The sequence below is a fragment of the Pseudactinotalea suaedae genome, assembly GCF_009733815.1.
GTDB classification, from domain to species: Bacteria; Actinomycetota; Actinomycetes; order Actinomycetales; family Beutenbergiaceae; genus Pseudactinotalea; species Pseudactinotalea suaedae.
On record NZ_WNXY01000004.1, the window covers coordinates 1 to 113,375 of the forward strand.

The following is a 113,375-nucleotide window of genomic DNA, read 5'->3' on the forward strand; positions in this document are numbered from 1 at the left end:
CGCGCGGCCTGGCCGCCCGACAGCTGCCGCGGCCGGCGAGCCGCGAGCGCTGCGACGCCGAGCCGCTCGAGCCACCGGTCGGCGACCGGCGCGGCGTCCCGCTCGCGCCGCGCCCGCAGCCCGAAGGCCACGTTCTCGCGCACGGTCAGGTGCGGGAACAGCAGCGGGTCCTGGGCGAGCAGACCCACGCGGCGGGACGCCGGCGGCACCAGCCGGCCGTCCGCGCTCGAGAGCGTCCTGCCGCGCCAGCGGACCTCCCCCCGCTGCGGCGGCAGCAGCCCCGCGAGCACCTCGAGCAGCGTCGACTTGCCCGAGCCGTTCGGTCCGAGGACCGCGAGCACCCCGGCCTCCGGGATCTCGAGCTGCGCCTCGAGGGTGAACGAGCCCCGCACCGCCGTGACGTCGACGACCATGCCGGGCTCCGCCGTCACCAGGCGTCCCGACGTCGCACGGCGGGCACCAGCAGCAGGATCACCAGGGCGGTCGCCACGAGCAGCACCGACAGCACGAGCGCGAGGTCACGCGTGACGCCCGCACCGTTGAAGGCCGAGTAGATCGCCATCGGGACCGTCTGCGTGACGCCGGGCCGGTTGCCGGCGACCAGTGCGGTGGCTCCGAACTCCCCCAGGGCGCGCGTGAACGCGAGCACGGTCCCGCCGACCAGGCTCGGCGCGATCAGCGGTAGCGTCACCCGCCGCAGCACGGTCCAGGGGCGGCCACCGAGGGTCGCGGCCACCGTGTCGTACCGGGTGCCCACGGTGCGCAGGCTGCCCTCGACCGTGATGACCAGGAACGGGAGCGCCACGAAGGTCTGCGCCAGCACGATCGCCCACGGCGTGAAGGCGATCGTGACGCCGAGCCGCTCGAGCCAGGGCCCCAGCACCCCGGTGCGCCCGACCACCGCCAGCAGCGCCACCCCGCCCACCAGCGGTGGCAGCACGAGCGGCAGCGTCACCAGCGCCCGTAGCACGGTCGCCACCCGCGGACGGGCACGCGAGAGCGCGAGGGCCAGCGGCACCCCCAGCAGCAGGCAGAGCACCACGGCGAGCGCCGCCGTCCGGATCGAGAGCCCGAGCGCGTCGAGCGCCGCCGGTGAGCCGAGCGTCGCCGGCAGGTCGGCCCAGTCGACGCGCGGCAGCATCGCGAGGAGCGGCACGGTGAGCAGCACCAGACCCAGGGCGGCCGGCACCAGGAGCCAGCGCGGCAGCGGCGCTGCCCGGACCACCCGCTCGTCGGCAGCCATCAGGGGCGGCCGAAGCCGTGCTCGGCGAGCACCGCCTGGCCCTCGTCCGAGATGACGAACGCCACGAACGCACCGGCAGCCTCGCCGGCGCCCACCAGCGTGGTGATCGGATAGCTGCTGACGACCTCGGCCGCGCGGCTCGGCACCACGGCCTCCAGGCTGTCGGAGCGGGAGCCGACATCGGTCGCGTAGACCACGCCGGCGTCGACCTCGCCGCGGGCGACCCGCTCGGCCACCGCGGTGACGTTCTGCTCCTGGCTCACGGCGTCGAGCGGGACGCCGTCGAGCTCGAACAAGGAGGCGGTCGCGGCGCCGCAGGGGACCTCGGGCCCGCAGACGACGTAGTCGTGCCCGACGAGATCGGACGTGTCCGCGATGCCGAGCGGGTTCCCCGGCGCGACGGCGATCACGAGCGTGTTGGTCGCGAACAGCACCGGGTCGCCGTCGGTCAGCCCGGCGGCCACGAGATCGTCCATGTCGGCCTCGGCTGCCGAGGCGAAGACATCGGCGTCAGCCCCCTCGGTCAGCTGGGTGACCAGCGTGGAGCTGCCGTCGTAGACCGGCGGCGCCACCGAGATCGCGGGGTTGAGCTGCTCGAACTCGGTGATGAGATCGGCGAACGCGGTCTCCAGCGAGGCCGCCGCGTACAGCGTCACCGTGCCGCGGACCTGGTCCTGCGGTGGCCCCGGCTCGTGAGGGACCTGCTCCTGCCCGTCGGGCCCGTCACCGGGCCCCGTACCGCCGCCGGAGCCGCACGCCCCGAGCAGAGCCAGCGTCGCCGCGGCGGCGAGCGCCACGGTGCGCGCCCTCACCGCGGCCGCTCCTTCTCCACGATCACGGTCGTGGCCTTGACGACCGCCACCGCGGTGGATCCGACCTCGAGCCCCAGGTCCCGCACCGCCTCGGCCGACATCAGCGACACCACCCGGAACGGGCCGCACTGCAGGTCGACCTGGGCCATCACGGTGTCGGCCCGGATCGCCGTGACGAGGCCGACGAACCGGTTCCGCGCGCTGGAGGCGTGCGGGTCGTCCTGGGTCGCCGAGGCCACGGCCTGCGCGAGCGCGGCGAGCTCAGTCCCCGCCACGACCGCGCGACCGGCCGCGTCCGTGCTCGTGCCGAGCTTGCCCTGCTCGATCCAGCGGCGCACGGTGTCGTCGCTCACGCCGAGCAGGCGGGCCGCCTCGCTGATCCGATACTGCGTCACAAAACGGCACTGTACCTCCGCAGATGCGGACGTCGAGGCAAACCCGCCTGCCCGGCGGCGACCCTCGCCTCAGGCGGAGGGACCGTGCGTCTCGTAACCGGCCGCGCGGGTCTGGATCGCTCGCACCCGGTCGAGGTCGAACTTGGGCCGGCGATCGAAGTCGTAGATCCCGTTCTCCTCCTGGAACGTGTCGGTCAGCTGCGTGTAGCAGTAGCCGAACATCCGCGGGTCGTCGAGGAGCGCGTCGGTCAGGCCAGCGAAGCGCGTGTACCACTCCTCGATGTCGGCGACCCGGTCGCCGTAGCCCCACGACTCGCGTCGGTCGGTGCCCGCGGCGTCGGCCTTGGCCGCGTTCCACCAGATGCCGCCGTACTCGGAGCAGAAGTAGGGCTGCCCGGCGTACGGCAGGGAGATCGCCCGGTCGTCGTGCTCGTTGACGTAGGGCGAGCCGCTCTCGAGCCCGGACATCAGCTCGGCGAAGGCGGCCGGGTCCTGCTCGTACAGGTGCGAGTCGTAGATGTCGGCCCCGGGCACGCGGTGGGAGTAGCCGGAGGCGTCCAGCACCGGGCGGGTCGGGTCGGCGAGCTTGGTCGCCAGGTACATCGCGTGCGTGACGTCGTCGAGCTGCGTGACGTGGTCGGTGATGGCCTGCCACGTCTCGTTGAGCGGGCACCAGCCCACGATCGAGGGGTGGTTGACGTCGCGCTGCAGCGCCTCGAGCCACTGCGTGACGAAGGTGGTGGTGGGCTGCTGGCGGTTCTCGACCGTGCCGTCCACCCCGGCGCCCCAGTCCCCGAACTCGCCCCACACCAGGTAGCCCAACCGGTCCGCGTGGTAGAGGTAGCGCTCCTCGAAGACCTTCTGGTGCAGCCGTGCGCCGTTGAAGCCCGCCGCGATGCCGAGCTCGATGTCGGCCTTCAGCGCCTCGTCGCTCGGAGCCGTCATGATCGTGTCCGCCCAGTAGCCCTGGTCCAGGACCAGCCGCTGGAACACCCGCTCGCCGTTGATCAGCACCTGCTGGCCGCGCACCGACACCGAGCGCAGCCCGGCGTAGGACTCGACGCTGTCGATCGCCCCGTCGGCGCCGACCAGGCTGACCGTGAGGTCGTAGAGGTGAGGGTCCGTCGTCGACCACGCGCGGCGCCGGTCCTCCGGCAGCACGAGCCGGAGCGAGGGGCTCATGTCGTCGTCCGCGCTCGCCTCGCCGGTGACGACGACGCCGTCGGCGTCGCGGATCTCGACGGCGAGGCGCAGCCCCTGGGTCTGTCGGCGCACGGTCGCCTCGACGTCGAAGGCACCATCGGTGAAGCGGGGCGTGACGCGGACCCGCTCGATGCGCTGCGCGGGCACCGCCTCCAGCCACACGGTCTGCCAGATCCCGGTCGTGCGGGTGTAGTGGCAGGTGGCGTTGGCGTACAGGACAGACTGCTTGCCGCGCGCCTGCGGGCCGGCCTTCGGGTCGCGCGCCCGCACCACGATCGTGACGTCCTCGCCGGGCGCGGCCACGCCGGCCAGGTTCGCCGTGAACGGCGTGAAGCCGCCACGGTGACGCGCGACCTCGGTGCCGTTCGCCCACACGGTGGCGTCGTGATCCACCGCGCCCAGGTGCAGCAGCACCTCGTCACCGGCCCAGTCGGCCGGGATCGTCACGGTCCGGCGGTACCAGACCGCGTGCAGGAAGTCGACGTCCTCGATGCCGGAGGCCCGCGACTCCGGTGCGAACGGCACCACGATCTCGCGCTCCAGGTCGCGCTCCAGCAACCCTCGCTCCAGACCGGAGTCGCCCCGGTCGATCTCGAACTGCCAGGTGCCGTTGAGGTTCAGCCACCGCTCGCGGACCAGCTGCGGGCGGGGGTGCTCGGGGCGCGGGATGCTCATCGTCGAAACTCCGGGGGATATCAGGGGTAGAACTAGGATTGCTACGTAGCATGTACGAGAAGGTAGGACGAGCGCAACCCTCACGGCTGTGCGGCTCGGCGGAGCGGTTCCGGAAGCGAGGAGAGTTCGTGGCGGTCACGATGCGGGACGTCGCCCAGCACGCGGGCGTCTCGCAGCGGACGGTCTCGAACGTCGTCACCGGGTCGGTGCCGGTGCGACCGGAGACCCGCGCGAAGGTCGAGGCGAGCATCCGCGCCCTCGGCTACCGCACCTTCGCACCGGCCCGGCAGCTGCGCCAGGGACGCACGTCCACGGTGGCGCTCGCCCTCCCCTCGCTGACCGAGCCGTACTTCGCGGAGCTGGCGCAGTGCGTGATCGACCGGGCCGCCGGTGACGACCTGCGCGTGCTGGTGGTGACCACCCGGTCACGTCGCGAGAACGAGCTGGCGATCCTGGGAGGCGACCAGGTGTTCGCCGACGGGGTGATCATGTCCTCGGTGGCGCTGACGCCCGAGGACTCCTCGAGCCGGCACCCGACGTTCCCGGTCGTGCTCATCGGCGACCGCGGGCTCGGCGAGAAGGTCGCGCACGTCGGGCCCGACAACCGGCTCGCGGTGCACGACGCGGTGCAGCACCTGATCGGGCTGGGGCGGCACCGGATCGCGCTGCTCGGCGCGCACAACGGACCCGCGCTCACGTGCGAGCTGCGGACAGCCGGCTACGTCGATGCCCTGGACGAGGCCGGCATCGACGTCGACCCCGCGCTGATGATCAGCTCCGGCTGGAACTTCGACGCAGGCCTGCAGGCAACCCTCGGCGCGCTCGAGCGGGTGCCGGCCGTCGACGCGATCTTCGCCATGAACGACTCCGCGGCGATCGGTGCGATGAAGGCGATCGCGCGCACCGGGCGGTCCGTGCCCGACGACGTCGCCGTGGCCGGGTTCGACAACATGAGCGAGGGTGCCCGCTCCACGCCCGGCCTGACATCGGTCGGGCCGCTTCCCGACGAGGTCGCCGCCGCCGCGCTCCGCGAGCTCAGAGCCCAGCTCGACGGCGACGCGCAGCCCGCGCGTTACCTGCTGCCCCATCGTCTGGTGGAGCGAGGCAGCACCACCGGCGAGCGATCGTGACCGAAGGAGTCCGTGTGAGGCAGAGCTATGAGGGACGCGTCGTCCTGGTGACCGGGTCCTCGCGCGGCATCGGAGCAGAGCTGGCCTCGGGCTTCGCCGCCGCCGGGGCGACCGTGGTGCTCAACGCACGCTCGCCCGAGGCGCTGGTCGAGACCGAACGCGCGTTGGCTCAGCAGATCGCCGACGCCGGCGGCAGCGGATCGGTCGGGTCGGTGGCCTTCGACGTCACCGACGAGGACGCCGTGCGCGCGGCGGTCGCCGAGATCGCCTCGACCGTCGGTGCCGTCGACGTGCTGGTCAACAACGCCGGGATCCAGCGCCGCGGCCCGCTCACGGAGATCTCGGTGGCGGACTGGCAGGCGGTGATCCAGACCAACCTCACGGGCGCCTTCCTCGTCTCCCGCCACGTCGCGCCGGCCATGATCGAGGCGGGGTCCGGCGCGATCCTCAACATCTGCTCGGTCCAGACCGCGCGGGCGCGAGCCACCACGGCCCCGTACGCCGCGTCCAAGGCCGGCCTGGCCGGTCTGACGCGCGCGATGTGCGTCGAGTGGGGGCCGCTCGGGCTGCGTGCGAACGGTTTGGCGCCCGGCTATCTCGCCACCGAGCTGAATGCGCCGCTGATGGCCGACCCGACGTTCTCCGGCTGGGTCGAGGACCGTACGCCGGCGCGGCGCTGGGGCGAGCTGGCCGAGCTCGTGGGGCCCGCGCTCTGGCTGTGCTCCGACGATGCTGCCTACGTCAACGGCCAGATCGTGTACGCCGACGGCGGCATGACCGCGGCGCTGTGACGGAGGGGAGTCGATGACCACCAGGGTGGCGCTCGTCGGCGCCGGTGCCATGGGCACGATCATGGCGCGGGACATCTACCCGCAGCTCGGCGGCGAGGTCGAGGTGGTCGCCGTCGTCGACCGCGACCCGATCCGGGCGCACAGCCTCGCCGCACCGCTGGGTGCGCGACCGTACGCCTCGCTCGCCGACGCGCTCGCGCACGAGGAGCTCGACGCCGTCGACATCCGGATCCCGCACGCCGGTCACGCCGACGCCGCGGTCGAGGCCCTCGACCAGGGTCTGCACGTGCTGGTCGAGAAGCCGCTGGCGCTCACGCTGGCCGACTGCCACCGGGTGGAGCGCGCCGCGGCCGCGGCCGGTCGGATGGCCGCCGTCGCGGAGAACTACCCGCACCTGCGGGCGGTCCGCGCCGCGCGCGCCGCGATCGAGGCCGGCACGGTCGGGGAGGTGCTGGCGTTGCGCACCACGCGGGCCTACACGCTCGACGGCGTCTGGGCCGAGTCCGCCTGGCGGCAGGGCGATCAGCCGATGGCCGGGCTGCTCTGGGACCAGGCGACCCACCACATCAGTCTGCTGCGGGCACTCGCGGGCCCGATCACCGCGGTGGCGGCCCACCGCACCACCCGGCGCACCACTCCCGGGGCGGAGGCGTACGCGCTCGACCTCACCTTCGACTCCGGGCTGGTGGCGCAGTCGCTGTACTGCTGGGGCACGCCGAGCCGCGCGGTCGAGGTCGAGGCGACGGTGCTGGGCAGCCAGGGGATGATCGACGTCGCGGTCGACTACGAGGCCCACGGCGGCGGTGCACGTCTGGTCCGGGGAGCCGACGTGACAGCGATCTCCGAGGTCGAGTGCTACTACGACAGCCACGCCCTCATCGTGCGCGACTGGGCTGCGGCGATCCGCGGCGGCGGGTCGCCCCTGGTCACGCCGACCTCGGCAACGGCCGATGTCGCGGTGGTGATCGCGGCCCAGACCTCGCTCGCCGCGGGCGGCGCGCCGGTCCAGGTCCAGACCGCGGGTGCCGCCGTCAGCCCTTGATACCGGTGAGCGTGACGCCCTCCACGAAGTAGCGCTGCAGCACGAAGAACAGCAGCACGATCGGCAGGATCACCACCAACGACGCCGCCATCAGCAGCCCCCACTGCGCGGTGTACGCGCTCTGGAAGGTCGCCAGCCCGAGCGCGAGCGTGAAGTTGTCGCTGGAGCTCAGGTACAGGAGCGGGCCGAGGAAGTCGTTCCAGACCCCGATGAACGTGAAGATCACGACGACCACGACCACCGGCTTCGACAGCGGCATCACGATGCTGATGAACACCTGCCACGGGTTCGCGCCGTCGATGTAGGCCGCTTCGTCCATCTCGTACGGGATCGTGAGGAAGAACTGCCGGAACAGGAAGATGTTGAAGACACCGCCACCGGCCCCCGCGAACCAGGCCGGCACGATCAGCGGCAGGAAGGTGTCGAGCGCACCGAGCGCCGCCCACCCCACGAACGTGGGGATCAGCGTCACCGCGTACGGCAGCATCACACCGGTGAGCAGCACCCCGAACACCACGTTCCGGCCGCGCCAGCGCAGGCGCGCGAAGCTGAAGGCGGTCAGCGCGCACGTGAGCACCGTGCCGGTGACCACGAACACCTCGATGATCATCGTGTTGAGGAAGTAGCGTGCGAACGGCTGCGCCGTCAGCGCGTCGGGGAAGTTCTCCCAGGCGACCGGGTTCGGGAGCCACTGCGGCGGGTTGATGAAGATCTGGGCGTCGGTCATGAGGGCGCTGCGGATCAACCACGCGAACGGCGCCAGCATCACCAGCGCGCCGAAGGCCAGCAGCAGGAACATCATCCCGCGCGAGATCCGGCGCCCGCCGTCCGGACGCGACCGGGTGGCGGTGCTCATCGGGTGTCCCCCGTCTCGTAGTAGACCCAGCTGCGGGCGTTGCGGAAGAGCAACGCCGTGATCACCAGCACGATGACGAAGAGCACCCAGGCGAGCGCGCTCGCATACCCCATCTCGCTGTCGGTGAAGGCCTTCGTGTACAGGTAGTAGATGTAGAAGAGGGTGGCGTTGTTCGGCCCGCCGCTCGTCATGATGTAGGCCTGGTTGAACACCTGGAACGTGCCGATCACACCGGTCACGAGGTTGTAGAAGATCACGGGCGTCATGAAGGGCAGCGTGACGTGCCGGAACTTGGACCAGGCGTTCCCGCCGTCGAGCGAGACCGCTTCGTACAGCTGTCGCGGCACGCCCTGCAGCCCGGCGAGGAAGATCACCATCGCGTTGCCGAAGCCCCAGGTGCTCATGATGATCAGCGAGGGGACGGCCGTCGACTCCGAGTAGATCCAGTTCGACGTCGGCAACCCGACGGCCCGCAGCACCGAGTTGAAGAGACCGGAGTCCGGGTTGAAGATCCAGATCCACAGCACGGCGCTGGCCACGGCAGGGACCAGCGTGGGCAGGTAGTACACCGTCCGCCACAGCGACTGCAGCCGCCAGCCGGCATTGACCAGCAGCGCGACGACGAACCCGACGAGCAGCGCCAGCGGGACGGCCGCCAAGGTGTAGTAGGTGGTGACGCCCAGGGACTTCCAGAACAGCTTGTCCTGCGTGAGCGCCACGTAGTTGTCGACGCCGATGAAGCCGGGTGTGCCGCCGACCGTCCAGTCCGTCAGGCTGAGGAAGAAGGACGCGATCATCGGCCCGATGGTGAAGATGAGGAACCCGAGGATCGCCGGCATCGCGAACAGCACGCCCCAGCGGGCCTCGGACCGACCGGTGGTGGGTCGGCGACCCCGGCGGCGAGCGCCGGTCGGGGCCGCCGCGGTGCTGACGCCGCTCACACCAACGGGTTGGGGTAGAAGCCCTGCAGCACCCCGTCGTTGAGCTCGGCGGCGATCTCGTCCATGACCGCCTGGACCTCCTCCTCACCGGTCTGCACGCGCTCCAGTGCCGGCGAGATGATCTTGTCGATCGCCTCGTAGTTCTTCATCGTCTCGGCGAAGTACCTCTTGGAGCTCGACATCGTGTAGTCCACGACGGCGGTCCGGTACTCCGGCGGGTGCACGTCGTTGTCGGTCCAGGTCGCGATCAGCTCCTCGTCCGTGTAGTACTTCTCCTCGACCGGCATCCAGAGGCCTTCACCGAACAGGCCCACGACCGTCGGGTCGGACTGGTGCACGTACAGCGCGAGCGCCTCCTCGAGGTGCTCGGTCTCCGCCGAGATCCCGATCGCGCCGCCCATCGAGGCGGTCATGGGAGTGCCGTAGCTGGGCAGCACCCCGATGCCGTAGTCGAACTCCGACTTGCTGATGTCCAGCAACGCCCACTGCCCGTCGATCGCCATCCCGAGCCGGTTCGAGGCCAGCTGCGCCGGGGTCGAGGGCGCGTTGTTGCCCAGCTGCGTGGGCGAGGGCGCGACCCTGTGCTCGTGCATGAGGTCCACGAGGTTCTGCAGCACCGCCACGGCCTCGGGGCTGTTGAGCTGGGTGGTGGTGCCCGAGGCGTCGACCACGTCGACGCCGTTGCTGAGCAGCAGGCCGTACCAGGCGGCCGACCACATGTTCGCGAGGGTGCCGAACCGCGCGACCTGGGTGGGGTCGAAGCCGTCCTCGTCGGGGCGCCGACCGCTCTGGTCGACGGTCAGCCGGTAGGCGGCGTCGACGAAGTCGTCCCAGCTCCAGGCGTCAGCCCCCGTGACCGGCGGCAGGTCGACACCCGCCTCGGCGAAGGCGGCCTTGTTGGTGAACAGGCACATGATCTCCAGAGCCGCGGGGGTCCCGAAGGTCTGCGTCTCGGACCAGTAGTTGTAGGCCTCGGGCAGCCGGCCACCGATCCCCGGGTGGTCCTCGAAGTAGGGCGCCAGGTCGAGGAGCTTGCCCTGCTCGGCGAGCCGGTAGGCCATCCCGTTGGAGATGTAGGCGACGTCCGGCATCCTGTTGCTCGCGACCAGCGCGTTGAGCTTGGTGTCGTAGTCGTCGGGCGTGTACAGCGGCTCGATCGTGAGCTCGCCGTCGAGTGTGTCCTCGAACGAGGTCAGCATGCCCTCGACGGCCTCCTGCTCCGCCGTCGAACCCCAGAACATGTACTGCAGCTGGGGTCCGGCCGAGCTGCAGGCGATCAGGGAGCCGCCGACGGCGGTCCCGAGAGCGGCGGCTCCGCCGAGGCGGAAGACGTCGCGGCGGTTGAGGATGAGCGGCTTCATTGTCGGACTCCTTGCAGTGGATGTGTGCGGCCATGGCTGGCAGCAGTCATGAGTGGGTGCAGCCGTGCGTGGGTACGGCGGATCGACGAGCCGGCAGGTGCCGGTTCGTGGGTGGTGGTGCGTGCGTGTTCTGCGCTCAGCCGTCCATCGGCAGCCAGACCTTCATCGGTCCGATGTCACGGTTGGCCCACATGAAGTACGGGATCGCGACGACCCGGCCGGCATCGCCGTCGGGAAGGTTGCGCGCGGGCGCGGTCACGACCGGGATCCCTCCGAACAGGTCGCCGCGCCACTGCTCGGTCAGCTCCGTGGAGGTCAGTGCGGCGTCGTCGACCGCGACGCCCTCCTGGTCGAGGTGCTCGATCGCGTAGACCAGCGGCCCACGCTCGATCGCGACGGCGCCGCGCACGGCGTCCACCCGGTGGTGGCCGCGCGTCAGGCGGGGGGCCATGGGGAGCACCAGCCGGACGACGTCGCCCGGGCGCCACGTGCGCGTGATCCTGGCGTACTCGCCGGCGACGACGGCGACCGGCTCGCCCTCGACGTGCAGGGTCGCCTCGCGTGCCCAGCCGGGGATGCGCAGCGCCATCTCGCGGGAGGCGTCGGGTGCGGACTCGACGACGACCTCGATCTCGCCCTGCCACGGGTACTCGGTCCTGACCCGGACCGACAGCCCGCCACCGGTCACCTGTGCCGCGCCGTACTGCTGCAGCTGCAGCCCGTGCTCCGAGCTCGTCGCGAGGTAGTGGTGCCAGGAGGCCAGCGTCCGCATGAGGTTGGTGGGGCAGCACGAGCAGCCGAACCACTCCTGCCGACCGGCGGCACCCATCCGGTCGTCGTAGGCGATCGCACCCTCGCGGACCTGGAGGGTGTTGACGTAGAAGTAGCGGTCGCCGTCGAGCGTCACACCCGAGAGCACCGCGTTGTAGAGCTGGCGCTCGATCAGGTCGGCGTACCTGGACTCGCCCGTGGCGAGCAGCAGCCGCCAGCTCCACTGGATGCTGGCGATCGCCGCGCAGGTCTCGCCGTAGCCGCGGTCGGTCGGCAGCTCGTAGGGATCGCCGAAGGCCTCACCCTCCCAGCGTGAGCCCAGGCTGCCGTTGACGTACATCTTCGCCTCGACCATGTTGTCCCACTGGCGGCGCAGGGTGTCGAAGAGCTCGGTGTCACCGGTCTCGATCGCCACGTCGGTGGCACCGGCGGCGAAGTACACCGCGCGCACCGCGTGCCCCTCGGGGTACACGGTCTCGCGCACCGGGATGCGGTCGCTGAAGTAGACCGACGTCCAGCCCTGCCAGGTGGGATCGGTGAGCGTCCCATGACCGCGCATCTCGACGAAGTAGGACGCGAGGTCCAGGTAGCGCGCCTCCCCGGTGACCCGGTACAGCTCGACGAGCGCCATCTCCACCAGCGGGTGGCCGCAGGTCTCGCGCCGCTTGTCGACGCCGAAGGTGTCGGCCAGGTGATCCGCGGCACGGCGCGCGACCGCGAGCAGGTCGGCCGATCCGGAGGTCCGGTAGCGCGCCACCGCCGCCTGGATCATCGTGGCCATGTTGAAGATCTCGTGGTCGTAGGAGATCCACTCGTAGCGACCCCGCTTGCCCGCCGCCTGGTTGAAGGTCGAGAGGTAGCCGTCCTCCGCCTGCGCCGAGGCGACCAGCTCGATCCTCGAGTCCAACCACTGCCCGAGCCGGTGGTCGTCCGACCGGCCGTGCTCCCAGGCCGTGGCCTCGAGCCACTTGAACGCCTCACCGTCCTCGAACACCGGGCCGTGATAGGGCCGGCCGACGTGGCGAGCGGCCGCGTTCTCGAAGTTCGTCCAGGCCTGCTGGCGCTCGAGGTGCTCGTGACCGCGCACGATCGAGGTGCTGGCGTTCTCCTGCTGCAGCCGGGCGAGGAAACCCCCGGTCAGGCGCACGTCGCCGAAGCCCAGCGGGCTCAGCGTCGTGGTGGCGCGCGGCTGGACCGGCCCGCCGCCGGCGGGCTGCACCCGCTCGGCGGTGCGGGTCTGGACGTGGGTGTGGTGCTCGGACACGAGGCTCCTCGGTGACGCGGATCGTGCGGCGTTGAACGTGTTGTCTCCGGGCTCAGCCGAGCGACGTCGGCCATCGTGGCACGACCACCGCACGTTGTGCAACATGTTTCCGTTGTTTCCTAGATCCGTACCCGCCTCGGTCCACCCGGCTCTGCTCGATGTCGTCTCGCAGCCGCTGTCGCCCGCTAGAGTTTCCGGAAACGAGAGGGGGCTCCGGTGAGCGACGGGCAACGGCGCACGACCATCCGCGATGTCGCCGCGCGCGCGGGGGTCTCCCCCGGCACGGTGTCGAAGGCGCTGAACGGCACGGGCCAGATCAGCGCCCAGACCCGCCAGCGGATCCTCGCTGCCGCGGCCGAGACCGGGTTCCGACCCAACGAGCTCGCACGCAGCGTGTTCGAGCGCCGCAGCTACACCGTCGGCATGATCACCACCGACAGCTTCGAGCGCTTCAGCGTGCCGGTCATGCTCGGCGCCGAGGACGCGCTCGGCGCCGGTCGGATCTCGGTGTTCCTGTGCGACAGCCGCGACGACCCGATCCGCGAGAAGCACTACATCGACGTCCTGCAGGGACGCCGCGTCGACGGCTTCATCGTCACCGGCCGCAGCTCGAACATCCGGCAGCCCCTCGCGGTGGAGCCGGGGACGCCGGTCGTCTACGCCCTCACGCCCTCCGCCAACCCCCAGGACTGCTCGATCGTGGTCGACGACGTCGCGGTGGGTCGCATCGCCGGCGAGCACTTCCTGCGGATGGGCCGCACGCGGGTCGCCCACATCACCGGGCCGGAGCGGTTCGACGCCGCGCAGCAGCGCCTCGCGGGCCTGCAGCAGGCGCTCGCCGCGGGCGGGACCGAGCTGGTCGCGCCGCCCTACTTCGGCGGCTGGGCCGAGGACTGGGGCCGGCAGGCCACACAGATGCTGCTGCGGGCGCACCCGGACGTCGACGCGATCTCCTGCGGCAGCGACCTGCTGGCGCGCGGGGTCACCGACAGCCTGCGCGAGCTGGGCAAGCACGTACCCCGCGACGTCGCCGTCATCGGCACCGACAACTGGGAGATCATCGCCACCGGGGCACGACCGCCGCTGACCACGGTGGACACCGCGCTGACCGAGGTGGGCAGGATCGCCGCCGAGCGGCTGCTCGACGCCATCGCGGGGCGGCCGCACTCGGGCATCGAGCACGTGCCCCCGCGGCTCGTGCTGCGCGCCTCGACCGACGACTCAGCGAGCTGACGCCGCGACCTCCGGGGAGCTGACCTCCGCCGGCTCAGACCCGGCGAGGGCTCTGGACCTGTCCCAGTGCCACAGCCGTCTCGCCGGAGGCGGCGGCCGCCTCCCGCAGCTGGTCGCTGCGCGAGGCGTGGCGGAACCAGCGCTCGGCACGCGGGTCGCCCTGGTCCCCGGGACCCCACGGGAGCCGCTCGGGCGCCGGAGGCAGGTCCCGGTTGAACCACAGCACCTCGGCCAGCTCGGTCCGCCCCCACGGGGCGTGCTGCAACCGCACCCGCTCGGGCGCAGGCAGGTCCTCGGCGACGTCGCGCAGCCGCGAGATCTGGCCGTGCAGCTGCCACCACTTCGCGAGGAAGTACCCGTGCTGCAGCACGGCAGAGGCATCCGCGGAGCCCACGGGGCGGACCTCGCCCGAGAGCAGCATCGCGAGGATGTCCTCGGCGCTGCGCGCCCGCCGGAGGTAGGGAAGCACGACCGACTGGCACAGCTCCCGGAGCTGCTGCGGGTTCCAGCGCCCCGGCACGGCCGCACCCTGCGGGTGCACCTGGCTGCCGACGTCGAGCCGGAACGCCACCGTGCGGCCACCATCGGGCAGCGGCAGGCTGGACTCGACCGTCAGCATGTCCGTGCGCCGTCCCCAGCGGGGGTAGGGCACGAGCGTGACGCGGTGACCGGTCTCGGGGTCGACGAAGGTATCCTCCTGGCCGCGCTGGTCGAGCCGCTGGTATCCCAGCTCCTCGACCCGTGCGCCGAGCCAGGCGCGGACCTCGCGACCGGACACGGGACCCCCTTGTTGGTGAACGTCAGAAGTTGACGCTACAGGTTCTGACCCCGGCTTAGCCACTTCCGCCCGGGAAATCCTCCGGCGTGCCGCTACCGTGCCACTCATGCGCATCACGCAGGACACCGTGGTCCTGATCACCGGTGGGGCCTCCGGGCTCGGTGCCGCGACCGCCACCAGGTTCCACGAGGACGGCGCCGCCGTGATCGTGCTCGACCTCCCGGGCGCCGCCGGCGAGACGTTCGCCGCCTCGCTCGGCGAGCGCGCCACGTTCGTCCCCGCCGACGTCCGTGACGAGGACCAGGTGCGCGCCGCCGTCGAGCGGGCCGCCGGGCTGGGCGAGCTGCGGGTCGCCGTGACGTGCGCGGGTGTGGCGACGCCGGGCCGGCTGCTGGGCCGCGCGGGGGTGCTGCCGCTGGAGGACCTGCGCCGGGTCATCGACATCAACCTCGTCGGCACCGCCAACGTACTCCGGCTGGCCGCCCAGGCGATGGCCGGTCTCGAACCGGTCGACGGCGAGCGCGGCGTCGTGGTCATGACCTCCTCGGTCGCGGCGTTCGACGGGCAGGTCGGGCAGGCCGCCTACGCGGCCTCCAAGGGAGGTGTCGCCGCGCTCACGCTGCCGGCGGCACGCGACCTCGCCCAGCATCTGATCCGGGTGGTCTCGATCGCACCCGGCACCTTCGCGACGCCGCTGCTGGCCGGGCTCCCCAGCGACGCGATGGCGGCCCTGGAGGCGCAGACACCGCACCCTGCGCGGCTCGGCAGGCCCGAGGAGTACGCCGCGCTGGCCGCGCACGTCGTCGAGAACCCGATGCTCAACGGCGAGACCATCCGCCTCGACGGGGCGCTGCGGATGCCGCCGCGCTGAGCCGCTGCCGGCTGCGTGCGCCGTCGGCGCCCGACCCGGGGCACGCGTTCGCCGTGCCGTGGCTTAGCGTGAGCGTGTGGAACCGCTCGTGCCGCCCGGACCGCCGCTGACCCCGGAGCAGACGGAGACCTATGCGCGACACCTGCTGCTCCCGGCGCTCGGCGAGGTCGCGCAGCGGCGGTTGCTGGCGGCGCGCGTGTGCGTGGTCGGCGCCGGCGGGCTGGGCTCACCCGCGCTGCTCTACCTCGCGGCCGCGGGTGTGGGCACCCTCGGCATCATCGACGACGACGTCGTCGACCGCACCAACCTGCAGCGGCAGGTGCTCCACGGGGTCGACGACGTGGGGCGCAGCAAGCTCGACAGCGCGGCCGAGCGGCTGCGCGCCATCGACCCCGACCTGGTGATCGAGCCGCACCGCGAGCGCCTGACGGCGGACAACGCGACCGCGATGCTCCGCGGGTACGACCTCGTGCTCGACGGCACCGACACCTTCGAGACCCGGTACGCCGTCTCCGACGCCTGCGCCGAGCTCGGCATCCCGCTCGTGTGGGCATCGGTCCTCGGCTTCGACGCCCAGATCTCGGTGTTCTGGGCGCGACCGGACCTCGCCGGCGGCGGCACGACCCTGCGCGACCTGTTCCCCGACCCGCCCGCGCCCGGCTCGGTCCCCTCCTGCGCCGAGGCCGGGGTGCTGGGCTCGCTCACCGGCCAGGTCGGATCGACGATGGCGACCGAGGCGATCAAGCTGATCACCGGCATCGGCGAGCCGCTGCTCGGCAGGGTGCTCGTGCTCGACGCCCTGGCCCAGCGCTGGACCGAGGTGCCGCTCCGGCCGCGCGAGCGCCGCTCGACGCCCGTCCGCTCCGCGCCGGTCGAGGCGCCGGCTCGCGCGCCCGAGCGGTCCCCTGTGGCGGACGCCGTGGACATCGACCAGCTCCGGGCGGCGGTGGCGCAGGGCGAGCCGGTGACGCTCCTCGACGTCCGCGAGACCTTTGAGGTGGCCCACGGCGCGATCCCGGGCGCCCTCCACATCCCGCTCGCGCACGTGCTCACCGAGACCGGGCGGGAGGCGATCCCGCGCGATGCCGTCGTGGTCGCGTACTGCCAGGTCGGGCCGCGGGCCGAGCGCGCCGCCACGGCGCTGCGAGCCGCGGGCATCGATGCCCGCTGGCTGGTGGGCGGCTACCCCGCGTGGGTGGCCGCCGAGCACGAGAACGTGCGCACGTCATGAACGCCCCGATCAGCGCCGACGACTACCGCGCGCGGCTGCTGGCGGACATCGCACCGGTCTCGAGGGCGCCGACTCCCCTGACCGACGCCCTCGGGCTCGTGCTCGCGACCGATCTGCTCGCCCGCGAGCAGATCCCGCCCTTCACCAACTCGGCGATGGACGGCTACGCCGTGATCGCGGCCGACGTCGCGGACGCGACGCCGGATCGTCCGCTCGTGCTCCCGGTGGCCGACGACATCCCCGCCGGCCGGACCGACCGGCTCACGCTGAGCCCGGGGACCGTGATGCGGATCATGACCGGAGCGCCGCTGCCCGACGGCGCGGACGCGATCGTCCCGGTCGAGGCGACCGACGGCGGGACCTCCTCCGTGGCGATCCGCCGGCCGGCGGCCACCGGTGCGCACGTGCGCCGCGCCGGTGACGACCTCACGGTCGGCGACCTCGTGCTGCGCGCCGGGACGCGGCTGACCGCACGGCACCTGGGTGCGGCCGCGGCGGCGGGCCACGGCATCCTCGACCTCCACGCCCGCCCGCGTGTCGCGGTGATCTCGACCGGCTCCGAGCTGGTCGAGCCTGGACGGCCGCTGGCGTTCGGGCAGATCCCGGAGTCCAACAGCCACGTGCTCGCCGCCTCGGTGGCCGAGGCGGGGTGCCTGCCGGTCCGGGTGGCTGCCGTGCCGGACGAGGAGGACGCGCTGCGCGAGACGCTCGCGAGCCTCTCCCCGCAGGTCGACGCGATCATCCTCTCCGGCGGCGTCAGCGTCGGCGCCTACGACGTGGTCAAGGCCGTGCTGGCACCGCTGCCGACGATGTGGTTCGGACCTGTCGCGATGCAGCCGGGCAAGCCGCAGGGGTCGGGACGGCTCGAGGACGGCACGCTCGTGATCACGCTGCCCGGGAACCCGGTCAGCGTCTACGTCTCGTTCGAGGTGTTCGTGCGGTCCGCGCTGCGGCGCCTCGCCGGCGAGCTCGCCGTCGAGCCCCGGTTCCTGCCCGCGCGGGCCGCCGTCGACTGGACGAGCCCCGCCGGGCGCGAGCAGTACATGCCGGTGACGATCAGCCACGAGGGCATCACGCCGCTGGTGCACCCGGCGTCCAGGCGTGGGTCCGGCAGCCACCTGGTGGGCGGCCTGGCCGGTGCCGACGGCCTCGCCCGGGTGCCCGCGGCGGTCACCGAGGTGCGCGCCGGAGACGAGATCCACGTCCTGGAGGGAGCACGATGAACCACCCACGGCGGTTCACCCACATCGACAGCACCGGCGCGGCGCGCATGGTCGACGTCACCGAGAAGCAGCCGACCGTGCGCTCCGCGACGGCGTCCGCACTGGTCGCGTGCGCGCCGCAGGTGGTGGCGGCGCTGCGGGAGGACACCGTTCCGAAGGGCGACGTGCTGGCGGTCGCCCGGATCGCCGGGATCGCGGCCGCGAAGAAGACCCCCGACCTGCTGCCGCTGGCGCACGTGATCGGGGTGCACGGGGCCGTCGTCGACGTCCAGATCACCGACGAGGGTGTCGCGATCCGCGCGACCGTGCGCACCGCCGACCGGACCGGCGTCGAGATGGAGGCGCTCACGGCCGCCTCGGTGGCGGCGCTCGCCGTCGTCGACATGGTCAAGGCGCTCGACAAGGGCACCGAGATCGCGCACGTGCGCCTGGAGGCCAAGACCGGCGGCAAGTCCGGCGACTGGACCCGCTGACCGATGTCGCGGCCCGGGGACCCGCCGTCGCTCGACGCGGTCGTGCTCGCGGGCGGCCGCAGCACCCGGCTCGAGGGGCAGGACAAGGCGACCCTGCTGCTGGAGGGGGCGCGCCTGGTCGACCGCGCGGTCGCGGCCGCCCGTGCCGCGGGTGCGCGGCGGTGCGTGGTGGTCGGTCCGGATTCGCTGGAACCGGGGGTCGCGGTGGTGCAGGAGCGGCCGCCCTTCGGCGGCCCGGTGGCCGGGCTCGGCGCCGGCCTCGCGGCCCTGGGCCCCTCCGAGCAGTGCTCGACGGCGGTGCTCGTGCTCGCCTGTGACCTCGCCGACCCGGTGGCGGCCGTGGGCGCGCTGACGGCGGTGTGGGTCGCGGGCGTGACGGAGGCCGGTGCCCATCTCGTGGACGAGACGGGGCGACCGCAGTGGCTGGCCGGGATCTACCGCCGCAGCGCGCTGGACGCCGCGCTCGCCGAGCTCGGCGACCCCGCGGGGCGGTCGGCGCGCCGGCTGCTGTCCGGGCTGGCGCTCCGGCCCGTCGAGGCGCCCGCTTCTGCGACGGCGGACATCGACACCTGGGAGGATCTGAGCATCGCCCGCCGTCGCCGAGCTCGAGGAGGCACCGATGAGTGACCTGCCCCCGATCCAGTCCTGGGTCGAGCACCTGTGCACGACCCTGGGGGTGGACAGCTCCGCCGTCGAGCTGCGCGCCCTGCTCGACATGACCCGGGACGTCGCGCACCACGTCGACCGCCCGGCCGCTCCCGTGAGCGCGTTCATCGTCGGTCTCGCCGCGGCCCGCCAGGGCGGGACGCCGGAGGCCGTGCGGGTGGCGTGCGGACGTGCCAGCGAGGCGGCGCTCGCGTGGGAGGCGTCATGACCCAGGTGCGCTACTTCGCGGCTGCCGCCGAGGCGGCCGGTACCCCGAGCGAGGCGATCCACGCGGGCACGCTCGGTGACCTGCGTGCGCGGATGATCGCGGCCCACGGGCCGGATCTCGAGCGCGTGCTCGCCCGCTGCGCGGTGCTGGTCGACGGCCGGCGGGTGGACGACCCGGAGGCACCGATCGCCGACGCCGACGTGGTCGACATCCTGCCGCCCTTCGCGGGCGGCTGATCCTCAGGAGCCGAACGCGTCCCCGAGGGCGGCCCGGACGCCGTCGGCGACCGCCGGGCTGGCGGCACCCACCAGCCACGGCCGGGGGTCGGCGGGACGGTAGCTGCTGCCGTCGGGCCGCTGGATCGTCCCGCCCACCTCGCCGATCAGGAGCTGGCCGGGCGCGTGGTCCCACGGCTTGCCGTGCGCGAACACGATGAAGTCCACGTCGCCCGCGGCGAGGTGGGAGTAGTCGACGCCGGCGCAGAACCATGTCTCGCCGACCGCCGTCAGCCCGTCGAAGTGACCGTCACGGATCTGCGTCTGGGAGCTGATGCCGCGCCAGCTGGTCGTGTCGTCCGCGACCTCGAGGGTCGGCAGCCGCTCGCCGTTGCGGTAGGCGCCGGCACCCTTCTCGGCCACGAACGCCAGCTGGTGCTCGGGCTGCCAGATCCAGCTGCGGACGACCTCGCCGGAGCGCAGCTCGGCGACCATCACCGCGTGGTCGGGCTTGCCGTGCACGAAGTTCCAGGTGCCGTCGATCGGGTCGATCGTGAAGGAGTGCTCGGCGGTGGCGAAGGCGGCCAGGAGGCTGGGGTCGGCTGCGGCAGCCTCCTCGCCCAGGATCATGGCGTCCGGGTAGGCGCGCCGGAGCGCGGCCGTGATCACCTCCTCCGACTCGCGGTCGGCGACGGTCACGAGGTCACCGGGGTGGTCCTTCTCGAACACCTCACCCTCGGCGAGCGCGCGGAAGCGCGGGGTGATCACGTCGATCGCGGTCTGGCGCAGCAGGTCCAGGACGGCTTGGGTCTCCACGTACGACCACGTTAGTCCAGCGGGGCCGTGGTGGAGCTCACCCGATTTCGGTGACCGCGCGCATGCGCCCGCGGACGAACGGCAGCACCGGTGCCCGGTACTCGATCGCCGGCGGGTGCTCGGGCTCGAGCACGAGCTCGGCCTGCCCGAAGCGCCAGAGCCGGTTGAAGAGGAACGCTCCGAACGACACGGCCTCGTCGGCCGGCACCCGCCAGGTCCCGAGCCCCCACTGGACCGGTTGCGTGCGCCCTGCGATCACGAGCGTCGGCCTGACGAACCCGTACAGCGCGAACCACGGCTTGCGCATCGTGATCTCGATCCGACGGCTCGCCCGGGGCTCCTCGATCACGAGGTGCGTGCCGGGATGTTCCACGCGCGGATCGCGGGTTCCTCGCGCTCGTACTCGAGCACGCTGAGCGACCCCGCGTCCAGGAGCAGCTTCGCGCCCATGCGCGGCTCCTGCTGCAGGAACACGGTGGCGAGCACGCGCGAGTAGTGGCCGTGACCGACCAGGGCGACATCGCCGTCGGCCATGGCCTCCAGGGCGCGCTTGACCACCCGGGAGGCGCGTCCGGCGACCTCCTCGACGGTCTCGCCGGGGGTCTCGCCCGGCACCACGCCGTCACGGAACACGCTCCAGTCGTAGCCGAGCTCCTCCCGGATCTCCGGCGTGGTGCGGCCCTCGTAGCCGCCGTAGTCCCACTCCAGGAGGTCCTCGTCGAGCTCGGGGGTCAGGCCCGCGAGCTCGGCCGTGCGGTAGGCCCGCTGCAGCGGCGAGCTGAGCGTGAGCACGAAGCTGAAGTCGGCGAGCGCCTGCGCGACCGCGCGCGCCTGGTCCTCGCCATGGGGTGTCAGGGGGATGTCCGTGCGGCCGGTGTGCTGGCCGGAGCGGGACCACTCAGTCTCGCCGTGCCGGAGGAGCACGAGGCGTCCGGACGGCGTCGTACGCATCACTGTCACGGCACCAGCATGTCAGCCGCCGATGGCGGACATCGGCCGATCGGGCTGCAGGAAGCCCGGCTCGTCGATGCCGTGGCCGGGAAGCTTGCCGACGATGCAGGTGTGCATGAGCTGCGCCAGGTCGTCGTCGGTGCCGCCGCCGCGCATGAGCCCGGCGAGGTCGGACTCGGTCCGGGCGAACAGGCAGTTGCGGAGCTGGCCGTCGGCCGTGAGCCTGACCCGGTCGCACGCGCCGCAGAACGGGCGCGTCACCGATGCGATCACGCCCACGGTGCTCGGCCCGCCGTCGACCTGGAACCGCTCCGCGGGGGCGGCGCCGCGGCCGGGCAGCTCGGTCAGCATGAACTCCTGCGCGAGCGCGTCGAGGATCTCCTCACCGGTGACCATCTCGGGTCGCGACCAGACGTGGCCGGCGTCGAGAGGCATCTGCTCGATGAAGCGCAGCTCGAGGCCCCGCTCGACGGCGTAGCGCAGCAGGTCGGTCAGCTCGCCGTCGTTGACGCCCCGCATGGCGACCGCGTTCAGCTTGATCGGCGCGAAGCCTGCGGCGATGGCGGCGTCGATGCCCTCGAGGGTGTCGTCGAGACGGTCGCGGCGGGTCAGCGAGTGGAACACCTCGCGCTGCAGCGTGTCGAGGCTGATGTTGAGGCGGGTCAGCCCGGCGTCCTTCAGCCTCCCGGCGAGCGTGGGCAGCCTGAGCGCGTTGGTGGTCATCGAGACCTCCAGCGGACCCTGCTCGCCCTCGATGGCGGCCATGCGGGCGACGACGTCGACGACGTCGGGCCGCAGCAGCGGCTCACCCCCGGTCAGCCGCACCTCGACGATCCCCAGTGCTGCAGCGATCTCGGCGGCCCGGACCAGCTCGTCGGTGGTGAGGATGTTCTCGCGCGCCAGCCACGGCACGCCCTCGGCGGGCATGCAGTAGGTGCAGCGGAGGTTGCAGACGTCGGTCAGCGAGATCCGCAGGTCGCGGTGCACGCGCCCGTGGCGGTCGACCAGCGGGCCCCGCAGGCCCTCGGAGACCTGGACGCTCATGCCGATCCCACCCAGGTGTGCGAGCCGTCGGCGAGGACCTGCTTCTTCCACACCGGCAGCTCGGCCTTGACGGCCTCGACCAGCGCGCGGCAGGCCTCGAACGCCATGTCGCGGTGCGCGTCTGCGGCAGCGACGACGATGGCGACGTCACCGACCCGCAGGGTCCCGGTGCGGTGGCTCACGGCGAGCCGCACGCCCTCGAACCGTTCGGCCACGCGGTGCGCGATCGCCGTCAGCGCCGACGTCGCGTCGGGATGCGCCGAGTACTCGAGCTCGACGACCTCGCCCGCAGCGTCGGGGCTGTGGTCGCGGACGGTGCCCACGAACGAGGCGACGGCGCCGACCGCCGAGGTGAGGACGACGTCGAGGTGAGCTCCGACGTCGAGCGCCTCGTCGCGGAGCTCGGCGAGCACGACCAGACCGGGCTCAGCCATGGTCGCCACCGTCCAGCTGTGCGAGGAGATGTTCCAGCAGCGGCACCACGACCGCCAGCGTGTCGGTGACGCCGCCGGGCGACCCCGGCGCGTTGATCACGACGGCCCCGCCCAGGGTGCCGACGAGACCACGGCTGAGCAACGCCGTCGGGACGGTGTGGGAACCGACACGGCGGATCTCCTCGGCGATGCCGGGGAGTGTGCGCTCCAGCAGGGCTGCCGTCGCCTCGGGCGTGAGGTCACGCGGCCCGACGCCGGTCCCGCCTGCCGTGACCACGACCCGGGCGCCCTCGGCGACGGCGGCCGCGAGCGCCTGCTGGACGCTCTCGACACCGTCGGGCACCACCCGGACGCCGTCGACGGCGTAGCCCGCCTCGGTGAGCAGGGTCGCGGCGTGAGGTCCGGAGCGGTCCTCGGCCGCGCTGGTCGAGCAACGGTCCGAGACCGTGATCACGACCGCGCGGGGGCTGCTCATCTCGCCAAGAGTATGCGCCTGCAGGGCGGACCCGATGTCATCTGCCCGGCGTACCATGGCACGGCCCGACAGGCGGGACGAGGGGATGAGCACACGGTGGGTAGCACCGAAGCGCCGCAGTGGCTGTTGTCAGCGTGGCGGCGCAGCGTCGAAGCGGTGGGCGCCACAGCCGACCGAGCAGCGATCGAGAGCACCGGTCAGGCGCTGATCGAGCGGTGGACCTCCGAGGAGCGTGTCCACCACAACCTCAAGCGGCTGATCGCCGTGCTGGCGCGGGTGGACGAGCTCGCCGCCGAGACGCACCAGCCCGATGTCGTGCGGCTCGCGGCGTGGTATCACGGCGCCGTCTTCACGAGCGCTGCGCCGAGCGCCTACGCGCACCGGGGCGGCGCCGATGCCGAGGCGTCGGCGGAGCTGGCCCGCAGCGAGCTGGGTGCGCTCGGCGTCCCCGAGAAGGCGATCGAGCGGATCGGCACACTGATCCAGTACCTCTCGCGGCACGTGGCGCCGGGCAACGACATCGACGCCCAGGCCCTGTGCGACGCCGATCTCGGTGGTCTGGCGGCCGAGCCGCAGCGGTATGAGGCCTACCTGCGCGAGGTGCGCGAGGAGTACAGCCACATCCCCGATCGCGACTACGTCGAGGCCAGGCTGGCGATCATCGGCCGGCTGCTGGAACGGCGGACGCTGTTCGCCAGCCCGCTCGGGCACGGCTGGGAGAACGCGGCGCGCGACAACCTGCGGGCCGAGCGGGCACGCCTGGAGATCGAGCTCACGACGCTGCCGGAACGCGGTGAGGGCGAGGAGTCGCACGTCGCCGAGATGGTCGCCGCGAAGATGGCGGTGCTCGGTGAGGGTCCCGCCGAGGCCGGCCCGGTGACCGAGCCCGCGCCGTTGACGGCTGCCGATCGTGTCGACGTCGCGCGCCGTGCCGCACGCGAGCGTGCCGGTGAGCGCCGCGCGGCGGCAGAAGCCGACCGCGAGCGGCGGCAGCGCGAGAAGGCCGAGCGCGCCGAGCGCAAGGCCCGCGAGCGCGAGGCGGCCCGCCGTGGCCGCGCCGCCGACGACGACGGCTCGTCGATGTCGAGGCCGCCCACCCGCTGAGGCGGCTGTCCACAGGTGCGCCCCGATGCACCACCGTCCACAGCACCCCCTTCCCCGACCGGCGCGTGACCGGCTCCGTCCCTAGCGTCGCTGCATCGGCGTCGAACAACGACGCCACGGCGAAGGGATGGACACATGGCACGGTTCGAGGTCGACAGCGGCGAGATCCTGCGGGCGGGCGGGAACGCACGCGCCTCGGCGGCGGCGATCCGCAGCGAGGTCAGCGCGATGATGGGGCACCTCGCGGCGCTGCAGGACTCCTGGCGCGGCAGCGCCTCGGCGGCCTTCAGCACCGTGCTCGCCGACTGGCGGGTCACGCAGCAGCAGGTGGAGAGCTCGCTGGACTCCATCGCCCTGTGCCTCGACGCCGGTTCTCGGCAGTACGAGGAGGCCGAGACCAGTGCGCTGCGGATGTTCGCGCGCTGACGGCGGTCGCAGGGGGCTGCCGCGCGGCCTAGCCTGGTCGGGTGGTGGTGCTCATCGATGCTGCGCGGTGGCCCGCGCACGGGACGGTGTTCGCCCACCTGGTCTCCGACACCTCGCTCGCAGAGCTGCACGCGTTCGCCGAGCGGGCCGGGATCGCGCCGCGGGCCTTCGACCGGGACCACTACGACGTGTCCGAGGCTCGCCGCGAGGACCTGATCGCCCTGGGGGCGGTGCCGGTGAGCGGGTCCGAGCTGATCCGGCGGCTGCGTGCCAGCGGGCTGCGGGTGACCTCGCGCGAGCGCCCCGCGCACGCGCGAGCGGTGCTGCAGCAACGATGGCCGGGCGCGCTCGCGGCGGCCGTGCCGTTGCGGGAGGAGCTGCTCGCGCGGTGGTCGGAGCCGCACCGGCACTACCACGACGTCACCCACCTCCTCGCGGTGCTCGACGCGCTCGACGCGGTGACCGACCCCGGGGAGGCGGCACCGCTCGTGGTGACGCTCGCGGCATGGTTCCACGACGCGGTCTACGACGGCGCCCCGGGCACCGACGAGGAGGCCTCGGCGCTGCTCGCGGAGACCGTGCTGGCCGGCCACCTGCCCGCGAGCGATGTCGCCGAGGTGGCCCGGCTGGTCCGGGTGACGACGGATCACCGGCCGGAGCCGGGCGATCGCCACGGAGCGCTGCTGTGCGACGCCGACCTGGCGGTGCTCGGTGCCGAGCCGGCCCGCTACGACCGGTACGTCGCTGCGGTGCGGCTGGACTACGCGCACGTGAGCGACGCCGACTGGCGCTCCGGGCGCGCCGCGGTGCTGCGGCAGCTGCTCGCGCTCGACCCGCTGTACCGGACCGAGCGCGGCCGCCACCTGTGGCAGGAGCGCGCCGGGGCGAACCTGCGCCGCGAGCTCCAGACGCTCACCGGCTGACCGGGAGGGCCAGCACAGCGATCGCCCCCTCGCGGTCGACCAGACCAGACGGGGCGGCATGACCGGGTTCGGGACTCCCGGGGCGCGAGCGTGCCCACCAACCCGTGCACCCGGTCGGTGGCGACCCGTGCGGCCAGCACGCCCGCCGGGCTCCATCGACGACCCCTGCCGCAGCACCCCACCCTGACGTACAAGGAGGCATCACCATGTCCGAACCCGTGCGAGCAGCGAGCACGCTCGAGGATCACGCCCGGTCCGAACCAGCCGGAGACCTGGCCGCGCGGCTGGCCCGGGAGACCCGGACCTTCTCCGAGGAAGCGGGGATCGACCTGCGCGACACCCCGGCACCGCTGTTCCGCCTGCTGGTGCTCGCCTCCCTGCTGGCCGCTCCGGTGCAGCACACCACCGCGATCCGGGCCTCGGCCGCGCTTCGGCCGCTGACGCGCACCGCGGCGACGCTCGCCGCAGCCGAGCCCGACGACGTGGCGCGAGCGATGACGCTCGCCGGCTACTGGCGGTTCCACCACACGAAGGCGACGCTGCTGGTGCGCGCCGGAGAGCACGTCGTCGAGCGCTGCTCGGGTGACCTACGCCGGCTCTACCGCGACGCCGACTCCCCCACCGGTCTGCACCGCGAGCTGCGGCGGATCCCCGGTGTGGGTACGCACGCAGCGCACATCGTGCTGCGCGAGGCGCAGGCGGTGTGGCCGGACGTCGCTCCCTACCTGGACGATCGCGTGCTCGACGGCGCCAAGCAGCTGGGCCTGCCCGAACAGCCCGACGAGCTCGCCGGTCTTGTCGACCCCCACGACCTGCCTCGGCTGGCGGCCGCCTGCGTCCGGACGACCCTGCGCCCAGTCGGCACGAGCAGGGCACCAGCGGGTTCCTGATCCAGCCGTTCGCTCTCAGCGAACAGGACTAGCACATCCGTTCGTTACAGGTGTAGTGTTTGTTCATGGAGGACGCGGCGCAGCTCAGCACTCTGGCGGGCCTGCTCAGGCAGGCGGACCAGGCGCTGTCGGCGGCCGCCGCACAGAAGGACTCGATGGCGTCACTGCCCGATGAGGGGTTGCTGGAGGTTGCCGAGCTGGCCGCCAGATTGCAGCGACTCACCGATGCGCTGATGGTGCAGGTGGTGCACCACGTCGAGCGGCAGTGCCTCCAGGCCGATCCGGCACGGTCGCTGGCCGCGCGCTTCGGCCTGCGGGACAGCACCATGCTCCTGATGGTGCTCACCGGAGCGGGACGCCACACGCTCGCCAAGTACCGGCGGATCGCTGCGGCGACGACAGCGCGGGATGGCGGGTCGACAGGAGCGCTGCCGCCCCTGATGCCGCAGCTGGCGAGCGCGCTCCGGGCCGGCGCGATCGGGCTCGACCAGGCACTCGTGGTCCGGGACACCCTGAACCAGGTCGGCGGCCGAGCGCACCCGGACGCGCTCGAGGCCGCCGAGGTGGCTCTCGTCGCCGCCGCGACCGGCTCCCCCGACCCGTCGCTCGAGGAGGCAGACGATCCCGACCGCGAGGAGGACCACGCGGTCTGCCGCCTGCCGTTGGCACCAGAGCTGTTGGCGGTGCAGGCCCGCGCCTGGCGGGACGCTATCGATCCCGATGGTCCCGAGCCCTCGTACGAGCAGCAGCGGGCGCGGCGTTCCTTCACGCTCGGACAACGAGCCGACGGCATGTGGGTGGGCAAGCTGCTGCTGCCGGCGGACCAGGGCGCAGCCCTGCGGCTGGCGCTCGACGCGCACAACGCGCCCCGGAGCAAGGTCCGGCACGAGACCGATCAGACCCAGCCGCCGATAGCGAGCAATGCCGGCGGGCAGATCGGCAGCAGCGACGACCGCAGCAGCGCGCAGCGGCAGGCGGACACCCTGGTAGGCCTGGTCACACGAGCGGCCGAGCTCGCCGAGGCACCGCGCATCGGCGGAGACGCACCCACCCTGGTTGTCACGATCACTGCCGACCAGCTGACGGAGCACGCCGCCACCGGCGGCGGGATCGCCCACCTGCAGCACAGCGGCGACGCCCTCCCGGCACACGTCGCCGCCCGCATCATCTGCGACGGGCTGATTCAGACATGCGTGCTGGACGAGGCAGGACTGCCGCTGAAGCTGGGACGCGCCAGACGCTCCCACACCCGACATCAGCGGCGCGCGATCCTGACCAGCTACCCCGGCGGCTGTCAGAACCCGGGCTGCGAGGCACCACCGGGATTCACCGAGATCCACCACCCGATCTGGTGGAGCGACGACGGCGCCACCGATACCGACAACGGCATCCCGCTGTGCCAGCACTGCCACGGCGAGGTCCATGCGGGCAGGCTGGTCTGCTTCCGCGAACCGAGCGGCCGCTGGGCCGTGGCGCCCCGCCTGTCGCTGCAGCCACGGGGGCGGCTGCGCCTCGCGGCCTGAGACGGTCAGCGCAGGCTCCGCACCCAGTCGACGACCGCATCGGCAGCGCCGTCCGGCGTCAGGGCGGCCGTGTCGACCACAGCATCGACGTTCTCCCGCAACCATCGGCCGAACCCGACCTGCTCCTCGATGTCGCGAGCACGCCACGCCGGCCGCGACTGGATCCGCCGCCGGCGCTCGTCGTCGGGGCAGTCCAGCACGAGCGTGTGGATCTCGCCGATCCAGGCACGCCCGGGAAGGTCGTCGAGCTGCCGCGGGAAGAACGGTCCCAGCAGCAGCGGGTCGACGCCGTTCTGGGTGACCCCGTGGGCCACATGCAGCCAGAGGTCGCGAAACGTCGCCCAGTCGACCTGGCCATCGGGTGCGGATCGTGCCAGCGGATCGATGAGCCAGTCGACGTCGAAGACCGCGCACTCGCCGACGAGCCGCTGCAGCAGCAGCGGGAGCAGCGTCGTCTTGCCGCCGCCCGAGGCACCCGTGACGAGGAACAGCGGACCCGTCCGTGAGGCGGGTGCCACCGCCGCGCACCTTGGGCACGCCGCAGCCTCGCCCCGTGGCGTCATCGAGCGTTGCTCCTCACAGGTCTGGCAGTAGTGCATGAGCGGATCCTCCTCCAGGGGTCAACGACAAAGGGACGCGTCGGCCAGACCTGAGGCGCACTCATCGATCGCTCTTGTCGAACACCGATGTACGGGTTACATTACTCGGACATTGGTGTTCGAGATAGGACGAGGTGGTTGACATGGATGTCTCCGACCGCGCTGCCACGGGGTCGGCCGACGTGGCCGATCCCCGTCGCTGGCGCACGTTGGCGCTGCTGGGCGTGGCGCAGCTGATGCTGATCGTCGACGTCACGGTGGTGGCGATCGCGCTTCCGCAGATGCAGGCGGACCTGGGGCTCGACCGAGCGGCCGTCGCCTGGGTGGCGAGCAGCTACGCACTGGTGTTCGGCGGGTTGATGCTCCTGGGCGGCAAGACCGCCGACATCCTCGGTCCCCGAGGCGTGGTGCTGACCGGCCTCGGTGTGTTCATGGCGGCGTCCCTGCTGGCGGGGCTCTCGAGCACCGGAGAGCTCCTGCTGCTCGCACGAGTCCTGCAGGGTGTGGGCGCGGCGGCGCTGTCGCCCGCTGCGCTGTCCGTGATCGCCCGGACCTTCGCCGGCGCCGAGCTCGCGAAGGCGCTGGGTGTGTGGTCGGCGCTCGGCGGTGCGGGCGCCGCGCTCGGGGTGCTCCTGGGTGGCGTGCTGACAGCCGGCCCGGGCTGGGCTTGGGTCTTCTTCATCAACCTCCCGGTGGGCCTCGTCCTGCTGATCGGGTTGCTGCGCTCGGTCCGGCCGCTGCCGGGCTCGGGTGGTCGCGTCGACGTCCTCGGCGCCGCGCTGGCGACGTTCGCGACCGGCGCCGTCGTGTACGGGTTGGTGACGGCGGGCGACGACGGCTGGCTCGGGGGCCGCACCGTGATCGCCGTCCTGGTCGGGGTGGTGGGCTACGCCCTGTTCGCGTGGCGGATCCGAGTCGCTGCGGCGCCGCTGATCGACCGGACCCTGCTGGGACGGGGCGCGGTGCTGCGCGGGCTCGGCCTGATCTTCGTGGCGACGGCGCTGATGATCTCGGTCTTCTTCCTCGGCTCGTTCGCACTGCAGCACCTGCACGGGTTCACCGCGCTCGAGACGGGGCTGTCATTCCTGCCGGTCGCTCTCGGAACGATCCTCGGCTCGAGCCTCGCGGGTCGGGTCATCCCCCGCTGGGGCGTCCGTGCGGTCTCGGCGCTCGGGCTGCTGATCGCCGCCGCCGGGCTCGCGGCTGCGGCGGCGATCTTCTCGATGACCGTGCTGATCGTCGCCACCAGCGTGGCCGGTCTCGGCATCGGAGCAGCCTTCGTGGCCGCCGCGGGCAGCATGTTCTCGGTGGTGCAGCCCCACGAGGCCGGCGTGGCCTCCGGCGCCCTCAGCACGTTCCACGAGTTCGGTGCGGCCGCCGGCGTGTCAGCGGTGTCCAGCGTGGCGGCAGCGGCGCTGCTCGCACCGAGCTTCGCCGCGTTCGCCCCCGGCTACTGGTTCGCCGCCGCCGTCGCGGTCGTGGCGTGCCTGGCGTCCTGGGTCTGGAAGAGCCGACCGCAGCACATGTCCTGACGCATTCACCACCCGAGCGAAGGAACTGGAATGGGAACCATCGTCTGTCAGACGTTCGTCAGCCTCGACGGCGTGATCAACCACATGGAGCGCTGGCACTTCGGCTACATCGACGCCGAGTCCGACGCCATCGCCCTCGAGCAGCTCCGTGGCTGCGACGCCCTCCTGATGGGGAGGCGGACCTACGAGGTCTATGCCGGAGCCTGGCCCGGCCGGGAGGGCGACTACCCCGACCTGATCAACGCCCTCCCCAAGTACGTCGTCTCGAGCACCCTGTCCGACGCCGCGTGGAACAACACCACGGTCCTCGACACCGAGCCGATCGCCGCCATCCGCCGACTCAAGGAGCAGGAGGATCGGCAGATCCTCATGCACGGCTATGGTCCGCTCGCGAAGACGCTGCTTGCTGAAGACCTGCTCGACGAGCTCCACCTCTGGGTGCATCCCGTGCTCGCCGGGGTCGGCACCGGCGACGACCTGGTGCTGCAACCCGGCCTCACCAAGGAGCTGCGACTGACCGGCACGAGGACGCTCGCCTCCGGCGTGGCGATCCTCACCTTCGACACCTCCGCGGGCCGACCGGACGCGACGTCGTGACCGACGACGCCGGCATCGACCTGACCGCTCTGATCAAGCCGATCCGGTTGCCGCCCGGCTTCGACGCCCCGACCGAGCTTCGACACCTCGACCTGCGAGCACGAGCGATCAGCCGCGCCGACCTGGAGGCCGATGTCGCCGGCATCAACGCCAGCCTCGACCTCATCCGCAGCACCCGAGGCGGCGGCTGGCCCACCGAACCGGCGACCGCCGCGGGCAACGAGGTCGACCTGGTCTGGCACGAGTGCGAGTTCCGCGACGGGAAGTCCTTCACCTACGCCGTCTACCTGGACACCGGTGAGTACCTCGGATGTTGCTACCTCTACCCCGTCGGATCTCGGACGCCCACCTCGCCGGCCACTACCGAACGCTCTACGAGGCGCTCCAGCGCTGGGTGCGCGACCCCTTCCCCTTCACCCGCGCGCACTGCTCCAACGTCGAGATCCCCGACTGAAACCCGCCTCGGGCACGACGACGCCCCCGGAGAAGATCTCCGGGGGCGTCGTGGGTGTTGCGTCAGACGGTCAGGCTCAGAAGCCCATGCCGCCCATGTCGTCGCCGCCACCGCCGCCGGCAGGAGCGGGGTGCTTCTCCGGCTTGTCGGCCACGACGGCCTCGGTGGTGAGGAACAGACCGGCGATCGAGGCGGCGTTCTGCAGCGCAGAACGGGTCACCTTGACCGGGTCGTTGATGCCGGCGGCGAGCAGGTCCTCGTACTCGCCGGTCGCGGCGTTGAGGCCGTGGCCGACGGGCAGCGAGCGCACGCGCTCGGCCACCACGCCGCCCTCGAGACCGGCGTTGATCGCGATCTGCTTGAGCGGGGCGTCCACCGCAACCTTCACGATGTTCGCACCGGTCGCCTCATCACCGACGAGCTCGAGGGACTCGAGCGCGGTCTTGGCGGCCTGGATGAGAGCGACGCCACCACCGGCGACGATGCCCTCCTCGACAGCAGCCTTGGCGTTGCGCACCGCGTCCTCGATGCGGTGCTTGCGCTCCTTGAGCTCGACCTCGGTGGCCGCGCCCGCCTTGATGACGGCGACGCCGCCGGCGAGCTTGGCGAGACGCTCCTGGAGCTTCTCGCGGTCGTAGTCGGAGTCGCTGTTGTCGATCTCGGCGCGGATCTGGCTCACGCGACCGGCGATGGCGTCAGCCTCACCGGCGCCCTCGACGATCGTGGTCTCGTCCTTAGACACGACCACCTTGCGCGCCTGGCCCAGCATGTCGAGCGTGGCGTTCTCCAGCTTGAGACCGACGGTCTCGCTGATGACCTGACCACCGGTGAGGACCGCGATGTCGGCGAGCATCGCCTTGCGGCGGTCTCCGAACCCGGGGGCCTTGACGGCGATCGACTTGAAGATGCCACGGATCTTGTTGAGGACCAGCGTCGCCAGCGCCTCGGACTCGACGTCCTCGGCGATGATCAGCAGCGGCTTGCCGCTCTGGATGACCTTCTCCAGCAGCGGGAGCAGGTCCTTGACGTTGCTGATCTTCGACTCGACGATCAGGACGTAGGCGTCCTCGAGGACGGCCTCCTGGCGGTCACCATCGGTGACGAAGTACGCCGACAGGTAGCCCTTGTCGAAGCGCATGCCCTCGGTGAGCTCGAGCTCAAGGCCGAGCGCGTTGGACTCCTCGACGGTGATGACGCCTTCCTTGCCCACCTTGTCGAGAGCCTCGGCGATCAGGTCGCCGATCGCCGGGTCAGCGGCGGAGATGGCAGCCGTGGCGGCGATCTCCTCCTTGGTCTCGATCTCCTTGGCGTTCTCGAGGAGCTGTGCGGTGACAGCCTCGACGGCCTTGTCGATGCCCTTCTTCAGGGCGATCGGGTTGGCGCCGGCAGCGACGTTGCGCAGACCCTCGCGCACGAGCGCCTGGGCGAGAACGGTGGCGGTGGTGGTGCCGTCGCCAGCGACGTCGTCCGTCTTCTTGGCGACCTCCTTGACGAGCTCGGCACCGATCTTCTCGTAGGGCTCCTCGAGCTCGATCTCCTTGGCGATCGAGACACCGTCGTTCGTGATGGTGGGGGCGCCCCACTTCTTCTCGAGAACGACGTTACGGCCCTTCGGACCGAGGGTGACCTTCACGGTGTCGGCGAGGATGTTGAGTCCACGCTCCATCCCGCGTCGGGCCTCCTCGTTGAAGGCAATGATCTTGGCCATGGGGGTTGGATTCCTCCGGTACTGGCTTGGGAAGGGCAGTCCTCGCGCCCGCGACGGACGACGCCGGCTCGACGGTCACGTCCCGTCTCGCCCAAGCGCCTCGCTCGGCTACCCGCGTTCCACCCCGGGGTGGTCATGAGTTATCACTCTCACCCCGAGAGTGCTAATGCCATGTTGGCACTCTCACGGGGAGAGTGCAAGATCGACGGGCTCGGTTCGCCCGAAGCGATCAGCGAGCGCCCGCCGCGCGGCCCACCATCCCACCATGCCGTGCACGCCCGGGCCCGGCGAGGCGGCGGAGCTGCACAGGTACACGCCGGGGATCCCCGCCGAGTAGGGATCGAGCGCCCAGCGCGGGCGCTGCGCCATCGAGAACGTGGTCAGCTCGCCGAGCGCGATGTCGCCCCCGACGTAGTTCTGGTTGTGGTTCGCCATCTCGCTCGCCGGTGTGCCCAGTGCGGTCACGACGACGTCCCTGAAGCCGGGCGCGTAGCGCTCGATCTGCCCGATGACCATCTCGACCGGGTCGACCGGGCAGTCGTGGGGGACGTGCGCGTAGGCCCAGCCGGGCCGCAGCCCACCGACCTCGCGGCTCGGGTCGGTGACCGTGGGGTCGGAGAACAGCACGAACGGGTTCGGCGAGAGCCGGCCTGCGACGGCGTCGGCCTCGCTCGCCGCCATCTCGGCGCGGGTGCCGCCGAGATGGACGGTGCCCGCGCGGCCCACGTCCGGGTCGCTCCAGGGCACCGGTCCGGACAGCACGAGATCGACCTTGGCCGCCGCCGGTCCCGGCCGTACCCGCGACAGCGCCGCTCGCACGCGTGCCGGCATCCGGTCGCCCCAGATGCGCGCCAGCCCCGGCGCGCTGGTGTCGAACAGGTAGCTCCGCGCCCGCGGCAGGTCGCGCCAGTGGCGCACCGGCGCGTCGCACCGCACCGTGCCGCCGTGGGCCTCCAGATCGGCCAGCAGCGCCGCCGTGATCGCCCCGGTGCCGCCGACGGGGATCGGCCAGCCCACGGTGTGGGCCAGCGTGCCGAGCATGAGCATGCCGCCCGCGGCGACCGGCGAGGGCAACCGCCCGATCGCGTGCCCGGCCACACCGGTCAGCAGCGCCGGCGCCACCTCGTCCTGGAAGCGGCGCCCCCACGCCGGGGTGCCCTGCTCCAGCAGTCGCGCGGCAACCTGGGCCAGCAGCCGTGGCCCGGCCTTGGCGAGCGCTGCGCCCATGCCGTGCGTGCGGTCGCCGAGTGCGAGGTCGATGAGCTCGGGCCAGCCCTCGATCGTCGGGGCGAACAGGTCGGCCCAGGCCGCGCCGTCGACCCCGAGTCCCGCAGCGGTGCGCTCGAGGGAGGCATAGGCGATACCGGCGCGACCGCCGTCGAGCGGGTGCGCGTAGGAGACCTCGGGAACGACCATGTCGACACCGCGCGCCGCGAGGTCGAACGCCCGGAAGAACGGGCTGGCCAGAGCGAGCGGGTGCACGGCCGAGCAGACGTCGTGGACGACCCCGGGCGCCAGCCCGAGGTCGAGCGTGCGCGCTCCCCCGCCCGGCGTCGGCTCGGCCTCCAGGACGAGGACCTCCAGGCCCGCGCGCGCCAGCGTGAGCGCTGCCGCCAGCCCGTTGGGGCCGCTGCCGACGACGACGGCGTCGGTCGTGCTGGGGGCGTTCACCATCTCTCCAGTCTCGCACTCAGGATCCGGGGCCTCCCTACACTGGCACGATGCGCCGCCGGGGACTGTCGCGGGCGATCCTCGTGGTCGCCGTCGTCGTGCTCGTCAGCGGCGCCGCTCTGTTCGAGCGGCCGCGGCGGGACGAGGCGGGCAGCTACGCCGACGGCGCGGCGCTCGACGCGCACGGGCAGCCCCAGCTGCTGCCCGCGGGGTCCGACCCGCAGCTGATCATCGGATCCCGGGTGCTCGACCCCGGACCCGACGCCGACCCCGCCACCACCGCCGCCGCGCTCGAGGTCGCTCAGCAGCAGCGGGACTGGCTCGCCTCCGGGTGGCTGCCCGAGGGCGAGTACTCCGAGCTGGTCACGACCGCGCTGCTCGACCTCCATGTCCTCAGCACCGGCGGCGGCACGCTGGCCGCGATGAACCCGAACTGGCGGTACGTCTGGCCGCGCGACTCCTCGTTCGCCGCGGTCGCGTTCGCCGTCTCGGGCCATCTCGACGACGCGACCACGGTGCTCGGCTACCTCCAGACCGTGCAGGCCGGCGACGGCTCGTTCGAGGCGCGGTACCTGCCCGACGGCTCGGGACCGCCCGACGGTCGGCTCGCCCAGACCGACGGCACCGGGTGGGCGCTGTGGGCGCTCGATGCTGTGATCGCCGCCGCGCCCACCGCGCAGCAGCCGACGCTCCTCGACCGGTTCGACCCGCTGCTGCAGCGCTCGACCGCGTACCTGCTCGGCCAGGTGGCCAACAGCCGACAGCTCCCGAACCCCTCGCCGGACTACTGGGAGCACCGCGAGCGCGTCGTCACGCTCGGGACGGCCGCCCCGGTCCTCGCGGGGCTGGAGGCCGCGGCTCGGCTGCACGAGCGCGCAGGCGACCCGGCGCGGGCGGACGCGGTGGCGACCACGGCTGCGGGCTTGCGCGAGGCCGTCACGATCTTCTTCGGCCCCCACGGCTACGGGCGCTACCCCGGCCCCTCGCCCGCCGACGCTGCCAGCGCGTTCCTGCTGCCGCCCTACCAGTCCAGCCCGCTCGGGGGTGCCGTCGAGGCGTGGCAGGCCTCGGTCACGCCGATGCTGCGACCCGCCGGCGGCATCGCCCCGGGCGCGGGGTGGCGCGAGCAGAACCTGTCCTGGACACCGGAGACCGCGCTGTACGCGCTCGCGGCGGCCTCGATCGGTGACGACGAGCAGGCCCGCCACTGGTTGGACTGGCTGGCCGCGCACCGCACCCCGATCGGCGCGCTGCCCGAGAAGGTCACGGCCGACGGCGGACCCTCCGGACCGGCACCGCTCGCCTGGACGTGCGCGCTCGTGGTGCTCACCGTCGCCGAGCTGGAGCGCTGACGCCCAGCTCAGGGGAGCTCGAAGCCGGCCCTGAGGACGAGCACGAGGTCGCCGTCGGCGGCCGACGAGCTCTCGACGAGGTTGGTGATGCCGAGCAGGTCACCCAGCGCCTCGGCCTCGTCGAGCTGGTCGGCGTTGTCGTAGAACAACGTGGTGCCGGAGGGCTGGGGGCGACCGTAGTCGGCGGCGTTGACGTCTTCCCAGCCGTCCTCGGTGAGGAACGCCTGGGTCTCGGCGGCCAGCCCGCCGACACCGGATCCGTTGAGCACCCAGACCTGGATGCTGCGGTCCAGGTCGGCCGCCGGCTCCTCGCTGGTCTGCTCCTCGGTCGTGGTCTCGCCCTCGGTGGGCTCCTCGGTCGGGGCCTCCGTCGGCTCCGTCGTGGGCTCGCCGTCGGTGGCGGGCTCGGTCGTCGTGTCGGCCGTCGGCGAGGGGTCATCGCCTCCGCCCGACAGCGCTTGCACGGCGACGAACGCGAGCGTCGGCGCCAGGATCAGGACGATGATGAACGGCAGCAGCTGGCGCCACCGGGGCAGCGGTGCCCGATGCACACCCTGAGGTGTCCGGTCCGCCCCGAGGGCGTCGAACTCGTCCTCGGGGTAGGGGTAGTCGTCCCTGGTCACGTCCGAAGGTTAACGGGATCTACAGATCCGAGCCGAGGCGGCGTGCCGAGCGCTCGCGCTGACGCGCGCTGCGCATGCGCCGGAGCCGCTTGACGAGCATCGGCTCGGCCGCGAGGGCCTCGGGAGTGTCGATCAGGGAGTTGAGGATCTGGTAGTAGCGCGTGGCGTTGAGATCGAAGAGCTCGCGGATGGCGGTCTCCTTGGCACCGGCGTACTTCCACCACTGCCGCTCGAACTCGAGGATGCGTGCGTCACGCTCGGCCAGACCTGCGGTCTGCTCGGCAGGCGCCGACATCTCGTGCGCCACGGGTGCTGCCGCCATCGTTGTCCTCCCTCGCTCGATCGCGTTTCTCGGCATCGTACGGGGAAAACGACACCGTTGTCATTCGACGCGTGTCGCAACGGGGGTGTCGACTGCCCAGGTGCCGTGACAAGGTGTTGGAGTGAGCACCACGCCACCCGTCACCGAGCAGCCGGCGCAGCCGCACCAGGCGGCGGCACGACCGCTGGCCGCACTCGTCGAGCCCGGCTGGGCGAGCGCACTGGCCGCCGTCGAGCCCGATGTGCGCAGCATGGGCGAGTTCCTTCGCGCCGAGATCGCCGCCGGCCGTGGCTACCTCCCGGCCGGCCCCGACGTGCTCCGCGCGTTCAGCCGGCCGTTCGAGGCGGTCCGGGTGCTGATCGTGGGTCAGGACCCCTACCCCACCCCGGGGCACGCGATGGGGCTGAGCTTCTCGGTGCAGCCCGACGTGCGCCCGATCCCCCGGTCGCTCGCCAACATCTACACCGAGCTCGTCGACGACCTCGGCGGCGACCCGCCCAGCAACGGCGACCTCACCCCGTGGGCCGACGCCGGCGTGCTGCTGCTCAACCGGTCCCTCACCGTGCGGCCCGGAGCGCCGGCCTCGCACCGCGGCAAGGGCTGGGAGCGCGTCACCGACGCCGCCATCGCGGCACTGGTGGCGCGTGGCACCCCGCTGGTCGCGATCCTGTGGGGCAAGGACGCGCAGTCGCTGCGGCCCGCGCTCGGCGACGTCCCGATCATCGCGTCCCCGCACCCCTCGCCGCTCTCGGCACGCGGCGGGTTCTTCGGCTCCCGCCCGTTCTCCCGCGCCAACGAGCTGCTGGTCCAGCAGGGCGCGGCACCCGTGGACTGGCGGTTGCCGTGACGCCTCCGTGGGCCAGCTACGTCGCGATCGGGGACTCGTTCACCGAGGGTCTGCGGGACCCGCGCGGCGAGGACACCGAGAACCTGCGTGGATGGGCCGACCGGCTGGCCACGACGATGTCCCGACGGCGGATCGAGGCCGGTGAGCCTGCCTTGCGTTATGCGAATCTCGCCATCCGCGGTCGTCGGCTCAACCGGATCATGTCCGAGCAGCTGCCGCCGGCGCTGGCGATGCAGCCGGACCTGATCTCGATCGTCGGCGGCGGCATCGACGTGCTCCGGCTGGGTGCGGACCCGGACCGGCTCGCCGAGATGCTGGAGGAGGCGGTGGTGCGGGCGCGGGCCGCAGGCTGCGACGTGCTGCTGGCCACCTGCATGGACACCCGGTCCGGCGGCCCGCTGCTGGGCTCGATCCGGCCGCGGATGGCGCTGTACTCGGCGCACATCTTCGCGATCGCGCGCCGGCACGGCTGCTACGTGATGGACCAGTGGGGGCTGAGCGCGCTGCAGGACCTGCGGATGTGGTCGCAGGACCGGATCCACCTGTCCGCCGAGGGGCATCACCGGCTCTCCCAGTCGGCGCTGGTCGGTCTGGGCCTGGAGCCGGACGACCCGGACTGGCAGGGTCCCTCTCCCCGATCCCGAGGCGGTCACCGCCGTCGACCGGCTGCGGGAGCACCGGGACTGGCTCCGGCGCGACGTGGCGCCCTGGGTGGGTCGTGGCATCCGCGGCACCTCGACGGGCGACCTGCGTTCCCCCAAGCGGCCCGTGCTGGTCGAGGTCACCCTCGACGAGGCGGGCGCCGAGGTCTAGGACCTCACGACGTCCAGCACGAGCACCATGTCGGTGTTCCCCCGCTCCCCCACGGGCGGTGTGAACGCGAGCGTCCCGTGGTTCTGGATCTCGCCGTCAGCGGTGAACGCGCCCGTGATCGGGTCCATCCACCGCACCCGCAACCTCTCGCCCGGCAGCACACCGCTGCGTAGCTCGAACGGGCGCCCGGTGAAGCGGTAGGCGAACAGGTAGTCGCGGCCCCGGCTGACGACCAGCCTGTCCGTACGGAAGCCGGGGTCGCCGACGACGACCGTCTGGTCCGGTATGCGGTCGAGGTAGTCGTAGGACAGCAGCAGCCGCTGCAGGTGCTGCAGGTCGTTCGATCCCGGGGCCGCGATCCCCTCGCGCCACGTCATGGTGGTCCCGTACGCGGGCCGGTGCTCCGGGGTGTGGACCTGGATGACGGCGTTCTGGCCGTAGGTGTGGCCGGCCGCGCCGGCGAGCACCGCCCAGTAGGCGAAGCGACGCGAGTCGTCGTGGCCCCAGTAGCCGTGGACCGGGTCGTGAAGGCCGCGCGGCAGGTCCTCGTAGCAGGGCTCGCCGTCGATCGTCGGCTTGGCCGGCCAGCGCTGGTAGTCCTGCTCGACGTAGCGCCAGGTGTCCGGTCCCTTCCACGTGCTCGGGTCGTCGTCCCAGACCTGCTCGTAGTCGCGATGACCCGACTGGATCATGTTGAAGTCGAGCCAGGGCGCGTCGTGGAACCAGGTGGCGGACTGGCGGCGCCCGAAGGGGTGGAAGGTGATCAGCGCGCTCGGGTTCGCCCTGCGCAGCGCCGCGCCCGCCCGCTGCCAGGTCTCGATGTGCGGCGTGCCGTGCACGTCGCCGCCGTTGAGCCAGACGATGTTCGGGCGCCCGCGCGTGCGTCGTCCGAGCCAGCTCGCGTAGGCCTCGACGTCGTCGGCCGAGAGCTCCCCGTCCGTGACGTTGCTGCCCCAGATCGGCACGAGCGCGAGGTACAGGCCCGCCTGCTCGGCGAGGTCGAGCACGTCGTCGAGGTGCTCCCAGAACGATGGCCCGACCAGACCTTGCGCCTCGTCCGCGGGCCGCTCGTCGGGCTCGGTGAGGTCACCCTTGACGAAGGGCAGCCGCCCCGCGAGCGTGGCGGTCTGCAGGCTGTGGACGACCATCACCTGCACGACGTTGAAGCCCTTGGCCTTCCGGTCCGCGAGGTACTCCCCGACCTCCGCGAGCGTGAGCCTGCTGAGCACCAGCCACGCCGTGTCGGCCTGCCAGAAGAACGGGGTGCCGTCCTCGTGCTCGAAGAACCGGCCGCCGTCCGCCACCTGCAGGCGGCCGCGCTGCCACGGCTTCTCGAACGCCGCCGTGCTCACTCGGGGGCGGCGACCGGCAGGTGGGTCTCCCACCAGCGCAGGATGTGCTCGAACCGGGCGATGCGGTGCTTCGGGGTGCCCGAGCGGGAGAGCTCGTGCCCCTCCCCCGGGAACAGCAGCAGCTCCGTCGGCACGCCCTGGCGCTTGAGCCCGACGAACCACCGCTGGCCCTGCTCGACGGGGCAGCGCCAGTCCTGCTCGGAGTGGATCACGAGGGTCGGCGTCCGTACCTTCTCGATCTGGGCCATCGGGCTCTGCGCGGCCACGAGCTCGGGGTCCTCGCCGAGGTACTTGATGCCGAAGAACCAGCCGATGTCGCTGGAGCCGACGAAGCTGACCGGATCGAGGAAGCCGCGCTCGACGATCGCGCCGGCCCATCGCTGGTCCTGCGCGGTCAGCCACGCGGTCATGTAGCCGCCGTAGGAGCCGCCCATCACACCGACGCGAGAGGGGTCGAGATCGGTGTGCTCGGCGAGCGCGCCCTCGAGGAACTGCAGCACGTCGGCCGCGTCCCGCTGGCCGAAGCCGCCGATGATGGCCCGCCCGTGCTCCTGCCCGTAGCTGCCCGATCCTCGCGGGTTGCAGAACACCACGGCGTAACCGGCGCCGGTGTAGGTCTGCACCTCGTCGAAGAACGTCGGCTCGTAGGCCGCGAACGGACCGCCGTGGATGAGCAGCAGCACCGGGTGCGGGCCGTCGCCCTCGGGCACGGTGACCCATCCGTGGATCGGGTAGCCGTCGTCGGCGCTCACACGCAGCTCGGCGGGCTCGAAGACGCCCGCCTCCTCGCGCAGCCGCGACGAGAGGTCGGTGAGGGTGCTCTCGGTCCCGTCCGCGCTCCGCAGCACGAGATCGCCCAGGCTGTCGACGGCGCTGCTCGCCAGGAGCAGCGCACCCTCGGTGCCCACCGGCTCGGCCGCGTAGACCTCACGGTCGCCCTCGACGAGCACCTCGAGCTCACCCGCGTGCCAGCGGACCAGCTGCACCGTGCCCTGGTGGCCACGGGTGAGCAGCACCCCCTGCGGGGTCGGCTGGAACACCGCACCGGTGAGCGACTCGACCGTCGGGTCGGTCAGCCGCTCGACGTCGCTCAGACCGTCCTGGCCCAGCTGCGCCCGGTACAGCGCCGCCGACTTGCCGATGAAGTCGTAGCCGTCCTCGCCGTAGTCGACCAGCAGCAGGTACAGCTCGCCGTCGGCACCGACCGCGACGTCCTCGGGCCCCTCGCCCGGTGTCTCGATCTCGCGCGCCGACCACGCGCCCGCGGTGTCGGTGACGCGGAGCAGCGTCGACGCCAGCCCGTCCACGATGTCGCGCCGCACCAGCAGCTCGTCGGCGTTCAGCCACACCGGCCCGTAGTGCCCGAGCGTGCCGGTGGTCACCTGGACCGGGGTCACACCGGTGGCGGCGATGGCGCCCGACGACGGGGCGTCGTCGGCGTCCTTGCTGTCCGGCTCGTCCTTCGGGTCGTCCTTCGGCTCGTCCTTCGGGACGTCGGCGGTGGGGTCGGCGGGCGCGGGGACGTCGATGACGAACACGTGCTGGGGTCGATCGAGCCGGAACCCCATGCCGTCGATGCGGTAGGAGAAGTCGGTGATGAGGCGCGGCGGCTCGGCGCCGGGGCCGACGTCCTTGTCGGTTCCGTAGCGCCCCTTCTCGGGGATCCGGGTGATGTAGGCGATCCGGCGCGAGTCCGGCGAGAACTCCGGTCGCCCGGACACCGCGCTGGTGTGGTCGGTCAGCAGCCGTGGTTCGCCGCCCGCGGTCGACATCAGCGCGAGCTGCGGCTTGACGCCCTCGCCGCCACGGATGAACGCGACCCACCGGCCGTCCGGCGAGATCACGGGCGAGCCGTCCGAGGTGCCGTACGTCAGCTGCGTGAGCTCCCCCGACCCCAGATCGAGGCGCCACAGGTTCGTGACGTACCGGTCGCCGTCGACATCGGTGCGGGTGATCGGGACCATTGCCCACCCGCCGTCGGGGTGGACGGCCGGTCGACCGGGCTGACGGAACAAGGAGAGGTGCTCAGGACGCATGGCGTCACCCTATGGTCGTCCGAGCCGCGTGTCGGAATCGAACCGACGACATTTTGCTTACAAGGCAAACGCTCTACCGACTGAGCTAACGCGGCATGCCTGCCACCAGGCCTGAACATGGTAGCCGGGCCGACGGTCGCGCTCCCGCTAGGGACGTGTCCACGCGCACGGCGACCTCTCGACGCCGGTGAGTATGCGCCCACCGTTGGCGAGCGGCGGTGGAATCACGCCCAGCCGGCGGCGACGTGTGGGCGCTGTCTCACCGCCAACCGCCGGGTGTGGGCGCTGCCTCACCGCGACTGACGTCAGCGGGCCGGTCACGAGGCGAGGACGGCGGTGACCGCGTCGGCGAGCGCTCCCTCGGCGCTCCAGTCGCCGGCGAGCCTGGTGCCGTCGAGCAGCAGCGTGGGGGTGACCTCGACGCCGTCGCGGACCGCCTGGTCGGTGGCGGCCACGAACCAGTCGTCGAAGAGCCTGTCGGTGAACTGGTCGGCGACCTGCTGGGGAGCACCGACCTGGAGCGCGAGGGCTTCCAGGTCGCGGTCGTTCAGCTGCTCGGCGCCGCCGGCGCGCATCTCGAAGGCGGCGTCGAGGAAGGCGACGAACGCCGTGGGGGCACGGTCGGCCACGACCACCGCAGCCTCGCCCGCGCGGGTCGACGCCCCGCCGAGGCCACCGTCGACCAGACCGACCGGGTGCAGCCACAACGCGATCGTGCCCTCGGCGTTGAGAGCCTGCAGCGCCTCCCCCTGCGCCTGCCCGAACGCCACCGACTCGGGCGACTGGACGTCGAGGTAGACGTCCAGCCGCGGGGCGTCACCGGCCAGGCCCGCTGTGCCGTCGGCGGCGACCGGGATGCCGCCCCGGGTGTCCGCACCCTGCGGTGTCCGCTCGACGTCGTCGAGGTAGGTGGCCTGCGAGCCCGTCCAGATGATGAAGGCGGCCGCGGCGACCGCGGCGACGAGCAGCACCACGCCGCCGATGATCAGCCCGCGGTTGCGGCGCTGCTGCCGCTGCAGGCGTTCGGCCTGCGTCCGCGCGGCCTCCCGTCGCGCCGCCGCGTTGAGGGTCCTGCGCCGAGACATGCCTCAGGCGGCGTCCCGCACGGCCTGCAGCAGCGTGCCCGGCGTGCTCCAGTCGCCGGTCCAGCGGCTGCCGTCGAGGAAGGTCGTGGGCGTGCCGGTGACGCCGTCCTCGCGCGCCTGGTCGGACGCGACCGCGACCCACTCGCTGTAGGTGCCGGCCGCGAACGTGTCGGCGACCTCCTGCGGCACGCCGACCTCGACAGCGATCGCGGCCATCTCCGCGTCGGAGAGGCCTTCCGTGCCCTCGGCGGGCTGGTTGTCGAACAGCGCCTCGAGGAAGTCGAGGGCGACCTCGGGGGCATCGGTGGAGACGGTCGCCAGGGCGTTCGCGGCGCGGGTCGAGTAGTTCGTCCCCATCGACTGCTGGTCGAGGTAGTTCAGCGGGTGGAACACCACCGTGGCCTCGCCCTCGGTCAGCATCGTGCGGATGTCGTCACGGTTGACCTCGTCGTAGCTGCCGCAGACCGGGCAGATGAAGTCGATGTAGACCTGCACCTCGGTGGCGTCCTCGGTCACCGTGCCGGCCTCGAGCGTGGAGCCGAAGGTGATGCCGCCGGAATCGGTCGACGCCGCCGGTCGCTCGCCCTCGAACTCGCTCAGCAGCGTGCGCTGGGACTCCTGCCAGATGAAGAAGCCCGCCACGCCGATCAGCGCGACCACGAGCACCGACGCCACCGCGATGATCAGCCGGTTGCGGCGCTCGGTCGAGCGCTGCCGTGCGGCGAGCCGCTCCGCCTCCTTCCGCGCGGCCTCGCGGCGCTCGGCCTTGGACTGACGGGGCTCGTTCGCGGGCATTCGCACTCGTCTCTGCTGCTGGTCGACGAGGACGTCGACGGCGATTGTTCTGATTCGTGGCTGCGCGGGAGCCGCGCCGGGCGCCCACCGGCGGGCAGTCTACGATCCGAAACTGGGGATCGGCGGCACCGGCAACGGGTCCCACACCGGCACCGGGGAGCTGAGGAGGGCGGCGGAGATCGTCGCGGTCGCCACCGACAGCCCCACGACGATCCACACCCACGCGCTGCCGCGGCCGGGTGCCACCAGCTCGAGAACCGCCCAGACGCCCTCGCGGGCTGTGGTGCTCGACGGCGTCCACCACGCCAGCATCGTCGTGGTCGCGACCACCACGAGCATCACGAAGGAGTCGACGCCCGAGGGGGCGAGCAGACCCCAGAGGATGCCGCCACCCAGCACCCCGACGACGGCACCGGGCACGAGCAGCAGCAGGGCGATCAGCGCGTGCACCGGGCTGGCCAGCGAGGTGACCGCGACGTCGGAGCGGCGCGGCCCGTGCCGCAGCCGCCGGTTGCGCAACGCCTTCGCCGAGGCACCGACCGCGCCGACGACGACCATGACGGCACCGAACGCGAGCAGCGTCAGCCCCGGCCAGAGCATCCCCGCACCGATGACAGCCAGCCACCACGCCAGCGTGATCCCGGGCCGCGAGCGCGCGGGGGTCGCCCACGCGGGCCACTCCTCGACCGGGCCCGGCTGCTGGCCGTGCTGGTGGTCGGGCTGCAGCTGCTGGTGCTGCGGCGGAGCGGGAAGCGGCTGCCGCGCCGCGACCTGCGCGACCGGCTCGCCCCATCCGTGCTGCACCGGCGGCGCCTGCGTCGGCGGCTCGGCCGGGGCGGGTGCCGCCCAGGGGTCCGCGACCACGGCGGTGGCCTCGCCCGGCGCGTAGCTGGGAGGCATCGTCGTTCCCGGTGGCAGCACGTCCGCCGCCACGAGCTGCGTGACCTCGCGCCCCGCGGCGTGGTCGTCGAGCGCCGTCAGCACCGATCGCGGGCTCAGCCGCAGCGCCGGGTCGGGGTGCAGCGCGCGCCGCAGCACCTGCCCCACCCGGGGCGACAATCCCTCCACGTCGGCCCGGCCCGTCTCGACCCGGGCGAGCACGGCCGCCAGCGGGCCGGTGCCGAACGGCGGCCGCCCGGTCGCCGAGAACACCAGCACGGCGGCCCAGCCCCACCAGTCGCCGTCCTTGTCAGGGATGCCGCCGGCCAGCACCTGCGGGTCGACGTACCCGGGCGTCCCGGTGACCAGGCCGGTCTGGGTGAGCCGGGCGTCGTCGGCCAGCTGGGAGATCCCGAAGTCGATGACCACGGGGCCGTCGTCCGTGAGCATGACGTTGCCGGGCTTCATGTCGCGGTGCACCACCCCCGTCGCGTGGATCTCCTCCAGCGCGGTGGCCAGCCCGTGCGCGAGATCGCCGAGCTCCTCGGCGTCGAGCGGCCCGTGCTGGCGCACCGAGTGGTCCAGCGACTCGCCGTCGATCAGCTCGGTGACGACGAACGCCTCGTCGGCGTCGGCCTCGGCGTCGAGCACGCGGGCCACGTGGGCACCACGCACCCGGTGCAGGGTCGCCACCTCGCGGCGCAACCGCTCCCGGGCCGCGTCGTCGGTGCTGAACGCCGGGTGCAGCAGCTTGAGCGCGACCTGCCGGCCATCGGCGTCGATCGCCTCGTAGACGGTTCCCATGCCGCCGGAGCCGAGAACGCGCACGAGCTCGTAACCACCCACCGAGCGCCGTGCGGGCGCCGGGGCGGTGCGGTGCTCGGACCCCTCCACACCAGGCAAGTTACGCCACCATCGCCGGCTGGCCGCCGTCGACGGGCAGGTGTGCTCACTTCGTTACCCTGACCACCATGGCCCCCGACCGTGATCTTGTCGTCGTTGCCAACCGTCTCCCGGTCGAGGAGACCACGAACGAGAACGGTGAGACCGGTTGGTCCCGGGCACCCGGCGGTCTGGTGACCGCGCTCGCGCCGATCATGCAGAAGAACAACGGCGTCTGGGTGGGCTGGCCGGGCAAGGCGGGGCTCGACCTCGACCCGTTCACCTCCGAGGGCATCGACATGCACCCGGTGAGGCTGAGCAAGCAGGACATCAAGCGCTACTACGAGGGCTTCTCCAACGCCACGATCTGGCCGCTGTACCACGACGTCATCGTCGACCCCGAGTACCACCGGGACTGGTGGACCAGCTACGTCGAGGTCAACTCGCGCTTCGCCGAGGCCACCGCCGAGGCCGCCCCCCGCGACGCGCTGGTGTGGGTCCAGGACTACCAGCTGCAGCTCGTGCCGCGCATGCTGCGCCAGCTCCGCCCCGACCTGCGCATCGGCTACTTCCACCACATCCCGTTCCCACCGGTCGAGCTGCTGGGCCAGCTCCCGTGGCGGTCCGAGGTGGTCAACGGGCTCCTCGGCGCCGACCTCGTCGGGTTCCAGCGCAGCGGCGACGCCGCGAACTTCCTCCGCGCCGTGCGCCGGTTCACCGAGTTCAGCACGCGCGGCTCTGTCGCCACGATCAAGCGACGCAGCCTCCCGGACCGCTACGTGCGCGCCGAGACGTTCCCGATCTCGATCGACAGCGCCGCCTTCAGCGCGCTCGCCTCCTCGCCGGAGGTGACGGAGCGGGCGCTGCAGCTGCGCGCCGAGCTCGGCTCGCCCGACGTGCTGCTGCTGGGTGTCGACCGCCTCGACTACACCAAGGGCATCCGCCACCGCATCAAGGCCTACGGCGAGCTGCTCGCCGACGGTCGGCTGCGCGCCCCGAGCACCACGTTCGTGCAGGTGGCCAGCCCCAGCCGCGAGGACGTCGAGGAGTACGCCGAGCTCCGCCGCCAGGTCGAGGTGAGAGTGGGCCGGATCAACGGCGACTACTCCGCGCTGGGCCGCCCCGCCATCCACTACCTGCACCACTCCTACCCCGCGGAGGAGATGGCCGCGATGTACCGCGCGGCCGACGTGATGCTCGTGACGGCGCTGCGTGACGGCATGAACCTCGTCGCCAAGGAGTACGTGGCGGCCCGGTCCGATCTCGACGGCGTCCTCATCCTCTCCGAGTTCGCCGGCGCCGCCGACGAGCTCAACCAGGCGCTGCTGGTCAACCCTCACGACATCGAGGGCCTCAAGCGCACGATCCTCACGGCGATCGACATGCCGCACACCGAGCGCCGGCGCCGGATGCGGGCGCTGCGCCGCAAGGTGCTGGACAACGACGTCGACCGCTGGGCGCAACGATTCCTTGCCGTCCTCGCCGGCGAGAGCACCCAGGGGTGAGCGAGATGAGCATCGATCCCGAGCTCGACGCGGCGCTGACCAGGTTCGCGGCCGCTCCGGCCCGCGTGATCGCCCTGGACTTCGACGGCGTCCTCGCCCCGATCGTGCCCCGCCCGGAGGATGCGGCACCGCTGCCCGAGGTGCGCGCCGCCCTCGAGCGCCTGGCGCAGGATCCTGCCGTGCACCTCGGGCTGGTGTCCGGCCGCGCGCTGGGCGACCCGGCGCTGCGGCGTGCTGCGCCGCCGTCGACGGCGATCATCGGCTCCCACGGAGCCGAGCCGGGCTTCGTGCAGGACGACGGCCACCTCGCCGCCGGGCCTCCGGTGCTGCAGGAGGACCAGCGGGCGCTGCTGCAGCGCCTGCGCGAGCGCGCGGAGGAGCTCTGCGCTCCCGTCTCCGGGAGCTGGGTCGAGGAGAAGCCGACGGCGGTCGTCGTGCACACCCGCCCGGTCCCCGACGACGACGACGCCGCGGCGCTCGAGCGGGCCGCGCTGGAGGAGCTCGGCGCGCTCTCCGGCGTCCGCGCGATCGCCGGCAAGCGGGTCGTGGAGCTGAGCGTGGCCCACGCGACCAAGGGCGACGCCGTGACGCTGCTGCGCACCGGTTTCCCCACGCGCGAGCTCGCCGACGACACCCCGGTGATGTACATCGGCGACGACGTCACCGACGAGGACGCGCTCGGCTCGCTGGGCCCTGCCGACATCGGCATCAAGGTCGGCGACGGCGAGACGACGGCGACGTACCGGGTCCCGGACCCGGTCGCCGTCGGCCAGATCCTGGCCCGTCTGGCCGATCTGCGGGGTGTGTGACCAGCGTCACCCAACGGGCTCCGAGTGTGCAACACTGTGGGCGGCTCGCATGCTGCGGGTCGTGTCAGATCGCTCTGACACCTTCACGACGGATCGTCCGGCACGTACCTGCCGGTGGAGGGAAGTAACACCATGGCTTCAGTCACGTTTGACCACGCCACGCGGGTCTACCCGGGCTCTGAGACCCCGGCGGTCGACGCGCTCAACCTCGAGGTCGCCGACGGCGAGTTCCTCGTTCTCGTCGGCCCGTCCGGTTGCGGCAAGTCGACCTCGCTGCGCATGCTCGCAGGCCTGGAGGACGTCAACTCCGGTCGCATCCTCATCGGTGACCGCGACGTCACCGACGTGCAGCCCAAGGACCGGGACATCGCGATGGTGTTCCAGAACTACGCGCTGTACCCGCACATGTCGGTCGCCGACAACATGGGCTTCGCCCTGAAGATCGCGGGCACCCCGAAGGCCGAGATCCGCCAGCGCGTCGAAGAGGCCGCGAAGATCCTCGACCTGTCCCAGTACCTCGACCGCAAGCCGAAGGCGCTCTCCGGTGGTCAGCGTCAGCGTGTGGCCATGGGTCGCGCGATCGTGCGTTCGCCCCAGGTGTTCCTCATGGACGAGCCGCTGTCGAACCTCGACGCCAAGCTCCGCGTCCAGACGCGCACCCAGATCGCCTCGCTGCAGCGCCGCCTCGGCGTCACCACCGTCTACGTCACGCACGACCAGACGGAGGCGCTGACCATGGGTGACCGGATCGCGGTCCTCAAGGACGGTCTGCTCCAGCAGGTCGGCACCCCGCGCGAGATGTACGACACCCCGAAGAACATCTTCGTCGCGGGCTTCATCGGCTCCCCGGCCATGAACCTCGGGCAGTTCAAGGTCGCCGACGGCAAGGCCAACCTCGCCGAGACGCACATCCCGCTGACGCGGGAGGTGCTCGATTCGCTCACCGCCGAGGACAACAACGAGATCACGCTGGGCTTCCGCCCGGAGTCGCTCGACACCACCACCGAGGGTGATGTCGGCGCGTTCCCCGTGACCGTCGACCTCGTCGAGGAGCTCGGCTCCGACGCGTTCGTCTACGGCCAGCTCGCCAACAAGGAGGCCGCTCAGGCCATCACCTCCGGTGCGGGCGAGTCGCAGATGATCGTCCGTGTCGACCCCCGCCGTCCTCCCCTCAAGGGCGACACGGTGTGGGTGAAGATCCGCGAGGGCGAGCAGCACCACTTCTCCCCGGCGACCGGTCTTCGTCTCCCGAGCTGAGACCGCATCGCTTGACACGCTGAAGGGGCGGACCTCACGGTCCGCCCCTTCTTCGTGCGCAGAACGCTCACGACTCGTGTGACCTCTCGTACATCGGTCACCCGGGGGTAGGCCCGCGACCCGAGTCCCTGACAGACTGAACCCATGCCGGCAGCGCTCCAGATCACCGCAGCCTCGCCTGACCCGGCGCTGCTCGACCTGCCGTGGCACATCCCGCTCGAGGACTGGCCCGAGGACCTGCTCGCGGCGCTCCCCCGCGGCATCTCCCGCCACGTGGTCCGGTTCGTCCGGTTGTCCGGGCGGGTGATCGCGATCAAGGAGATCGGCGAGTCGGTCGCCTACCGCGAGTACGCGCTGCTGCGCGACCTCGACCGCCTCGACGTCCCCTCGGTCGTGCCGGTCGGCGTGATCACCGGGCGCCGGGCCCCCGACGGCGAGCCGCTCGACTCGGTGCTGATCACCAAGCACCTGCGATTCTCGCTGCCCTATCGCGCCCTGTTCTCCCGTCACCTGGCTCCCGACATGGCCACCCGCCTGATCGACGCGCTCGCGGTGCTGCTCGTCCGGCTGCACCTGACCGGCTTCTACTGGGGCGACGTGTCGTTGTCGAACACGCTGTTCCGGCGAGACGCCGGCGAGTTCTCCGCCTACCTCGTGGACGCCGAGACCGGTGACATGCACCCGCAGCTGACCCGCGGCCAGCGCGAGTACGACCTCGAGATCGCCCGTGTGAACATCATCGGCGAGCTGATGGACCTCGAGGCCGGCGGGCTGCTCCGGGACGTCGACGACACCGTGCTGGTCGGCGAGATGCTCGTGCAGCGGTACAACGAGCTCTGGGCCGAGCTCACCGAGGCCGAGGAGTTCTCCAGCGCCGACCGGTGGCGCGTCTCGGCCCGGATCCAGCGGCTGAACCAGCTCGGCTACGACGTGGGCGAGCTGCAGATGACCACCGACATCGACGGCACCACGGTGCAGATCCAGCCCAAGGTCGTCGACGCGGGGCACCACCACCGGCGGCTGATGCGCCTCACCGGACTGGACGTGCAGGAGAACCAGGCACGGCGCCTCCTCAACGACATGGACACCTACCGGGTCGCCACCGACCAGCTCGGTGAGGACGAGGAGCTCGTCGCGCACGAGTGGCTCAGCGAGATCTTCGAGCCGGCGATCGCCGCGATCCCCCGGAACCTGCGGCGCAAGCTCGAGCCCGCCGAGGCCTTCCACGAGATCCTCGAGCACCGCTGGTACCTCGCCGAGAAGGCCGGTCACGACGTCTCGACGCAGGAGGCGGTGGCCTCCTACGTCTCCAGCGTGCTGCCCAACCGGCCCGACGAGGAGGCCATCCTGGGGCTGGACACCGCGACGCTGCGCGCGATCTCGGACACCGACACCGAGATCGGCGTGCAGCGCTAGCCGGTTCGGTTCGACTTCGGCTGCAGGAAGATCAGCCGGTTGCCGGCGGGGTCGCCGACCGTGACGGTCAGGCCCCAGTCCTGCTCCTCGAGACCGGGGCGTGCATAGCGGTACTCCCGAGCGACCAGCTCCCGCTGCAGCGCGGCGGCGTCAGCCACGTGGATGATCACCGCGCTCCCGGGGGTCGCGTCGCCGTGGTGCTCGGACAGGTGCAGCCGCACGCCGTCCCGCTCGACCTCCACGTACAGCGGCAGCTGCTCCTCGAACCGGTGCTCCCAGCTGATCGTGAAGCCGAGGAACGAGACGTAGAACTCGAACGTGCGCTCGGTGTCGAACATCCGCAGGATCGGGATCGCGCCCGGTCGCGGCGACCGCTCGACGGCGGCGCGGTGCGGCGCGTCGAGCGCCGCCATCGTGTTCCAGTCCTTGTGCCCGTGCTGATGCGCGACCAGCTCGAGCGCCTGACTGTGCGTCAGCTCGAGCCCGCGTTCGGCCAGCTCGGCACGCAGCCGCTTGGCCATCGACCTCGGATCGATGTCGGTCATGACTCACCCTTCGGCGGTCCCGTGTGCCGGTGCCTGCGTTGCCGACCGGGCCGCCCGAGAAGGCAGTCATGGTCGAGAGATGTCGTGCTCCGGTGTTCACCGTGGCGCTGGCCAGCAGGCGGCCGGCCACCGGGGGCCGTGCCGTCAGTCTAGGGCGCGGGGCTACAGATCGCGCTTCAACCGGGGCGCGAGAAAGACGATCGTGTTGACGACCGCATCGGCCAGCAGCAGCGCTCCGAGCACCGCGACCACGCGCTCGCCCGGCGTGGTGCCGGTCCCAAGCCGGGCACCCCGGCCGGCACGGCGCAGCGCCAGCAGCCCGCCGCTGGCCTCGAGCGCCGCGACCGCGGGGGTCCACCACGACTGCCTGATCGGGACGACGACCTCCTCGGTGAAGGTCTCGGCGGCGTCGAAGGCGGACTCGGCCCGCACCCGGGCGGCTTCCGCCCGCTCGCGCATCAGCTCGGCGCGCTCGCGCACCTGCTCGGCGTGCTCACGGACGCTCTCGGTCATCTGGGCCTGCGCATCGGTCACGGCCCGCGCGAACGCCTGGCCGAAACCATCGGGCTGCAGCACCTTGGCCCCCTCGAGGGAGGGCAGGTCGGCACCGTGCCCGAGGTAGCCCGCCAGGTCCGCCGGCAGGCCGAGCGCGGCGATCAGCTCGGCAGGTCCCGAGCCGGGGGTCCCGAGGGCTGCGCGCACGGCGCCGGCATCGGCCTCCGGCAGCAGCGCGGTGATCTGGGCGGTGAGCCCACCCAGGCCGAGCGCGGCGTCGGCGAGATCGTGCGCGACCGCAGCCGCGGCGGGCTCGCTCGGCACCTGCCACACGTCGAGGTCCCAGGTGTGCACGTACGCCGAGTCGCCGTCGAGGATCGCGACCGCCGGATACGCGGCACCCTGCTCGACCACCAGGGCGGGCTTGAGCGCGTCGGACCAGTCGACCGCGCTCAGCGCGGGACCATCGGTGACGAGCACGAGGTGCCCCTCGCCGTGCGGGGCCACCAGCACCGGCATGTCGACGGCGCTCACGAGCGCACCGAGCTCACCGATCGTGGCGCGCGTGTAGACCACGGCGCGATCGGGCACGTACGCGGCGTCGATGTCGATCTCGGGGTCGAACGGGTCGCTGGAGTGCTCGGACGGCTCGTCCTCGCCGAACACGAGGTCGTCGAAGATCACCTCACCACCGCAGGTGGCGGCGAGCGCCTCGGCCAGCTCGGTCAGGGTGGGGCCGGCGATGACGCCCGTGCGGGCCTCGTCCACCACCGCCACGCGGTCATCGGCATCGGTCGCGATCGTGATCCCCACCGCGTCCGGGTTCTCCGGCTCCGACTCCACGAGCGCGATCACGAGCGCGCCCTCGAGGAACCCACGGGCACGGTCGACCCGACCCGTGGTGCCGGTCACCAGCCCGGAGCGGCGCTGCCAGTCCGAGGTCATGCGTCCGAGACTACTAACTGTCGCTGACAGCGGCTTCGCGACGCAGCCGCGAGACCTCGTACAGGGCGATGCCGGTGGCGACACCCGCGTTCAGCGACTCGGTGCTGGCCGCGATCGGGATCGAGGCGATCACGTCGCACGTCTCCCGGACGAGCCGGGACAGGCCCTTGCCCTCCGAGCCGCAGACGATCACGATCGGCTCGGTTGCGAGCTGGAGGTCACCGATGTCGGTGGTGCCGTCGGCGTCGAGCCCGACGACGAAGCACCCGGCCTGCTTGTAGGTGGTCAGGGCGCGGACCAGGTTGGTCGCACGCGCGACCGGCACCCGGGCTGCTGCTCCTGCCGAGACCTTCCAGGCCGAGGCCGTCACGCCCGCCGCGCGGCGCTCGGGGACCAGCACGCCGTCGGCCGCGAACGCTCCGGCCGAGCGCAGCGCGGCACCCAGGTTGCGGGGGTCGGTGATGCCGTCGAGCGCCACGATCAGCGGCGTGCGTCCCAGCCCGAGCGCCTCGTCGAGGAGGTCCTCGGGCTGGGCGTAGGTGTAGGCCGGGACCTGCATCGCGACGCCCTGGTGGACCGCGTTCTCGGTGAGCTTGTCGAGCTCGGGCTTGCCCACCTCGAGCAGCGGCACACCCTTCGTGGTGACCTCGCGCAGGATCTCGCGGGTGCGGTCGTCGGCGTCGATGCGGCTGGCGATCCACACCGTGGTGGCGGGCACCCCGGCTCGCAGCGCCTCGACCACGGAGTTGCGACCCGCGACGATCTCGTGCGTGCGCTCGGCGGACCGGCGCGGCTGCCGGGCGCGCTGCGGCGTCCGGGTGCCGCTGCCGCGCTCGGAGGTCTGCTTGCGCTTGTGGGCCACGTGGTAGGGCCGGTCCTCGGCCTTCGGCGTCGGGCCCTTGCCCTCGAGACCCTTGCGCCGCTGGCCGCCGGATCCGACGGTGGCGCCCTTCTTGCTGCCGGCCTTGCGCACGGCGCCCTGACGACGAGAGTTACCTGGCACCTGCTGATCGTCTCACGCTCACGGCCAGGCGGGGGCGTCAGCGCAGCGACCAGCGCGCGCCGTCCGGCCCGTCCTCCACGACGACCCCCGCCTCGGTGAGCCGGTCACGGAGCCGGTCGGCGCGGGCCCAGTCCTTGGCGGCGCGCGCCTCGGCACGCTCCTGCAGCACCGCGCGCACCAGCACGTCGATCGCCTGCTCGGCCGCCCCGGAGCCGCCGCTCCCGGCCCAGTGCGGGGCCAGCGGGTCGAGACCGAGCACGTCGAGCATCGCGCGCACGGCGAGCGCCTCCTGCGTGGCCGGGCGGCCGTCGGCGAGCGCGCTGTTGCCCGCGCGGACCGTCTCGTGGACCACCGCGAGGGCGGCCGAGACGTTGAGGTCGTCGTTCATCGCGGTGACGAACGCCTCAGGAAGGGCGAGGTCGGCGACCGGTCCGGTGGCGCCCGCTCCGCCGTCGGGCGCCGTGTCGGCCTGGACGGCCCGCGAGACGAAGCCCGTGATCCGCTCCCAGGCCGCGCCGGCCTCCACGAGCGACACCCCCGGGGTGAACTCAAGCGTGGAGCGGTAGTGGACGGCCCCGAGCGCGTACCGCAGCAGCACCGGGTCCGCGTCCCGCAGCACCTCGCGCACCACCAGGGAGTTCCCGAGCGACTTGCTCATCTTCTCGCCGCCGACCGTGACCCAGGCGTTGTGGAACCACAGCCCCGCGAAGTCCCAGCCCGCGGCGCGCGACTGGGCCTGCTCGTTCTCGTGGTGCGGGAAGCGCAGGTCGATACCGCCCGCGTGGATGTCGAAGCCCTCGCCGAGGTACTTGCGGGCCATCGCCGAGCACTCCAGATGCCAGCCCGGCCTGCCGCGGCCGTACGGCGTGGGCCAGGCGGCGGTCTCCGGCTCGCCGTCCTTCGGTGCCTTCCAGAGGGCGAAGTCGAGCGGGTCCCGCTTGTCCGGAGGCGGCTCGGTGGCGTCATCGCTGCCGAGGTTCTCCAGCCGCTGGTGCGTGAGGTCGCCATAGCCGGGGTAGGACCGCACGTCGAAGTAGACGTTGCCCGCCTCCCCCGGGTAGGCATGGCCGCGCTCCACCAGCCGGTCCACGAGCTCGACCATCTCGGTGATGTGGCCGGTCGCACGGGGCTCGTAGGTGGGCGGCTGCACGTTGAGCGCGTCGTAGGCGGCCGTGAACTCGCGCTCGAACCGGTTCGCCCACGCCCACCACGGCTGCCCGGCGTCGCCGGCCTTGGTGAGGATCTTGTCGTCGATGTCGGTGACGTTGCGGATCAGCGTGACGCGCTGCCCGTTCCGCTCGAGCCACCGGCGCAGGATGTCGACGGCGATCGCCGACCGCAGGTGGCCGATGTGCGGGCTGCCCTGCACCGTCGCGCCGCACAGGTAGACGCCCACCTCGCCAGGAGTCCGTGGCTCGAGGGGGCGGACGGCGCGGCTCGCCGTGTCGTAGAGCTGTAGTCCCACGGTTCCGGAGTCTAGTGAGGTGTCTCAGCGGCCGGACACGCCCTCGACGACGTCCAAGGCGTGGGCCTCGGCGATCTCAGCGCGCAGGCGCGCACCGCAGCAGTTATATGTGTGCTACACCTATATTCCGTGGCCGACCTCTCCTCCCTCGACGAGCTCGTGGTGCGGCTGGTGCAGCAGCGTCGAAGCCCTGCCTACCGCCGCGAGCTGTTGCGCGGCCTGCCGGAGGGCGTGGGCATCGCCGGTCTGCGGGTGCTCCGCACGGTCGAGCGCAGCCTGGCGGCCGGCGTGCTGCCCACCGTCAAGGACGTGGCCGTCGACCACGGCATCGAGCAGTCGACCGCCAGCCGCGCGGTCCATGCCGTGGTCGCCGCCGGCCTGGCCACCAAGTCCACCTGCGGTGACGACCTGCGCAAGGCCCGGCTCGACCTCACCGGCGCCGGCCGCGACGTGCTCGAGCACGCGACGCGCAACCGCCAGGCGCTGCTGCAGCGCGTGACCGCGGACTGGTCTGCGGCCGACGTCGCGCAGCTGGTCGCGCTGCTCGAGCGGCTCACCGAGGGCTACCGCACGGGGGTGCTGACCCCGCGATGACCTCTCGCGCCACCACGCCGGCCGGCACGCCCCTCCGGTCCCCGCGCAGCGCCGTGCAGCTGCTGCTGGACCGCGACTTCGGCGGACTCTTCTGGGGCAAGGTCATCAGCATCGTCGGCGTCTGGGCGTTCAGCGTGGCGGCCGCGATCGCCGTGTTCGACGCGACCGGGTCCACGCTCGCGGTGGGGCTGGTGGCGGGCGCGCAGTTCGTGCCGCAGCTCGTGCTCGCACCGCTGAGCGGCACGTGGGCCGACCGGGGCGACCCGCGCCGCCAGATCATCCTCGGACGGCTGCTGTGCCTCGTGGGCGCCGGCGGTCTGGCCCTGTGGGTGCAGCTGGTGGCGCCGACCGGCTGGGCGCTGGCGGTGGCCGTGCTGCTCGGCTCGCTCACGGTGGGGTTCGGGTTCTCGATCGGCGGGCCGGCGATGCAGTCGGTCACGCCACGACTGGTCAGCCGTGACGAGCTCCCGCGGGCCATGGGGCTGAACACCGCACCGATGACCGTGGCGCGCGTGGTGGGCCCGGTGGTCGGTGCCGCCCTGGTGGCGGCGATGGGACCGGCCGCGGGCATCGCCGTCGCCGCCCTGGGCCAGCTGGTGTTCCTGCTCCTGCTGCTGGCGGTGCGGATCCCGGCCAACGAGCCGCGCGCCGCCGACACCGACTACTCGGTCGGCGCCGCCTGGCGCCACGTGCGCTCCGATCCCGGGCTGCTGCTCCTGCTGCTCGCGGTCACCGCCGTCACGTTCGGGGCGGAGCCCAGCATCACGCTGGCGCCCGCGCTCTCGGCCGACCTCGGCCACGGAGCGGAGATGGTCGGCGCGCTGACCGCGACGTTCGGCGTCGGCTCGGCGGTCGGGCTGCTGCTGGCGAGCTGGCTCGGCAGGCCCGAGCGCACGGTGCTGCTGCTGCTGATCGGGCTGGGAGGACTCACCGTCGGCATGGGGACCGCGGCCGCGCTGCCCTGGCTCGGCGGCGCGCTGGCCGGTTTCGCGATCGCCGGCGCCGGCTTCACGATCGGCGTGACCAGCGTCAGCACGGCGGTGCTGCTGCGTGTGCCGGGGCACCTGCGGGGCCGGGTGATGGCGTTCTGGATGATCTGCTTCGTGGGTTTCCGCCCGGTCGCCTCGGCGCTCGTGGGCGTGGTGGCCGACGCCGCCTCGGTGCGCTGGGCGATCGTCACGATGGTGCTGGTCACGGCGGCCGCGATGATCGCGATCACCCGGCGCCGCTCGCTGGTGAGCGCCTGACGGTCCCGCCGAGCCGCGCGCGCAATCTCCTGGACCTGGCCGCCCTGCACCGCGAGGCTGGGGCGATGAGCGAGGACATCTGGAACCTCCCGCAGCGCGACCTGTGGGACGAGAAGGCAGCTCAGAGCTATGAGGACCTCGGCTCGCCGATGTACTCGCCGGAGGTGCTGGGCCCGACCGTCGAGACGTTGGCCGGGCTCGCCGCCGGCGGTCGCGCGCTCGAGCTCGCCGTGGGCACCGGGCGGGTCGCGATCCCGCTGCGCGAGCACGGCACCGAGGTGCACGGCATCGAGCTCTCGCCGGCGATGATCGCCGAGCTCCGCACCCGCATGGACGCCGACCAGCTTCCCGTGACCGAGGGCAGCATGGTCGACGTCCGGGTCGACGGCGAGTTCTCCCTCGTCTACCTGGTGTTCAACACCATCTCCAACCTCTACAGCCAGGCCGAGCAGGTCGCGTGCTTCCGCAACGCCGCGGCCCACCTGGGCCCGGGTGGGCGGTTCGTCATCGAGCTCTGGGTACCGCGCCCGCAGCCGGTGGGCAGCGCGCACGCGCAGGTGTTCAGCACCGGCGAGGGCTACATCGGCATGGATGTCCTCGACCTGTCGACGCAGCGCGGCGTCTCGCACCACATCCGGTACGAGCCCGACGGCGCAGCCCGGGTCTCGTTCAGCCCGTTCCGTTACGTGTGGCCCGGTGAGCTGGACCTGATGGCCGAGCTGGCCGGGATGGAGCTCGAGCACCGGTGGGCGGACTTCTCGCAGGCACCGTTCACGTCCGAGTCCACCTCGCACGTCTCGGTGTACCGCCTCCGGTAGCAGCTGTCGGAAACGTTCAAGAGCGATGTCGGCCCTGGGGCGCACACTGGTGGGCATGACGACAACCGCACCGGTCACCGAGCTCATCGCCTTCACGATCGACACCCCGGACGCCTCCGCGCTGGCCGCCTTCTACGGCGCGCTGACCGGCGGCGAGGTCACCGACTACCCCGAGTACGGGGTCGCGAGCCTGTCGGCGCTGGGCGCGAACCTGTACTTCCAGACCGTCACCGACTACAGCCGCCCGGAGTGGCCCAGCCAGCAGCACCCGCAGCAGTTCCACCTCGACCTGCGCACGGCTGACCTGGACGCCGCTGTCCAGGCCGCTGTCGAGCTCGGCGCGAGCGTGGCGAGCGAGCAGCCCAACCCCGAGATGTCGACGGTGATGATCGATCCGCACGGGCACCCGTTCTGCCTGTGCCCGCCGAAGCAGGACTGAGCGCAGCCGCGCGCCGCGATCAGGAGGGACCGGGCAGCACCGCCTCGATCGCGGCGACGACCTCGGCGGACTCGGGCTCGGTGCGCGAACGGAACCTCGCCACGGGCACGCCGTCCGCGCCGAGGACCCACTTCTCGAAGTTCCATGCCACGTCGCCGGCGTCACCGGTCGCGTCGGCGACCTGCGTGAGCGCGGCGAACACCGGGTGCGCCCCCGGCCCGTTGACCTCGACCTTGTCCATCATCGGGAAGCTGACGCCGTAGGTCGACGCGCAGAACTGCGCGATCTCCTCGTTCGTGCCCGGTTCCTGACCCATGAACTGGTTGCAGGGGAACCCGATCACCGTCAGCCCACGCTCGGCGTACCGCTGCTGCAGCCGCTCCAGGCCGGAGTACTGCGGCGTCATGCCGCACCTCGAGGCGACGTTGACGACCAGCAGCGCACGTCCGGCGTGCTCGCCGAGGGTGGTGGCCCGGCCGTCGAGCGTGGTCACGGCGATGTCAGAGAGGTTCACAGGTCCACGCTACGGCGTCGTTGGTGGCTGGCAGGATCGAGCCATGCTGCGGCACCACCTCGAGACCCCGATCGGCACGCTGATCGCGATCGCCGATGACGCCGGGCTGCGGTCGTTGCTGTTCCCGGGGCACCGGGTGCCGAGCGCGATCGAGACGATCCCCCGCAGCGACCGCGGGTTCGAGGCGCTGACCGAGCAGCTCGCCGAGTACTTCGCCGGTGACCGGCACCACTTCGAGCTGCCGCTCGCCCTCCGCGGGACCCCGTTCCAGCTCCGCGCCTGGGACGCGCTGCGGCAGATCCCCTACGGCCAGACCCGCAGCTACGGCGAGCAGGCCGCGATGCTCGGCGGTCCGGAGTCGGCTCACACGCTCGCGCGGGCCGTCGGGCTCGCGAACAACCGCAACCCGATCTCGATCATCGTGCCGTGCCACCGGGTGGTCGGCGCCGATGGCAGCCTCGTCGGCTACGGCGGCGGCCTGCCGATCAAGCGGTACCTGCTCGACCTGGAGTCCGCCGCGCAGCCGCTGTTCACGTTCTGACGAGCTCCTGCTTGCCGGCCAGGTCGGCGTACTCGCCCCCGAGCTCGAGCAGCTCGTGGTGCGTCCCGCGCTCGACGACGCGACCGCCGTCGAGCACCACGATCTGGTCGGCGTCCGCGATCGTCGAGAGCCGGTGCGCGATCGTGATGGTGGTGCGGCCGACCGCGAGGGCGTCGAGCGCCTCCTGGACGGCGCGTTCGGTGGCGTTGTCCAGCGCCGAGGTGGCCTCGTCCAGGACGAGGACCAACGGGTCGCGCAGGATGGTCCGCGCGATCGCGATCCGCTGCTTCTCCCCGCCCGAGAACCGATATCCCCGCGAGCCGACCACGGTGTCGTACCCCTCGGGCAGGCCGACGATCAGGTCGTGCACCTGGGCGGCGCGGGCGGCCGCCTCGATCTCGGCATCCGTGGCGTCGACCCGGGCGTAGCGCAGGTTCTCGCGGATCGTGGTGTGCAGCAGGTAGGTCTCCTGGGAGACGACACCGACGACCGAGCTGAGGTCGGCGAGCGAGAAGTCGCGCAGGTCGATGCCGTCGATCCGGACGCTGCCCACGGTGGGGTCGGCCAGGCGCGCCACCAGCGACCCCAGGGTCGACTTGCCCGAGCCGGTGTGACCGACCAGCGCCAGCGCGGTGCCGGCGGGCACGGTCAGGTCGATCTCGGCCAGCGCCGCGCGGTCGGAGCCCGGGTAGCTGTAGCCGACCCCGTCGAAGCGGACCTCACCACGCATCCTGCTCCGGTCGACCGGGACCGGCTGCTCGGGGTCGTCGATCTCGACCACCAGGTCGAGGTACTCGAAGACGCGGCTGAAGAGCGCCATCGAGCTGATCACCTCGACGCCGACGTTCAGCACACCCATCAGCGGACGGAACAAGCCCGCCTGCAGGCCGGTGAACGCCACGAGGGTGCCGATCGTCATGCCGTTCGAGGTCGCGGGCAGCCCGGCGATCAGGTAGATCAGCGCGGGGATGGCCGCGAACACGATGCTCATCGTCGCCATCCGCCAGCGACCGGCCAGCTGGGACCTGACCTCCAGATCCATCAGCTCGTTCGAGGTGCTCGCGAAGGTGGCCGAGGCGGTGGGCCCGGTCCCGAGGATCTTGCCGAGGATGGCGCCGCTGACCGACAGCGACTCCTCCACCTGGCCCTGCAGGTTCGCCATGGCGCGCTGGCGCTGGGCGGTGACCTCGCGTCGCATCGTCGCGACCTTCCTGGTCAGCCAGATCGCCGGCGGCAGCACGATCAGCGACAGCAGCGAGAGCTGCCACGAGAGGGCGACCATCGCCACGGCGGTACCGACCGCCGTCGTGATGTTCGAGGCGACCGAGGTGGCCGTGGAGGTGACCACGCCCTGCATCCCCTGGATGTCCTGGGTGAGCCGGGACTGCACCTCGCCACCACGGGTGCGGGTGAAGAAGTCGACCGACTGGCGCTGCAGGTGGGAGAACACGTCGGTCCGCAGCCGGTGCATGACCTTCTGCCCGATCGTGGTCGAGAGCCACGTCTGCACCACACCGAGCACCGAGGAGATCACCGTGACGGCGAGGAGCCCGCCCACGAGCATGAGCAGCAGCGGGACGTCCTGGTCCGGGATCGCGTCGTCGATCAGGTGCTTGGTGATGAACGGCGTCGCCAGACCCACGAGGGAGGTGGCGACGATGAGCGCCGTGACCACGGCGAGCGGGCCGCCGTAGGGGCGGAAGAGGGCGCCGATGCGGCGCATGCTGACGGGGTGCTCGGCGAGCTGAGCCTTGTCGGCGGGGTCGAGCCGGGCGACCAGGGGGCCGCCGGGACCGCCGCCACCGCGGCCGGCGCTGCGGCCGCCCGTGGGATCGCCGGGCTTGCCGACCGTGCGAGAAGTGTTGTCGGGCGCTGTCATGGCGCACCACCTGCCTTTGCGAGTGCTGGAAGCTGTGAGGCTCGACGGCGGCGGAGCGGTCTCCGCGCGACCTGGGCCATATAGTGAGGTTACCTCACCATGAGGCTCAACCACTATCTCGGCTAGGGTATTCCCGTGCCCGCGCCCGAACCCGACACCAGCGAGCTGATCGTGCGTACCGCGAGGCAGCTGCGCCGGCGGTGGATGGCGTCGCTGGAACCCTGGGACATCACACCCCACGAGTTCCGGGCGCTGCACGCGACCACCCACGGTGAGGCGCCACGGCTGTCCGAGATCGCGGACCGGTTGCGGATCGCGCCGCGGTCGGCCACCGAGGTCGTCGACAGCCTCGAGGCCAAGGGCCTGGTGCGTCGCACGCCCAGCCCCACCGACCGGCGGGCGGTCCTGGTGCACCCCACCGACGCCGGCCGCGCCCTCGCCGAGGAGGTCGCACAGCACCGGTCCACCCTCGGCGAGGAGATGCTCGCCCCGCTCACCCCGGAGGAGGTCACGCACCTGCGCGACCTGCTCACCCGGATCCTCGACGACGCCCCCTGAACCGCTGTCAGGGGGTGAAGACCAGTGCGGTCGCGATGGCCGCCAGCCCCTCGCCGCGACCCGTGAGGCCGAGGCCGTCGGTGGTGGTGGCCGAGAGCGTCACCGGAGCGCCTGCGGCCTCCGAGAGACGTCGCTGTGCCTCCTCGCGCACCCGCGCGAGCTTGGGTCGCGGACCGATCACCTGGACCGCGACGTTCCCGATCGCGAACCCGGCCGTCCGCACGCGCGCCGCGGCCTCGCCGAGCAACCGGACGCCGCTGGCGCCGGCCCACCGGGGGTCGTCGGTGCCGAACTGCGCGCCCAGGTCGCCCAGTCCTGCCGCGGAGAACAGTGCGTCCGCGGCCGCGTGGGCGGCGATGTCGCCGTCGGAGTGACCCTCGAGCGCGGGCTCGTCGGCGAACTCGATCCCCGCCAGCCACAGGCCGAGCCGCCCGTCCTCGGCGAACGCGTGCACGTCGACGCCGATCCCGGTGCGCGGCGTCACGACCACTGCCCGCTCGCCAGCATGGCCTCGGCGAGCGCGAGGTCGACCCGGGTGGTGATCTTCATGGCCTGATCCTCCCCCGCGACGACGCTGACCGCGACGTCGCTGAACCTCTCGACGAGACCGGCGTCGTCGCTGACCGCCGTGGACTCCGCCGCCGCCAGCGCGGCGCCCGCCGCGTGCACCTCGACGAGCAGGTCCCGCGCAAAGGCTTGCGGCGTCTGGACCGCCACGAGCTCGGTGCGGTCCAGCGTCTGGGAGACCACGCCCCCGCTCACGCGCTTGATGGTGTCGATGACCGCCAGCCCGGGGATGACCGCCCGGTCACCGGCCGCGAGCCGCTCCAGCAACCGCCCGATCAGCGCCGGCGAGGCCAGCGGTCGCGCCGCGTCGTGGACGAGGACGACGTCGGCGTCCGGCCCGAGGGCCGCGAGCCCTGCGGCCACCGACGCCTGCCTGCTCGCGCCTCCCGGGACGCACCGCGCCGACACCTCCGCGACGGCGCGGGCGATGTCGTCGTCACGCCCGGACGGGCAGGTGACGACGATCTCCTCGATCCCGGCCGCCCGCAGCCGGCGGGCGGCATGAACGACCAACGGGTCGGCGCCCAGGCGCACGAGCGCCTTGGGGTCAGCCGACCCGAGTCGAGTGCCCGATCCCGCGGCGGTGAGGATCGCGGAGGCGCGCACCTGGGAATGACGTCCGTGGACTACGAGGCGAGCACCTCGTCGAGGATGGCCTCAGCCTTCTCCTCCTCGGTGTGCTCGGCCAGCGCGAGCTCGGAGACCAGGATCTGGCGCGCACGCGCGAGCATGCGCTTCTCGCCGGCGGAGAGGCCACGGTCGGCGTCACGGCGCGAGAGGTCGCGCACGACCTCGGCGACCTTGATGACGTCACCCGAGGCGATCTTCTCGACGTTCGCCTTGTAGCGGCGCGACCAGTTGGTGGGCTCCTCGGTGTACGGGGCGCGCAGCACCTCGAACACCTTCTCGAGACCCTCGTGATCGACGACGTCGCGGACACCGACGAGATCGCAGTTCTCCGCGGGCACCTCGATCGTCAGATCACCCTGCGCCACCTTGAGCCTGAGATACAACTTCTCCTCGCCGCGGATGACGCGCTTCGAGATCTCTTCGATGAGGGCCGCACCGTGGTGCGGGTAGACGACGGTCTCGCCGACTGTGAAGGTCATGAGTTGGCACTCCCCTTTCCAACGGTTGAGTTTATCATTGAACCTGGCGCTCGACCGACCGTCGCTCAGAGCGTTTGCGCAGGTCACCGGCCCGCACGTCGCTGTGGGTCACGATGCTCCGGCGCGGAGCGGTCGCGGTCGCCCCGCCCGACGCTAGGCTTCGCTGTCGAGACCCTGGTCGAAGAATCGGTCGGATTCACGAGCCCTCGAGGAGCGCAGGACATGGCAGGTCGGACCGGAGCCGGACACGCACGTTGGATGTCGCGTGCGCTCGCCGCGCTGGCGATCGGGGCCGCCGCAGCGGCCGGGATCGGGGCTTGCTCGCCCATCAACACCCAGCTCGAGTACGCCCCCAGCGACGGCAACCGCGCCGAGCTCGGCGACGAGATCAGGGTCGAGAACCTGCTCGTCCTCACCACGGGTCAGGACGAGCCCGCGCTGGTCGTCGGCGGCGTCACCAACCGCACGGCCGAGACGACCACGGTCACCTTCACCTTCGGCGCCGACGAGGCGGGCGCCACCGAGAGCCTGGACGTGCAGGTCGCGGGTCGCAGCACGGTGCTGCTCAACCCCTCGCACGAGGACGGCGAGACCGCGATCCTCGAGGCGAGCCCGGTCGCGCCCGGCGCGAACCTCCCGGTGACGATCTCGACGCCGACCTCCGGCTCGACCACGGTCAACGTCACCGTGCTCGACGGCACCCTGGCCCCGTACGACACCTACCTCGAGTTCCTCGACTAGCGCGAGCCGGCCGCGCCCGAGCAGCGGCGTCGGGCGGAGCGGGACTCAGCCGACGAGCTTGTACCCCAGGCCGCGCACGGTCACCAGCACCCGCGGGTCCGAGGGATCGGGCTCGATCTTGCCGCGGATCCGCTTGACGTGGACGTCGAGGGTCTTGGTGTCCCCCACGTAGTTGCTGCCCCAGACCCGGTCGATCAGCTGGCCGCGCGTCAGCACGCGGTCGGGGTTGCGCAGGAACATCTCCAGCAGCTCGAACTCGCGCAGCGGCAGCGCGACCTCCTCGCCCTCGACCGTGACCACGTGGCGGTCGGTGTCCATGCGGATCGACCCGACGGTCAGCAGCCCGAGCCCGTCGTCCTCGGCCTCGGGGGTGGCCTCGCCGCCGCGCCGCAGCACGGCACGCACCCTGGCCAGCAGCTCTCGGAACGAGTACGGCTTGGTCACGTAGTCGTCCGCGCCGAGCTCCAGCCCCACGACCTTGTCGATCTCGCTGTCCTTGGCGGTCACCATGATCACCGGGACCTTGGAGCGCAACCGCAGCTCACGGCAGACCTCGACCCCGGACATGCCCGGCAGCATCAGGTCGAGCAGCACCAGGTCGATCGTGTTCTCCTCGAACGCCTCCAGGGCTGCGGGGCCGGTCGCCACGGCGACCACCTGGAAGCCCTCGCGGTTGAGCTGGAACGTCAACGGCTCGCGATAGGCGTCCTCGTCCTCGACCACCAGGATCGTTGTCATGCCACTTCCTCATCGTGCTCGTCGGCGCGGGGAGAGCCGGTGCTCTCCACCTCGGGGATCCGGAGTGTGAACGTCGACCCACGACCGGGAGCCGACCAGAGTCGCACGTCGCCGCCGTGACGCGCGGCGACGTGCTTGACGATGCTGAGGCCGAGCCCGGTACCGCCGGTGTCGCGGGAGCGGGCAGGGTCGACCCGGTAGAAGCGCTCGAAGACGCGCTCGAGATCGCTCGCGGCGATCCCGACGCCCTGGTCGACGACCGCGATCTCGACGAACCCCTCGCGCGAGCGCACCCCCACACGCACCGGCGAACCCTCCGGTGAGTAGCGCAGACCGTTGTCGAGCAGGTTCCGCAGCGCGGTCACGAGCAGCGCGTGGTCGCCGTAGACGCGCTGACCCGAGCCGGCGCCGACGGCGATCGTCGAGCCGCGGTGGCCCGCCTGCACCCGCACCCGGTCGACCGCCTCGGCGATGACGTCGTCGATCGAGAGCTCCACCAGCGCGGTCTCGGTGTCCGGCGCCTGCAGCCGGGACAGGTCGATGATGTCGCCGACCAGCAGCGACAGCCGCGTCGCCTCGGTCTGCATCTGCGCGCTGAACCGGCGCACGGTCTGCGGGTCCTCTGCAGCGTCGGCGATCGTCTCGGCCAGCAGCGACAGCGCCCCGACGGGCGTCTTCAGCTCGTGGGAGACGTTCGCCACGAAATCGCGCCGGACCTCCTCCAGCCGTCGTGCCGCGGTGGTGTCCTCGGCCAGCACCAGCACCCGGCCGCCGGAGAGCGGCGCCACGATGACGTCGAACACCAGCCGGTCCGAGCTGCTCAGGGCCGACCGCGAGATCGCGACCGTCTCACGCTGGGTGCTGCCGCCGTTGCGGACCGCCGCCACGAGCCTGGAGACGTCGGAGGACGGGATCCGCCCGTTGCGCACCACGCCCTTGGCATAGGCGTCGGCGCTGACGCGCAGCACCTCTTCGTCGGGCCCGAGCAGCACCGAGGTCGCGGTCAGCGCCGCGAGCACCTCGGCGACGTCGTCGTGGACCTGTGGCGGTGCGGCCGACAGCGGCACGCTGCGCTGGCTCCGCTCGCTGTGCAGGAAGGCCCAGACACCGGCGACACCGACGCCGACGCCCAGCAGGGCGGCGACGATCAGCAACCAGTTTTCCTCCACGTCGCCACAGCGTAGGCGTCACGATGCCGTGCTCGGCGCCCCGATAGGCTCTGTCTGCCGGCTGCAGGGTTGTTGTTCACTTGGGTGGCACCGACCGTTCACCCGCCGGTGCCACGGTGTGGCAGCGGTCAGCGCTACCGCTGCCGTGGTCTAGGAGTCAAGGAGCTGTCAGGGTGCGAGCAATCTTCGACCAGGAGCTGGAGCAGGTCGGCAACGACCTCCTGCAGATGTCCAGGCACGTCGCCGACGCGATCAGCAACGCCTCCCAGGCGCTCATCACGGGCGACCTCGAGCTGGCCGAGAAGGTGATCGAGGCCGACGCCAAGGTGGACGAGCTCGAGCGCGTCCTCGACGAGCGGTGCATCATGCTGCTGGCGCGTCAGCAGCCGGTCGCCACCGACCTCCGGATCATCGTCTCCTCGCTCCGCATGAGCAGCTCGATCGAGCGGATGGGCGACCTCGCCCGGCACATCGCCCAGGTGGTGCGGCTGCGCTACCCCGAGGCCACGCTGCCGGACGCCGCCAAGCACGTCTTCAACGACCTGTCGACGGCGGCGATCAAGGTCGCCGGCGACATCGTGGAGCTGCTCGACTCGCACGACCTGCAGCTCGCCTCCGCGGTGGAGCGCGACGACGACGTGCTCGACCAGCTGCACACCGAGACGTTCAAGATCACCCTCGCGGAGTCGTGGCAGGGCACGACGGCGCAGACGGTCGACGTCACGCTGCTCGCCCGGTTCTTCGAGCGCTTCGGCGACCACGCGGTCTCGGTCGCCCGCCGCATCACCTACCTGGTGACCGGCGACTTCGCCACGGGCAACGGCAACGCCGACGGCTGAGGCTGCCCTGCTCGAGGCCGCCGGGGCGATGGGCGCCGCACCGGTGTGATGCGTCCGACAGTCTCATCTCAGATCTGAGATATATCATCGGCGGTATGACGATCACGCTCGATGACTCCGCGCCCGGTCCGGCCCCGCTCACCGAGATCGGAGCGCTGATCCGGTCCACGCGGCAGGCCAAGGGCATCACGCAGGCCCAGCTCGCCGACGGGCTCGGCACCAGCCAGAGCGCGATCGCCCGCATCGAGTCCGGCGGCCAGAACCTGTCCGTCGAGATGCTCACCCGCATCAACGCGGCACTGCACGCCGACCTCGTCACGATCGGCACCAAGGGCCCGACCCACCTGCGCGTCACCGGCGGGCAGCAGCTCTCGGGCAGCATCGCCGTCAACTCCTCCAAGAACGGCGCGGTCGTGCTGCTGTGCGCCGCGCTCCTCAACCGAGGCACCACGGTGCTGCGCAACGTCGCCCGCATCGTCGAGGTCGAGCGCATCGTCGCGGTGCTGGTCTCGATCGGCGTCAAGGCCACGTGGTCGAGCAACGGTCGCGACCTCGAGCTCGTCACGCCCGACACGCTGGACCTCGACGCGATCGACGTCGACACCGCCATGCGCACGCGCAGCATCATCATGTTCCTCGGCCCGCTGCTCGGCCGCCTGGACACCTTCGCGATCCCCTACGCGGGCGGCTGCGACCTCGGCACCCGCACCGTGGAGCCGCACATGATCGCGCTGCGCCACTTCGGGCTCGACGTCGTGGCGACCCAGGGCGCCTACCGCGGCACCGTCACCCGCGACCACGCCGGCGACCTCTCGGTGGTGCTGACCGAGCGCGGTGACACCGTGACCGAGAACGCCATCATGGCTGCGGCCCGCCACCCCGGCGTCACCACGCTGCGCAACGCCTCACCCAACTACATGGTCCAGGAGCTGTGCTACTACCTGGAACTGCTCGGCGTGCGCATCGAGGGCATCGGGACCACCACGCTGCGCATCCACGGCGTCACCGACATCGATGCCGATGTGACCTACACGCTGGCCGAGGACCCGGTCGAGGCGATGAGCCTGCTCACCGCCGGCATCGTCACCGGTTCGCAGATCACGGTCACGCGGGTGCCGATCGAGTTCATGGAGATCGAGATCGCCACGCTGGCCGAGATGGGTCTGCGCTACGACCTCAGCGCCGAGTACACCTCCGGCAACGGCCGCACCCGGCTCGTCGACATCACGGTCCACCCGAGCGAGCTGCGGGCGCCGATCGACAAGATCCACCCCATGCCCTTCCCCGGCCTCAACATCGACAACCTGCCGTTCTTCGCGGTGATCGCCGCATCGGCCTCGGGGTCGACTCTCATCCACGACTGGGTCTACGACAACCGCGCGATCTACCTCACCGACCTCAACAGGCTCGGGGCGAACGTCCGGCTCCTCGACCCGCACCGCCTCGACATCACCGGTCCCACCCACTGGTCCGGAGCCGAGGTGAGCTGCCCGCCCGCGCTGCGCCCCGCCGTCGTCATCCTGCTGGGCATGCTCGCTGCCAAGGGGACCTCGGTGCTGCGCGGTGTCGACATCATCGCGCGCGGCTACGAGCACCTCGCCGACCGGCTGATCTCGCTCGGGGCGCAGATCGAGACCTTCCACGACTGAGCCTCTCCCGGGACGCGCGACGCCCCCGACCGGATCGGTCGGGGGCGTCGTGCGTGTGCGGGGTGTCGGTGCTCAGCGTCCCTGGTTGGCGACGGCGGCGATCGCCTCGGCGGCCGCCTCCGGGTCCAGGTAGGTCCCGCCCGCCGTGACCGGCACCATGTCCTCGTCCAGCTCGTACACCAGCGGGATCCCGGTCGGCACGTTGAGACCGGCGATCACCTCGTCGTCGATGCCGTCCAGGTGCTTGATGATCGCGCGCAGCGAGTTGCCGTGCGCCGCGACCATGACGGTCTTGCCCTCGCGCAGGTCGGCGACGATCTCGCCCTCCCAGTACGGCAGCGCGCGCTCCAGCACGTCCTTGAGGCACTCGGTGGTGGGGATGGGCTCACCGGCGTAGCGGGGGTCGGCGTCCTGGCTGAACTCGGAGCCGAGCTCGATCGGCGGCGGCGGCACGTCGTAGCTGCGGCGCCAGGTCATGAACTGCTCGTCGCCGAACTCGTCACGGATCTGCTTCTTGTCCTTGCCCTGCAGCGCGCCGTAGTGGCGCTCGTTGAGGCGCCAGCTGCGGTGGACCGGGATCCAGTGCCGGTCGGCGGCGTCGAGCGTCAGGTGCGCGGTCGTGATCGCACGACGCAGCAGCGAGGTGTGCAGGACGTCGGGGAGAACGCCGGCCTCGGTCAGCAAGGTGCCGCCGCGCACAGCCTCTTCCCGACCCTTCTCGGACAGCGGCACGTCCACCCAACCGGTGAACAGGTTGAGGGCGTTCCATTCGCTCTCGCCGTGGCGGAGCAGCACGAGGGTGTAGGTCATGCGAGCCAGTCTGCCGCATCGGCGAGACGGCCCATGACCCTCAGCGTGCGGGCAGCAGGCACATGGGAGCGGACGCCGCGATCGTCGAGCTCAGCTCCCCGACCGTCGGACCGCCCGGGCCGCGATCGACCTGGTGCACACCGATCTGGTCGGCGTACTCCCCCGCGACCAGGACCGTCTCCCCCACCACCGTGAGGTGCCGTGGCCACGTGACCGTGGGGATCTCGGCGAGCAGGCGGTCGACCACGCCGTCGGCGAGCCCCACCACCGCGAGCGAGTCCGCGCCGCGCACACCGACCACCAGGGTGGTCGGGTCGATCAGCTCGAGGTGGGACACCGTGTGGGTGTCCCCGGTCCGGGCAGGCACGGTCACCGTGCCGACCGAGCCCAGCAGCTCGCCGGTGCCGGTGGCCTCGTCCCACCGCAGCGTGACGACCTCACAGCTGAGCTCGCACGCCACGTGGACCAGGTCGCCGGCCACCACCGCGTGACGGGGTCCGCTGCCCGGGACCAGCGCCGTGAGCACCGGTTCGCCGACGGGCCGTCCATCCTCGAGACGGTAGGCACGCAGCTCGTCCGTGCCGAGGTCGGCCACCACGAGCCATGCGCCCTCGGGCGAGACCCAGGAGGAGTGGGCGTGCGAGCCGTCCTGCCGCTCGGCGTTCGGTCCGCTGCCCGAGTGCGGCAGCGTCACCGACTCGCCGGTGAGGTCACCGGCGGCGTCGAGAGCGAGCGCGGTGGCGACGCCGTCGCCGTAGTTCGTCGTGTACAGCCAGCCCCCGTCGGGGTGCACGGAGAGGTGGCAGGGTGAGCTGCCGCCGCTGCTGGCGCTGCCGGTGCGCACCAGCGTCGCACCGGAGATCTCGAACGCGGCGACCGACCCGGGATCGGACTCGTCGACGGCGTACAACCGGGGCGCCGTCGGGTGGAGCGCCAGGAACGCCGGCCGCTCGGCGGCGTCCCCCGCGGGGGACAGCCGGCCGCCGGCGAGCCGTGAGATCTGCGGGGTGGAGCTGCCCACCCAGATGTCGGTCATCAGTGCGCGGCGGCGTAGGCCTCGCGGATCTCCGCCGAGACCCGGCCGCGGTCGCTGACCTTGTAGCCGTTCTCGCGCGCCCACTCCCGGATCGCGCCGGTGTCGCCGCTGCGGGCGGGCGCGCTGCCGGATGCCGCGCGACGCGTCGTCGCGCTGCGCCGGCCGCCGGAACGGCGGGCGTGACCGATCCACCGTGCAAACGCCTCACGCAGCTCGGCCGCGTGCTCGGCGTTGAGGTCGATCTCGTAGGTGACCCCGTCGACGGCGAACGAGATGGTCTCGTCCGCGTCGCTGCCATCGAGGTCATCGATCAGCAGAACCTTGACCTTCTGTGCCATGAGCGTGGCCCTTCTTCATGAGGTGATGAGTCTGACTCGAATGGCGGGAATGCCGTTCTCCGCGCTCGAGCAAAGGAAATCTTGACACTCGCGCTTCGGCGATGTCAAAGAAGTCTACTCGTGGTTCTCGGTCGGGCTTTGCGCTGTTCTGCTTTCGGCGCGACGGCGCTCGATCTCCGCGTCGATCTTTTGTCGTGCGGCGCGCTCTCTGCGATCGGCGACCACGAAGGCACGAATCACGATCACGAAGAGGATCAGTACCCCGATCGGGGGTACCACGGTGCTGAGGATATCGTTCATCGCGGCTTCACCAACGGGAACAGGATCGTCTCGCGAATGCCGAGCCCGGTGAGTGCCATCAACAATCGGTCCAGTCCCATACCCATGCCGCCCATCGGTGGCATCCCGTGCTCCATGGCCTCGAGGAAGTCCTCGTCCACCCGCATCGCGTCATGGTCGCCCTTCGCGGCCAGCAGCGCCTGCGCCTCGAACCGCTCGCGCTGCACGACCGGGTCCACCAGCTCGGAATAACCGGTCCCGAGCTCGAACCCGCGCACGTAGAGGTCCCACTTCTCGACGACCCCCGGGCGGCTGCGGTGCGCGCGCACCAGCGGCGAGTTGTCGACCGGGTAGTGCATCACGAAGGTGGGTTCCCACAGGTGGTCGCCCACGTGGTGCTCGAACAGCTCCTCGGCGACCTTGCCCGGGATGACGTGCGCCGGGTTGATCTGCAGGCCGGCGGCGTCGGCGTGCGCCATCAGCTGATCGAGCGGCGTCTCCGGCGAGATCGTCATGCCCATCGCCTCCGACGTGGCCGTGTACATGTCGAGCTGGGGCCACTCACCCCCGACGTCGTAGCTCGTGCCATCGGCGAGCGTCACCTCGGTGGTGCCGAAGGCGGCGAGCGCAGCCGCCTGCACCAGCTCGCGCGTCAGGTTCGCGATCGACATGTAGTCGCCATAGGCCTGATAGGCCTCGAGCATCGCGAACTCGGGCGAGTGCGTGGAATCGGCGCCCTCGTTACGGAAGATCCGGTTGAGCTCGAACACGCGCTCAATTCCCCCGACAACCGCCCTCTTGAGGAACAGCTCGGGCGCGATGCGCATGTAGAGATCGATGTCGTACGCATTCATGTGCGTCACGAATGGCCGCGCCGCGGCGCCGCCGTGCTGGGTCTGCAGGATCGGGGTCTCGACCTCGAGGAAGCCTCGCTCGTGCAGCTCGCTCCTGATCGATCTCACGACGGCGGAGCGAACTCTGACCATTTCTCTCGCGGCCGGACGGGCGATCAGATCGAGATATCGCTGCCGCACCCGAGTCTCTTCCGAGGACTCCTTGTGGAGGGTGGGAAGAGGGCGCAACGCCTTCGCAGCGAGCTGCCAGGTGTCGGCGAACACGGACAGCTCTCCGCGGCGCGAGCTGATGACCTTGCCGTGCGCGAAGAGATGGTCGCCGAGGTCGACATCGGCCTTGAAGGAGTCGAGGGATTCCTCGCCGACCTCGGCGAGCGAGAGCATCACCTGCAGCCGTTCCCCCGCGCCGTCGGCGAGCGTGACGAAGCACAGCTTCCCGGTGTTGCGCAGGTGCACCACCCGGCCGGCGACGCCGACGACGTCGTCGGTCTCGGCACCGGGCTCGAGGTCGGGGTGCGCCGCGCGCACCTGGCCGATCGTGTGCGTGATCGGCACCGCGACCGGGTACGGCTCTCGACCCTCGGCGAGCATCCGGTCGCGCTTGGCCAGGCGTACGCGGTACTGCTCGGGGAGGGATTGCTCGTCGTCGTGCTCTGGTCCGCTACTCACCGGGATAGTCAATCACCGCATTGTCGATGAGCCGAGTTCGGCCCACCCTGGCTGCGACCAGCAGGAGGGTGGCGGCCGTCGGGCGCTCGCTCGGGGCCGGCCGCAGGGTCGCGGGGTCGACGAGCGCGAGGTAGTCGACCTCGACGAGCGGGTCGGCGGCGTCGAGCTCCGCTCGGGCGGCCGCCAGCACGGCCTCCGGACCGCCCTCACGAGCCTGGCTGCCTGCGCGCATCGCACGCGAGAGCGCGAGCGCGGCCGCACGCTCGGCCGGCGCGAGGTAGGTGTTGCGGCTGGACCGCGCCAGCCCGTCCGGCTCCCGGACGATGGGCTCGGCGACGATCTCGATGTCCATGTCGAGGTCGGCCACCATGCGCCGGACCAGCGCCAGCTGTTGCGCGTCCTTCTGCCCGAACATCGCGACGTCCGGCCGGGTCAGGTGCAGCAGCTTGTTGACGACCGTGAGCATGCCGTCGAAGTGGCCCGGGCGGGCCGCGCCCTCGAGGACCTCCCCCATCGGGCCGGCGTCGAGCGTGACCAGGGGTTCGCCGTCGGGGTACATCTCGGCGACGGACGGCGCGAACACCAGGTCGACCACGCCGGTCTCGGTCAGCCGGGCGAGGTCGGCCTCGAGGGTCCGCGGATAGGTCGCGAGGTCCTCGCCCGCGCTGAACTGCAACGGGTTGACGAAGATCGTCACCACGACCTCGTCGGCGCGCTGCGCCGCCCCGCGCACGAGCGCGAGGTGCCCTTCGTGCAACGCCCCCATCGTCATGACCACGGCGCGGCGGCGCGGCGTCAGCGCGGCACGCAGGTCTGCGACGGTGCTGACGAGCCTGGGCGGCTCGGTGAGCGCCCGGGTCGCGTGCCCGTCGAGCGCGCTGAGCACACCGCGCGCCCGGGGCTCGCTGAGCCGCCCGGTGCGCGCGGCGCGCTCCGCCGTCGCCCGGGCCAGGGCGCGGTAGGCGGGCAGCACGTCAGGCTGCCCCTGCAGCGCCGCGAGCGCCTCGACGTGCTCGGAGACGGTGCCGGCGTCACCGCGCGAGACCGGCCCGGTCAGGGCGGCGTCGCCGCGGTGCACCGCACCGTCGAGCGACGCCTGCGCGAGCGGCCCGAGCATGGCGGGGTCGACGCCGTCGATCGTCGCCAGCGTGCCGCGCGCCTGCGCGATCAGGGTGACGAGGTGGTTCGAGGCGTGCGACAGCGCCGCGTGGTAGCGACCGCGCGCCGCCTCGGGCAGCACCACCGGCTCGCCGCCGAGCTCGACGACCAGCGCCAGCGCGATCGGCAGCACGGCCTCGTCGGCCGTGACGGCGAACGGCGCGCCCACCAGCCGTGCGACGTCGGTGCTGGTCCCGGTGAACGTCATCGCCGGGTGGATCGCGAGCGGGATCGCTCCGGCGTCGCGGGCGGGCGCGAGCACGTCGGTGCCGAAGCGGCCCGCGGTGTGCACGACCAGCTGACCCTCGTGGAACCGACCGAGCTGGGCGAGCCCGGCCACGAGCGGCGCCAACGCGTCGTCGGGGACGGTGAGCAGCACGAGCTCGGCCCGCTCGACGACCTGCTCGACCTCGAGCACCGGCACCCCCGGCAGCAGGTCGGCGACGCGGTCACGACTGGCCTCGGAGACCCCGCTGGCGCCGACGACGGCGTGCCCGGCGCTCCGGAGGACGTGCGCGAGCACGGCGCCGACCCGACCCGCTCCGACGACGCCGATCCCCAGCCGGCCCGGCCGCGAGGTCACCGAGCGCTGTCCCGGCCGGGCGTGGTCGGGAGCACGCCGGCGTAGCCGGCGCGCAGCGATGCGGCCTCGCGCGGCCCGGCCGTCGCGTCGACCCTCGTCTGCATCCACCGCTCGGGCGCCGCGTGGCGGCGAGCCTCCCGGGCGCGGCCGGCGAGGTCGAGCAGCAGGTCGCGGGCCACGTCCACGTCGAGATGGATCGCCGAGGCGCGCACCGGCCCCGCGGTGGAGTGGAAGTCCAGGCCGGCGAGCCTGCGACGCCGCTCCAGCGGCCCCTGCGTGATCGCCATCGACTGGGTGCGCTCGTGCGGCACGATCGCCAGGTAGCGCCACCAGACGCCCGAGCGCAGCAGCAGCGCGGTCCGGGTGACGCGGATGCCCTGCCTGCGCCAGCTGAACGGGTCGAACAGGTTCGCTCGCGGGGGCGAGATGATGAAGCCGTCGTCGTCGCCGACTCCGGTGAGGGCCGCCTGCAAGGTCTCCAGCGGGTTGTCGGTGCCGAGATCGGGCAGCACGAGCGGCAGGATCTGCTGCAGCTCCTCGGTGGTGGCCACGGGGAACAGCACCGTGGAGGCCTCCTGGCCGCTCTCGGCACCGTATCCGGCGACGTTCATGCGCAGCCGCCACCATTCCTTGCCGCGCCACAGCAGCGGCTGGGAGAGCGAGATCGCCTGCACGCGCCCGGGTGGCACGGTGCGCGCCTTGGACTCGAGCAGCCCGTGGCGGAGCCGGATGCCGTCGGCGGAGATGCCGATGCGGAACGAGAACTCGCCCGCGAACCGCGACCACACGTAACCGACGGCGCCCAGCACCGCCGGCAGCGCACCGGCCACGAACTGGAACGTCTGGGTCACCACGACCGTCACGACGAGGCCCGCGACCAGCACGACCGCGAGCATCACGCCGGCCGAGCGGATCAGCGACCCGATCAGACGCCCGGAGCTCAGCTCGAGCAGCTGCCGCTCGGGCGCGGCCTGCGCGTCGACCGGCGGGCTGCCCGCGGGCTGCTCGCCCCGCTTGACGCCCGCGGCGCGCGCGAGGATCTCGTTGCGGACCCGCTGCGCCTCGTCATCGGTGAGGTAGGACAGCGTGAGGTTGGAGCCGGCACCGCCGGCCGACTCGATCTTGAGCGAGGAGAAGCCGAACATCCGCGCGAGCAGCGGCTGCGTCACGTCCACGGCCTGCAGCCTGTCGAGCCGCACGTGCCGCTGCTGGCGCCACAGCACGCCCGAGTGCAGGAACACGCTGTCGGTGCCGATCCCGTACTGGGTGCGACGCCACGCGAGCGCTCCGTAGCCGAAGCCGATCAGCCCGCCGAGCACGATCGCCCCGATGACGAACAAGCCCTTCTGGAGCACCGGCAGCTCGAGCTGGGCGAGCTCCTCGCCGTAGTTCCAGACCGCGATACCGAGGAGGACCGCAGCGGCCTTCCAGGCGTTGAGGGCCGGGGTCACCTTGTGCAGGCGACGCCACTCGACCGGCTCGGAGGTGGTGTCCGGAGGTGCCGACGGCGGCGCCTCGCTCGTGTCCTCCGGCGCGCTGACGCCGGGTGGTGGGCTCCACGGAGCGCTCACAGGCCGGCCAGCCTCGCCTCGCCGGCCTCGCTGAGCCGGTCACGCAGCCGCGCGGCGTCGGCCTCGGGAAGGCCCGGGATCGCAGCGTCGCTGCCGGCGGACGCCGTGTGCAGCTGCACCTGCGCGATCCCGGCGCGGCGGGTCAGCGGGCCTGCCTGCACGTCCACGAACTGCATCCGCCCGTACGGGACCACCGACAGCGACCGGAACATCACGCCCTTGCGGATCAGCAGGTCGTCGTCGAGCTCGGCGTAGCCGATCGCGCGCACCTGCCGGGGGATCAGCCAGAACGCCCACACGAGGAAGAGCGCGAACACCGCCGGAGCGATCCAGACGGCACCGCCGAAGATCACGGCCGGGACCGCGGATCCGAGAAGCGGCAGGCCCAGCCAGATGCCGGCGGTGAGCCGACGCACGCCGATCAGCTTGTCGGAGACCGGCGCCCAGGCCACCCCCGGGACATCGAACGCAGTGGAGTCCATGCGGCCATTCTCCCCTGACGGCGGTGCGGGCGACCACCATGCCCGCCCGGGGCGCCCCGCGCGCGGGCTGCTGCGCGCCGACCGCGGGGTCAGCGTGCCGGGCGGTGGGTGCCGTCCGGGTAGCGGTCGTCGCCGTCCTCGTCCTCGGGTGGGACACGACAGCACCACTGGGTGACCATGCCGGCCACGGCCATGGCGACGGCGGCCAGCAGCCCGACCCCCGAGGCCAGCGCGACCTGCCGCGGCTCCGGCAGCTCCAGCTGCATCGAGGCCAGCCCGAGGGATGCGGTGAGGTACCCGGCGAGCACCGCCCCGGCGAGGGCCGCCGTCTGACCGAGGACGAGCGTGCGGGTGGCGCCGATCGGGTCGACGTGCTCGCCGCGCGAGACCCAGCGCCGTACCCGCAGGCCCAGCACCAGCACGACGGCACCCACGATGGCCAGCAGCGCGGCCAGCAGCAGCGGGATCTGCGGCAGGTCGCCGCCGTTGCTCTGCCACCAGCGCAGCAGCACGGCGCTCACGGTTCCGACCGCGAGGAAGGCCGCACCCAGCGCGGCCCACCGCACCCGCAGCCCGGGGTCCGGCTCGCTCACCTGCTACGCCTCGGGGTCATCGCCGCGGATCGGCGCCCAGCGGGGCCGGATCCGGGTCGCGCTCGCGGGGTCCGGCTCGTCCGCCTCCCACGGGGCCCGGGGCTGCGGGTCGGGCCCGGCCTCGGGCTCGGGGCTCGGCAGCGGTCCGGGCGCGGCCAGGGGCCGAGCCGTCGGCTCGGGCTCGGGTGCCGGCTCGGGTGCCGGCTCCGGTGCCGGGAGCGGCTCGGGCGCAGGCGCGGGGACCGGCTCGGGCATCGGAGACGGGAGCGGCTCGGGCGTGGGAACGGGCTCCGGGGCCGGCGCGGGCTCGGGCACGGGCAGGGGTTCCGGCACCGGCAGCGCAGCGGCGGCGGCCTCGGGTCGGTTGGTGACCACACGGGAGGTGGACAGGTCCTCGGCCTCGTCCTCCGCGGCGGGGGCCGCGGACGCTGCCGCGGGTGCGGGTTCGGAGCGCGGCGACGAGCCTCGCTCGTACCAGTCGAGCGCGAGCCACCTCACGCCGCCGCGGTCGGGCGCCGTGTCGGCGAGAGCCGCCACCGGCCCACCGCCGAGGCCCGGCAGGAACGCGTCGGGGTCCATGTGGGCCCACGGCACCAGCACGAACGCGCGCTCGTTCGCGCGCGGGTGCGGCAGGCTCAGCTCCGGGTCGGCGCTGGAGACCGAACCGTAGGTGAGGATGTCGACGTCGAGGGTGCGCTCGCCCCACCGTTCCTCACGGACCCGGCCGTGCGCGGCCTCGACCTGCTGCGTCGCGGCGAGCACGGCGCGCGGCGAGGCGGTGGTGCGTGCGACCACGACGGTGTTGAGGTAGTCGGGCTGGGACACGGCGTCGGGCTGCAGCACGGCCGCGGTCTTCGCCAGCGGCGCCACGTCGACGATCTCCAGGACCCCGGAGGCAGCGAGGTCGTCGATGGCCCGCCGCAGCGTGGTGCGGACGTCGCCGAGGTTGCCGCCCAGGCCGAGGACCACCTCGACCGGTTCGGCCGGCTCGGCGTCGAGGTCGGTCGGTGCGCTCAGCGGGGCCGGCTCGGGCGGAGCCGCGGCGACGGCGGGGACGTCGTCGCGGTCGGGCTCCTGCACAGCGGCCACCGGCGCCGGTGCGGCGGCGGGCTGCGCGGCGGGCTCGAGCGTGCGGTCGCGCACGATGCTGACCTGGACGTCGTCGAACGGGACCCCGACGGGGGCCTCCGGCTTGTGCACGGTCACCTCGACGCTCTGCACCGCGGGCCGCGCCAGCACGGCGTCGGCGATCATGGCGGCGAGGGTCTCGATGAGGTTGACCGGCTCCCCCTCGATCAGACCGACGACGTCAGCGGCGACCTCGGCGTAGTTGACCGTGTGGGTGAGGTCGTCGCTGGTGGCCGCGGCGCGCGTGTCGAGGTGCAGCACCAGGTCGACCTTGAAGAGCTGGCCGCTGCGTCGCTCCTCGGGCAGCACGCCGTGCCTCCCGACACCTCCGAGCCCGACCAGCCTGATGACGTCCGCCCTCGCCGCACCCATGTCAGTCTCCCGTCCTGCCCTGCTCGAACCTGGCCTCGCCGGCCGCTCGCACCGCTGTGCCGACACGCACCGCGTCGACCGAGCCTGCCACGTCATGGACGCGCACGGCCCAGACACCCCGTGCCGCCATCAAAGCCGACACCGCTGCGGTCGCGCGGTCGCGGTAGGTCGGCAGGGCCGGGACGCCGTCGTGCTCGAGGAGCTCACCCAGGAACCGTTTCCGTGAGGCGCCCACCAGGACCCGGTGACCGGTCGCCATGAAGACCTCGACGTGCGAGAGCAGCTGCCAGTTCGCGTCGGCGTTCTTGGCGAACCCCAGGCCCGGGTCGAGGATGATGCGGTCCTGCCGCACACCGGCCTCGAGGAAGGCGGTCACGCGCTGCTCGAGCTCGCGCGCGACGTCGGCGACCACGTCGTCGTAGCCGGCCCGCTGGCTCATGACGTCGGAGTGCCCACGCCAGTGGCTCACGATCACGTCGCAGCCGCGGTCGGCGACCAGACGCGGCATCTCGGGGTCGGCCAGACCGCCGGAGACGTCGTTGATGCAGCTCGTGCCGGCGTCGAGCACCTTCTCGGCCACCGAGGCGCGCATCGTGTCGACGCTGATCGCGGCGCCCTCGGCGGCGAGGCCCTGCACGACCGGCATCACGCGCGCCAGCTCGACGTCCTCGGGGACCCGGGTCGCACCGGGCCTGGTGGACTCACCGCCGACGTCGAGGAGGTCCGCACCTTGGGCGATCAGGTGCCGGCCGTGCGCGATCGCGAGCTCGGGGTCGAGCCACTGACCGCCGTCGCTGAAGGAGTCGGGCGTCACGTTGACCACGCCCATCACCCTCGTGGCAGCAGGGTCGGCGACGCTCACGGATCCAGCCTCTCACGCACGCGTGATCAGGCTCATCGCCTCGGCCCGGGTGGTGGGGTCGCGGAGCGAGCCGCGGACGGCGGAGGTCACGGTGCGCGAGCCGGGCTTCCGGACGCCCCTCATCGACATGCACAGGTGCTCGCACTCGATGACCACGATCGCACCCAGGGCGTTGAGCTTGTCCATGAGCGCGTCCGCCACCTGGGAGGTGAGCCGCTCCTGCACCTGCGGCCGCTTGGCGTAGACGTCGACGAGTCGTGCGAGCTTGCTCAGCCCGGTCACGCGGCCGTCGGAGCCGGGGATGTACCCGACGTGCGCCACGCCGTGGAACGGCAGCAGGTGGTGCTCACAGGTGGAGTAGACCTCGATGTCGCGCACCAGCACGAGCTCGTTGTGCCCGAGCTCGAAGAAGGTCTGCAGCACGTCGCCCGGCTCCTGGGCCAGTCCGGAGAACGCCTCCCGGTAGGCCCGTGCGACCCGCCGGGGCGTCTCCAGCATGCCGTCCCGCGTGGGGTCGAGCCCGAGCGCGACCAGCAGGTCGCGAACGGCGGCGATGGCCGCAGCCTCGTCGTAGCCCGGCGGCTGCGGGGCCCGGAGATCCTCGGACATGCGCTCAGCCCTGGCTGTCCACGGTGCCGTCAGGCGGGATCTCGCGGACCTCCTGCGCGGGACTCTCGTCGTTCCCGGCGGCGGCGATCTGGTCCTGCGGCAGCATCTGCGGCGCTCCGGAGGCGATCTCCCTCGGCGACTGCACCGGGGGCAGGTCGCTCACGGCGCGGTGCGCGCTCGAGAGCCAGACCGGCCGCGGCGGGCGCTTCTCGATCGGGGTGAACACCTCGGCGAGCTCCGCCTGGTTGAGCGTCTCCCGCTCGAGCAGCTCGAACGCCAGCGCATCGAGCACGTGCCGGTACTGGGTCAGGATCTCCCAGGCCTCGTCATGAGCCGCGTCGACGAGGCGGCGCACCTCGTCGTCGACGATCCCGGCGACGTCCTCGGAGTACTCACGCTGGTGACCCATGTCGCGGCCCAGGAACACCTCGCCGTCGCCTCCGTTGCCGAGCCGCAGCGCGCCGACACGCTCGCTCATGCCGTACTCCTTGACCATCTTGCGCGCGGTGGCGGTGGCCTTCTCGATGTCGTTCGACGCCCCGGTGGTCGGGTCGTGGAAGACGATCTCCTCGGCGACGCGGCCACCCATGGCGTAGGCGAGTTGGTCGAGCAGCTCGTTGCGGGTCACCGAGTACTTGTCCTCGGCGGGCATCACCATCGTGTAGCCGAGCGCGCGCCCGCGGGGAAGGATCGTCACCTTCGTGACCGGGTCGGTGTAGCGCAGCGCCGTGGCCACCAGGGCGTGGCCGCCCTCGTGGTAGGCGGTGAGCTTGCGCTCCTTCTCGTTCATGAGGCGGCTGCGCTTCTGCGGGCCGGCGATCACGCGATCGATCGCCTCGTCGAGCTCGTGGTCGCCGATCTGGGCGCCACCGGTGCGCGCGGTGAGCAGCGCGGCCTCGTTGAGCACGTTGGCCAGGTCCGCACCGGTGAAGCCCGGGGTCCGCTTGGCGACCGCGTGGAGGTCGACGTACGGCGCCATCGGCTTGCCCTTGGAGTGCACCCGGAGGATCTCCTCGCGACCGCGCAGATCGGGTGCGTCGACCGCGACCTGCCGGTCGAACCGGCCCGGACGCAGCAGCGCCGGGTCGAGGATGTCGGGCCGGTTGGTCGCCGCGATCATGATGACGTTCTGGTTGGCGTCGAAGCCGTCCATCTCGACCAGCATCTGGTTCAGCGTCTGCTCGCGCTCGTCGTGACCGCCGCCGAGCCCGGCGCCGCGGTGACGTCCGACCGCGTCGATCTCGTCCACGAAGATGATCGCCGGCGCGTTCGCCTTGGCCTGCTCGAACAGGTCGCGCACGCGCGAGGCGCCGACACCCACGAACATCTCGACGAAGTCGGACCCGGAGATCGAGTAGAAGGGTGCGCCGGCCTCGCCGGCGATCGCCCTCGCGAGCAGCGTCTTGCCGGTTCCGGGCGGGCCGTACAGCAGCACACCCTTGGGGATCTTGGCCCCGACCGCCTGGAACTTCGCGGGGTCGGCGAGGAACTCCTTGATCTCGCCGAGCTCCTCGACCGCCTCGTCGACGCCCGCGACGTCGGCGAACGTCACCTTCGGCATCTCCTTGGTGACCTGCTTGGCCTTGGACTTGCCGAAGTTCATCATCTTGTTCCCGCCGCCCTGCACGCGGGACATCAGGAACCAGAACAGACCACCGAGCAGCAGCACGGTCAGCAGCAGCGGCAGGATCGAGCCCCAGATCGAGGGCTGCGGGACCACCGAGTTGTAGCCGTCGGGGAGCCGGTCGTCGGCGCGCGCGTCGGCGACGGCCTCGGCGACGGCGTCCGCCTGCGCGGTCGCGTAGTAGAACTGGACGACCGTGCCCTGCTCGACGTCATCGACGACGAGCTCCTCGCTCAGGCTGAGGGTGACCCGTTGATAGCCGTCGTTGATCTCGACGGCCTCGAGGGTCTCACCCTCGAGCAGCTCCATCCCGGTCGAGGTGTCGATGGTCTGGGTACCGCCGCCCGCGAGCAGCCGGAAGCTGGCGAACACGACGACGAGGGCGATGACGACCCAGATGAGGGGTCCGCGCAGCAGCTTCTTGACGTTCATATCGGTGGCGACCCGAGGGCGGGCCGGATCCTTCTTTCCTCGGCACTTTCGTGATGGGAACTGCGGTGACGCTATACGACCAACGCGCGAACGGCCGAAATGGTTCGCGTCTGTTCGCCGTGGGCATGAGCGCCCGGCGCCGGCGTCACCGCGGCACCACCGGCAGCGCCCTGCTCAGGAGGAGTAGACGTGGGGTGCGAGCGTGCCGACGAACGGCAGCGTCCGGTACCGCTCCGCATAGTCCAGGCCGTAGCCGACCACGAACTCGTTGGGGATGTCGAAGCCCACGTACCTGACGTCGACGGCCACCTTCGCGGCCTCGGGCTTGCGGAACATCGTGGCGATCTCGATGCTCTCGGCACCGCGCGAGCGCAGGTTGGACACCAGCCACGACAGCGTGAGCCCGGAGTCGATGATGTCCTCGACGATGAGCACGTCCTTGCCGAGGAGGTCGGTGTCGAGGTCCTTGAGGATGCGCACCACACCGGAGGACTTGGTGCCGGAGCCGTAGGACGAGACCGCCATCCAGTCCATCTGCACCGACAGCCGCAGCTTGCGCGACAGGTCCGCCATCACCATGACCGCGCCCTTGAGGACCCCGACCAGCAGCACCTCGCGGCCGGCGTAGTCGGCGTCGATCTGGGCGGCCATCTCCTGCAGCCGGTCCTGGATCTGCTGCTCGGTGTAGAGGACCTTCTCGAGGTCGTCACCCATCTCGCTGGCGTCCACGCCGCTGTCTCCTCGCGTCGGTCAACTGGGGAGCCGGTCGGTGCGACCGGCTGGCCTCGCGACCACCAGCCTGCCACAGTCCCGACGCCCGCCGACGCGCCCCGGCAGCGCGACCTCGCCCTGACCGCGCCAGTCGATCACCAGGGACTCGAGCGCGCGCACGTGCGACTCGAGCAGAGCGACGCCGGGGGCGCCCGCGACGAGCGCCGCGCGGCGCAGCACCCGGGTCCGGAACGCGGCGGGCTCGGCGGCGAGCGCGTCGACGTCGAGCAGGACGGCTGCGCCGTCTGCGCCGTCCTCGCGATCGACCAGGCACCGGGTCCAGGCCGCCGTCGCGAGCTCGTCGAGGAGGTCGGCATCGGCCTGGGCGAGACGTGCGGTGCGGGCGAGCGCCGGAGCGGGGTCGCGGCCGAGCGCGTCGCCGAGCGCGGTGAGCACCACGTCGCGCACGGCGGCACGCGGCACCGGGCCGCCGTCGGAGCGTCTCCAGGGGCCGTCGACGGCGTTGCTGGGGTCGACGTCGCAGCTCAGGTCGAGGGCGGCGCAGGTCTGGTGGGTGTCGCTGCGCCGGACGCCGAGCAGCGGTCGCCAGTAGGTACCGCGGACCTCGCTCATGCCCGCGAGGGAACGGGTGCCGCTGCCACGGCCGGCGGCGAGCAGCACGGTCTCGGCCTGGTCGTCGAGGGTGTGGCCGAGCAGCACCCCGGTGGCGCCGACCTGCTCCCGTGCGGCGTCGAGCTCGACGTAGCGCGCCTCGCGGGCGGCGGTCTCGCTGGCCCGTGGGAGGTCGGGGACGCGGCGGACCAGCACCGGGTCGAGCGCGAGCGCCGCACACGTGGCGGCAGCACGAGCCGCGACGGCGGCGCTGTCGGGTCGGACCCCGTGGTCCACCACCGCCGCGCCCGCGTGCAGCCCGAGCCGAGGTGCCAGGAACGCGGTCTGGCTGGCGAGCGCGATCGAGTCCGCGCCTCCGGAGCAGGCGACCAGCAGCAGCGCACCGGGTGCCAGGGTGCCGTCGGCGAGCAGCCGCTCGAGGAGGTCGCGGACCCCGGCACGCACCCGGGCGACGGCGGGATCAGGCCCGACCAACGCCGTCGACCTCTCGCCTCTAGCCGTGCACCCGGCGCACCCACGCGGCCGGGTCGGTGATCTCGGTGGCCAGCGGCAGCTGCTCGGGCCCGGACCAGACCGCGTTGAGCCCGGCGTGGCCGACCGTGGCGGTCACGCCGCGCACGAACGCGGCGCCCTGGCGGTACTGCGCCAGCTTGGCGTCCATCCCCAGCAGCCGGCGCATCAGCATGTCGGCCACGCCGGTGCCGTCGCGGCGGCGCTCGAAGGCACGGCGGATCTTCGCGACGGTCGGCACCACGCTGGGCCCGGCCTCGTCCATGACGACGTCGGCGTGCCCCTCGAGGAGTGCCATCACCGCGAGCACACGCTCCAGCTGGGCCTGCTCGTCGGCGGTGAGGACGGCCGACATCAACGGTCCGCCGGAGGTGGCGTCGATCGGCGCTCCCTCCAGGACGCGCGGCAGCGACCGCAGCAGCGAGCTCAGGCGGCGGCCCGCGCCGGCGGTGTCCGACATCGAGGTGGCGAGCGCGGACATGTGCTCCCGCAGGTGCCCGGGCAGCCAGGGGGCGGCACTGAACTGCACGGCGTGGGTCTGCTCGTGCAGGCAGACCCAGAGGTGGAAGTCGGCGGCGTCCAGGCGCAGCTCGCGCTGCACATGAAGGACGTTCGGGGCGACCACGAGGAGGCGGCCGCCGCCCGTCGAGGCCGTGAACGGGTCGAACTGGCCGAGCACCCGGCTCGCGAGCAGCGACAGCAGCACGCCCAGCTCCTCGCCGGCGAACCGCGCCGAGATCGGACCGACCTCAGGGAGCTCGTCGCCCAGCAGGTCGGCGAACATCTCGAGGTTCGCCTCCGCCCAGCGCGCGCGGTCGATCACGTAGGTCGGCAGCGCCTCGGCCAGCTCGGCGGCCTCGTGGAGCCCGGTGACGTCGCCGACGTACCCGGGCGCCCGAGCTGCCGCGGCACGCAGCGAGGCGACCACCGCGCTCGCCTCCGCGCGCTCGACCACGGGACCGGCCGGGCTCAGCGCCGCCGCCCGCCGGCGGGCGAGATCCCAGTCGATCGCCGCCGCGCCCGCACCGTCTGCCATGCCGCCAGCCTACGTACCCGTGCTCGAGGGGGCGCACCTGGGTCGAGAGCTGGGCGTCAGCAGCCGCAGCTCGCGACGCCCGTCACCCAGGAGTCGATGGCGTCGCGGGCGCCGGCGATGTTCCCGGTGGGGACGTCACCGACGAGGACGGCGAAGGCGAGGAGGCGACCGTCGGCCGTGGTGACGTAGCCCGACAACGAGGCGACGGTGCGCAACGTGCCGGTCTTGGCGGCGACCATCCCGGCGGCGGGCGTCTCGTCGAGCCGGGTCGACAGCGTGCCCTCCAGGCCCCCGACCGGCAGCCCGCGAGCGACCGATCCGAGCTCGGGCCGGGAGGCGACCTCCAGGAGCGTGCCGACCAGGGTGCGGGGCGAGATCAGGTTGGTCGAGGACAGCCCGGTGGAGTCCGCGAGCGCCAACCCCTCGACGTCGACACCGAGGCCCGCGAGCACGTCGCCGATTGCGGTGCCGGCGCCGTCGAAGCTGGGCTCCTCGCCCTGCTCGTGCGCGACGAGCCTCCCGAGCCCCTCGGACAGGATGTTCTCCGAGTGCTGCAGCATGTAGGCGACCAGGTCGCGCAGCGGCGCGGAGGTGACCGAGGCGAGCTCAACCGCTCCCTCGGGGGCGCTCGCGCCCGCCACCTCGCCCTCGACGGTGATCCCGGCGGCCACGAGAGCGTCGACGAACGCGGCGGCCGCGTCGCCCGCCGGGTCGATCGCCCTGGGACGGGCGCCCTCGATCCGGCCGATGTCGATCGCCAGCGGGGCCATGTGCATCGCGTCGCCCACGGCGAGGTCGATCTCGTCCCACCGCGGCGCCATGTCGGGTCCGGCGTAGTAGCTCAGGTCGAGCCCGACGCTCACCCGCGCGGTGCCCGCGGCGGCCAGCGCGTCCGCGGTCGCCTGGGCCAGATCGGCGAGACCGGCGTGACCGATGATCGTCTCCGGGTCACCCGCACCAGCGGCCAGCGCGAGGTCACCACCGCCGACCAGGATGATCTCGCCCTCGCCGCCGCTGACCACGCTGGTGGTGAACCGGTGGTCGGCGCCCGCCGCCGCGACCGCCGCGGCCGCTGTCAGCAGCTTGGTGGTCGACGCCGGGACGTGACCGGCCTCGGCGTCGGCGGCGTCGAGGTCGGTACCCGTGAGGACGTCGGTGACCAGCACGCCGGCCGTCCCGACGACCGGGTCGGCGACCAGGTCCGCACGCAGCGAGGCAAGGTCTTGCGTGCTGGGCTGCTCGGCGTCCGCCGGGTCCGCCACCACCTCGAGCGGTGCGGGCTCCGGGAGCTGCGGCTGCGGGAACGGCGGGTCCGCCGCCCGCTCCGGGCGCATGGTGAGCGCACCGGGGACCACGTCGTAGACGTCACCGGCGACGTAGCCGCCGCCCAGCAGGACCGCGAGCAGGACAACAGGGACAACCACCCGGCGCCTGCGTCGTCGTCGGTTCCTCGCCACCCCCGGAGTATCCCCCACCTCCTCGGGTACGTCAGACTAGGCCCGGAGCCGACAGGCGCGACGAGAGGCATGGAGGGCGCAGGGTGGAGTTCGACGTCACGATCGAGATCCCGAAGGGGCAGCGCAACAAGTACGAGGTGGACCACGAGACCGGTCGGATCCGCCTCGACCGGATGCTGTTCACCTCGACGCGCTATCCCGACGACTACGGGTACATCGAGGGCACGCTCGGCGAGGACGGCGACCCGCTCGACGCGCTGGTGCTCCTCGAGGAGCCCACGTTCCCGGGCTGCCTGATCCGCTGCCGCGCGCTCGGCATGTTCCGCATGCGCGACGAGGCCGGCGGCGACGACAAGGTGCTGTGCGTGCCCAAGGGCGACCAGCGCGCGTCCTGGCGCTCCGACATCGACGACGTCTCCGAGTTCCACCGCCTGGAGATCCAGCACTTCTTCGAGGTCTACAAGGACCTCGAGCCCGGCAAGTCCGTCGAGGGTGCCCACTGGGTCGACCGCGAGGCGGCCGAGGCCGAGATCAAGCGCTCGTTCCAGCGCGCGATCGACACCGGATACACGCACCCGCAGCCGCACATCGTCCAGCCGCACAGCTGAGCCGAGCGGCTCAGGTCGGAGCGGTTCGGGTCAGGGCCGGACGGCGTTCGGCAGCACGTTGCTCCACCACATCGGCACCAGCTCGACGTTCTTGCCCGCCGACGGCGCGTGCAGCCGCATGCCGTTGCCGGCGTAGATGGCCACGTGGTAGATCCCGTTCGGCCTGCCGTTGTCCGAGTAGAAGAACAGGTCGCCCGGCTTCATCTGGCCCACCGGGACCAGGTCGCCCGAGTAGTACTGCGCCGCGCTGTTCCGCGGGATCGAGATGCCCGCGTTCCGGTAGGCCATCATCGTCAGGCCTGAGCAGTCGTAGGAGCTCGGGCCTGCGGCGCCGTAGAGGTAGGGCTTGCCGAGCTGCGTCCTCGCCCAGGCGAGAGCCGCCGCGTTCGCGCCGCTCGACGGCGGAGCAGGCGGCGGGGTGGTGACCGGCGGCTTGGTCGTGGAGCTGGTGGGCGCCGGGGTGGTCGGTGCGGGCGCCGGCGTCGTCGGCGCCGGCGCGGGCGGTGCCTGCGTGGTCGGCGCGGGGTTGCTCGTCGGCTGGCTCGTGGGCTGCGCGGGCGCGGGGTCGGCGGGTGCCGTGGCGGCCGGCTCGTCGGCGGGGGCCGCGGGCTCCTCGACTCCGAGCGCGGCGGCAGCGGCGGCGTTCTCGGCCGCCAGGCGCTCGGCCTCGGCGGCGGCCTGGCGCTCCTGCTCCATCTCGATGCTCGTCTGGCGCAGCGCGGCCAGCTCGGCGATCAGCGCGCCGTAGCGGTTCTGGTTGGCGGCGAGGATCGCCTCCGCGTCGGCGGCGGCCTCCTCGGCCGTGGCGGAGGCGGTCTCGAGCGCATCCGCTGCGGCGGCGCGCTCGGTGACCGTCTCGGCGGCACGGGCGTTCGCGGCGTCCGAGGCGACCGCAGCATCGGCGTAGCGCTGCTCCGCGGCTGCGGTGCTGGCACCGAGCACCTGGTAGGTGGTGGCCTCGGCCAGCGCGTCCTCGAGACCGTCGGCCGAGAGCATCGACCCGAGCTGGGCGAGGTCGCCGCCGGAGCGGTAGCTCGCCATCGCCAGCTCGGCCATCGCGGCACTGGCGGCATCGAGCTCGACCTCGGCGTCAGCGGCGGCCTGCTCGGCGTCGGCTGCCTCCGTCTCGGCCTCCTCGAGGGCGACGACGGCCACGTTGTAGCTCTCGGCAGCGACGAGCGCCTCGATGGTGGCGGCCTCGTAGGCGGCCTGGTTGGTGGCGAGCTCGGCCTCGAGCCCGGCGATCGCGGACGCGGTGTCGGCAGCCGCAGCATCGACCGCGGCGATCTCCTCGTCCGAGGGAACGGTGGGCGAGGCGAGCGCACCCGAGGCGAACAGGCTGAAGCCTGCGGTGAGAGCTGTCGCCACCCCCAGCGGGCCGAGAAGTCTGCGCCGCACGTCGTCCACCTCACACCGTATCGATCAAGGAATGCGCGGCGTGTCGAGTTGACGCGCTCGGCGCATGCGTCCACACCGTAATGCACTTTTCACTCTTGCGACACACCTGTCACAACATTCACATTCGTCCCACGGCGTGCTCGAGCGAATGACATTCATGTCATTTCCCGCATATCCGGCGAGATCCCGCTCGGGTCCCACGATGCGAGACGTTCCGACCGAAGACTGGACCGCGATCGCCGTCGGCCCTAACGTCGGCGGCATGTCCTTCCGTCGAATGTGCCGCTGACGCGCACGTTCGGCATGCCCTGACGTTCTTCTCCGCGCTCTGCGGGGACGTCGCAGCGCACGTGCGCACCGCCCACCCACCCCGGGATCGGTCAGCGCGAGTCTGCTCTGCCGGCCCACCACCCCGCAGGAGACAGACCGATGAGCACCCCCTGGAACTTCGAGACCCGCCAGGTCCATGCCGGCCAGGCCCCCGACGCCGAGACCGGCGCTCGCGCCGTGCCGATCTACCAGACGACCTCGTTCGTCTTCAAGAACACCGACGAGGCCGCGGCACGGTTCGCGCTCGCTGAGCTCGGCCCGATCTACACCCGCATCACCAACCCCACCCAGGCGGTCGTCGAGGACCGGATCGCCTCGCTGGAGGGCGGCGTCGGAGCCCTGCTGGTCTCCTCGGGTCAGGCCGCCGAGACGCTCGCGATCCTCAACATCGCCGAGGCCGGCGACCACATCGTCGCCTCCCCCTCGCTGTACGGCGGCACCTACAACCTGCTCCACCACACGCTTCCCAAGCTCGGCATCACGACGACCTTCGTCGAGGACCCCGCCGACCCGGCCGCGTGGCGCGCCGCGGCCCAGCCGAACACCAAGCTGTTCTTCGGCGAGGTCATCCCCAACCCCAAGGGCGACATCCTCGACATCGAGGCGGTGGCCGCTGCGGCGCACGAGGTCGGCGTGCCGCTGGTCGTGGACAACACGGTCGGCACCCCCTACCTGGTGCGGCCGCTGGAGTGGGGCGCGGACATCGTCATCCACTCCGCGACCAAGTACCTCGGCGGGCACGGCACCGCGATCGCCGGCGTCATCGTCGACGGCGGCACGTTCGACTTCGGCGCCGACCCCGAGCGGTTCCCGAACTACAACACCCCGGACCCGAGCTACAACGGTCTGGTCTACGCCCGCGACCTCGGCGAGGGCGGCATCTTCGGCGTCAACCTCTCCTTCATCCTCAAGGCGCGGGTGCAGCTGCTGCGCGACCTGGGCGCGGCGGTGGCCCCGTTCAACGCGTTCCTCATCACCCAGGGCTTGGAGACGCTGTCGCTGCGTGTCGAGCGGCACGTCGAGAACGCGCTGAAGGTCGCCACCTACCTCGAGGCGCACCCGCAGGTGCGCTCGGTCAACTACGCGAGCCTGCCCTCGAGCCCGTACCACCAGCTCGCGCAGAAGTACACGCCCAAGGGCTCCGGCGCGGTCCTCGCGTTCGAGATCGAGGGCGGTCTGGCCGCGGGCAAGGCGTTCGTCGACGGCCTCGAGCTGCACTCGCTCGTGGCCAACATCGGTGACGTCCGCTCGCTGGTGATCCACCCGGCGTCGACCACGCACAGCCAGCTGACGCCGCAGGAGCAGGCCGCGAGCTCGGTCACGCCGGGCCTGGTGCGGCTGGCGGTCGGCATCGAGCACATCGACGACATCGTCGCCGACCTGGACAAGGGCTTCGAGGCGGCGGCGGCCGCAGCGGCCACCGCCACCGAGCAGGCCGCCGCCGAGACGGCCTGACGTCGTGCGGCCCGAGGTGACTACCGTGAGCTCTGTGAACCCGGACTGGGACCGAACACGCACGCCGCGCGCGGTGCTGCGACCGATTCGGCTCCCCGCTCGCCCCCGCCAGCCGATGGGGCCGATCCCGGCCTCGGGAGCGTGGCGCGAGGGTGACGAGCCGGGTCGACGGATGTTCGCCCACCTCGGGCCGCTGCACCTCGAGGCCGGCGGCCGGCTGCCGTCGGTCACCATGGCCTACGAGACCTGGGGTCAGCTCAACACCCGCGGCGACAACGCCGTGCTGGTGCTGCACGCGCTCACCGGTGACAGCCACGTCACCGGTGACGCCGGGCCGGGCCACCCGAGCGCCGGCTGGTGGAGCGACCTGGTCGGGCCGGGACGCCCGATCGACACCGACCGGTGGTTCGTGGTCGCGCCGAACGTGCTGGGCGGCTGTCAGGGAACAACAGGCCCCTCCTCGGCCGCCCCCGACGGCACCCCGTGGGGATCGCGGTTCCCCTACGTCACGGTGCGCGACCAGGTCGCGGCCGAGGTCGAGCTGGCGGACCAGCTCGGCATCGGCTCGTGGGCCCTGGTGGTCGGCGCCTCGATGGGTGGCCACCGTGCGCTGGAGTGGGCGGCAGGCTACCCGGAGCGGGTGCGACGGGTTGCCGCGATCGCCACGACCGCGCAGACCTCGGGCGACCAGATCGCCTGGGCGCACAGCCAGCTCGGCGCCATCCGCGCCGACCAGCGCTTCCGCGGTGGCGACTACTACGGGGCGGCCGACGACGACGGCCCGCACCTCGGTCTCGGCATCGCCCGCCAGATCGCCCACACCACCTACCGCAGCGCCTCCGAGCTCGACGAGCGCTTCGGGCGTCTCCCCCAGGGCGGCGAGGAGCCGCTGGGCGGCGGCGGCCGGTTCGCGGTGCAGTCCTACCTCGACCACCACGCGGGCAAGCTCTCCCGCCGCTTCGATGCCAACAGCTACGTCGCCCTGACCGAGTCGATGCTGACCCACGACCTCGGCCGCGACCGCGGCGGTGTGGCCTCAGCGCTCGCGGGCATCACCGCGAGGACGCTCGCGGTGGCGGTCGACAGCGACCGGCTGTTCCTGCCGGAGCAGTCCGAGCGCATCGCCGACGGCGTCCCCGACGGCGAGCTCCGAGTCATCCGCTCCGCCTACGGTCACGACGGATTCCTCATCGAGTTCAACCAGCTCGGCCCGATCATCACCGAGTTCCTCGAGCGCGACACCGAGCCCGAGACCGGCCTCGACCCCGAGTACGTCATCTGACCCACCCCGGTTTCACCGCACTTCCGACCGAGCCCCGGTTTCACCGCACTTCCGACCGAGCCCCGATTTCAACGCACTTTCGACCGAGCCCCGATTTCAACGCACTTGTGACGACGCCGTGTCGTCACAAGTGCGGTGAAACCGTCGCAGGTGCGAAAGTGCGGTGAAATCGCCGGAGTGCGAAAGTGCGGTGAAATCGCCGGAGTGCGAAAGTGCGTTGAAATCGATCAGGGGTGGTCGGTGAGGGCGACGCCGATCTGGTCAGCGGCCTGCTGGAGGATCGCCTGCACCGCGAGGGTGTCGTCGAGCGGCATCGTCGGGGACTCGGTGAGCCCCTCGGCCAGGCACCGGTTCACCTCGTCGACCTCGAGCGAGTAGCCGGCGGAGGCGGGTGGCAGCACGATCTCGTCGGGCTCGCTGCCGGGGCGGCGCAGCACGATCCGGTCGGGGTGGTGGAACCGCGGCGGGATGTCGATCCAGCCCTTCGTGCCGAGCACGCGAGCGGCACCGGGGCTCGGGTAGAACGCCGCGCGCAGCGTCGCGGAGCGGCCGTCTCCGTAGGAGAGCAGGTAGGAGGACTCCCCGTCGACACCGGTCGCCATCAACGACCCCGAGACGTCGACCCGGGTCGGGTTGCCGAGCACCATCTGGGCGAGACTGACCACGTACACGCCGAGATCGAGGATCGTGCCGCCGCCGAGGTCGAGCGAGAACAGCCGGTCGTCCGGGTCGAAGGGGCGACCCGCCCCGAGATCGGCCTCGACGCCGCGGACCTCGCCGATCGCGCCGTCGGCGACCAGCTCGCGCAACCGCACGATCGCGGGCTGGAACCGGGTCCACATCGCCTCCATGGCGAACACACCACGCTCCCGGGCGAGCCCGACGACGCGCTCGGCACCCGCGAGGGTCGCGGTGAACGACTTCTCCATCAGCAGCGCCTTGCCCGCCTCGAGCACGGCGCTGCCGTGCGCCACGTGCCAGGTGTGCGGTGTCGCGACGTACACGGCGTCGACCTCGTCGTCGGCGAGCAGCTCCGCGTAGGAGCCGTACGAGCGCGGTATGCCGTACCGGTCCGCGAACGCGCGCGCCCGCTCCGCCGAGCGCGACCCGACGGCGACAAGCTCGCCGTCGGCGACGTGGGAGAAGTCACCGGCCACGCTCTCAGCGATCCGACCCGGTCCCAGCACAGCCCAACGCACCATGACGGCGAACCTACCGGTCCCCGCGTGCGTCATCATGGGCACATGCCGACACTCGCCGCCGTCGTCAAGGACCTGCAGGAGCAGTGGGACCTGCTGCGCGCGTGGCTCGAGGAGCTGCCGGACCCGGCGTCGCCGGAGCCGTCCACGCTGCCGGGCTGGTCGATCGGGGTTCTGGTCGCCCATCTCGGACGGAACATGGACGCGATCTCGGCGCTCCGTCCCGTCGCTCCCGACGACGGCGACCCCCTCACCCTCGCGGAGTACCTCGCGACCTATGCCGCGGCCGACCACGGGTACTTCGACGGCATCGCCCGCGACTTCGCCGCCTCGATCGCCGACGACCCGCTCGAGCACCTGGACCGGCTGGCCGATCTGGCCTTCGCCCACATCGCCGAGCTCGCCGGTGCGGACGGCCAGAGCGACACCGTCGTCGTCGCCCGGCGCGGCACCATCGGGCTCCGTGACTTCCTGGTGAGCAGGCTGATCGAGCTCGTGGTGCACGGCTACGACCTGGCGCCGACGCTGCCCCTTCCCGCCCCGATCGACCCGACCGCCCGCACCATCGTGGCCGAGGCGCTGATCGAGGTCGCCCGGCAGCGCAGCGGGTACGCGATCGACGTCGACGACCAGGCGGCGTGGATCGCGGCAGCGACCGGCCGGCTCGACTGGCCCGCCGCCGTCGCCCGGGGAGCGGTGCGGCCGAGCGCGCTGTCGGACGGAACTCCCGACCTGACCGCGTCGTTGCCACTGCTGTGACCGACGACGTCCCCCCGCTGCGCCTCCCGCAGGGCAAGACACCGCGGCGCAAGACCGCCGCGAGGGCGAAGGCAGCCGCCGACGTCGCCGCCGAGGCCGCACCCGTCCGCCGTGACGAGGCGCCCCCGCCGCCGCCCACCGGTCGTTGGGGCCGCGACGTCCTGGGCGAGGACTTCGAGGCGCGCACCTTCCCCCAGCCCGACGACGACGAGGGCCCGGTCGTCACCACCCTGATCCGGCACCGCCCGGGCCGGGTGCCGCTGCCCCGCCGGCCTCGGTTCGCGGTGCTGTACGTGCACGGCTGGGCCGACTACTTCATCCAGACCGAGCTGGCGGAGTTCTGGACCGAGCGCGGGGCGGTGTTCTACGCCGTCGACCTGCGGAAGTCCGGACGTTCGATCCGCCCGCACCAGACCCCCTGCTTCGTGGAGTCTCTCGAGGAGTACGACGAGGACCTGGACCTGGCCGTCGACGTGATCCGGAGCGTGCACGGCGCCGCGGTGCCGATCCTGCTGGTCGCGCACTCCCAGGGTGGCCTCACCGGCGCGCTGTGGACCACGCGGCACCCCGGCACGTTCCTCGGCATCGTGATGAACTCCCCGTTCCTGGAGATGCACGGCTCGAGCCTCGCGCGCGCGATCAGCCACCCGGTCGTGACGCAGGTGGCCCGGCGGCAGTCGCGGTGGCCGGTGCCGATCGCCGCACCCACGTTCTACGACCGCACGATCAACGAGCACGAGGACGGCGAGTGGAGGATCGAGCCCACCTGGCGGCCGGTCCCGACGCACCCGATCCGACCCGGCTGGGTCAACGCCGTCATGTCCGGGCACAAGACGCTCGGCACCAAGCTCGATCTCGACATCCCGATCCTGGTGATGACCTCGCACCGCACGGTCATCGGGTCCCGTTGGCGGGAGGAGATGCGCACCGCCGACGTGGTCATCGACGTCAAGCAGGTCTGGCGCCGGGTCCCCGATCTCGGCAGGACCGTGACGTTGGCCAAGATCCACGACGCCATCCACGACGTGCTGCTCTCACCCCACCCGGTGCGCGACCAGGCGTACGAGCAGATCGACCGCTGGTTCCGCGGCTACATCGAGCCCGACCTCCCGCCCGCCCCGCACACCTCCGGTTCGAGGTAATTCACCACCGCCGGAAGGTCGCCGTTTACCTCGAACGGAGCAGTGGCGGGGGGGTCAGCTCCGCACCCTCGGCCGTGCGGAGCTGGTCAGCAGCTCGGCGAGCGTGACACCGGTGACGCCGGCGAGCTGGTCCGCCTGGGTGCGGCAGGAGAAGCCGTCGGCGAGCAGCACGGCGCCCTCGGATGCGGCGCGCAGCGCGCTCAGCATCCCGTTCTCGGCGACGGCCACGCTGACGTCGTAGTGACCCTTCTCCATCCCGAAGTTGCCTGCCAGCCCGCAGCAGCCCGAGATCGTGGTCACGTGCGCACCTGCCCGTTCCAGCAGGGCGAGGTCGGTGCCGTAACCCATCACGGCGTGGTGGTGGCAGTGCGGCTGTGCCAGCACCTCGACGCCGGACAGGTCGCTGGGCTGCCAGTCCTCCCCCGGCCCGAGCGGCGCCGGTGCGCTCAGCAGCTCGGCGAGGGTGTGCACGCCTGCGGCGAGCGCGGCCGCACGCGGGTCGTCGCCGAGCAGCTCGAGCAGGTCGCTGCGCAGCACCGCGGTGCAGCTCGGCTCGACGCCGATGACCGGGACGCCACGCTCGACCCAGGGGCTGAGCACGTCGAGCGTGCGCCGCAGCTGGGTGCGGGCGCCGTCGAGCTGACCGGTCGAGATCCAGGTGAGCCCGCAGCACGCCGCCTGGTCGGGGACCCGCACGGTGTAGCCGGCCTCCTGCAGCAGCGTCACGGTCGCCTCGGCACCCGCGGTCGACATCGTCTCGCTGAAGGAGTCGACCCACAGCAGCACCTCGCGCTGCTGCGTCGCCGCCGGTTGGCGCTGCCGCCGGAACCACCGGGTGAACCGCTCGGTCGCGAACGCCGGGACCCCGCGCCGGGTGTCCATGCCGCCGCCGGCCAGCACCAGCTTGCGCAGCGGCCCGAACCTCAGCGCCGCGTTGGCGAGGGCGGCGACGCCCGGCACCGCCGTGACCAGTCGTGACCACCGCGGCAGCCACCCGAGCGCGTAGTGCCTGATCGGCCGGAGCTTGCCGCGGTAGCGCTGGTGCAGCACCTCGGACTTGTAGGTCGCCATGTCGACCCCGGCCGGGCAGTCCGACCCGCACGCCTTGCACGACAGGCACAGGTCGAGCGACTCCTCGACCTCCCGCGAGTCCCAGCCCTGCACCAGCGAGCCGTTCGCCAGCTCCTGCAGCACCCGGGCGCGCCCGCGGGTGGAGTCCTTCTCGTCCGCCGTGGCGCGGAAGGACGGGCACATGAAGGTGCCGGCGCCGTCAGCGCTGTCGACCCGGCACTTGCCCACGCCGACGCACCGGTGCACGGCCGTGGTGAGGTCGCCGCCGTCGTGATCGAACGCGAACCCGCCACGGGCCAGCGGCAGCGGTCTGGCGTGGGGGCGGCGCAGGTTCTGCGCCACACCCTGCGGCCGCACGACCACGCCCGGGTTCAGCAGGTCGGCGGGATCGAACAGTCCCTTGACCTGCTCGAGCAGCCCGATCGAGGTGGGCGTGTACATGTACGGCAGCAGCTCGCTGCGCGCGCGGCCGTCGCCGTGCTCGCCCGAGAGCGAGCCTCCGTGGCCGGCGACCAGGGCCGCCGCCTCGTGCATGAAGTCCCGGAGCACACCGGCGCCCCCGGGCCGGTCCAGCGGCAGGTCGATCCGGACGTGGATGCAGCCGTCGCCGAAGTGCCCGTACGGCAGCCCGTCCACGCCGTACCGGTCCAGCAGCGCGTTGAACTCCCGCAGGTAGGTGCCCAGCCGCTCGGGCGGCACCGCCGCGTCCTCCCAGCCGGGCCACGCCTGCTCACCCGAGGGCGTCCGCCCGGCCAGCCCCGCGCCGTCGGCACGGATCTGCCAGATCCGTGCGGCCTCCGGACCGGCGGGCAGGATCCTGACGGCGGTGGTCCCGGCATCCTTGACCAGCGCCTCGGCGTTCGCGTACGCCTCGTCCTGGTCGGCGCCCCCGACCTCGACGAGCAGCCATCCCGCACCCTCGGGCAGGTCCGGGATCGGCGCGGTGGAGTGGCGGCGCACCACGTCGAGCAGCCGGTCGTCGAGGCCCTCGATCGCGAGCGGCCGGTGCGCGAGCATCGTCGGCACGGCATCGGCGGCCGTGGGCATGTCGGGGTAGCCGAGCGCGACGATCGTCGGTGACCCGGGGATCGGCACCAGGTCGACGGTCGCCTCCAGCACCGTGACGAGCGTGCCCTCGGTCCCGACCAGGAACTTCGCGAGATCGCTCCCGTTTTCGGGGAGCAGGTGCTCGAGCGAGTATCCCGAGACCTGCCGCTCGAACCGGCCGAACTCCGTGCGGATGGTCGCGAGGTTCGCCGTCACCAGATCGGCGAGGCCAGGGATGGGCGAGAGGTCGCCTCGCGCGGCGGTGAAGCGCCGCCCGGTGCCGTCCACCACGTCCAGCGAGCGCGTGTTGTCGGCCGTGCGGCCGTACGCGACGGCGTGCGGCCCGCAGGCGTTGTTGCCGATCATCCCGGCGATCGTGCAGCGGTTCTGCGTCGAGGGGTCCGGCCCGAACCGCAACCCGTAGGGCTTGGCCGCGGCCTGCAGCGTGCTCATCACGGTGCCGGGCTGCACACGCGCCGTGCGCGCGTCCGGGTCGATCTCGAGGACCTGGTTCAGGTGCCGCGAGAAGTCGATCACCACACCGGGCCCGACGGCGTTGCCCGCCACCGAGGTCCCACCGCCTCGCGAGGTGATCGGGCTGCCGTGCGCCCGCGCCACCTCGAGGGTGGCCAGCACGGCCTCGGTGCTGCGGGGGAACACGACGACCTCGGGCACCACCCGGTAGTTGGACGCGTCGCTGCTGTACTCGGCGCGGCGTCGGGTCGAGGCATCGACCTCGCCGTCGACGGCGGCCCTCAGGTCGGCGAGCAGATCGGGCACGGGACCCAACCTACCGAGGTCCCGAGCCGCTCCCGCTCAGGAGGCGTCGAAGTCCAGGAACTCGTCGGTGACGGCGACGACCGACCAGGTCCCGCCGTCGTCGGTGGTCAGCGACCAGGCGGGCAGCAACGTGGTCGCGCCGCCGGGAGTGGGGTAGGCGACGAGCGTCAGCTCGGCGCCGACGACGGTCCGGGTCTCGACCGGCCACGGCAGGGTGGCGCCGGGCTCGGGCACCGTGGTCGGGCCACCGGACGGCTCGGACGGCTCGGCCACGCTGCCGTCGGCGGCGCCGAACGGCACCATGCCGCTCGGCGCGGCGCCGAACCGCGGATCGGCCAGGCGCTCGACCGCCACGACCGGCGACACCACGTCGTAGCTGCCGAGCGAGACCAGCGGCGCGAGCCACCCCCAGGCCGAGTACACGCCCTCCGCGGTGACCGTGATGGTCCAGGCCGGCGCTGCGGCGCCGTCGGAGTAGGCGGTGACGTCGATCGCGCCGACACCCTCCGCGCCGGCCTCCAGCCGGAGCACGTCGGTGTCGACCCCCAGCGTCGTCAGGAACTCACGGGCGGTGCTGACCGGGTCGGTCGGGGCGGCGGCCGGGTCGCAGCTGCCGAGCTCGTCAGGGCTGGATTCCGCGCTCGCGTCCACGGCGCACGCCCACGGGTCCAGCGTGGGATCGACGTAGCCCAGCGTGGCGGTGCCGTCGGCGTACAGCTCGACCGTGCGGCCACCGTCGTCGACGACCGCCCAGGAGCCGTCGCGGTCGGTCATCTCGCCCTCGACGCCGAGCGCCTGGGCGATCTCGACGGCGGTCTCGGCGCCGGTGAGGCCGGCGGGGTCGTAGGCGAACGCCTCGGCACTGCCCGGCTCGCTCGACAACCCGGACGCCACGAACATCACGCGCCCGCCGGCGAGCATGGTGAGCTCGCTCTGCGTCCCGGCGCCGCTGTCCTCGATCGCGCCGCCGTCCATGTCGGTCTGGCCGGCGCTGTCGCCGCCGGCGGCCTCCTCCGAGGCCATCAGCGGATCGGCGTCCTCAGCGCTGCCGTCGGCGCCACCGGCACGGTCGAGGCTGCCGACCCCCACGAGGTAGCCGCTGACACCGACGATCACCGAGGCGGCCGCGCCGGCGACCCACGCCATCCGGCGCGGCCGCCTGGGCCGCCGCGCGGCCAGCTCATCGGTGCCGACCGAGGCAGGCGCGGCAGCTGCGGGGGTCTCGTCGCTCAGGCGGGTGTCGACGGCGCGGCGCAGCGCGGCGAGGTCGGTGGGCCGACCCTGCGCGGGGTCGGCGGCGCGCAACCTGCGCAGGCTCTCGTCCTCGCTCACCATCGTGTCCTTCCAGCAGCACAGGGGGCGCCGTCACGCCCGTTCCCTGGACCATGTGTGGCGCTGCCGCCCGATGTTGCACGACTGTGACCCACGTCCTAGGCCTCCACCCGGTCGCGCCAGCCGTCGCGGAGCCGAGCACGTGCGCGGGACAGCGCCGCCGCGGCGCCGCCGCGACTGATCCCGAGCGCCCTCCCCAGGCCCTCGCCGTCGAGGCCCTCCCACACGTGCAGCAGCAGCACCTGCCGGTCCCGCGCGCTCAGGCCCGCCAGCACCCCGCGCAGCTCGTCGTCCTCGACGACGATGTCGGCCGGGTCTGCCGCGTAGGTGCCGTCGACGTCGTCGGGCAGCTCCTCGACCGGGACCGGGCGCCCCTTGCGCCGGTAGTTCGCGAGCACGAAACCCGCCGTGCGGTAGAGCCAGGCGAGCTCGTGCCCCTCGGGGACGTCCTCACGGCGGCGCCACGCCGTGGCCAGCACGTCGGCGGCGAGATCCTCGGTGTCGTCGTGCGGTGCCCGCCGCAGGAAGTACCGGTGCACCGCCCGCGCGTGCTCGGTGAACAACGCGTCGAACCAGGCGCGGTCGCGCGGCACGGCCCGCGGCGACGCGTCTTCCGATGGCATCGGTGCTCCGTTCGCGGGCTGCACGGGATGAGGGCGCGGCGGCAGCCCTTGCCCCCGTTGTGTCGCCGTCGCTCAGATCGTTGCACGAGATGCCCCGAGAACGCGGCTGCCATGACGAACGGCCCACCGGTGCACCGGTGGGCCGTTCGTCGGGACCTCCGGCTACTTCTTGTCGGTGGTGTCGTCCCAGGCTTCCTTGGCGTTGGCCGAGGCGCTGCTGCCCGCCTTCTTGAGGTTCTGCCCAGCGCTGTTGACGCCGTCCTTGACGTCCTCACCGGCCTGGCGAACGTTCGCGCCGGCCTGCTGGGTCTGTCCCTCCCGCTCGAGGTCGGCGTTGTCGGTGACGTCGCCCACCTTCTCCTTGGCCTTGCCCGCCGCCTCGTCCGCCGCGTTGCTGATCTTGTCTCCCAGACCCATGCGGTCCCTCCTCCGATCGGAGCATGCGCTCATCGCATGCGGCAGCTTCGACAGTAGCCCGACGGCGGTGACGGCGCCCGGGAACAAGCCTCGTCCGGGAACGCCGAAGGCCCGCACCCACCGAGGTGGGTCCGGGCCATCGTGTGGAGCCGCCTAAGGGAATCGAACCCTTGACCTATTCATTACGAGTGAATCGCTCTGCCGACTGAGCTAAGGCGGCGCTGCCGGGGTGGACCCGGCGACCGCCTACTGTACCCGGGCGGCGCGGGAGGGTCGAATCAGCAGCTCAGACCATCCTCGGGGACGGTCCCCTCGACGAGGAACGCGTCGACGGCCTCGTCGATGCAGGAGCCGGCGCCGTAGGCCGTGTGACCGTCGCCGTCGTGGCTGAGGAACACGCCGCTCTCGAGCTGGCCGGCCATCGACTCGGCCCAGGCGTGCGGGGTGGCCGGGTCGCGGGTGGTGCCGATCACGAGGATCGGTGCCGCTCCGGCGGCGGTGATCGGCTCCCGCACGGCCGTGGACTGGAACGGCAGCGTCGCGCAGCCGACCTCCCCGTAGCCGAAGTACGGACCGAACACCTCGTTCTCCGCGGCGAGCGCCTCGGCGTTCGCCGTGATCTCAGCACGGTCGAGCGTGACCGGGTAGTCGAGGCAGTCGATGAGCTGGAAGGCGCCCTCGTCCTCGGGGTAGTTGCCGTCGTCGTCGAGGTCGGCGGCGATGTCGGCCATCTGCAGCAGCTGGGTGCCGTCGTCCTCCATCGCGAGGGTGATCGCCTCGGTCAGGGTGGGCCACCAGCCGGGGCTGTACATCGACATGATGATCGCGCTGATCAGCTCGCCGTCGGTGACCGGCCGGTCCGGGTCGCCGCTGTCGATCGGGTTGGCAGCGAACTCCTCGAGCAGCTGCACCGTGCGCTCCCACGCCTCGTCGACCGTGCCCGTGAACGGGCACGCCGCCCCCTCCAGGCAGTCGGCGAGGTAGGACCGGTAGGCGACCTCGAACCCCTCGTTCTGGCCCGCGGTCAGCTCGGCGTAGCTGAGCGCCGGGTCCACGGCGCCGTCGAGCACCAGCCTGCCCACCCGCGAGGGAAAGAGCTCGGCGTAGTGGGCACCGAGGAAGGTGCCGTAGGAGAACCCGAAGTAGGTGAGCGTCTCCTCCCCGAGGGCGCCGCGCAGGATGTCGAGGTCCTTCGCCGCGCTGATGGTGTCGAGGAACTCCATCAGCGGCCCGGTGTTCTCCAGGCAGGCCTCGCCGTAGGCGGTGGCGTCGGCCACGTACTCGTCCCAGCCGGCGTCGGTCTCGAGGTCGTAGAGCTTGGCGTACCACTCGTCGAGCTGCTCGGTGGTGTAGCAGCGCACCCCGTGGGACTCGCCCACGCCGCGGGGGTCGAACCCGACGATGTCGTAGCTCTCGCGCAGCTCGCGGGAGAAGTAGGAGGTGGTCGACTCGACCATCTCCACGCCCGAGCCGCCCGGTCCGCCCGGGTTGATGAACATCGTGCCGACGGCGTCGCCGTCACCGGTGTGGTTGAACCGCTTGACGGCGATCTCGATGGTCTCGCCGGTCGGGTCCGCGTAGTTCATCGGGACCACCACGCTCGCGCAGTCGAAGCCGCCGCCGCACTCGGTCCACTCCACCTCTTGGGCGTAGAACTCCTCGAGCTCGGCAGGCGTGCTGCCGTCCAGGCTCACGCTTCCCGGCTGGATCATGGGCGCGGGCGCAGCGCACCCGACCACCAGTGCCGCCGCGACCGCGAGCACGGCTAGGCCGGCCCCTCTCCTCACACCCACCCGGTCAGTCTAGGGAGATGGGAGCGTGGTTCCCGACGGCGTAGCCCGGGCAGGTCTGTCCGTGATCAGCCCTGGGGGCGGAGGGCGATGAACAGCGACTCGATCGCGAGCAGCGGGGCGACGGTGCCGTACTCGTCGAAACGCGCACGCGTGCGGCCGATCGCCTGCATGCGCCGCAGCGACTGCTCGGGGGTGGAGTCGGCGGCCATCTCGCGGATCCGCTCCTCGACGGCGGTGTTGATGAGGCTGACGTCGCTGCCGACCTGCACCACGAGCACGTCCCGGTAGTAGGACAGCAGGTCCACGAGCGCACGGTCGATCGTGTCGAGCAGGGCGCGGCGGGCCCGGCGCTTCTGGTCGTCCTCGAGCTGCCGCAGCTGCGACCGCAGCGAGGGCGGCAGCTTCTCGCCCTCGGTGACCCCCAGGTTGCGCATCAGCTCGACGCGCTCCTCGGCGTCACGCTCGGCGGTGGCGACCTTGCTCTGCTCGGTCGCCTCCTCCACGAGCTCGCCGGCGGCCAGCACGGCATCGCCGACCCCGCGGATCCGGGACGGGATCGCCAGCACGCGCTGCCGGTAGGCCCGTGCGCCCGGGTTGCGGGCCAGCCTGCCTGCGACGCCGATGTGGCTCTGCGCGGCGCGTGCGCACTCGAGCGCGAGGGCCGGCTCGACGCCGTCGCGCCGGACCAGCAGGTCCGCGACGGCCTGCGGCTCGGGGACCCGCAGGTTGATCTGCCGGCACCGGGACCGGATCGTCGGCAGCATGTCCATCGGGCTCGGGGCGCACAGCAACCACACGGTCCGCGGTGGCGGCTCCTCGATCGCCTTGAGCAGCACGTTAGAGGTGCGTTCGGCGATGCGGTCCGCGTCCTCGATGATGATGACCCGCCAGCGACCCTGCCCCGGCGTGCGGTAGGCGGTCTGGACCAGGGTGCGCGCCTCGTCGATCGTGATGATCAGGCGCTCGGTGACGTGAACGGTGACGTCGGAGTGGGTGCCGTTGAACGCGGTGCGCGCCTCGTGCGAGGTGCCCTCCGGGTCGTCGGGCGCCTGCAGCGCAGCGGCGAACGCGCGTGCGGCGACCGAGCGGCCCGAACCGGGTGGACCGGTGATCAGCCACGCGTGGGTCATGCTCTCCGGGCGCGCGGCCGCGGCGGCCAGCGTGGCCACCACCTCGTCCTGACCGACGACGGCGTCCCACAGCGACGTCATCCGGTCCTCACCAGCAGCCGCTCGACATGGGATCGGACCTGCAGCGCGATCTCCTCGACCGGGGCTGCGGCGTCGAGGACCACGATCCGGTCCGGGTGCGCGGCGGCGCGCTCGAGAAAGGCTGCCCGGGTGCGGGCGTGGAACTGCGACCCTGCTCGCTCGAGCCGGTCGGGGGCACCGGTGAGGCGCGCCGGGAGCTGGGCGGGATCGAGGTCGAGCAGCACCGTCAGCTCGGGGAGCAGACCATCGACGGCCCACAGGTTGAGCTCCTCGACGCGCTCCGCCGTCAGGCCCCTGCCGCCGCCCTGGTAGGCGACCGAGGAGTCGAGGTAGCGGTCGGTGAGCACCACGGCGCCGCGCGCCAGCGCGGGCCGGACGAGGGTGGCGACGTGGTGGGCCCGGTCGGTGGCGTACAGCAGCGCCTCGGTGCGTTCGTCGAGGTCCTCCCCGTGCAGCACGAGCGTGCGGAGCTGGTCACCGAGCGCGGTCCCGCCGGGCTCCCGGGTGGTGACGACCTCGCGGCCCTGCTCACGGAACCACTGCGCGAGGCGGGCGAGCTGGGTGGACTTGCCGGCGCCGTCGCCACCTTCGAAGGAGATGAACAACCCGGCCACGCGCCCACACTAGCCGCCAGGTCGGACACCGGCCCCGGGTGCTCGCTAGGGTGGCGGCGCCGGCCATGTCGACCGGCTCGAGGAGGAGCTCGCATGACCCCTGACCTGGGACCCGACCCCGCCGACGCACCGCCGCTGCGCTGGGGCATCCTCGCCGCAGGCGGCATCGCGCGGAAGTTCGCCGCCGATGTGCCCGCGCACACCGCATCGAGCGTCGTGGCCGTCGGGTCACGCTCCGCCGAGCGGGCGGAGGCGTTCGCCGAGGCGAACGGTGTCGGGCGGGCGCACGGGAGCTATGAGGAGCTCGTCGCGGACCCGGAGGTCGAGGCGGTCTACGTGGCCTCGCCGCACTCCGAGCATCGCGACCACGCGCTGCTCGCGATCGAGGCCGGCAAGCACGTGCTGGTCGAGAAGTCCTTCACGCGCAACGCTGCCGAGGCGCGCGAGGTGCTGGACGCTGCCCGCGAGCGCGGCGTGTTCGCGATGGAGGCGATGTGGAGCCGGTTCCTGCCGCACATGGCGGCGCTGCGCGACGTGATCGGCTCCGGCGCGATCGGTGACGTGGTGACCCTGGTCGCCAGCCACGGGCAGGCGATCGCGCACGTGCCGCGGATGGCGCAGCCCGAGCTCGCCGGTGGTGCGCTGCTCGACCTCGGCATCTACCCGGTCGCGTTCGCCTTCGACATCCTGGGTGAGCCCCGCTCGGTGCACGCCACCGGCCAGCTCACCGAGGCCGGCGTGGACGCCACGCTCGCCATCACCTTCGGCTACGAGGCTGCCGTGGCGCAGCTGTCCACCACCATGCTCGCCCGCACCCACAACGTCGCCGAGATCGCCGGCACCGCCGGCCGGATCACGGCCGAGGCCACGTTCTTCGCGCCGGGGGCGTTCACGGTGCACCCGCACGAGGGTGAGCCGTGGCGCGTGGCTCCCGAGGTCGTGGGCGGCTTCCAGTACCAGGCGGCCGAGGTCGCCCGGCGGGTGCACGCCGGCGAGCTCGAGTCCCCGCTGCGGTCCTGGGCCGAGATCATCGGGACGCAGACGGCGATGGACTCGATCCGCCGTCAGGTCGGGGTGGTCTTTCCCGGCGAGTAGCAGCGGCGCGCCGCCCCCGGGCCGGCTGCTGCTCCGCCCGGCCGCGCGGACTCGCGACGCCCGGCCGGAGGACCACATCGTGGACACCCACGTTTCTCGCCCGTAAAAGTTGACGCTGGCAGCAAATCTCGCCGGCGTGCCCCGCCGCCATCCGTGCGGCCCCCTGCGCTGCGGCGGCTCGCCGAGCCCTGCGCCCGCCGGCACCGAGCGCCTGGCCGCGCCAGCAGGGCGCTGACCTGGGGCAACGGCCGCGTTCGAGGCAACGTCGTGGCGCCGGCAGCCGGGAGTGCCGCGGCTGTCGCACGGCCGGCATCACGCCCTCCGTCCGCGCCACGACGGCGCGTTTCACAGAGGTTTCGCGGCGCCGCCACGGGCCTCGGGGCATTGCCATCGCCGTCGGCGGCTCCCAATACTCGGGACGAGCAGTCCCCCTGGTTCCCAGCGTCGCGAATCGTCGTCACGTATGCGAACCGAGGTGCCGATGTTCATCTTCCTCCTTCAGATCCGGCACATGGTGGGCGGCCACCCCGAGGTCTACATGTTCGCCGTGTACTCGGCGCTGATCTGGTTGGTGTGGGGGATCAAGACGTTGCTGTCGCGTCGCTACCGACCCTTCACCGGGACCTTCACGGGCACCACCAGCGTCGTCGTCCCGGTCGTCGACGAGCCGCTGGACCTGTTCCGTGACGTGCTGCGGCGCATGGTGGACCAGCGCCCCGGCGAGATCATCGTGGTCATCAACGGCGCCCGGAACCCCGGGCTGGAGGAGGTCTGCGAGGAGTTCGCACCGTTGGTGCGCTGGGTCCACACCCCGATCCCCGGCAAGCGCAACGCCGTCAAGGTCGGCACCGTGCTGTCCACCGGCGAGATCACGGTCCTGGTGGACAGCGACACCGTGTGGACCGACGGCACCCTCGTCGAGCTGCTCCGCCCCTTCGCCGAGCCGTCCGTCGGCGGCGTCACGACCCGGCAGCGCATCCTCGAGCCCGAGCGCTCGTGGATCACCCGCTGGGCCGACTGGCTCGAGAACTCGCGCGCGCTCTACGCGATGCCTGCGCAGAGCGTCCTCGGACAGGTGGGGTGTCTGCCGGGTCGCACGATCGCGTTCCGCCGCAGCATCCTCATGCGCGTCATGGACGCCTTCATGACCGAACGGTTCATGGGTGTCTTCCTCGAGGTCAGCGACGACCGCACGCTCACGAACCTCACGCTGAAGGCGGGCTACCGCACCGTCTACCAGCACACCAGCCTCGTCTACACCGACGCACCCCTGCACGTGCCGAAGCTGTTCAAGCAGCAGCTGCGGTGGGCGCGCGGCAGCCAGTACAACACCCTGCGGATGCTGCCGTGGATGCTCGGTCACGCACCCGTGCTGGCGTTCTTCTTCATCATGGACATCCTGCTGCCGTTCCTGCTCGCCGGGGTGATCGGCGGCTGGGTGTACCGCGCCACGGTGGGAGCCGGCTACAACTTCTATGAGGGGATCCTGTCCGAGTACGGGCTGGGCAGCGGTGTCGCGATGGTGCTGGGCCTGATGGTCGTGTCCTCGGTGCTGTCGATGGCGCTGCGGCAGATGCGGCACCTGGCCGAGAAGCCCGGCGACTTCTTCCGGCTACCGATCTTCATCATCGTCTCCACGACGTTCCTGATGCCGATCCGCATCCTCGGCTTCTTCCGGATGGGCCACGCCAGCGGATGGGGGACGCGGTCGGGCGCCTATGCGGGCGGGACCGCCAACGACGAGCTCGTCGACCAGCTGGCCGCCGAGGACGAGCCCGCCGTCAGGAGCGCAGCGGCGGACTCGGACGAACGCCTGCTCGCCGGGCTGGGGTTCGAGGCCGCACCACACACCCAGGGCGCTGTGGCGGTCTCCCCACGCCGTGCTGCTCGCGCCCGCGTCGCCGCTCCCGCACCACGACCCTCCCGGCGACTCAACCCCAAGGCGGCGTGGCCGTATCTCGTCGGCACCGCGCTTCTCACGATCCAGGGAGCCCTCATTGTCTGATCACCTCACGACCTGGTGGACCGACGGCAGCACCAGCCAGGCACGCAAGACGACTATCGCCGCCCTCGTCGTCACGCTCGTGCTGACCGGTGTGAGCGTCCTGGTCTGGACGTCGCCGCAGGCCGCGCTGTCGCGTCAGGTCCTCGGCACGGTGCTCGATGCGATCGACCCCGAGGAGGACCAGGCCGGCGACGCCGAGCTGCTCGCCGACTACGCAGCGCTGCAGCAGGACCTCGAGGACCAGGCAGCGACGGCCACCGCCCTGCAGGACGAGGTCGCCGAGCTCGAGGCGGCGCTGGCCACCGCCAACGACGCGCTCGCCTCCTCCCGGGCGGAGAACTCGAGGCTGTCGACGGAGCTGGGCGGTGGTCCCGGTGCATCCGACCCGCCGACCGGGGACTCCGGCGGGTCAGGTCCTGGCTCCCCCGGTGCCGGCGATCAGGATCCTGGCTCACCTGCGGCACCCCCGAGCTCCGGAACCGAGGAGCCGACGACCCAGCCACCGGAACCGACCCAGCCGCCGGAGCCGACGGAGCCGCCCGAGCCCGTGATCACGGCGCCCCCGCTCGCCGAGCTGGTCGCCCCGGAGCTGCCGCAGTACGGCATGTACACCCAGCAGGCACCGTTCAACTGGGCGACCTACGACGACACCTCCTCACGGGTCGGGGTGCGGCCCAACGTCGTCGGGTACTTCGGCGGGTGGGACAAGGACTTCCGCGCCGACGCCGTCGAGCGGGCCTGGACCCGCGACACCATGCCGATCCTGACCTGGGAGTCCCGCCCCATCGGGGCCGCCAACAACGTGGTCGAGGAGCCCGAGTACTCGCTGCCGCGGATTCTCGCTGGCGACTTCGACGAGTACCTGCACACCTATGCCAGCGACATCGCCGCGCTGGGGCTGCCGCTCGGCATCCGTCTCAACCACGAGATGAACGGCACCTGGTACCCCTGGAGCGAGACGACCGGCTCGGGCGCCCCGATCAACGGCAACAACCCCGGGGACTACGTGCGGGTGTGGCAGCACGTGCACGACATCTTCGAGGCCGAGGGCGCCAACGAGCACGTCGTATGGATCTGGGCACCGAACATCGTCAACAACCTGCCCACCCCGCACCGCACGCCGGAGCACCTGGCCTCGCTGTACCCCGGTGACGACTACGTCGACTGGGTCGGGCTCTCCGGCTACCTGCGCCCGCCCTACCGGCAGGACCAGACCTGGACGTTCGACTACACGTTCGGTCAGAGCCTGGACCAGCTGCGTGACCTCACCGACAAGCCGATCTTCCTGGCCGAGGTCGGCGCGTCGGAGACCGGCGGCCACAAACCCGCCTGGGTCACCTCGTTCTTCGACGCGCTCGCCGAGCCCGAGAACGACGACGTCATCGGGTTCGCCTGGTTCAACCTCGCGATCACCACCTACGTCGAGGGGCAACGCACCACCAACGACTGGCGGATCGACTCCCGCTCCGACACCTTGCAGGCCTTCCGTGACGGTTTGCTCGACCCCGAGCTCGGCTACCAGCTCCAGCCCTACTAGATCCGAGGTCCGACCATGCCGCCACGCAACCTCCGCCGCCTCCGTGCACACCGCCCGCCACCCGCCGCGCACCACCGACCGCACCCAGGAGAGACCATGACCGCAACCAGCAGCACCCCGTCCGCACCTCCCGCCATCAGCGTCATCGGGACCGGATACCTCGGCGCCACCCACGCCGCCGCGATGGCCGAGCTCGGGTTCACCGTGACGGGCGCCGACACCGACCCCGCGAAGGTGGACGCCCTCGCCCGCGGTGACGTGCCGTTCTACGAGCCCGGGCTGCCGGAGCTCCTCCGGCGGCACACCGAGACGGCTCGGCTGAGCTTCACCTCGAGCATCTCCGAGGCCGTGGCCGCCGCGGACGTGCACTTCATCTGCGTGGGCACCCCGCAGCAGCGGGGCAGCAACGCCGCCGACCTGTCCGCCGTCGAGGCCGCGACGCTGGCGGTGGCGCGGGCCATGACCCACGACGGCCTGATCGTCGGCAAGTCCACGGTGCCGATGGGCACCGCCGCTCGACTCCGCACGCTCGCCCAGGCCGCGGCCCCGGACGGCGTCCACGTCGATCTGGTGTGGAACCCCGAGTTCCTCCGCGAGGGCAAGGCGGTCGAGGACACCCTGCACCCGGACCGGATCGTGCTGGGCAGCGTCGCGGGGGCCGACCTCGGACCGCTGCTGGAGATCTACGCGACGCCGCTCGGCGCGGGCACCCCGCTGATCCGGTGCGACCTGCCGACGGCGGAGCTCGTCAAGGTGAGCGCCAACGCCTTCCTCGCCACGAAGATCTCGTTCATCAACGCGATCGCCGAGGTGTGCGAGTCGGCGGGCGCCGATGTCGCCGTGCTCGCCGACGCCCTCGGGCACGACGCCCGCATCGGCCGGCAGTTCCTCGACGCCGGGCTCGGGTTCGGCGGCGGCTGCCTGCCCAAGGACATCCGCGCGCTCGCGCACCGGGCGGGCGAGCTCGGCGCGGGCCGAGCCGCCGCGCTGCTGCAGCAGGTCGACGAGATCAACATGGCCCAGCGGCAGCGGGTCATCGACACGGTGCTGCAGGTGTGCGGCGGCTCCGTGCTCAACCGACGCATCGGCGTGCTCGGTGCCGCGTTCAAGCCGTTGACCGACGACGTCCGCGACTCGCCCGCGCTCAACGTAGCGGCGGCGCTGCACCTGCGTGGCGCTCAGGTCGTGGTGTTCGACCCGCAGGCACGCGCGACCGCACAGCGGCAGTTCCCGACCCTGACGTTCGGGGGCTCGGTCACCGAGGCGGTGACGGATGCCGACGCCGTGCTCGTGCTCACCGAGTGGAACGAGTTCACGTCGATGGACCCGGCCGCGCTGGCCGCGCTGGTGAGCAGCCCCACAGTCGTCGATGCCCGCCACTGCCTCGACGCCGAACGCTGGCGCGCGGCGGGCTGGCAGGTGCACGGGCTCGCGCCCGCCGGGCACGCGCCGGCCCCGCTGCGAGCAGCCGACGCCCTCACGCCCGTCTGACCCCGGCTCCTCACGGTCGGGGGGTGCGGAGCCGACACGGTCAGCTCTTCTTGGTCGTCTTCTTCGTCGTGGTCCGCTTCGCTCCGCGAGCCGGTCGCTTCGCGGGGCCGGCGGCACGCTTCTCCGCGAGGATCTCGTAGGCGCGCTCCTGGGTGAGCGTCTCCAGCGGGTCGTCCTTGCGGAGCGTGGCGTTGGTCGCACCGTCGGTCACGTACGGACCGAACCGGCCGTCCTTGACCACGACGGGCTTGCCCGAGACCGGGTCCTCCCCGAACTCGGCCAGCGGCGGCTTGGCGGTGCCGGCGCCGCGACCGCGCTTGGGCTGGGCGTAGATCTCCAGCGCCTGCTCGAGCGTGATGTCGAACAGCTGCTGCTCGGACTCCAGGCTCCGGGAGTCGGTGCCCTTCTTCAGGTACGGCCCGTACCGCCCGTTCTGCGCGGTGATCTCGACCTGCTTGGCCTCATCACCCTCGCCCTCGGTCACGGTCCCGACGACGCGGGGCAGCGACAGCAGCTTGAGCGCGGTCTCCAGGTCGACGCTCTCGACCGACATGTCCTTGAACAACGACGCCGTGCGCGGCTTGGCCTTGGCGGCCTTGCCCTTGCCCTTCTTCGGCTTCTCGTCCTCGGCGGCCTCGGGCAGCACCTCGGTCACGTAGGGGCCGAAGCGACCGTTCTTGACGACGATCTCGTGCCCGGTGGCCGGGTCGGCGCCGAGCTGGCGGCCGTCGTCGCCGGTGGTGGCGGCCTCGGCCATCAGCTCACGGGCACGCTCGGGGGTCAGCTCGTCAGGGGCCAGGTCCTCGGGCACGCTCGCGCGCGCCGGGGTCTCACCCTCGGGCGCGCCCTCCGGGAGCGGCACCTCCAGGTACGGCCCGTAGCGGCCCACCCGCAGCACGATGCCGTCGCCCAGCGGGATCGAGTTGACCTCGCGGGCGTCGATGTCGCCGGCATCGGCGACCATGTCCTTCAGGCCCTCATCACCCTCACGGCCGAAGTAGAACCCGGTCAGCCACTCGACCCGGTCGCGCTCGCCGTGGGCGATCGAGTCGAGATCGGCCTCCATGCCGGCGGTGAAGTCGTAGTCGACCAGCCGGCCGTAGTTCTCCTCGAGCAGCCGGATCACGGCGAACGCCAGCCAGGTCGGCACCAGCGCCTGGCCGCGCCGGTCCACGTAGCCGCGGTCGGTGATGGTGGAGATCGTGGAGGCGTAGGTGCTCGGTCGCCCGATCCCCCGCTCTTCGAGCGCCTTCACCAGGCTCGCCTCGGTGTAGCGGGGCGGCGGCGAGGTCTCGTGCCCCTCGGCGCTCAGCTCCTCGGCCGTCAGCGGTGCGCCCTCGGCGACGTCGGGCAGCCGGGTCTCGTTGTCCGAGGCCTCGCCGTAACGCTCGACGTCGCGGCCCTCCTCGTACGCGGCCAGGAAGCCGCGGAAGGTGATCACGGTGCCCGAGGCGCCGAACTCGGCGTCGCGCCCGTCCGAGGCCGTCGCAGCCAGCCGGATGGTCGCCGTCGAACCCTTGGCGTCAGCCATCTGCGAGGCGACGGTGCGCTTCCAGATCAGCTCGTAGAGCCTGAACTGGTCACCGGAGAGCTCGCCGGAGACCTGGCCGGGGGTGCGGAACGAGTCGCCCGCGGGCCGGATGGCCTCGTGCGCCTCCTGCGCACCCTTGGCCGCCTTGCCGTACACACGCGGCTTCTCCGGGATGAAATCGGCGCCGTAGAGCTCGGTCGCCTGCCGGCGCGCCGCAGCGATCGCCTGGCTCGACAGCGCCGAGGAGTCGGTCCGCATGTACGTGATGTAGCCGTTCTCGTACAGCCCCTGCGCGGTGCGCATCGTCTGGTTCGAGCTCCAGCGCAGCTTGCGTGAGGCTTCCTGCTGCAGGGTGGAGGTGGTGAACGGCGCCGCCGGACGGCGGGTGTAGGGCTTGGTCTCGACCGACCGCACCGCGAAGGGCGCGCTCTCGAGCGCTGCCACCAGCGCGGTCGCGGCGGGCTCATCGAGCGCGACGGCACCCTTGGCCTTGAGCGTGCCGTCGTCGGCGAAGTCACGGCCCTGGGCGACCTTGACACCGTCGAGGGTCATCAGCCGGGCGGGGAACGCGGGCGAGCCCTCGTGGCTGAACTGGCCGCGCAGGTCCCAGTAGGACGCCTTGCGGAACGCCATCCGCTCCCGCTCCCGGTCCACCACCAGCCGGGTCGCGACCGACTGCACACGCCCGGCCGAGAGGCCCTGGCGGACCTTGCGCCAGAGCACCGGCGAGATCTCGTAGCCGTACAGCCGGTCGAGGATGCGGCGGGTCTCCTGCGCGTCGACGAGGCGGTTGTCGAGCTCACGGGTGCTCTCCAGCGCCCGCTGGATCGCCTCGCGGGTGATCTCGTGGAACACCATGCGCTTGACCGGCACCTTGGGCTTGAGGGTCTCCAGCAGGTGCCAGGCGATCGCCTCGCCCTCGCGGTCCTCATCGGTGGCGAGGTAGAGCTCGTCGGCGTCCTTGAGCAGCTTCTTGAGCTCGGCGACCTTCTTCTTCTTGTCCGGGTAGACGACGTAGTAGGGGTCGAAGCCACCGTCGACGTCGACGGCGAACTTCTTGTACGGCCCCTTCTTCATCTCCGCCGGCAGCTCCGAGGGCTGCGGCAGGTCACGGATGTGGCCGACGCTGGCCTCGACGTCGAAGTCGGACCCCAGGTACCCCGCGATCGTGCGGGCTTTCGCCGGTGACTCGACGATGACGAGCTTGCGTCCTGCCACGCCTGACCTCCTTCGCGGTGCGTTCTGGCGACCGTGTCGTTGTTCTGCCCCGACGGCGGCGCTCCCCTGCCGGATGTCGGGTCCGGTGCGCTCTCGGTGCCGGACTGTACCCGAGCGGCCTGGAACACGTGCCCCGGGGCGCTGGCGAGAGCACTCGCTCGACGGGCGCCGCGGTTCCCCGGCTGACCCGTGCGGGCCTCACTCTACGGACAGCTCAGAGCGGTTGTGACTGCGGCTTCGGGTGGTGGGGGCGCAGGCGGAGCATCATCGCCTGGGTGAAGAAGGCGACGGCGGCGACCCCGGCGGCCGACCCGAGGAACGCGACCTGGTGACCGAGATCGGTCGTGATGGGCGCCCGCACCGCGGTCGCGGCGAGCGCGCCCATGCCGAGTGCGAGGCTGAGCGTGCCGAGCACGGTGAGGATCCCCAGCGGCACCTTGACGAGCGCACGAGGCGGGTTCCCGCCCGACCGTGACTCACCGCCGGAGTGCGCGAGCGCAGCCAGCACCGACTCGGCGAGGAAGTACCACAGGGTCGCGATCAGCATCGCCGCCACGACGTCGGAGGCGCGGTGCCAGGCGCCGATCTCGGTCCCGATCATCGTCGAGATGCCCATCGACGCCGAGAGCAGGGCGCCGAGCACGGCGACCGGTGGGCGCCACCGCACGGGGAGCACCAGCAGCGCGGCGCCGGCGATCGAGGCCGCGACGGTCGCATGACCGGAAGGGAAGGAGTTGTTCGCGATCGAGGACGCGTCCTCGACCGGCCGCACCAGCAGCGACTGCAGCACCTGCGTGGTCAGGTTGGCGCCGACGATCACCACGATGGCGGCGATCGCGATCGACCAGCGCTTCTGCGCCAGGGCCACGAGGGCCGCCGCTGCCACCACGATCACCAGGAACGGCACCGAGACGACGCCGAGCATGAGCGCGGTCAGGTCCGACAGGGACTCGCGGGCGTCCCGCGAGCCGATGCGGGCGGCCTCCTCGACCAGCTGGCCGCGCCTCGTGGTCACGAGCAGCCGCCACGTGATCACGATCAGCAGCAGCGACACGATCGCGGCGAGCACGGGGGCGAGCACCCCCGGCGGCACCACCCGGCGCGGGCGGGGCGGCTGCACCGCCTCACCGGGTTGCTCGATGACCACGTCGCCCTCGTTCACGCCGACACCGTAACGGTTCGAGCCGGTGCTCGCCGCGCAGCCGTGCCCGGCTCATTCGGGCAGTGTGAGCAGGCCGTCGACGAGCAGCTCGCGGATCGCGGGCAGCACGGCGGCGCGGACCTCCCCCACGCCCTCCTCGAGCAGCACCGCGACACCGCCGGTGATCTGGCC

General features: G+C 72.2%; 109 protein-coding genes, 2 tRNA genes and 1 pseudogene (1 of these 112 running past the window's edge). 44 read left to right on the forward strand and 68 right to left on the reverse strand.

The annotated features are described in order from the left end of the window. From GPA04_RS07780 to GPA04_RS07800, 5 genes are all read right to left on the reverse strand, one after another. On the reverse strand, positions 1–431 hold a 431-nt coding region (locus GPA04_RS07780; RefSeq protein ID WP_156223537.1), incomplete at its 3' end, for an ATP-binding cassette domain-containing protein. Continuing rightward, positions 428–1,243 carry an ABC transporter permease gene (locus GPA04_RS07785; RefSeq protein WP_156223538.1) on the reverse strand — a complete coding sequence of 272 codons (816 nt, stop codon included), beginning with the start codon at positions 1,241–1,243 and terminating at the stop codon, positions 428–430. The genes GPA04_RS07780 and GPA04_RS07785, both read right to left, overlap by 4 nt. Further along, complete coding sequence (gene modA / locus GPA04_RS07790; RefSeq protein ID WP_156223539.1) at positions 1,243–2,055, reverse strand: molybdate ABC transporter substrate-binding protein; 813 nt, start codon at positions 2,053–2,055, stop codon at positions 1,243–1,245. Before modA ends, GPA04_RS07785 begins: the two co-directional genes overlap by 1 nt. After that, complete coding sequence (locus GPA04_RS07795) at positions 2,052–2,450, reverse strand: TOBE domain-containing protein (RefSeq protein WP_156223540.1); 399 nt, start codon at positions 2,448–2,450, stop codon at positions 2,052–2,054. Before GPA04_RS07795 ends, modA begins: the two co-directional genes overlap by 4 nt. A 69-nt stretch (positions 2,451–2,519) precedes the next feature. After that, positions 2,520–4,328 (reverse strand): glycoside hydrolase family 2 protein, encoded by a 1,809-nt coding sequence (locus tag GPA04_RS07800; RefSeq protein WP_156223541.1) that lies wholly within the window; start codon positions 4,326–4,328, stop codon positions 2,520–2,522. A 128-nt stretch (positions 4,329–4,456) separates the two neighbouring features. On the opposite strand from GPA04_RS07800, the gene GPA04_RS07805 reads away from it, so the two are divergent. The 3 genes from GPA04_RS07805 to GPA04_RS07815 are packed head-to-tail and all read left to right on the forward strand — an operon-like array spanning position 4,457 to position 7,291. Further along, a complete protein-coding gene (locus tag GPA04_RS07805; protein ID WP_156223542.1) occupies positions 4,457–5,458 on the forward strand; it encodes a LacI family DNA-binding transcriptional regulator in 1,002 nt (333 codons plus the stop codon). A gap of 14 nt (positions 5,459–5,472) precedes the next feature. Continuing rightward, positions 5,473–6,249, forward strand: a complete 777-nt coding sequence (locus tag GPA04_RS07810; RefSeq protein ID WP_156223543.1) for an SDR family oxidoreductase — start codon at positions 5,473–5,475, stop codon at positions 6,247–6,249. 13 nt (positions 6,250–6,262) lie between these two features. Next, positions 6,263–7,291, forward strand: a complete 1,029-nt coding sequence (locus tag GPA04_RS07815) for a Gfo/Idh/MocA family protein (protein ID WP_156223544.1) — start codon at positions 6,263–6,265, stop codon at positions 7,289–7,291. Here the strand turns inward: GPA04_RS07815 and GPA04_RS07820 are convergent. The 4 genes from GPA04_RS07820 to GPA04_RS07835 all read right to left on the reverse strand — a co-directional run bounded on the left by GPA04_RS07820 (position 7,281) and on the right by GPA04_RS07835 (position 12,484). Then, entirely contained in the window at positions 7,281–8,147 is an 867-nt protein-coding gene (locus tag GPA04_RS07820) for a carbohydrate ABC transporter permease (RefSeq protein ID WP_156223545.1), read from the reverse strand. The two genes, GPA04_RS07815 and GPA04_RS07820, sit on opposite strands and share 11 nt — an antisense overlap. Further along, complete coding sequence (locus GPA04_RS07825; RefSeq protein WP_241680667.1) at positions 8,144–9,088, reverse strand: carbohydrate ABC transporter permease; 945 nt, start codon at positions 9,086–9,088, stop codon at positions 8,144–8,146. Before GPA04_RS07825 ends, GPA04_RS07820 begins: the two co-directional genes overlap by 4 nt. Beyond that, entirely contained in the window at positions 9,085–10,449 is a 1,365-nt protein-coding gene (locus tag GPA04_RS07830; RefSeq protein WP_156223546.1) for an extracellular solute-binding protein, read from the reverse strand. The genes GPA04_RS07825 and GPA04_RS07830 overlap by 4 nt, the downstream gene beginning before the upstream one ends. A gap of 136 nt (positions 10,450–10,585) precedes the next feature. Continuing rightward, the gene (locus GPA04_RS07835) at positions 10,586–12,484 is read right to left on the reverse strand and encodes a glycoside hydrolase family 127 protein (protein WP_206674159.1); all 1,899 of its coding nucleotides are present in this window, start codon (positions 12,482–12,484) and stop codon (positions 10,586–10,588) included. 216 nt (positions 12,485–12,700) lie between these two features. On the opposite strand from GPA04_RS07835, the gene GPA04_RS07840 reads away from it, so the two are divergent. Beyond that, positions 12,701–13,717, forward strand: coding sequence for a LacI family DNA-binding transcriptional regulator (locus tag GPA04_RS07840; protein ID WP_156223548.1), 1,017 nt, complete (start codon positions 12,701–12,703; stop codon positions 13,715–13,717). 34 nt (positions 13,718–13,751) lie between these two features. Here GPA04_RS07840 and GPA04_RS07845 read toward each other — a convergent pair whose 3' ends face one another. After that, positions 13,752–14,495, reverse strand: coding sequence for a hypothetical protein (locus tag GPA04_RS07845; protein WP_156223549.1), 744 nt, complete (start codon positions 14,493–14,495; stop codon positions 13,752–13,754). 106 nt (positions 14,496–14,601) lie between these two features. On the opposite strand from GPA04_RS07845, the gene GPA04_RS07850 reads away from it, so the two are divergent. The 7 genes from GPA04_RS07850 to GPA04_RS07880 all read left to right on the forward strand — a co-directional run bounded on the left by GPA04_RS07850 (position 14,602) and on the right by GPA04_RS07880 (position 19,403). Continuing rightward, a complete protein-coding gene (locus GPA04_RS07850) occupies positions 14,602–15,366 on the forward strand; it encodes an SDR family NAD(P)-dependent oxidoreductase (protein ID WP_156223550.1) in 765 nt (254 codons plus the stop codon). A gap of 76 nt (positions 15,367–15,442) precedes the next feature. Beyond that, a complete protein-coding gene (locus GPA04_RS07855; RefSeq protein ID WP_156223551.1) occupies positions 15,443–16,597 on the forward strand; it encodes a ThiF family adenylyltransferase in 1,155 nt (384 codons plus the stop codon). After that, positions 16,594–17,820: a molybdopterin molybdotransferase MoeA gene (locus tag GPA04_RS07860; RefSeq protein WP_156223552.1), complete on the forward strand. Its 1,227-nt coding sequence runs from the start codon at positions 16,594–16,596 to the stop codon at positions 17,818–17,820. The genes GPA04_RS07855 and GPA04_RS07860 overlap by 4 nt, the downstream gene beginning before the upstream one ends. Next, complete coding sequence (moaC, locus tag GPA04_RS07865; protein WP_156223553.1) at positions 17,817–18,293, forward strand: cyclic pyranopterin monophosphate synthase MoaC; 477 nt, start codon at positions 17,817–17,819, stop codon at positions 18,291–18,293. The genes GPA04_RS07860 and moaC overlap by 4 nt, the downstream gene beginning before the upstream one ends. Before the next feature lie 3 nt (positions 18,294–18,296). Further along, a complete protein-coding gene (gene mobA, locus GPA04_RS07870) occupies positions 18,297–18,920 on the forward strand; it encodes a molybdenum cofactor guanylyltransferase (protein WP_156223554.1) in 624 nt (207 codons plus the stop codon). Next, positions 18,913–19,167 carry a DUF6457 domain-containing protein gene (locus GPA04_RS07875; RefSeq protein WP_156223555.1) on the forward strand — a complete coding sequence of 85 codons (255 nt, stop codon included), beginning with the start codon at positions 18,913–18,915 and terminating at the stop codon, positions 19,165–19,167. Before mobA ends, GPA04_RS07875 begins: the two co-directional genes overlap by 8 nt. Beyond that, positions 19,164–19,403 carry a MoaD/ThiS family protein gene (locus tag GPA04_RS07880; protein WP_156223556.1) on the forward strand — a complete coding sequence of 80 codons (240 nt, stop codon included), beginning with the start codon at positions 19,164–19,166 and terminating at the stop codon, positions 19,401–19,403. The genes GPA04_RS07875 and GPA04_RS07880 overlap by 4 nt, the downstream gene beginning before the upstream one ends. A 3-nt stretch (positions 19,404–19,406) precedes the next feature. Here GPA04_RS07880 and GPA04_RS07885 read toward each other — a convergent pair whose 3' ends face one another. Genes GPA04_RS07885 through GPA04_RS07910 form a run of 6 tightly spaced genes read right to left on the reverse strand, consistent with a single transcriptional unit; the run spans position 19,407 to position 23,102 of the window. Continuing rightward, positions 19,407–20,198 (reverse strand): inositol monophosphatase family protein, encoded by a 792-nt coding sequence (locus GPA04_RS07885; protein ID WP_156223557.1) that lies wholly within the window; start codon positions 20,196–20,198, stop codon positions 19,407–19,409. A 37-nt stretch (positions 20,199–20,235) separates the two neighbouring features. Then, the gene (locus GPA04_RS07890; protein ID WP_241680668.1) at positions 20,236–20,571 is read right to left on the reverse strand and encodes a hypothetical protein; all 336 of its coding nucleotides are present in this window, start codon (positions 20,569–20,571) and stop codon (positions 20,236–20,238) included. Beyond that, positions 20,544–21,149 (reverse strand): histidine phosphatase family protein, encoded by a 606-nt coding sequence (locus tag GPA04_RS07895; RefSeq protein WP_156223887.1) that lies wholly within the window; start codon positions 21,147–21,149, stop codon positions 20,544–20,546. The genes GPA04_RS07890 and GPA04_RS07895 overlap by 28 nt, the downstream gene beginning before the upstream one ends. A gap of 21 nt (positions 21,150–21,170) precedes the next feature. Then, positions 21,171–22,193 (reverse strand): GTP 3',8-cyclase MoaA, encoded by a 1,023-nt coding sequence (gene moaA / locus GPA04_RS07900; RefSeq protein ID WP_156223558.1) that lies wholly within the window; start codon positions 22,191–22,193, stop codon positions 21,171–21,173. After that, positions 22,190–22,627, reverse strand: a complete 438-nt coding sequence (locus tag GPA04_RS07905; protein ID WP_206674160.1) for a molybdenum cofactor biosynthesis protein MoaE — start codon at positions 22,625–22,627, stop codon at positions 22,190–22,192. The genes moaA and GPA04_RS07905 overlap by 4 nt, the downstream gene beginning before the upstream one ends. After that, on the reverse strand, positions 22,620–23,102 hold the full coding sequence (locus tag GPA04_RS07910) for a MogA/MoaB family molybdenum cofactor biosynthesis protein (RefSeq protein ID WP_156223559.1): 483 nt from the start codon (positions 23,100–23,102) through the stop codon (positions 22,620–22,622). Before GPA04_RS07910 ends, GPA04_RS07905 begins: the two co-directional genes overlap by 8 nt. A gap of 156 nt (positions 23,103–23,258) precedes the next feature. On the opposite strand from GPA04_RS07910, the gene GPA04_RS07915 reads away from it, so the two are divergent. The 5 genes from GPA04_RS07915 to GPA04_RS07935 all read left to right on the forward strand — a co-directional run bounded on the left by GPA04_RS07915 (position 23,259) and on the right by GPA04_RS07935 (position 27,968). Then, complete coding sequence (locus GPA04_RS07915; RefSeq protein WP_194238939.1) at positions 23,259–24,206, forward strand: HD domain-containing protein; 948 nt, start codon at positions 23,259–23,261, stop codon at positions 24,204–24,206. 135 nt (positions 24,207–24,341) lie between these two features. Further along, entirely contained in the window at positions 24,342–24,632 is a 291-nt protein-coding gene (locus GPA04_RS07920) for a WXG100 family type VII secretion target (protein WP_156223560.1), read from the forward strand. Positions 24,633–24,673: 41 nt separating this feature from the next. Continuing rightward, the gene (locus tag GPA04_RS07925) at positions 24,674–25,555 is read left to right on the forward strand and encodes a DUF4031 domain-containing protein (protein WP_156223561.1); all 882 of its coding nucleotides are present in this window, start codon (positions 24,674–24,676) and stop codon (positions 25,553–25,555) included. A 206-nt stretch (positions 25,556–25,761) separates the two neighbouring features. Next, positions 25,762–26,445, forward strand: coding sequence for an endonuclease (locus tag GPA04_RS07930; protein WP_156223562.1), 684 nt, complete (start codon positions 25,762–25,764; stop codon positions 26,443–26,445). A gap of 65 nt (positions 26,446–26,510) precedes the next feature. Next, complete coding sequence (locus tag GPA04_RS07935; RefSeq protein ID WP_156223563.1) at positions 26,511–27,968, forward strand: HNH endonuclease signature motif containing protein; 1,458 nt, start codon at positions 26,511–26,513, stop codon at positions 27,966–27,968. 5 nt (positions 27,969–27,973) lie between these two features. Here the strand turns inward: GPA04_RS07935 and GPA04_RS07940 are convergent, their stop codons facing one another. Next, a complete protein-coding gene (locus tag GPA04_RS07940; protein ID WP_156223564.1) occupies positions 27,974–28,486 on the reverse strand; it encodes a hypothetical protein in 513 nt (170 codons plus the stop codon). Between the two features lie 224 nt (positions 28,487–28,710). Between GPA04_RS07940 and GPA04_RS07945 the strand changes: the two genes are divergently transcribed. The 3 genes from GPA04_RS07945 (at position 28,711) to GPA04_RS21215 (ending at position 31,150) form a co-directional block, all read left to right on the forward strand. Further along, positions 28,711–30,099, forward strand: a complete 1,389-nt coding sequence (locus tag GPA04_RS07945; protein WP_156223565.1) for an MFS transporter — start codon at positions 28,711–28,713, stop codon at positions 30,097–30,099. 30 nt (positions 30,100–30,129) lie between these two features. Continuing rightward, on the forward strand, positions 30,130–30,696 hold the full coding sequence (locus tag GPA04_RS07950) for a dihydrofolate reductase family protein (RefSeq protein WP_156223566.1): 567 nt from the start codon (positions 30,130–30,132) through the stop codon (positions 30,694–30,696). A gap of 310 nt (positions 30,697–31,006) precedes the next feature. Then, positions 31,007–31,150 (forward strand): hypothetical protein, encoded by a 144-nt coding sequence (locus tag GPA04_RS21215; protein ID WP_206674161.1) that lies wholly within the window; start codon positions 31,007–31,009, stop codon positions 31,148–31,150. A gap of 76 nt (positions 31,151–31,226) precedes the next feature. On the opposite strand, the gene groL is transcribed toward GPA04_RS21215, so the two are convergent. Both groL and GPA04_RS07965 read right to left on the reverse strand, forming a co-directional pair. Continuing rightward, the gene (gene groL / locus GPA04_RS07960) at positions 31,227–32,858 is read right to left on the reverse strand and encodes a chaperonin GroEL (protein ID WP_156223567.1); all 1,632 of its coding nucleotides are present in this window, start codon (positions 32,856–32,858) and stop codon (positions 31,227–31,229) included. A 183-nt stretch (positions 32,859–33,041) separates the two neighbouring features. Next, the gene (locus tag GPA04_RS07965; RefSeq protein ID WP_156223568.1) at positions 33,042–34,532 is read right to left on the reverse strand and encodes a phytoene desaturase family protein; all 1,491 of its coding nucleotides are present in this window, start codon (positions 34,530–34,532) and stop codon (positions 33,042–33,044) included. 47 nt (positions 34,533–34,579) lie between these two features. On the opposite strand from GPA04_RS07965, the gene GPA04_RS07970 reads away from it, so the two are divergent. Beyond that, the gene (locus tag GPA04_RS07970; RefSeq protein ID WP_156223569.1) at positions 34,580–35,881 is read left to right on the forward strand and encodes a glycoside hydrolase family 15 protein; all 1,302 of its coding nucleotides are present in this window, start codon (positions 34,580–34,582) and stop codon (positions 35,879–35,881) included. Between the two features lie 8 nt (positions 35,882–35,889). Here the strand turns inward: GPA04_RS07970 and GPA04_RS07975 are convergent, their stop codons facing one another. Both GPA04_RS07975 and GPA04_RS07980 read right to left on the reverse strand, forming a co-directional pair. Continuing rightward, positions 35,890–36,504 (reverse strand): LytR C-terminal domain-containing protein, encoded by a 615-nt coding sequence (locus GPA04_RS07975; protein ID WP_156223570.1) that lies wholly within the window; start codon positions 36,502–36,504, stop codon positions 35,890–35,892. Positions 36,505–36,523: 19 nt separating this feature from the next. Further along, entirely contained in the window at positions 36,524–36,826 is a 303-nt protein-coding gene (locus GPA04_RS07980) for a DUF3263 domain-containing protein (RefSeq protein ID WP_156223571.1), read from the reverse strand. 121 nt (positions 36,827–36,947) lie between these two features. On the opposite strand from GPA04_RS07980, the gene GPA04_RS07985 reads away from it, so the two are divergent. Both GPA04_RS07985 and GPA04_RS21495 read left to right on the forward strand, forming a co-directional pair. After that, positions 36,948–37,673, forward strand: coding sequence for a uracil-DNA glycosylase (locus GPA04_RS07985; RefSeq protein ID WP_156223572.1), 726 nt, complete (start codon positions 36,948–36,950; stop codon positions 37,671–37,673). After that, positions 37,670–38,182, forward strand: a pseudogene (locus GPA04_RS21495) (SGNH/GDSL hydrolase family protein); the annotation flags it as partial. The gene GPA04_RS07985 and the pseudogene GPA04_RS21495, both read left to right, overlap by 4 nt. Before the next feature lie 300 nt (positions 38,183–38,482). Here the strand turns inward: GPA04_RS21495 and GPA04_RS07995 are convergent. The 6 genes from GPA04_RS07995 to GPA04_RS08020 all read right to left on the reverse strand — a co-directional run bounded on the left by GPA04_RS07995 (position 38,483) and on the right by GPA04_RS08020 (position 45,527). Next, the gene (locus tag GPA04_RS07995) at positions 38,483–39,871 is read right to left on the reverse strand and encodes a glycoside hydrolase family 140 protein (protein ID WP_162458552.1); all 1,389 of its coding nucleotides are present in this window, start codon (positions 39,869–39,871) and stop codon (positions 38,483–38,485) included. Beyond that, positions 39,835–41,874, reverse strand: coding sequence for a S9 family peptidase (locus tag GPA04_RS08000; RefSeq protein WP_156223574.1), 2,040 nt, complete (start codon positions 41,872–41,874; stop codon positions 39,835–39,837). The genes GPA04_RS07995 and GPA04_RS08000 overlap by 37 nt, the downstream gene beginning before the upstream one ends. Before the next feature lie 22 nt (positions 41,875–41,896). After that, positions 41,897–41,969 (reverse strand) — tRNA-Thr (locus GPA04_RS08005). A 222-nt stretch (positions 41,970–42,191) separates the two neighbouring features. Then, positions 42,192–42,959, reverse strand: coding sequence for a DsbA family protein (locus GPA04_RS08010; RefSeq protein WP_156223575.1), 768 nt, complete (start codon positions 42,957–42,959; stop codon positions 42,192–42,194). Between the two features lie 3 nt (positions 42,960–42,962). Continuing rightward, positions 42,963–43,754, reverse strand: coding sequence for a DsbA family protein (locus tag GPA04_RS08015; RefSeq protein WP_156223576.1), 792 nt, complete (start codon positions 43,752–43,754; stop codon positions 42,963–42,965). Between the two features lie 99 nt (positions 43,755–43,853). Next, positions 43,854–45,527 carry a serine/threonine-protein kinase gene (locus tag GPA04_RS08020; protein ID WP_162458553.1) on the reverse strand — a complete coding sequence of 558 codons (1,674 nt, stop codon included), beginning with the start codon at positions 45,525–45,527 and terminating at the stop codon, positions 43,854–43,856. A 77-nt stretch (positions 45,528–45,604) separates the two neighbouring features. Between GPA04_RS08020 and GPA04_RS08025 the strand changes: the two genes are divergently transcribed. The 4 genes from GPA04_RS08025 to GPA04_RS08040 all read left to right on the forward strand — a co-directional run bounded on the left by GPA04_RS08025 (position 45,605) and on the right by GPA04_RS08040 (position 50,502). Further along, positions 45,605–47,020, forward strand: coding sequence for an alpha,alpha-trehalose-phosphate synthase (UDP-forming) (locus tag GPA04_RS08025; RefSeq protein ID WP_156223578.1), 1,416 nt, complete (start codon positions 45,605–45,607; stop codon positions 47,018–47,020). Positions 47,021–47,025: 5 nt separating this feature from the next. Further along, on the forward strand, positions 47,026–47,829 hold the full coding sequence (otsB, locus tag GPA04_RS08030) for a trehalose-phosphatase (RefSeq protein ID WP_156223579.1): 804 nt from the start codon (positions 47,026–47,028) through the stop codon (positions 47,827–47,829). 132 nt (positions 47,830–47,961) lie between these two features. Then, the gene (locus GPA04_RS08035) at positions 47,962–49,086 is read left to right on the forward strand and encodes an ABC transporter ATP-binding protein (protein ID WP_156223580.1); all 1,125 of its coding nucleotides are present in this window, start codon (positions 47,962–47,964) and stop codon (positions 49,084–49,086) included. A gap of 144 nt (positions 49,087–49,230) precedes the next feature. Then, the gene (locus GPA04_RS08040) at positions 49,231–50,502 is read left to right on the forward strand and encodes a DUF4032 domain-containing protein (RefSeq protein ID WP_156223581.1); all 1,272 of its coding nucleotides are present in this window, start codon (positions 49,231–49,233) and stop codon (positions 50,500–50,502) included. Here GPA04_RS08040 and GPA04_RS08045 read toward each other — a convergent pair. From GPA04_RS08045 to cysS, 4 genes are all read right to left on the reverse strand, one after another. Beyond that, on the reverse strand, positions 50,499–51,047 hold the full coding sequence (locus GPA04_RS08045; protein WP_156223582.1) for a glyoxalase superfamily protein: 549 nt from the start codon (positions 51,045–51,047) through the stop codon (positions 50,499–50,501). The genes GPA04_RS08040 and GPA04_RS08045 overlap by 4 nt on opposite strands. Positions 51,048–51,209: 162 nt before the next feature. Next, positions 51,210–52,487: a hypothetical protein gene (locus tag GPA04_RS08050; protein WP_156223583.1), complete on the reverse strand. Its 1,278-nt coding sequence runs from the start codon at positions 52,485–52,487 to the stop codon at positions 51,210–51,212. A 13-nt stretch (positions 52,488–52,500) separates the two neighbouring features. After that, positions 52,501–53,490 (reverse strand): 23S rRNA (guanosine(2251)-2'-O)-methyltransferase RlmB, encoded by a 990-nt coding sequence (rlmB, locus tag GPA04_RS08055; protein ID WP_156223584.1) that lies wholly within the window; start codon positions 53,488–53,490, stop codon positions 52,501–52,503. 37 nt (positions 53,491–53,527) lie between these two features. After that, positions 53,528–54,955: a cysteine--tRNA ligase gene (gene cysS / locus GPA04_RS08060; RefSeq protein ID WP_156223585.1), complete on the reverse strand. Its 1,428-nt coding sequence runs from the start codon at positions 54,953–54,955 to the stop codon at positions 53,528–53,530. A 60-nt stretch (positions 54,956–55,015) separates the two neighbouring features. Between cysS and GPA04_RS08065 the strand changes: the two genes are divergently transcribed. The 4 genes from GPA04_RS08065 to GPA04_RS08080 all read left to right on the forward strand — a co-directional run bounded on the left by GPA04_RS08065 (position 55,016) and on the right by GPA04_RS08080 (position 58,053). Then, positions 55,016–55,549: a MarR family winged helix-turn-helix transcriptional regulator gene (locus tag GPA04_RS08065; protein ID WP_156223586.1), complete on the forward strand. Its 534-nt coding sequence runs from the start codon at positions 55,016–55,018 to the stop codon at positions 55,547–55,549. Further along, positions 55,546–56,796: an MFS transporter gene (locus GPA04_RS08070; RefSeq protein ID WP_156223587.1), complete on the forward strand. Its 1,251-nt coding sequence runs from the start codon at positions 55,546–55,548 to the stop codon at positions 56,794–56,796. The genes GPA04_RS08065 and GPA04_RS08070 overlap by 4 nt, the downstream gene beginning before the upstream one ends. Positions 56,797–56,861: 65 nt before the next feature. Continuing rightward, positions 56,862–57,614: a class I SAM-dependent DNA methyltransferase gene (locus GPA04_RS08075; protein WP_156223588.1), complete on the forward strand. Its 753-nt coding sequence runs from the start codon at positions 56,862–56,864 to the stop codon at positions 57,612–57,614. Between the two features lie 55 nt (positions 57,615–57,669). Beyond that, positions 57,670–58,053: a VOC family protein gene (locus GPA04_RS08080; protein WP_156223589.1), complete on the forward strand. Its 384-nt coding sequence runs from the start codon at positions 57,670–57,672 to the stop codon at positions 58,051–58,053. Positions 58,054–58,072: 19 nt separating this feature from the next. On the opposite strand, the gene GPA04_RS08085 is transcribed toward GPA04_RS08080, so the two are convergent. Beyond that, positions 58,073–58,567: a glutathione peroxidase gene (locus GPA04_RS08085; protein ID WP_156223590.1), complete on the reverse strand. Its 495-nt coding sequence runs from the start codon at positions 58,565–58,567 to the stop codon at positions 58,073–58,075. Positions 58,568–58,610: 43 nt separating this feature from the next. Here GPA04_RS08085 and GPA04_RS08090 point away from each other — a divergent pair, with 43 nt between their 5' ends. Next, a complete protein-coding gene (locus GPA04_RS08090; protein ID WP_170299349.1) occupies positions 58,611–59,108 on the forward strand; it encodes a methylated-DNA--[protein]-cysteine S-methyltransferase in 498 nt (165 codons plus the stop codon). Here the strand turns inward: GPA04_RS08090 and GPA04_RS08095 are convergent. Continuing rightward, complete coding sequence (locus tag GPA04_RS08095; protein ID WP_156223591.1) at positions 59,098–60,987, reverse strand: ABC transporter ATP-binding protein; 1,890 nt, start codon at positions 60,985–60,987, stop codon at positions 59,098–59,100. The two genes, GPA04_RS08090 and GPA04_RS08095, sit on opposite strands and share 11 nt — an antisense overlap. Positions 60,988–61,122: 135 nt before the next feature. Here GPA04_RS08095 and GPA04_RS08100 point away from each other — a divergent pair, with 135 nt between their 5' ends. Next, the gene (locus GPA04_RS08100) at positions 61,123–61,545 is read left to right on the forward strand and encodes a MarR family winged helix-turn-helix transcriptional regulator (RefSeq protein ID WP_241680669.1); all 423 of its coding nucleotides are present in this window, start codon (positions 61,123–61,125) and stop codon (positions 61,543–61,545) included. 7 nt (positions 61,546–61,552) lie between these two features. On the opposite strand, the gene ispF is transcribed toward GPA04_RS08100, so the two are convergent. The 3 genes from ispF to GPA04_RS08115 are packed head-to-tail and all read right to left on the reverse strand — an operon-like array spanning position 61,553 to position 63,221. Further along, positions 61,553–62,035, reverse strand: a complete 483-nt coding sequence (gene ispF, locus GPA04_RS08105; RefSeq protein ID WP_156223592.1) for a 2-C-methyl-D-erythritol 2,4-cyclodiphosphate synthase — start codon at positions 62,033–62,035, stop codon at positions 61,553–61,555. After that, a complete protein-coding gene (ispD, locus tag GPA04_RS08110) occupies positions 62,026–62,718 on the reverse strand; it encodes a 2-C-methyl-D-erythritol 4-phosphate cytidylyltransferase (protein WP_156223593.1) in 693 nt (230 codons plus the stop codon). The genes ispF and ispD overlap by 10 nt, the downstream gene beginning before the upstream one ends. A gap of 20 nt (positions 62,719–62,738) precedes the next feature. After that, a complete protein-coding gene (locus GPA04_RS08115; RefSeq protein ID WP_156223594.1) occupies positions 62,739–63,221 on the reverse strand; it encodes a CarD family transcriptional regulator in 483 nt (160 codons plus the stop codon). A 222-nt stretch (positions 63,222–63,443) separates the two neighbouring features. On the opposite strand from GPA04_RS08115, the gene GPA04_RS08120 reads away from it, so the two are divergent. Then, positions 63,444–63,962 carry a hypothetical protein gene (locus GPA04_RS08120; RefSeq protein ID WP_156223595.1) on the forward strand — a complete coding sequence of 173 codons (519 nt, stop codon included), beginning with the start codon at positions 63,444–63,446 and terminating at the stop codon, positions 63,960–63,962. 45 nt (positions 63,963–64,007) lie between these two features. Here the strand turns inward: GPA04_RS08120 and GPA04_RS08125 are convergent, their stop codons facing one another. Next, positions 64,008–64,700: a response regulator gene (locus tag GPA04_RS08125; RefSeq protein ID WP_156223596.1), complete on the reverse strand. Its 693-nt coding sequence runs from the start codon at positions 64,698–64,700 to the stop codon at positions 64,008–64,010. After that, a complete protein-coding gene (locus tag GPA04_RS08130) occupies positions 64,697–65,869 on the reverse strand; it encodes a sensor histidine kinase (RefSeq protein ID WP_156223597.1) in 1,173 nt (390 codons plus the stop codon). The genes GPA04_RS08125 and GPA04_RS08130 overlap by 4 nt, the downstream gene beginning before the upstream one ends. A 173-nt stretch (positions 65,870–66,042) precedes the next feature. On the opposite strand from GPA04_RS08130, the gene phoU reads away from it, so the two are divergent. Continuing rightward, positions 66,043–66,708 carry a phosphate signaling complex protein PhoU gene (phoU, locus tag GPA04_RS08135; RefSeq protein WP_156223598.1) on the forward strand — a complete coding sequence of 222 codons (666 nt, stop codon included), beginning with the start codon at positions 66,043–66,045 and terminating at the stop codon, positions 66,706–66,708. Positions 66,709–66,803: 95 nt separating this feature from the next. Next, positions 66,804–68,357, forward strand: a complete 1,554-nt coding sequence (locus tag GPA04_RS08140; RefSeq protein WP_156223599.1) for a helix-turn-helix domain-containing protein — start codon at positions 66,804–66,806, stop codon at positions 68,355–68,357. Between the two features lie 72 nt (positions 68,358–68,429). On the opposite strand, the gene GPA04_RS08145 is transcribed toward GPA04_RS08140, so the two are convergent. The 17 genes from GPA04_RS08145 to dacB form a co-directional block, all read right to left on the reverse strand. Next, on the reverse strand, positions 68,430–69,167 hold the full coding sequence (locus tag GPA04_RS08145) for a phosphoglyceromutase (RefSeq protein ID WP_156223600.1): 738 nt from the start codon (positions 69,165–69,167) through the stop codon (positions 68,430–68,432). Between the two features lie 40 nt (positions 69,168–69,207). Next, positions 69,208–70,203 carry a lactonase family protein gene (locus tag GPA04_RS08150; protein ID WP_156223601.1) on the reverse strand — a complete coding sequence of 332 codons (996 nt, stop codon included), beginning with the start codon at positions 70,201–70,203 and terminating at the stop codon, positions 69,208–69,210. Continuing rightward, positions 70,203–70,541, reverse strand: coding sequence for a histone-like nucleoid-structuring protein Lsr2 (locus tag GPA04_RS08155; protein WP_156223602.1), 339 nt, complete (start codon positions 70,539–70,541; stop codon positions 70,203–70,205). The genes GPA04_RS08150 and GPA04_RS08155 overlap by 1 nt, the downstream gene beginning before the upstream one ends. 114 nt (positions 70,542–70,655) lie before the next feature. Beyond that, positions 70,656–70,841 (reverse strand): hypothetical protein, encoded by a 186-nt coding sequence (locus GPA04_RS08160; protein WP_156223603.1) that lies wholly within the window; start codon positions 70,839–70,841, stop codon positions 70,656–70,658. Further along, the gene (gene lysS / locus GPA04_RS08165; RefSeq protein ID WP_241680705.1) at positions 70,838–72,265 is read right to left on the reverse strand and encodes a lysine--tRNA ligase; all 1,428 of its coding nucleotides are present in this window, start codon (positions 72,263–72,265) and stop codon (positions 70,838–70,840) included. The genes GPA04_RS08160 and lysS overlap by 4 nt, the downstream gene beginning before the upstream one ends. Positions 72,266–72,335: 70 nt before the next feature. Beyond that, entirely contained in the window at positions 72,336–74,084 is a 1,749-nt protein-coding gene (panC, locus tag GPA04_RS21610) for a pantoate--beta-alanine ligase (protein ID WP_436277907.1), read from the reverse strand. Further along, complete coding sequence (locus GPA04_RS08180; protein WP_156223605.1) at positions 74,081–75,655, reverse strand: PH domain-containing protein; 1,575 nt, start codon at positions 75,653–75,655, stop codon at positions 74,081–74,083. Before GPA04_RS08180 ends, panC begins: the two co-directional genes overlap by 4 nt. Further along, positions 75,652–76,137 (reverse strand): PH domain-containing protein, encoded by a 486-nt coding sequence (locus GPA04_RS08185; RefSeq protein ID WP_156223606.1) that lies wholly within the window; start codon positions 76,135–76,137, stop codon positions 75,652–75,654. Before GPA04_RS08185 ends, GPA04_RS08180 begins: the two co-directional genes overlap by 4 nt. Before the next feature lie 89 nt (positions 76,138–76,226). Beyond that, a complete protein-coding gene (locus GPA04_RS08190; protein WP_156223607.1) occupies positions 76,227–76,730 on the reverse strand; it encodes a DUF3180 domain-containing protein in 504 nt (167 codons plus the stop codon). A gap of 3 nt (positions 76,731–76,733) precedes the next feature. Next, entirely contained in the window at positions 76,734–78,230 is a 1,497-nt protein-coding gene (folK, locus tag GPA04_RS21220; RefSeq protein ID WP_162458554.1) for a 2-amino-4-hydroxy-6-hydroxymethyldihydropteridine diphosphokinase, read from the reverse strand. A gap of 1 nt (position 78,231) precedes the next feature. Continuing rightward, the gene (folP, locus tag GPA04_RS08200; protein ID WP_366464498.1) at positions 78,232–79,092 is read right to left on the reverse strand and encodes a dihydropteroate synthase; all 861 of its coding nucleotides are present in this window, start codon (positions 79,090–79,092) and stop codon (positions 78,232–78,234) included. 12 nt (positions 79,093–79,104) lie between these two features. After that, positions 79,105–79,701: a GTP cyclohydrolase I FolE gene (folE, locus tag GPA04_RS08205; RefSeq protein WP_156223609.1), complete on the reverse strand. Its 597-nt coding sequence runs from the start codon at positions 79,699–79,701 to the stop codon at positions 79,105–79,107. Between the two features lie 4 nt (positions 79,702–79,705). Next, a complete protein-coding gene (ftsH, locus tag GPA04_RS08210; RefSeq protein WP_156223610.1) occupies positions 79,706–81,757 on the reverse strand; it encodes an ATP-dependent zinc metalloprotease FtsH in 2,052 nt (683 codons plus the stop codon). A gap of 174 nt (positions 81,758–81,931) precedes the next feature. Next, the gene (hpt, locus tag GPA04_RS08215; protein ID WP_436277908.1) at positions 81,932–82,471 is read right to left on the reverse strand and encodes a hypoxanthine phosphoribosyltransferase; all 540 of its coding nucleotides are present in this window, start codon (positions 82,469–82,471) and stop codon (positions 81,932–81,934) included. A gap of 36 nt (positions 82,472–82,507) precedes the next feature. Continuing rightward, positions 82,508–83,575, reverse strand: a complete 1,068-nt coding sequence (gene tilS, locus GPA04_RS08220) for a tRNA lysidine(34) synthetase TilS (protein WP_156223612.1) — start codon at positions 83,573–83,575, stop codon at positions 82,508–82,510. Positions 83,576–83,594: 19 nt separating this feature from the next. Further along, positions 83,595–84,647, reverse strand: coding sequence for a zinc-dependent metalloprotease (locus tag GPA04_RS08225; protein ID WP_156223613.1), 1,053 nt, complete (start codon positions 84,645–84,647; stop codon positions 83,595–83,597). A gap of 56 nt (positions 84,648–84,703) precedes the next feature. Further along, positions 84,704–86,071 (reverse strand): D-alanyl-D-alanine carboxypeptidase/D-alanyl-D-alanine endopeptidase, encoded by a 1,368-nt coding sequence (gene dacB, locus GPA04_RS08230; RefSeq protein ID WP_156223614.1) that lies wholly within the window; start codon positions 86,069–86,071, stop codon positions 84,704–84,706. Between the two features lie 116 nt (positions 86,072–86,187). Here dacB and GPA04_RS08235 point away from each other — a divergent pair, with 116 nt between their 5' ends. Beyond that, positions 86,188–86,712: an inorganic diphosphatase gene (locus GPA04_RS08235; RefSeq protein WP_156223615.1), complete on the forward strand. Its 525-nt coding sequence runs from the start codon at positions 86,188–86,190 to the stop codon at positions 86,710–86,712. Positions 86,713–86,742: 30 nt separating this feature from the next. On the opposite strand, the gene GPA04_RS08240 is transcribed toward GPA04_RS08235, so the two are convergent. Continuing rightward, the gene (locus GPA04_RS08240; protein WP_162458555.1) at positions 86,743–88,110 is read right to left on the reverse strand and encodes a C40 family peptidase; all 1,368 of its coding nucleotides are present in this window, start codon (positions 88,108–88,110) and stop codon (positions 86,743–86,745) included. Between the two features lie 429 nt (positions 88,111–88,539). Here GPA04_RS08240 and GPA04_RS08245 point away from each other — a divergent pair, with 429 nt between their 5' ends. Both GPA04_RS08245 and metX read left to right on the forward strand, forming a co-directional pair. Continuing rightward, positions 88,540–89,895 (forward strand): bifunctional o-acetylhomoserine/o-acetylserine sulfhydrylase, encoded by a 1,356-nt coding sequence (locus GPA04_RS08245; RefSeq protein ID WP_156223617.1) that lies wholly within the window; start codon positions 88,540–88,542, stop codon positions 89,893–89,895. Between the two features lie 115 nt (positions 89,896–90,010). Further along, entirely contained in the window at positions 90,011–91,177 is a 1,167-nt protein-coding gene (gene metX / locus GPA04_RS08250) for a homoserine O-acetyltransferase MetX (protein WP_156223893.1), read from the forward strand. A 227-nt stretch (positions 91,178–91,404) separates the two neighbouring features. On the opposite strand, the gene GPA04_RS08255 is transcribed toward metX, so the two are convergent. Continuing rightward, the gene (locus GPA04_RS08255; protein WP_156223618.1) at positions 91,405–92,379 is read right to left on the reverse strand and encodes a Gfo/Idh/MocA family protein; all 975 of its coding nucleotides are present in this window, start codon (positions 92,377–92,379) and stop codon (positions 91,405–91,407) included. A gap of 42 nt (positions 92,380–92,421) precedes the next feature. On the opposite strand from GPA04_RS08255, the gene GPA04_RS08260 reads away from it, so the two are divergent. Continuing rightward, on the forward strand, positions 92,422–93,135 hold the full coding sequence (locus GPA04_RS08260) for a maleylpyruvate isomerase N-terminal domain-containing protein (RefSeq protein WP_156223619.1): 714 nt from the start codon (positions 92,422–92,424) through the stop codon (positions 93,133–93,135). Further along, entirely contained in the window at positions 93,132–94,277 is a 1,146-nt protein-coding gene (locus GPA04_RS08265) for an alpha/beta hydrolase (protein WP_241680670.1), read from the forward strand. Before GPA04_RS08260 ends, GPA04_RS08265 begins: the two co-directional genes overlap by 4 nt. Before the next feature lie 54 nt (positions 94,278–94,331). Here the strand turns inward: GPA04_RS08265 and GPA04_RS08270 are convergent, their stop codons facing one another. The 8 genes from GPA04_RS08270 to tmk all read right to left on the reverse strand — a co-directional run bounded on the left by GPA04_RS08270 (position 94,332) and on the right by tmk (position 103,165). Continuing rightward, positions 94,332–97,175, reverse strand: coding sequence for an FAD-binding and (Fe-S)-binding domain-containing protein (locus tag GPA04_RS08270; protein WP_241680671.1), 2,844 nt, complete (start codon positions 97,173–97,175; stop codon positions 94,332–94,334). A 36-nt stretch (positions 97,176–97,211) separates the two neighbouring features. Next, the gene (locus GPA04_RS08275; protein ID WP_156223621.1) at positions 97,212–98,507 is read right to left on the reverse strand and encodes a hypothetical protein; all 1,296 of its coding nucleotides are present in this window, start codon (positions 98,505–98,507) and stop codon (positions 97,212–97,214) included. A 98-nt stretch (positions 98,508–98,605) separates the two neighbouring features. Continuing rightward, a complete protein-coding gene (locus GPA04_RS08280) occupies positions 98,606–99,130 on the reverse strand; it encodes an RNA polymerase sigma factor (protein ID WP_156223622.1) in 525 nt (174 codons plus the stop codon). A gap of 162 nt (positions 99,131–99,292) precedes the next feature. Beyond that, complete coding sequence (locus GPA04_RS08285) at positions 99,293–99,547, reverse strand: CsbD family protein (RefSeq protein WP_156223623.1); 255 nt, start codon at positions 99,545–99,547, stop codon at positions 99,293–99,295. 144 nt (positions 99,548–99,691) lie between these two features. Continuing rightward, positions 99,692–99,767, reverse strand: a tRNA-Thr gene (locus GPA04_RS08290). Between the two features lie 58 nt (positions 99,768–99,825). Next, positions 99,826–101,340, reverse strand: coding sequence for an alpha/beta hydrolase (locus GPA04_RS08295; protein WP_156223624.1), 1,515 nt, complete (start codon positions 101,338–101,340; stop codon positions 99,826–99,828). Positions 101,341–101,405: 65 nt separating this feature from the next. Continuing rightward, positions 101,406–102,551: a DNA polymerase III subunit delta' gene (locus tag GPA04_RS08300; RefSeq protein WP_156223625.1), complete on the reverse strand. Its 1,146-nt coding sequence runs from the start codon at positions 102,549–102,551 to the stop codon at positions 101,406–101,408. Beyond that, complete coding sequence (tmk, locus tag GPA04_RS08305) at positions 102,548–103,165, reverse strand: dTMP kinase (protein WP_156223626.1); 618 nt, start codon at positions 103,163–103,165, stop codon at positions 102,548–102,550. Before tmk ends, GPA04_RS08300 begins: the two co-directional genes overlap by 4 nt. A gap of 93 nt (positions 103,166–103,258) precedes the next feature. Between tmk and GPA04_RS08310 the strand changes: the two genes are divergently transcribed. The 4 genes from GPA04_RS08310 (at position 103,259) to GPA04_RS08325 (ending at position 109,293) form a co-directional block, all read left to right on the forward strand. Further along, entirely contained in the window at positions 103,259–104,260 is a 1,002-nt protein-coding gene (locus GPA04_RS08310; protein WP_156223627.1) for a Gfo/Idh/MocA family protein, read from the forward strand. Positions 104,261–104,741: 481 nt separating this feature from the next. Then, a complete protein-coding gene (locus tag GPA04_RS08315) occupies positions 104,742–106,265 on the forward strand; it encodes a glycosyltransferase family 2 protein (RefSeq protein WP_156223895.1) in 1,524 nt (507 codons plus the stop codon). Beyond that, positions 106,258–107,802, forward strand: coding sequence for a glycoside hydrolase family 26 protein (locus GPA04_RS08320; protein ID WP_156223628.1), 1,545 nt, complete (start codon positions 106,258–106,260; stop codon positions 107,800–107,802). Before GPA04_RS08315 ends, GPA04_RS08320 begins: the two co-directional genes overlap by 8 nt. A gap of 96 nt (positions 107,803–107,898) precedes the next feature. After that, a complete protein-coding gene (locus GPA04_RS08325; protein ID WP_156223629.1) occupies positions 107,899–109,293 on the forward strand; it encodes a UDP-glucose dehydrogenase family protein in 1,395 nt (464 codons plus the stop codon). A 40-nt stretch (positions 109,294–109,333) separates the two neighbouring features. Here the strand turns inward: GPA04_RS08325 and topA are convergent, their stop codons facing one another. The 3 genes from topA to GPA04_RS08340 form a co-directional block, all read right to left on the reverse strand. Next, positions 109,334–112,042, reverse strand: a complete 2,709-nt coding sequence (gene topA / locus GPA04_RS08330; RefSeq protein WP_156223630.1) for a type I DNA topoisomerase — start codon at positions 112,040–112,042, stop codon at positions 109,334–109,336. A gap of 214 nt (positions 112,043–112,256) precedes the next feature. Further along, positions 112,257–113,204 (reverse strand): phosphatase PAP2 family protein, encoded by a 948-nt coding sequence (locus tag GPA04_RS08335; protein ID WP_156223631.1) that lies wholly within the window; start codon positions 113,202–113,204, stop codon positions 112,257–112,259. Positions 113,205–113,255: 51 nt separating this feature from the next. Beyond that, positions 113,256–113,375, reverse strand: the final stretch of a protein-coding gene (locus GPA04_RS08340; protein ID WP_241680672.1) for a DUF7059 domain-containing protein. The gene runs 1,380 nt beyond the window's last position; the window shows 120 of its 1,500 coding nt (coding positions 1,381–1,500); the start codon falls outside the window, past its right edge — the gene reads right to left on this strand; the stop codon is at positions 113,256–113,258.

Coding starts and splice junctions, on each gene's coding strand:
- GPA04_RS07785 (WP_156223538.1), bottom strand. CDS start 1,243: ATGGCTGCCGACGAGCGGGTGGTCCGGGCAGCGCCGCTGCCGCGCTGG.
- GPA04_RS07800 (WP_156223541.1), bottom strand. CDS start 4,328: ATGAGCATCCCGCGCCCCGAGCACCCCCGCCCGCAGCTGGTCCGCGAG.
- GPA04_RS07815 (WP_156223544.1), top strand. CDS start 6,263: ATGACCACCAGGGTGGCGCTCGTCGGCGCCGGTGCCATGGGCACGATC.
- GPA04_RS07820 (WP_156223545.1), bottom strand. CDS start 8,147: ATGAGCACCGCCACCCGGTCGCGTCCGGACGGCGGGCGCCGGATCTCG.
- GPA04_RS07830 (WP_156223546.1), bottom strand. CDS start 10,449: ATGAAGCCGCTCATCCTCAACCGCCGCGACGTCTTCCGCCTCGGCGGA.
- GPA04_RS07850 (WP_156223550.1), top strand. CDS start 14,602: ATGCGCATCACGCAGGACACCGTGGTCCTGATCACCGGTGGGGCCTCC.
- GPA04_RS07860 (WP_156223552.1), top strand. CDS start 16,594: ATGAACGCCCCGATCAGCGCCGACGACTACCGCGCGCGGCTGCTGGCG.
- moaC (WP_156223553.1), top strand. CDS start 17,817: ATGAACCACCCACGGCGGTTCACCCACATCGACAGCACCGGCGCGGCG.
- mobA (WP_156223554.1), top strand. CDS start 18,297: ATGTCGCGGCCCGGGGACCCGCCGTCGCTCGACGCGGTCGTGCTCGCG.
- GPA04_RS07875 (WP_156223555.1), top strand. CDS start 18,913: ATGAGTGACCTGCCCCCGATCCAGTCCTGGGTCGAGCACCTGTGCACG.
- GPA04_RS07880 (WP_156223556.1), top strand. CDS start 19,164: ATGACCCAGGTGCGCTACTTCGCGGCTGCCGCCGAGGCGGCCGGTACC.
- GPA04_RS07895 (WP_156223887.1), bottom strand. CDS start 21,149: ATGCGTACGACGCCGTCCGGACGCCTCGTGCTCCTCCGGCACGGCGAG.
- moaA (WP_156223558.1), bottom strand. CDS start 22,193: ATGAGCGTCCAGGTCTCCGAGGGCCTGCGGGGCCCGCTGGTCGACCGC.
- GPA04_RS07905 (WP_206674160.1), bottom strand. CDS start 22,627: ATGGCTGAGCCCGGTCTGGTCGTGCTCGCCGAGCTCCGCGACGAGGCG.
- GPA04_RS07910 (WP_156223559.1), bottom strand. CDS start 23,102: ATGAGCAGCCCCCGCGCGGTCGTGATCACGGTCTCGGACCGTTGCTCG.
- GPA04_RS07920 (WP_156223560.1), top strand. CDS start 24,342: ATGGCACGGTTCGAGGTCGACAGCGGCGAGATCCTGCGGGCGGGCGGG.
- GPA04_RS07930 (WP_156223562.1), top strand. CDS start 25,762: ATGTCCGAACCCGTGCGAGCAGCGAGCACGCTCGAGGATCACGCCCGG.
- GPA04_RS07935 (WP_156223563.1), top strand. CDS start 26,511: ATGGAGGACGCGGCGCAGCTCAGCACTCTGGCGGGCCTGCTCAGGCAG.
- GPA04_RS07945 (WP_156223565.1), top strand. CDS start 28,711: ATGGATGTCTCCGACCGCGCTGCCACGGGGTCGGCCGACGTGGCCGAT.
- GPA04_RS07950 (WP_156223566.1), top strand. CDS start 30,130: ATGGGAACCATCGTCTGTCAGACGTTCGTCAGCCTCGACGGCGTGATC.
- GPA04_RS21215 (WP_206674161.1), top strand. CDS start 31,007: ATGTTGCTACCTCTACCCCGTCGGATCTCGGACGCCCACCTCGCCGGC.
- groL (WP_156223567.1), bottom strand. CDS start 32,858: ATGGCCAAGATCATTGCCTTCAACGAGGAGGCCCGACGCGGGATGGAG.
- GPA04_RS07965 (WP_156223568.1), bottom strand. CDS start 34,532: ATGGTGAACGCCCCCAGCACGACCGACGCCGTCGTCGTCGGCAGCGGC.
- GPA04_RS07970 (WP_156223569.1), top strand. CDS start 34,580: ATGCGCCGCCGGGGACTGTCGCGGGCGATCCTCGTGGTCGCCGTCGTC.
- GPA04_RS07980 (WP_156223571.1), bottom strand. CDS start 36,826: ATGGCGGCAGCACCCGTGGCGCACGAGATGTCGGCGCCTGCCGAGCAG.
- GPA04_RS08000 (WP_156223574.1), bottom strand. CDS start 41,874: ATGCGTCCTGAGCACCTCTCCTTGTTCCGTCAGCCCGGTCGACCGGCC.
- GPA04_RS08010 (WP_156223575.1), bottom strand. CDS start 42,959: ATGTCTCGGCGCAGGACCCTCAACGCGGCGGCGCGACGGGAGGCCGCG.
- GPA04_RS08015 (WP_156223576.1), bottom strand. CDS start 43,754: ATGCCCGCGAACGAGCCCCGTCAGTCCAAGGCCGAGCGCCGCGAGGCC.
- GPA04_RS08025 (WP_156223578.1), top strand. CDS start 45,605: ATGGCCCCCGACCGTGATCTTGTCGTCGTTGCCAACCGTCTCCCGGTC.
- otsB (WP_156223579.1), top strand. CDS start 47,026: ATGAGCATCGATCCCGAGCTCGACGCGGCGCTGACCAGGTTCGCGGCC.
- GPA04_RS08035 (WP_156223580.1), top strand. CDS start 47,962: ATGGCTTCAGTCACGTTTGACCACGCCACGCGGGTCTACCCGGGCTCT.
- GPA04_RS08040 (WP_156223581.1), top strand. CDS start 49,231: ATGCCGGCAGCGCTCCAGATCACCGCAGCCTCGCCTGACCCGGCGCTG.
- GPA04_RS08045 (WP_156223582.1), bottom strand. CDS start 51,047: ATGACCGACATCGATCCGAGGTCGATGGCCAAGCGGCTGCGTGCCGAG.
- GPA04_RS08050 (WP_156223583.1), bottom strand. CDS start 52,487: ATGACCTCGGACTGGCAGCGCCGCTCCGGGCTGGTGACCGGCACCACG.
- GPA04_RS08070 (WP_156223587.1), top strand. CDS start 55,546: ATGACCTCTCGCGCCACCACGCCGGCCGGCACGCCCCTCCGGTCCCCG.
- GPA04_RS08075 (WP_156223588.1), top strand. CDS start 56,862: ATGAGCGAGGACATCTGGAACCTCCCGCAGCGCGACCTGTGGGACGAG.
- GPA04_RS08080 (WP_156223589.1), top strand. CDS start 57,670: ATGACGACAACCGCACCGGTCACCGAGCTCATCGCCTTCACGATCGAC.
- GPA04_RS08090 (WP_170299349.1), top strand. CDS start 58,611: ATGCTGCGGCACCACCTCGAGACCCCGATCGGCACGCTGATCGCGATC.
- GPA04_RS08095 (WP_156223591.1), bottom strand. CDS start 60,987: ATGACAGCGCCCGACAACACTTCTCGCACGGTCGGCAAGCCCGGCGAT.
- GPA04_RS08115 (WP_156223594.1), bottom strand. CDS start 63,221: ATGACCTTCACAGTCGGCGAGACCGTCGTCTACCCGCACCACGGTGCG.
- GPA04_RS08120 (WP_156223595.1), top strand. CDS start 63,444: ATGGCAGGTCGGACCGGAGCCGGACACGCACGTTGGATGTCGCGTGCG.
- GPA04_RS08125 (WP_156223596.1), bottom strand. CDS start 64,700: ATGACAACGATCCTGGTGGTCGAGGACGAGGACGCCTATCGCGAGCCG.
- GPA04_RS08140 (WP_156223599.1), top strand. CDS start 66,804: ATGACGATCACGCTCGATGACTCCGCGCCCGGTCCGGCCCCGCTCACC.
- GPA04_RS08145 (WP_156223600.1), bottom strand. CDS start 69,167: ATGACCTACACCCTCGTGCTGCTCCGCCACGGCGAGAGCGAATGGAAC.
- GPA04_RS08150 (WP_156223601.1), bottom strand. CDS start 70,203: ATGACCGACATCTGGGTGGGCAGCTCCACCCCGCAGATCTCACGGCTC.
- GPA04_RS08155 (WP_156223602.1), bottom strand. CDS start 70,541: ATGGCACAGAAGGTCAAGGTTCTGCTGATCGATGACCTCGATGGCAGC.
- GPA04_RS08160 (WP_156223603.1), bottom strand. CDS start 70,841: ATGAACGATATCCTCAGCACCGTGGTACCCCCGATCGGGGTACTGATC.
- lysS (WP_241680705.1), bottom strand. CDS start 72,265: ATGCTCGCCGAGGGTCGAGAGCCGTACCCGGTCGCGGTGCCGATCACG.
- GPA04_RS08185 (WP_156223606.1), bottom strand. CDS start 76,137: ATGGACTCCACTGCGTTCGATGTCCCGGGGGTGGCCTGGGCGCCGGTC.
- folK (WP_162458554.1), bottom strand. CDS start 78,230: ATGGGTGCGGCGAGGGCGGACGTCATCAGGCTGGTCGGGCTCGGAGGT.
- folE (WP_156223609.1), bottom strand. CDS start 79,701: ATGTCCGAGGATCTCCGGGCCCCGCAGCCGCCGGGCTACGACGAGGCT.
- ftsH (WP_156223610.1), bottom strand. CDS start 81,757: ATGAACGTCAAGAAGCTGCTGCGCGGACCCCTCATCTGGGTCGTCATC.
- hpt (WP_436277908.1), bottom strand. CDS start 82,471: ATGGGTGACGACCTCGAGAAGGTCCTCTACACCGAGCAGCAGATCCAG.
- GPA04_RS08225 (WP_156223613.1), bottom strand. CDS start 84,647: ATGGCAGACGGTGCGGGCGCGGCGGCGATCGACTGGGATCTCGCCCGC.
- GPA04_RS08245 (WP_156223617.1), top strand. CDS start 88,540: ATGAGCACCCCCTGGAACTTCGAGACCCGCCAGGTCCATGCCGGCCAG.
- metX (WP_156223893.1), top strand. CDS start 90,011: ATGGGGCCGATCCCGGCCTCGGGAGCGTGGCGCGAGGGTGACGAGCCG.
- GPA04_RS08255 (WP_156223618.1), bottom strand. CDS start 92,379: ATGGTGCGTTGGGCTGTGCTGGGACCGGGTCGGATCGCTGAGAGCGTG.
- GPA04_RS08260 (WP_156223619.1), top strand. CDS start 92,422: ATGCCGACACTCGCCGCCGTCGTCAAGGACCTGCAGGAGCAGTGGGAC.
- GPA04_RS08280 (WP_156223622.1), bottom strand. CDS start 99,130: ATGCCATCGGAAGACGCGTCGCCGCGGGCCGTGCCGCGCGACCGCGCC.
- GPA04_RS08285 (WP_156223623.1), bottom strand. CDS start 99,547: ATGGGTCTGGGAGACAAGATCAGCAACGCGGCGGACGAGGCGGCGGGC.
- GPA04_RS08300 (WP_156223625.1), bottom strand. CDS start 102,551: ATGACGTCGCTGTGGGACGCCGTCGTCGGTCAGGACGAGGTGGTGGCC.
- GPA04_RS08310 (WP_156223627.1), top strand. CDS start 103,259: ATGACCCCTGACCTGGGACCCGACCCCGCCGACGCACCGCCGCTGCGC.
- GPA04_RS08315 (WP_156223895.1), top strand. CDS start 104,742: ATGTTCATCTTCCTCCTTCAGATCCGGCACATGGTGGGCGGCCACCCC.
- GPA04_RS08325 (WP_156223629.1), top strand. CDS start 107,899: ATGACCGCAACCAGCAGCACCCCGTCCGCACCTCCCGCCATCAGCGTC.